The following is a 113,069-nucleotide window of genomic DNA, read 5'->3' as shown; positions in this document are numbered from 1 at the left end:
AAGCCGCGCCCGCGCTCAGGATCTGTTATACGACGCGCGGCTGTGTCTCGAAGGATGCGACCTGTGCGCGCAAGCCGCGCCGGACGTCATTGAGCGCGCGCTAAACGGCCTGCTCATCCATCGCGAGAAACTGACCGACGCCCATTTTTCCATCCTGGCGCATTGCTGCCCCACACAAGCGTTAACCGTGTGCGGCGAAATAAAAAGCGTGGATGAGATCATGGCGACGGTACTGCGCGATAAACCTTTTTACGATCGCAGCGGTGGCGGTCTTACGCTTTCCGGCGGCGAACCGTTTATGCAGCCGGAACTGGCGGCAGAGCTGTTTAAAGCCAGCCATGACGCCGGTATTCATACAGCGGTTGAGACCTGTCTGCATGTTCCATGGAAATACATTGCGCCCTCACTGCCTTATATCGATCTGTTTCTGGCTGATTTGAAGCATGTCGCCGACGGGCCGTTTAAGCAGTGGACCGATGGCAGCGCCTCGCGGGTGCTGGAAAATCTCAGGAAACTCGCCGCCGCGGGCAAAAAAATGGTGATTCGCGTCCCGCTGATTCAGGGATTTAATGCCGATGAGGAGGCCATTAAAGCCATTACCGACTTTGCCGCCGACGAACTGCACGTCGGGGAAATTCATTTTCTGCCCTACCACACGCTGGGCATCAATAAATACCACTTACTCAGTCAACCCTATCATGCCCCGGATAAACCACTGGATGCGCCGGCGTTACTTGATTTTGCCCAGAAGTACGCCTGCCAAAAAGGTTTAACCGCGACCCTACGAGGATAATTATCATGACCCAACTGAAACTGGACACGCTCAGTGACCGCATTAAGGCGCACAAAACCGCGCTGGTACATATCGTGAAACCGCCGGTCTGTACCGAGCGCGCGCAGCATTATACCGAAATGTACCAGCAGCATCTGGATAAACCGATTCCGGTACGCCGCGCGCTGGCGCTGGCCCATCACCTGGCGGAACGCACTATCTGGATAAAACACGATGAACTGATCGTCGGCAACCAGGCAAGTGAAGTCCGCGCCGCGCCGATTTTCCCGGAATATACCGTCTCGTGGATTGAAAAAGAGATCGACGACCTGGCGGACCGGCCCGGCGCAGGTTTTTCCGTAAGTGAAGAAAACAAACGTATTCTGCACGACGTCTGTCCGTGGTGGCGCGGTCAAACCGTCCAGGATCGCTGCTACGGCATGTTTACCGATGAACAAAAAGGGCTTCTGGCGACTGGCATTATCAAAGCCGAAGGCAATATGACCTCCGGTGACGCGCACCTGGCGGTGAACTTCCCGCTGCTGCTGGAAAAAGGGCTTGATGGCCTGCGCGATAAAGTCGCCGAGCGCCGCTCACGCATCAACCTGACCGTGCTGGAAGATCTGCATGGCGAGCAGTTCCTGAAGGCGATTGATATTGTGCTGGACGCGGTAAGCCAGCATATCACGCGCTTTGCCGCGCTGGCGCGCCAGATGGCGGGCGAAGAGTCCCGTGAAAGCCGTCGTAAAGAGCTACTTACCATCGCCGAAAACTGCGAGGTGATCGCCCACCAACCGCCGCAGACCTTCTGGCAAGCACTGCAATTGTGCTACTTCATCCAGCTGATTCTACAAATTGAGTCTAACGGTCACTCGGTGTCATTTGGTCGTATGGACCAGTATCTTTACCCCTATTATCGTCGCGATGTCGAACTAAACCAGACGCTGGATCGTGAGCACGCCATTGAACTGCTGCACAGCTGCTGGCTGAAACTGCTGGAAGTAAACAAGATCCGCTCCGGTTCGCACTCTAAAGCTTCCGCGGGCAGCCCGCTGTATCAAAACGTCACCATTGGCGGTCAGAATCTCATCAACGGTCAGCCAGTGGACGCAGTGAATCCGCTGTCTTACGCCATTCTGGAGTCCTGCGGACGTTTGCGTTCTACCCAGCCCAACCTCAGTGTGCGTTATCACGCCGGAATGAGTAACGATTTCCTTGACGCCTGCGTCCAGGTCATCCGCTGCGGCTTTGGGATGCCGGCGTTTAACAATGATGAAATCGTCATCCCGGAATTTATCAAGTTGGGGATCGAACCACAGGACGCTTACGATTACGCGGCGATCGGCTGTATCGAAACCGCCGTCGGCGGGAAATGGGGTTATCGCTGCACCGGCATGAGCTTTATTAACTTCGCCCGCGTCATGCTGGCGGCGCTGGAAGGCGGTCGCGACGCCACCAGCGGCAAGGTATTTCTGCCGCAGGAAAAGGCGCTCTCCGCAGGCAACTTTAACAATTTTGACGAAGTGATGGCCGCCTGGGATACCCAAATTCGCTACTACACGCGCAAATCGATCGAAATTGAGTATGTGGTCGACACCATGCTGGAAGAGAACGTCCACGATATTCTCTGCTCAGCGCTGGTAGACGACTGTATTGAACGCGCGAAGAGTATCAAGCAAGGCGGCGCTAAATATGACTGGGTATCCGGTCTTCAGGTCGGTATCGCCAACCTGGGCAACAGCCTCGCCGCCGTGAAAAAACTGGTCTTCGAACAGGGCGTTATCGGTCAACAGCAGCTTGCCGCCGCGCTGGCCGATGACTTTGACGGGCTGACCCATGAGCAGCTGCGCCAGCGTCTGATTAACGGCGCGCCGAAGTACGGTAACGACGATGATACCGTCGATACGCTGCTGGCGCGCGCTTATCAGACCTATATTGATGAGCTGAAGCAATATCATAACCCGCGCTACGGTCGTGGCCCTGTCGGCGGCAACTATTACGCCGGTACGTCCTCTATCTCAGCAAACGTGCCATTTGGCGCCGCGACTATGGCAACCCCGGATGGCCGCAAAGCGCATACGCCGCTGGCGGAAGGCGCAAGCCCTGCATCAGGTACGGATCATCTCGGCCCGACGGCGGTGATTGGTTCCGTAGGCAAATTACCTACCGGTTCCATTCTCGGCGGCGTGCTGCTCAACCAGAAACTGAACCCAACGACGCTGGAAAACGAATCCGACAAACAGAAACTGATGGTTCTGCTACGGACGTTCTTTGAGGTGCATAAAGGCTGGCATATTCAGTACAACATCGTGTCACGCGAAACGCTGCTGGATGCGAAAAAACATCCGGACCAGTACCGCGATCTGGTCGTGCGTGTGGCAGGCTACTCCGCCTTCTTCACCGCGCTGTCGCCGGATGCGCAGGACGATATCATCGCCCGTACCGAACATATGCTGTAATTTACCCTGGCGCCATCGGCAATATGTCCGAACCGCCTGATGGCGCTACGTTTAACAGGCCTACGCAGGCCTGTTAATCAGAAGGGATCGGTGCCGTCAAGCACGGCCTGAATGACGTTGAGCGCGCCTTGATGGTTATTATCATCAGTGTGATAACGTGAAAGCGCTTTGATATTGTCTGCGGCATTGCCCATGGCAAAAGAGTAATGCGCCATTTTCAACATTTCCGCATCATTACCGCTGTCGCCAATGGCGACGACATTCTGTGGCGACCTGTTCCAGCGCTTTAACAGACGACTGATGCCATTCGCTTTATGCAGTCCCGGGATAATCAGGTCGATAAAACCGAAGCCGCTGGTGACGGGCTTCATGATGCCATCCAGAGATACGTGCAGTTTGTCGATAACCAGCGGAATTTGTTCATCCGGCAAATTCAGGGAGAACTTAAACAGGATATCGTCAATGTCGTGATAATCGTTTACCGGCTGCAGGCGGTGATAATGTTTGGCCATCAGCGCCACGAAAGTCTCGGGAGCGTTTTTGCTGACATAAGCGCTTTTCAGACCACAGGCGACGAAGTTAAGCTGCTTATCCTTCAGCAGTTCGCCAATCACAATACGCGATTCATGCCGGGTTAGCTCCCCGTGAAACAACTGCTTGCCATGTTCATACACCAGCGCGCCATTTTCTGCGACAAAGGAAATTTCGTCTTTCAGCTCGGGGAAGAAGGAGATCAACTGGTAGTACTGATTACCGCTGGCGACCACAAATTCGATATTACGTTTTTTCAGTTCCTGGTATTGCGCCATGAAGCGTACACGATCGTACTGCTTGGCATCGTCGAGAAAAGTGCCGTCCATATCGGTAACGACAACGTTAACGGTCATACTTAAGCTCCTGGCTGTAACTGCGACCAGAAACATTTTAATAACAATGTGAGCAGAACCACAAATTTATTTCGAATGAAAAGTAGCTGAACGAAAGGAATAGCCGCATAAGACATTAAGGCGTCCTGGCCACCTTACGTTTTCCTCTCGCTTCCCTCTTTGTGCGCCCCTGCAATATTTTAAACTTGCATTAACCTTATTTTAACTTAAAGTATCACATGTAACTAATTTTACTTTCGAACGAAAGATGATGAGGTTGATATGACGACTCCTTTTACCCACGAAACGCTACCCGCCGACCCAAAAGCGGCCATTCGTCAGATGAAGCAGGCGCTACGCGCGCAAATCGGCGACGTACAGGCGGTGTTCGACCGTTTGAGCGCCACCATAGCAGCCCGGGTGGCGGAAATTAACGATCTGAAAGCGCAGGGACAGCCGGTATGGCCAATTATCCCTTTTAGCGAACTGGCGATGGGCAACATTAGCGATGCCACCCGCGCCGAGGTTAAGCGCCGCGGGTGCGCGGTGATTAAAGGTCATTTTCCACGCGAACAGGCGCTGGCATGGGACCAGTCGATGCTCGACTATCTGGACAAGAACCATTTTGACGAGGTGTATAAAGGACCGGGGGATAATTTTTTCGGTACGCTGAGCGCCTCCCGGCCTGAAATCTATCCTGTCTACTGGTCGCAGGCGCAAATGCAGGCCCGCCAAAGTGAAGAGATGGCGCTGGCGCAGTCGTTCCTCAACCGTCTATGGCAGGTAGAGCACGACGGCAAGCGATGGTTTAATCCGGATATCAGCATCATTTACCCGGATCGCATCCGTCGCCGCCCGCCGGGCACCACATCCAAAGGACTGGGAGCGCATACCGACTCCGGCGCGCTGGAACGCTGGCTGCTGCCAGCCTATCAGCAGGTATTCGCCAGCGTGTTTAACGGCAACGTCGAGCAGTACGATCCGTGGAATGCGGCGCACCGTACCGAAGTTGAAGAGTATACGGTGGATAACACCACAAAATGCTCGGTATTTCGCACCTTCCAGGGCTGGACCGCGCTCTCCGATATGCTGCCCGGTCAGGGGTTGCTTCATGTCGTCCCTATCCCGGAGGCGATGGCGTATATTCTGCTGCGCCCGCTGCTGGATGATGTCCCGGAAGATGAATTATGCGGCGTCGCGCCGGGCCGGGTGCTGCCGATTTCTGAACAGTGGCATCCTTTACTGATGGCGGCGTTAACCAGCATTCCGCCGCTGGAAGCCGGGGATTCCGTGTGGTGGCATTGCGATGTCATCCACTCCGTCGCCCCCGTCGAAAACCAGCAGGGCTGGGGCAATGTGATGTACATTCCTGCCGCGCCAATGTGTGAGAAAAATCTGGCCTATGCGCGTAAGGTGAAAGCGGCGCTGGAGACAGGCGCATCACCGGGCGATTTCCCGCGCGAGGACTATGAAACCACCTGGGAAGGGCGCTTCACGCTGCGCGATCTGAATATTCACGGTAAACGGGCATTAGGTATGGACGTTTGACGGTCGTACCGCCCTGCCCGCTCACCTGCGGTGTGCCCTTTTCCTGGGCGCACCCGTCTTACCGAACCTACGCGCCAGGATACGTAGGCCCGGTAAGCACAGCGCCACCGGGCGTCAGTGTTTAGCTTTCAATCCCTTTACTACGCAAATAATCGTCGTAGTTGCCGCTGAAGTCCACCACGCGCTCCGGCGTAATTTCAGGAACTGAAAAAGCGCGGCATTGAGTTCGTTGTCGCCAGCGGTAATCAGTATTACCAGCTTATTTCGTTCTTTCCTGAGCTAAAGGATGAGATCTCTTTTGTCGCGGAAAACGGCGCACTGGTTTACGAACATGGCAAGCAACTGTTCCACGGCGAACTGACCCGGCATGAATCGCGGATTGTGATTGGCAAGTTGCTGAAAGATAAGCAACTTAATTTTGTCGCCTGCGGTCTGCAAAGTGCATATGTCAGCGAAAATGCGCCAGAAGCATTCGTTACCCTGATGGCAAAACACTACCATCGCCTGAAACCTGTAAAAGATTATCAGGAGATTGATGACGTACTGTTCAAGTTTTCACTCAACCTACCGGATGAACAAATCCCGTTAGTGATCGACAAACTACACGTTACGCTCAATGGCATTATGAAGCCCGTCACAAGTGGTTTTGACTTTATCGATCTGATTATTCCCGGCCTGCATAAAGCAAACGGTATTTCGCGGTTACTGAAACGCTGGGATCTGTCGCCACAGAATGTCGTCGCCATTGGCGACAGCGGCAATGACGCAGAGATGCTTAAAATGGCGCGTTATTCCTTTGCGATGGACAATGCCGCAGAAAACATTAAACAAATCGCCCGTTACGCTACCGATAATAATAAGCATGAAGGCGCACTGAATGTGATTCAGGCGGTGCTGGAAAATAAGGTGCCGTTTACACTTTAACGAGAGTCGGGGCAATTGCCCCGATTTCTCAATGAGCATTACACTCATCTTCTTCAATCAGTTCAACCACTAATGTGGTTCCAGGCCCCTGTAAGTAATATTCATCGTCAAGGGGATCGCGCAGTTTCATAAATGTCGTTTTACCGACTTGCATGGTATGCCCGGCAGCCATTTCTGCTCCACTTTCAAGCAGGTAACGCAGAACATTATTGAAAATATCAGAATATTTTTGCCCTTCGTGATGGCCTTGTGCGTGTGCTGCGAAATCTGGTAGCCCAAAGCAATCAGCACCATAGGTACGCATCCATACGCCTTCGATATCCTCAACTTCATATTTCACAAATCCACAAAATAGAGAGGTCAGCGGGAAACCTTCACGCAACATTTCCAGACTATGCTTACCCAACTCCTGAGACTTAAATACCCCCGCAGGTAATGAAGTGTGAGCCGATTCATTTAATACAGCGACAGCCCCCATGTTACTTAATGCACCTGCAACCACAGCCAACGCAACATATTGCTCTAAAGGTGAAGTATCATACCCCTTATAATATAAAATAATATTTGCACTGGTTGCCCGTACTTGCTCTTTTACTTCCTGGGGATAATGAGCTGGCGCGACACATTGTTCGATTGATTCCTGGGGGTAAGGCGTTTTAAATCCAACCATCGATATTACATGCTTACCCCATCCTGCTAAACCAAAAAAATCCAGTTCAGGGACAAGTTCACACGTTGCCTGTTTCATACTGGAATGATAATTACGCAACAAGCGGGTGAGTTCTTTTGAATTATTTTCCGGGAGAGTATCAAATACAACAACTAAACTTAGTGGGTTATCAATTTCAGCATTCGCTACTAAAACACCTTGTATATTAGATGAGTTTTTTTCTTTACGGCCAAAAAAGCGTTCCAAAATGCTCATATTTATTCCTTTTGTTGAACAATAAAGGAATATAAAATAGCACTTGAATTCTTATAAAGAAAATAACATTACAATATGTTTACCACAAAATATATTCGCAATTTTTATGATAGATCCTCTTCTTTCATTTAATTTTAAAATCGAATATTAAGAGTATATATAATTTTCACATTGCATTCGGAAAAAATAAAAATTACCTTGTTAACATTCTGTAACCCCGACGCTATCGGGGTTACAGACAATAACTTACTCGATCCCTTTACTACGCAAATAATCGTCGTAGTTGCCGCTGAAGTCCACCACGCGCTCCGGCGTAATTTCAATGACGCGGGTTGCCAGCGAGCTGACGAACTCACGGTCGTGCGAAACAAAGATCAGCGTGCCCTGATACAGTTCCAGCGCCATATTCAGCGATTCGATCGACTCCATATCCAGGTGGTTAGTCGGTTCGTCCATGATCAGGATATTCGGCTTTTGCATCATCAGTTTGCCGAACAGCATACGGCCCTTCTCGCCACCGGAGAGGACTTTCGCAGGCTTTTTGATATCATCCTGGCTAAATAGCAGGCGGCCCAGAATACTGCGCACTGCCTGCTCGTCGTCGCCTTCCTGCTTCCACTGACTCATCCACTCAAACACCGTCAGGTCATTTTCGAATTCATATTCGTGGTCCTGCGCGTAGTAACCAATACGCGCGTTTTCCGACCATTTAACGGTGCCATGATCGGCGTCCAGATCGCCAACCAGCGTCTTCAGCAGCGTAGATTTACCCACGCCATTGGTGCCGAGTACTGCCAGCTTCTCGCCGACTTCGAGCAGCAAATTGACATTTTTAAACAGCGGACCGTTATCAAAACCTTTCGTCAACGCTTCCACTTCCAGAGCGTTACGGAACAGTTTTTTATCCTGCTCAAAACGGATGAACGGGTTCTGACGGCTGGAGGCTTTCACCTCTTCCAGCTTGATTTTATCAATCTGCCGCGCGCGCGACGTTGCCTGACGCGATTTAGAGGCATTGGCGCTAAAACGGCTAACAAAAGATTGCAGCTCGGCAATTTGCGCTTTTTTCTTCGCATTATCGGCCAACAGACGTTCACGCGCCTGGGTCGCCGCCGTCATATACTCATCATAGTTACCCGGATAGACGCGCAAGTCGCCGTAATCCAGATCCGCCATATGCGTACAAACCATGTTCAGGAAGTGACGGTCGTGCGAAATGATGATCATCGTGCTATCGCGCTCGTTCAGCACCTGCTCCAGCCAACGGATAGTATCAATATCCAGGTTGTTGGTCGGTTCGTCGAGCAACAGGATGTCCGGATTAGAGAATAACGCCTGCGCCAGCAGCACACGCAATTTCCAGCCTGGCGCGACTTCACTCATCAGACCGTAATGCTGCTCCAGCGGGATGCCCACCCCCAACAGCAGTTCGCCCGCGCGCGCCTCAGCGGAATAACCGTCCATCTCGCCGTATTTTACTTCCAGATCGGCGACTTTATAGCCGTCTTCTTCGCTCATTTCCGGCAAGGCGTAGATACGGTCGCGCTCCTGCTTGACTTCCCACAGTTCACCATGCCCCATAATGACAGTATCAAGTACGGTGAATGTTTCAAAAGCGAACTGGTCCTGACGCAGCTTACCGATGCGCTCATTCGGATCGAGGGAAACATTGCCCAGCGTCGGCTCCAGGTCGCCGCCGAGGATTTTCATAAAAGTGGACTTTCCGCTACCGTTGGCGCCAATCAGGCCGTAACGGTTGCCGCCGCCAAATTTGACGGAAATGTTTTCGAACAGCGGCTTACTGCCGAACTGCATGGTAACGTTGCTGGAAACTAACACAGGCTTATCCTGAAAAAAGATGTGACAAACCGCTTATTATGCCACAAGTCTGAAATAAGATCGCGCCCTGTACAAAGGGCTACACTGAACCGTAAGGGAAAAAAACGTGATTTCGTACACATCTGAATTCCCTGTTTACTGGAATGCACCTATAATGCGCTCCCAACATGACAGAATTCTCAACCTACTAGCCTGCTTGGCACAGAATCTCGCATAACATGAATATGAAATTAACAACGCTTTTCGCGGCGGCTTTCGCTGTAGTTGGTTTTTGTAAAACAGCCTCAGCAGTCACTTACCCGCTGCCTACCGATGGTAGCCGTTTAATTGGGCAAAATCAGGTCATCACCGTTCCGGAGGGCAATACCCAGCCGCTGGAGTATTTTGCCGCGGAGTATCAGATGGGGCTCTCCAACATGCTGGAAGCCAACCCTGGCGTGGATACCTTCCTGCCGAAGGGCGGTACCGTGCTGAATATTCCGCAGCAGCTGATCCTGCCGGATACCGTACACGAAGGCATTATCATCAATAGCGCGGAAATGCGCCTCTATTACTACCCGAAAGGCACAAACACCGTTATCGTCCTGCCGATTGGGATCGGTCAGTTAGGTAAAGACACGCCTATCAACTGGACGACCAAAGTTGAACGTAAAAAAGCCGGTCCGACCTGGACGCCTACGGCAAAAATGCACGCTGAATATCGCGCCGCCGGCGAGCCGCTGCCTGCCGTCGTGCCTGCGGGCCCGGATAACCCGATGGGTCTGTACGCGCTGTACATCGGTCGCCTGTATGCTATTCACGGCACCAACGCCAACTTCGGCATCGGGCTTCGCGTGAGCCACGGCTGCGTGCGTCTGCGCAACGACGATATCAAATTCCTGTTTGAAAATGTGCCGGTCGGTACCCGCGTGCAGTTTATCGATGAACCGGTAAAAGCCACCACCGAGCCGGACGGTAGCCGTTACATTGAGGTGCATAACCCGCTGTCAACGACGGAGGCGCAGTTTGAAGGTAAGGAAGCGGTGCCGATCACGCTTAATAAGAGTATCCTGGCCGTTACCAACGAGCCTGACGTTGATCAGACCGTCGTACAACAGGCGGTTCAGGATCGTTCCGGGATGCCGGTTCGTCTGAACTGACAGACTCTGCCTGTGAAGCCCGATAGACACTATCGGGCTTCTCTTACGGCATCAGTTGCAATAATCCATATCCCACCAGCGCCGCCCATGCCAGCATCGGTAGCGAATAGAAATGAAATCGCCACCAGATTCGGCGATCGTTCGCCATCCGTAAAGCAATAAGATTTGCCAGCGACCCCGGCAGCAGACCAAACCCGCCGATATTCACCGCCCACGCCAGCAACGTCGAGGCCGGTACATAGTTCAGCAGGAGAATGGTACTGGGCACATTACTGATAACCTGCGACAGGCCGATAGCGGTTAGCCAAAGTCCCAGGTGAGACAGTGCGCCAACCTGGTTGAAAACGCCCTGCAACGCCGGCAATTGCGTTAGCAGATGGACATCAATAAACATCGCCATAAATACCAACAGCAGCGTCCAGTCCACGCTGACTATCACCCTGCGCGCCAGCACAATAAACCCAGCAGCCACCAACACCAGTCCCCATAACTCTTGCCTGAGCTCCAGCGCGGTAAGAAAAACGACATATAATGCCAGGCAACTCCACACCAGACGGGGCTGCCACTGCGGCGAACGCGTACCGGTATGGTACTGTAACGCCCTACCCGGAAAACAAAACCAGCACAGGAGCAGTAACGTCAGCATCATCATGACGGCAAGCGGCGCCATTTGCCCGCTAAATTCAGCAAAGGTTAAGCCGGAGCGTCCCCACAACAGAATATTTTGCGGATTACCGACAGGCGTCAGCAGCGAACCGGCGTTCACCGCCAACGCTTCAAAAATAATCAATCGGTTGACCGGAATCGCGCACAGTTTTTTTAACGTTATCGTCAGCGGCACAACGATAAACAGCGCGACATCGTTTGTCAGAAAGGTCGACAGCGCCGCTGCAGCCAGCACCAGGAACATCGCCAGTTGCCGCTCGGTATGAAATCGGCGCGTCATCTTGCGTCCCAGCACATCAAAATAGCCGCTCAGCTCAACGCCTTTAGTGAGCAACATTAACCCACTGAGGGTAATAATGGTGTGCCAGTCAATCGCGCCAGGCCAGGCGCGGGGCGCAAAAGGAACAAACAGGCTTAACGCCATCCCCACAATGATCAACAACTGAAAAAAACGGTCACGCCGCAGCGCCCGTAAAAAGGCCAGACTCATTCTGCAGATGTTCCATGCTGTTGCGTGAAGGCCAAAAAGGCATCTAATGTCTCCTGGCTGACATGGTGTTCCATCCCTTCCGCATCACGACGCGCGATTTCCGGGCTTACGCCTAATACCAGTAAAAAATTTTCGACAATTTGATGCCGCTCGCGGCTTTCCTGCGCCAGCTTCTCCCCTTCCGGCGTCAGAAAAACGCCGCGCCAGGGGATCATTTGAATAAATCCTAACGATGCCAGGCGCTTAAGCATTTTGGCCACAGTCGGCTGGGAGACGCCGAGCCGCGCCGCCATATCCACCTGACGCGCTTCCCCTACCTCAATAATTAAATCGGAAATCAGCTCAACGTAGTCGTCTATCAACTCACGGCGATGCGCCTCTCTGACCTGACGAAATCCTTCAACGTGTTCTTCTACGTTCACCAATTGCGTCACTTTTTTTGTTGTTGGCGTACCTGCGCGACGACCCATTTTGCTTCCTCGTTTCTGTGACGCGTTAACGCGTCAGCTGACAGAGCGCTCATTGTAAACCAGAGTTGTCCGGGCACAAAAAATTAACGTTTTAGCAATAGCTATAAAACATAGCCTGTGCTATATCTGTATGTAATGCAGACATCCCTCACGGATCGATGGGATAGAAACATCAGGAGGTTTATATGAACGAATTTAAGAGGTGTATACGCGTGTTCAGTCACTCTCCCTTTAAAGTCCGGTTAATGCTGCTCTCTATGTTGTGCGATATGATCAACGGCAAACCGGAGCAGGATAACCCTTCCACGAAATAAGGCGGCGGTGCGGTACGCCGCTTTATTTTGCATCCTCAACGGAAATGGCGCCCATTTCCCCTGTTTTTTTGTGGTTTTGCTATTCTCTTCGCAAAACATTTTCTTTCCGGCGGTTGACCTTCTTACCCGCACGCTCTATCTTCTGGCAGCCCTGAATATTTTGCGACTCGCCGTTGCGAACCCAATACCTTTTTTACGCATAATCAGGCAGGTAATGACCCTTCGCGCCAGGGTTAGCACATGGCGTTTTTGCAATAGTGGCATATGAATTCAACCCTTATCGATTCACTTCTCGCCCGTCGTCGGGCGGTAAGCCCGTGGGCGGGCCTCTACTTTTTACAGTCGCTGCTGATTAACCTCGCGCTCGGCTATCCCTTTAGCCTGCTTTATACCGCGGCGTTTACCTGCCTGTTGCTGTTGCTCTGGCGCTACCTGCCCCGCGGACAAAAAGCGCTGCTCGGCATCTGTTCGCTGGTAGCCGCTTGCTATTTTCCCTTTGGCCAGGCTTACGGAGCGCCGAACTTTAATACGCTGCTGGCGCTGCACTCCACCAATATGGAAGAGTCGAGCGAAATCCTGACCATCTTCCCGTGGTATAGCTACCTGACCGGACTTTTTATTTTTGCGCTGGGTATTATTGCGCTTCGCCGCCGAAAAGAAGAGGTCAAGCCGCGCTGGAATAGCCTCGACAGCCTGTGCCTGCTGATTAGCGTCGCGGCATTTTTCGTCGCGCCGGTACAAAATCTGGCGTGGGGCGGCGTTTTTAAGGTTATTGATACCGGCTATCCGGTTTTTCGCTTCGCCAAAGACGTTATCGTCAATAACAACGAAGTCATTGAAGAGCAGCACCGTATGGCGCAGCTATCCGGCATAAAAGATAGCTGGACGGTTACTGCGGTGAAACCCAGATATCACATCTATGTCGTGGTGATTGGTGAAAGCGCGCGACGGGATGCCATGGGCGCTTTCGGCGGCCACTGGGATAATACCCCCTTCGCCAGCCATGTGAATGGCGACTTCTTTATGGATTACATCGCCGCCAGCGGCTCAACGCAAAAATCGCTCGGTTTAACGCTCAATCGCGTGGTGGATAACAAACCGCAGTATCAGGATAATTTCGTCACGCTGGCTAACCGCGCCGGTTTTCAGACATGGTGGTTTTCCAATCAGGGGCAAATCGGCGAATACGACACGGCCATCGCCAGTATCGCCAAACGCGCCGATGAAGCGCATTTCCTGAAAAACGGCGATTTTGAAGCGGATAAAAATACTCGCGACGACGCGCTGTTAACCATGACGGCGCAGGTATTGGCGACAGAACGCACGCAACCGCAGTTGATTGTGTTGCATTTAATGGGATCGCATCCCCAGGCCTGCGACCGCACTCAGGGAAAATACGCGACGTTTGTCCAGTCGAAAGAGACGTCTTGTTATTTATACACCATGACGCAAACCGACGATTTGCTCCGTCAGCTCTATACTCAGCTTCGTCATAGCGGCGACAGTTTTTCGCTCGTCTATTTCTCCGATCACGGACTGGCGTTTAAAGAGCGCGGCAAAGCGGTACAGTACCTGGCGCATGACGACAAATTCCAGCAAAACTTCCAGGTGCCGTTTATGGTGCTATCCAGCGACAGTAAAGCGCATCGGATCATTAAAGCTCGCCGTTCCGCGAACGATTTCCTGAGTTTTTTCTCGCAATGGACAGGAATTAGCGCTAAAGAGATCAAAAATCGCTATCGTTTTATTTCGGAGCAGAAAGCCGGGCCCGTTTATATCACCAATTTCAAATTACAAAAAGTGGACTATAACCATCTGGGCAGCGATATTTTTTCACTAAAATAATGCATGTTTCAGGCAAAAAAAATCCGCCCCGAAAGGCGGATTTTTCATTTTCACCGACGTGATTAGAAGCGGTAACCTACGCCAGCAATCCAGGTGCCAACGTCAACGCTACGAATACGGCTCTGCTCGTAAGAGAAGTCCAGAGCAACATTTTCCATCGGGTTGAATTGCAGACCAGCGCCATAGGAGAAGCCATAATCGCTGGTGTCATGTTTGTAGGTTGGGTAATCGGTCGTCTGGAATTTACCGTAACCCACACCGACTACACCGTAGATGCTCGCCCAATCGTTCAGACGGTAAGCCGGGCCGGCAGTGATGCCGTAGTACTGACCTTTGTTGTAATCGCCCGCACCGTTAGTACGATCTTTTTCGGTGTAGGTGAAGGAACCGATTACGCCCAGCGGGTTGTCGTCCTGCTCGTAACGATACTTCAAGTTGAAACCGCTCATTTTATTCGCTACGCCCTGCGCGTCGCTCTGAGCGTAACCACCGGTAACGGTAGAAGTAGCAGCTACTGCAGTACCTGCGGAAAAAGCCAGAACAGCGGCCAGTGCTGAAAGACATGCAATTTTTTTCATAACCACCTCAAATGTGCTTCAAGTAAGTCCTAAGTTTTAAATATATCAAAAATTAATGGGAAACTCTTTGCGATTCACGGTGTCTAAGGGCGCCTTTCATGTAACAGAACGTTTCCATATCGCGCTATCTTATTCAATTAACATCACTTTTCCGGCTGATTGCACCAATAATGCGCGTGCGGCGCGATACATTCATCCAGATTATTCCTAAACTAACAGTCTATTTATCCATCAATTTAAGTTCATTTTATGGAATCCTGGAAATTTTTTTTCAACAAATCCTCAACCGCCGCGGGGAATTTCCATTACACTGCCACCTTTACTCGTACTGACATTTTTTGACAGGAGAAAGGATGCCGGGGTCAACACGTAAACTACCAGTCTGGTTGCCCATTTTGGTTTTGCTCATTGCCATGTCCTCTATTCAGAGTGGCGCTTCACTGGCGAAATCGTTATTTCCTCTTGTCGGCGCGCCGGGCGTAACGGCGCTTCGTCTGGCGTTGGGAACGCTTATCCTTATCGCCTTTTTCAAACCCTGGCGTTTGCGTTTTGCCAAAGAGCAGCGGCTGCCTTTACTGTTTTATGGTCTGTCGCTGGGCGGGATGAACTATTTATTCTATCTGTCGATTCAGACGGTGCCGTTGGGTATTGCGGTCGCGCTGGAATTTACCGGTCCTCTGGCGGTCGCGCTGTTTTCATCCCGGCGGCCGGTAGATTTTATTTGGGTCGTACTGGCTGTGCTTGGGCTCTGGTTCCTGCTGCCATTAGGGCAAGATATGTCTCACGTCGATCTTACCGGGGCCGCGTTGGCGCTCGGCGCTGGCGCCTGTTGGGCTGTCTATATTCTTACCGGCCAGCGAGCAGGCGCGGAACATGGTCCGGCCACGGTGGCGGTAGGCTCGCTGATTGCCGCCATCATTTTCGTGCCGATTGGCGCAGTTCAGGCTGGCGACGCGCTATGGCACTGGTCGATTCTTCCCTTAGGGTTAGCGGTCGCTGTGCTTTCTACGGCGCTGCCTTATTCACTGGAAATGATTGCACTGACGCGCCTGCCAACCCGCACCTTCGGTACGCTGATGAGCATGGAACCCGCGCTGGCCGCCGTTTCCGGGATGATTTTTCTGGGCGAAACGCTTACGGGCATACAAATCCTGGCCCTGTGCGCCATCATTGCCGCCTCAATGGGTTCTACCCTAACGATTCGACGCGAACCGCAAATTAAACAAGTTGACGTAAAATAGTTTCTTATTCTGCATGATGTGCATAATCATGCAGAATATCACCTCGTTATTCACCTTTTATTATCGCGCTATTACTTCGTCATTTTTTGTCATATTTTTTCTCATTTTTTACATTAAAATGAGAATTATTACCCACCAAACAACAAACTTGCCTAACTAATTGATTTATAATCAAAATAAATATTAAATCTTGTCTGTACTATTAAAGTGATAGGTAAATTCAAAAAAGCAAAGTTAAAAACCGGTGCTATACTTATTTTCGTTAATTACCTGGGACACAAACATCAAGAGGATATGAGATTATGAGTACCGCTAAACTGGTAAAAACAAAAGCGTCTAATCTGCTTTATACCCGTAACGATGTATCAGAGAGCGATAAAAAAGCGACGGTTGAGTTGCTTAATCGTCAGGTGATCCAGTTCATTGACCTGTCGCTGATCACGAAACAGGCCCACTGGAACATGCGCGGTGCTAACTTTATTGCCGTTCATGAGATGCTGGATGGCTTCCGTACCGCACTGACCGATCATCTGGATACTATGGCCGAGCGCGCCGTACAGCTTGGCGGTGTGGCGTTAGGCACCACGCAAGTTATCAACAGCAAAACTCCACTGAAAAGCTATCCGCTCGACATCCATAACGTGCAGGATCACTTAAAAGAACTGGCCGATCGCTACGCTGTTGTCGCTAATGATGTTCGCAAAGCTATTGGTGAAGCCAAAGATGAAGACACTGCCGATATCTTTACCGCCGCATCACGCGACCTCGATAAATTCCTGTGGTTTATCGAATCCAACATCGAATAAATCTATCTCTACCCTGAATACTTCGAGTTGCAGGAAGGTACAAACGCAGCGAATCCGCAGGAGCTTGACTTCCGTCGGTCACTGAAGCGAACGCACCTGCAACTTGATGTACACAGGTATATAAGTCATCCCTATACCCCTGCCTGGCACAGGGGTTTTGCACTTAAATAGTGCACACGTCTTGTACTCCCCTCCGATAAAAGTGAATTATTTGTAATAATTACATCACACAATCGTTAATTAAAGATTGTTTTAACAACAATTTTTACGCTAAATAGACCCTGTATCTCTACTTTGTTATTCATGCACTAAATCAGTGCCCCAAAACGGTGCGGCATACTGGTTTTGCCCGACTTATTGTGCACAGGAATGATTGACGCTTCTGTTAAAACAATGAGTTACATAATTGGCATGATTTTTTCATTACGCTACATGTTCTCGCAGGGGATCGCCCCGTGGATAGAAAAGGAAATGCTATGAAGTCTCTATTAAAAGTTTCACTGGCTGCACTTACCCTGGCTTTTGCGGTGTCTTCGCACGCCGCGGATAAGAAACTCGTGGTGGCAACCGATACGGCGTTCGTTCCGTTTGAATTTAAACAGGGCGACAAATACGTCGGTTTTGATGTTGATCTGTGGGACGCTATCGCGAAAGAACTGAAGCTGGACTACACCCTGAAACCGATGGATTTCAGCGGCATTATTCCGGCATTACAAACCAAAAATATCGATCTGGCGCTGGCGGGTATTACGATTACGGACGAGCGTAAAAAAGCGATCGACTTTTCCGATGGCTATTACAAAAGCGGTCTGCTCGTGATGGTGAAAGCCAACAATAACGATATTAAAAGCGTTAAAGACCTCGATGGCAAAGTCGTTGCCGTGAAGAGCGGAACCGGGTCGGTGGATTACGCGAAAGCGAATATCAAAACCAAAGACCTGCGTCAGTTCCCGAACATTGATAACGCGTACATGGAATTAGGCACCAACCGCGCAGACGCCGTTCTGCACGATACGCCGAACATCCTGTACTTTATCAAAACCGCAGGCAACGGCCAGTTCAAGGCGGTAGGCGAATCGCTGGAAGCACAGCAATACGGAGTTGCCTTCCCGAAAGGCAGCGATGAACTGCGCGAGAAAGTCAACGGCGCGCTGAAAACGCTGCGTGAGAATGGCACCTATAACGAAATCTACAAAAAATGGTTCGGTACAGAACCTAAATAAAACGACCTGATGTTGGCTTGTGGCCCGGTAGTGAGGACGCTCACCGGGCCTACAGCTCTTTTCCGTGACGGATAAGACACTTTCCGCCATTTCCGCGCCGGATAGAGCATTTGACTATTTACACCACGGTAACAGGAACGACATATGCAGTTTGACTGGAGCGCCATCTGGCCCGCCATTCCGCTTTTGCTTGAGGGCGCTAAAATGACCCTGTGGATCTCGGTCCTCGGTCTGGCTGGCGGCCTGGTTATTGGACTGGCGGCAGGTTTTGCCCGTACGTTTGGCGGCTGGTTCGCTAACCACATCGCCCTGGTTTTCATTGAAATTATTCGCGGCACGCCCATCGTTGTCCAGGTCATGTTTATCTACTTTGCCCTGCCGATGGCATTTAATGATTTGCGTATTGATCCGTTCAGCGCAGCGGTCGTGACAATTATGATTAACTCCGGCGCTTATATCGCGGAAATTACTCGCGGCGCAGTACTATCCATTCACAAAGGTTTTCGCGAAGCGGGTCTGGCGCTGGGCCTTTCTCGCCGGGAAACCATCCGCCATGTTATTTTACCGCTTGCTCTGCGCCGTATGCTGCCGCCGCTGGGCAATCAGTGGATCATTAGCATCAAAGACACCTCGTTGTTTATTGTTATCGGCGTAGCCGAGCTGACCCGTCAGGGCCAGGAAATTATTGCCGGTAACTTTCGCGCCCTGGAAATCTGGAGCGCCGTGGCCGTCTTCTATTTGATCATTACGCTGGTGCTGAGCTTTATTTTGCGTCGTCTTGAAAGAAGGATGAAAATCCTGTGATTGAATTTAAAAACGTCTCCAAGCACTTTGGCCCCACCCAGGTGCTACATAACATTGATTTAAACATCCGTCAGGGCGAAGTGGTTGTGATTATCGGCCCTTCCGGTTCGGGTAAATCCACGTTATTACGCTGTATCAATAAACTGGAAGAGATCACCTCCGGCGATCTGATTGTCGATGGTCTGAAAGTCAACGATCCTAAAGTAGACGAACGGCTGATTCGCCAGGAAGCCGGCATGGTGTTTCAACAGTTTTATCTGTTCCCGCATCTGACCGCGCTCGAAAACGTGATGTTCGGTCCTCTGCGCGTGCGCGGCGTAAAGAAAGAAGAAGCGGAAAAACAGGCGAAAGCTCTGTTAGCGAAAGTTGGGCTGGCGGAACGGGCGCACCACTACCCCTCCGAGCTTTCCGGCGGTCAACAACAGCGCGTCGCTATTGCCCGAGCGCTGGCAGTGAAGCCGAAAATGATGCTCTTTGACGAGCCAACCTCCGCTCTGGACCCTGAACTGCGCCATGAAGTGCTGAAAGTCATGCAGGATCTGGCGGAAGAAGGCATGACCATGGTCATTGTCACTCACGAAATCGGCTTTGCCGAAAAAGTCGCCTCACGGCTGATTTTTATCGATAAAGGCCGTATTGCCGAAGATGGCAGTCCGCAGGCGTTGATCGAAAACCCGCCAAGCCCACGTTTACAGGAATTTTTACAGCACGTCTCCTGAGATATCGCCCTTCCTGCCCTGCGGCAGGGAGGGCATCATGGAATAGTCCCATTTCATTTTCCCTCCCCTGCGCCATCTATACTTAGTGTTTTGCATCTCTTTTCTCACTGGAGGAGTCATGCGGTGGACCCTGTTCATCCTTTTTTGTCTACTGGGCGCGCCTGCCCATGCGGTCGCCATACCCGGCGTGACCACAGGGACATCAACCAGCCAGCAAGCAGCGCCAGAGCCCAGTCCTGAACAAAAAAAAGCGGCCTATGCGGCCCTGGCTGACGTACTGGAGAACGAGGCTTCACGTAACGAATTGATAGCGCAACTCCGCGAAGCATCAACCACGCCGCCGACCGAGCCGGCGCCAGCGCTTGCGCCGCCTGCGGCCAAAGATGAGAAAACGGTACTGGAGAACGTCACCACCGTTACCCGTCAGTACGGCGATGCTTTCGCTACCCGTTTCGCCCAGCTTTATCGCAACATCACCGATGCGCCGCACAAACCGTTTAACTCGCAAACCTTCACCAACGCGTTAACCCACTTTTTATTTCTGGCCGTCGCGGTATTTGGTTTTTATAGCGTGATACGGCTTTGCGCCCTGCCGTTATATCGAAAAATGGGCCTGTGGGCGCGCAAGAAAAACCGTGAACGCAGCAACTGGTTACAGCTCCCGGCGATGATCGTCGGCGCGTTTATTATCGACCTGCTGCTACTGGCGCTCACCTTATTTATCGGTCAGATGCTCAGTGATAATTTCCATGCGGGAAGTCGAACTATCGCTTTTCAGCAAAGCCTGTTCCTGAATGCCTTCGCGCTGATAGAGTTCTTTAAAGCGATTCTGCGGCTTATTTTTTGCCCTAATGTACCGGAATTACGCCCATTCGCGATTCAGGATGCGACAGCGCGTTACTGGAATCGCCGTATGAGTTCCCTTAGCAGTTTGATTGGCTACGGGCTAATTGTTGCCGTTCCGATTATTTCCAACCAGGTGAATGTTCAGGTTGGCGCGATGGCTAATGTGGCGATCATGCTCTGCATCACCATCTGGGCGCTGTACCTGATCTTTAAAAACAAAGCGGAGATTACGCAACATTTATTAAGTCTGGCGGAACGATCATTAGCCTTTTTTAGCCTGTTTATCCGCGCCTTTGCGCTGGTGTGGCACTGGCTGGCCAGCGCTTACTTTATCGTGCTGTTTTTCTTCTCGTTATTCGACCCAGGCAATAGCCTGAAGTTTATGATGGGCGCGACCGTGCGCAGTCTGGCGATTATTGGCATCGCGGCGTTTATCTCCGGTATGTTTACCCGCTGGATAGCGAAAACCATCACCCTGTCGCCCCATACGCAGCGCAATTACCCGGAATTACAAAAGCGGCTTAACGGCTGGCTCTCCTCGGCGCTAAAAGTCGCACGCTTTTTGACCGTCTGCGTCGCCGTTATGCTGTTGCTCAACGCCTGGGGATTATTCGATTTCTGGCACTGGCTACATTATGGCGCGGGGGAAAAGATGGTCGATATCCTCATCCGTATCGCGTTAATCTTATTCTTCTCCGCCGTGGGATGGACGATTCTCGCCAGTCTGATTGAGAATCGCCTGGCCTCCGATATTCATGGCCGCCCGCTACCCAGCGCCCGCACGCGCACGCTGCTGACGCTGTTCCGCAATGCGCTGGCAGTGATTATCAGTACCATAACCATCATGATCGTGTTATCGGAAATCGGCGTCAATATCGCGCCATTGCTGGCTGGCGCGGGCGCGTTAGGTCTGGCTATCTCTTTCGGTTCGCAAACCCTGGTGAAAGATATTATCACCGGCGTCTTTATTCAGTTTGAAAACGGGATGAATACCGGCGACTTAGTCACCATAGGCCCGCTGACGGGGACGGTCGAAAGAATGTCGATTCGTTCCGTCGGCGTGCGGCAGGATACCGGGGCATACCATATTATCCCGTGGTCCTCGATCACCACTTTCGCCAACTTTGTGCGCGGTATCGGCTCTGTTGTCGCCAACTATGACGTGGATCGCCATGAGGATGCGGATAAAGCGAATCAGGCGCTGAAAGACGCGGTAACGGCGCTGATGGAGACGGAGGATATTCGCGGGCTGATTATCGGCGAACCCACGTTCGCCGGTATTGTCGGTTTAACGAACACGGCGTTTACTTTACGCGTGTCGTTCACCACGCTACCGCTCAAGCAGTGGACGGTGCGTTTTGCCCTTGATAGCCAGGTGAAAAAGCATTTTGATCTGGCTAATGTGCGCGCGCCGGTGCAAACGTATCAGGTTCTGCCCGCCCCCGTCGGCGGCCCGTCGCCTGATTCGCTGCCGCCGCGCGAACCGACGATTTAGCGTTTACGGGTGATAAAACGGCGACGCTGGTCGTCATCCATAAAGGTCCAGGCAATAAAGCGGCTTTGCTTTTGCCCCTGGGCCATCTCTTTTTTCACCACTTTCACCGCGCCAGCCTCCGTCAACGCCCGGTAAAGCGGCGGTAAATTCTCGCCGCGCGACACCAACGTCGTAAACCACAACACCTGACGGCGGAAGGATTGGCTTTCAGCAATCATTTTTTTAATAAAGGCGACTTCGCCGCCTTCGCACCATAGCTCCTGCTGTTGACCGCCAAAGTTCAGCGCATCATCTTTATTCTGCCCCAAATTGCGGCGCTTACGCTCGCTGCCCGCGCGGGCTGCGGCGGCGGAGTCGTGAAAAGGCGGGTTACAAAGCGTTGCGTCATAAAATTCATTTTTATGAATAATACCGGTAAAAATGGCCGCCGGATCTTTTTGCCGACGCAGACGAATGGCGCGGCTTAACCCCGTATTAGCCTGAATGATAGCCTGCGCGCTGGACATCGCTGCGTCGCTGACTTCACTACCGGTAAATCGCCAGCCATATTCATGGACGCCGATAAGCGGATAAATACAATTGGCGCCCACGCCCACGTCCAGAATAGTTGCCTGTGCCGGAATACTCCCTGTCGTTTCGCCAAGCAGATCCGCCAGATGATGGATATAATCCGCACGACCAGGCACCGGCGGACATAAAAACCCTGGCGGAATGTCCCAGTGTGTGACGGCATAAAAATGCGCCAGCAATGCCTTATTGAGCGCTTTTACCGCTTGCGGATTAGCAAAATCAACGCTCTGTTCACCGGCGGGCGTGCGGATAAGAAAGGACGTCAATTCCGGCGTGGTCTGACACAGTGCGGCGAGATCATAACGGTGTTGATGGCGGTTGCGCGGGTGTAACCCCGGTTTCTGGGCGGACATGGCATTCTCCTTTTAGCAGCGGCGTAAGATACCCGTATAACGCCACGGGGTAAATATACCACCGCGAATTCCCTGCCTCGCTCGTTTGATCGGCTCTCTGAATGACATTGGCTCTGCTCATGGTCTGAAAAGGCCGCGCGATGCGATTTTTTCGCCTGACGGCGCTACACTTAACCTCAGGTACCCTAAAATCAGGAGAGCGTGATGGCATCCGGCTGGGCAAATGACGACGCAGTGAATGAACAAATCAACAATACCATTGAAGATGCCGTTGCCCGCGCTCGCGGCGAACTTCCCCACGGCGAAAGTCGCGATGAATGCGAATCTTGCGGCGATCCTATCCCTGAAGCGCGGCGTAAAGCCGTGCCGGGCGTTCGGTTATGCATAGCCTGCCAACAGGAGAAAGATTTACATAACGCAACATTTTCAGGATATAATCGTAGAGGTTCAAAAGACAGCCAGTTACGCTGACTTTTCTTTACCGAAACCGCCAGTATTATCCATTCCTTTACGCTCATGCTTTTTAGCGTTCTGCGTCGCAGAATGTGCCGTTAACCTCGACTCTGTAAAGCCAGATGACAAGAAAGGTAAATTCAACCGTTGAATTAATTAATAATCAATAGGTTATTTGTCATTCAAAAATTTTGAGCAAGGCAGTCAATTCTATTCGATTTTATCTTTCGCAAAAAACCGTGATACTCATCACATCGACGGAACATCGTCCCATAAACAGAATAACCTGCGAGAGATTAATCATGAAAACCATTAAATATGCTGTTGCAGCCATCGCGCTTTCCACCCTTTCTTTTGGCGCTTTTGCCGCAGAACCGGTTAGCGCGTCTCAGACGCAAAACCTGCATAAAATCGGCGTAGTGTCTGCCGATGGCGCCACCACGCTGGATGGCCTTGAAGCTAAACTGGCTGAAAAAGCCGCCGCTGCTGGCGCAAGCGCTTATAACATCACCTCCGCCGTAGGTAACGACAAAATGAGCGGCACTGCGGTGATTTATAAATAATTTACCTGCCCGCCAGATTTCAGGCTGTAACATCGCTGTTGTTTGAATTCTGACGGGTATTACCCTCGTCTGTTTGCCAACAGACCCACTGCTCCAACCCTCATTAACCCTGTTTGTTACCCTTATTTGCCCGTCCGCCACTGGACGGGCTTTTTTTATTCGCTAAAAGCCTGTTCGACGCGCGCAATCCCGTCTTCTAACGTCGCCGCCTCTCCCGTCGCAACCAGACAACAGGCCATTTGCGTTTTTAATGATTGCGGCACCGGCTCGCGGCCGGCAAGGCAGCGCTCAATCCAGCGCGCGGTGATTTCAGGATCTTTAGTCGCAGGCAGTGAAAGCGGCTCGTCGTGCGTGTCGCTCTGACGCTCATGCAGTACCTGCACGCCGCGGCTATCAATCAGGCTGATTTGCGGACAGCGTTGCGGGTTGGCATAGACTTCGCCTTCGGTACCATGCATCAGCAAAGCCCGCCCGCCAATGCGGCTAAAAAAGGTCGCCACACGCGGGACATATTCAGGATGAGAAACGCTTGATAAACGCAGCGCGGCATCCTCAGCAAATGGCGTCGCCAGCTTGGCCAGTGAATGCGCGCTGTTGCGCACGCCCATCCGCCAGCGCATCGCCAGTTGTTTTTCCAGCGGCGGGCAGAGCGCGCTCACCGGGATAAACACCGGCTGGCGCCCGTCCAGTTTGGCCTGCGCTTGTCCGCCGTGTAGGGTGGGGACAATCCCCATCAGCTCAAATATTGTTTCCGTCAGTACGCGGGTCGGATCTTCACTGACGCCGTGTACTACAACTGGAAAGCCCAATTTATGCAGCAGGATAGCCAGCAACGGCGTTAAATTCGCCTGTTTACGCGCGCCGTTATAGCTGGGAATAATGACCGGCAACGGCCTATCTGCGGGCGGTGTCAGTTTGATGGTATGATTCTGCATGGCTTCATAAAAGCCCAGCATTTCGGCTTCGCCTTCGCCTTTAATACGCAGCGCCATCAATATACTGCCCATCTCCAGGTCGGGGACGTCGCCATTCAGCATTCGGGTATACAAACCGCGCGCGGTATCCAGATCCAGATCGCGGGCGTGATTTTTACCTCGCCCGATCTCTTTGATGATCTTGCGATAATCCATTGAAAGCTCCTTGAAGTGTGCTCACAGCATTAACGCCGTCGGCGGCGTGCAGGTTTTGCTTTTGGTTTTACTATAACGTCTGGCACGGCAGGCTGCTCTATCGGAAAAACAGGTAAGGCATTCAGTAAACGCTGTCCGTAGTTTTTGGTCAACAAACGCTTATCATAAATGACCACTTCTCCCCGACAGGCATGGCTACGGATCAATCGCCCTACCTGCTGAATTAAATTAAAAGACGCGCTTGGTAAACTTTGTACCTCAAACGGATAACGATTCAGGCTTTTTAGCCATTCGCCTTCGGTGATCACGACCGGGCTGTCGATCGGCGGGAAGGCAATTTTATGGATATGGACCTGCGTCAGCAGCTCGCCTTTAAGATCCAGCCCTTCGGCAAAAGACTGAAGCCCAACCAGCACGCTACGTTCGCCGCTCTCCACCCGTTTACGGTGCAGCTCCACCAGCCGGTAACGCGGCTGGTCGCCCTGGACCAGGAGGAGTAAGCGCACATCAGCGACATGCTCCAGAAAACGCTGCATCGCCCGCCCGCTGGCGAACAGTACCAGCATACCATGATGTTTTTTGCTCTCCAGTTGCTCACGAAAATAGGCCGCCATTTCGGCAATATGCTGCTCTTCGTTATCAATGGTGGGTTCGTAGCGCATTTGAGGAATCACCAGTTTCCCCTGTTCCACATGATTAAACGGCGAATCCAGCGCCACAAAGCGGTCGCCGGCTTTTTCTTTTAAGCCGCTCATTTCCTGCAGGCGCGAAAAGCTATTGAGCGAGCGCAGTGTCGCCGAGGTGACAATAATGTGCGGTACGCTGCGCCATAACAATCTTTCCAGCTGATCGCTGACGCGGATACCGACACAATGGAACCAGACGTGGAGTTGCCCTTCGCGTATTTCACGCGTCGCCCATTTGGACACCGGCGCGCCTGAAGACTGCGCCATCGAAGCCAGCCGCCATAATTTACTTTGCGCCTCGAACATTCCCAGCGCCCGGTTCATCTGTAAAATCACCCGATGCAAACGCACAATATCGTGCGACCCGGTTTTTTCGCTGAGATCGTTGAGAAAGGATTCCGCCAGCCCACGCAGCGTCTCGGTCAGCTTCGCCAGTCGCTGGCAGATTTCCATGACCTCATCAGGCAACTCGCCCATTGCAAAACGGTGCTCCGCCTCCTGCGCTGCGGGCATATACAGATTAAGAATGGCATTGAGCGAGGCGATCAGTTCGTATACCTCCTCGCAATGGGCGTTAAGTCGCTCAGGATTCGCTAACGGCGGCGTGGTCTTAGGGCGAAATTGCTCCATGCAGGTCGCCACCAGTTTGCTGAACAGATCCAGTTGCAAGCGATACCAGGAGGCGGTAATTTCCGCGCTCATCTCCAGCGCATCGCGAGCGACATCGGGCAGATGATGACCTTCATCCAGTACCAACAGCAGATGCTTTGGTTCCGGCAGTACGGCTTCACTTTCCATCGCCGCCATTACCAGCGCGTGATTCGCCACCACGACTTCCGCTTCCTGTATTTCACGTCGGGCGACAAAGAATGGACATTCGCGGTAATAGTGACAGTTGCGGTTCAGACAACTGGCTTTATCGGTACTTAATCGCCGCCACAGATCGTCGTCAATAGCAATGTCGGTATGATCCCGCAGACCATCCCATTTGTAACCGTCAAGATCCCCTTTCAGCCTGGCGCAGCGCTTTTGCTCTTCCTGGTTGTTAGGCGTCAGTTCGTCATCAAGAAAGGCGAGCAGATCCTGCTGCGTAGGCTCGCTACTGGCGAGCGCCGCCAGATTTCGCGGACACACGTAACGCCCGCGGCCAAAGGCGGCGGTAAAGCGCAGATCGGGGATGATTTTTCGTAGCAGCGGCAAATCTTTGCTAAAGATCTGATCCTGTAACGCCACGTTAGCGGTACTGACCACCAGTGTTTTTTGCTCTTCCCGGGCAATGGCGATACCGGGAATAAGATAGGAGAGGGTTTTCCCGACGCCGGTCGGCGCTTCAATAGCCAGATGTCTCCCTTCTTCCCCGGCCAGCGTTCTGGCGACGTCAGCAATCATCTGCCGCTGCGGCGCACGGGGAATAAAGTCGGGAATCTGTTCCTGAAGCGCCTTATACCAGGCGGCGATTTGCGCTTTCAGCGCAGCGGTCAATGCCATGAGAAAACCTGAAGTACTGTATAAACAGCCACTATTGTGGCACATTTCAGGGGCGGGAAGTACCTTTTTTGCCGGTTCTGGAAGGCGGCTCGCAACGCGATGTGTATTTTGCCGGATGACGGTGCAAGCACCTTATCCGGCCTACGTATTTGCATAGTCCGTAGGCCCGGTAAGCGTCGCGCTACCGGGCATGTTGCCGGATAAAATTTACTGGGCAGGCGTGATTCTGCGCGGGCGACGCGGCGGACGTGCTTTGTCGCCCGCGGGTTTCCCCTCGCCTGTGCGCGGTTTTGGTTTCGCCTTCGCTGCCCCGCTATCCTGACGTCGCGGCTGCTGACTGCGCCCCGCTCCCCCCTGATTTTGTCCGCGTCCACGACCGCCGCCGCCGCCGCGCTGCTGACGGCCATTCTGAATCGGCTCCGCTTTAATCGACGGATCCGGCTCATAGCCCGGCGTCGTAATGCGTGGGATCTCTTTTTTCAGCAACTTTTCGATATCACGCAACAATTTATGTTCGTCAACACAGACCAGCGACAGCGCCTCGCCAGTTGCCGCCGCGCGACCGGTACGGCCAATACGGTGTACATAATCTTCCGGCACGTTCGGCAGTTCATAGTTGACCACGTGCGGCAGCTCTTCAATATCCAGACCACGCGCCGCAATATCCGTCGCTACCAGCACGCGAATATCGCCGGATTTAAAATCGGCCAGCGCGCGGGTACGTGCGCCCTGCGATTTATTACCGTGGATCGCCGCGCTGCGAATACCGTCTTTATTAAGCTGTTCCGCCAGATGGTTCGCGCCATGCTTGGTGCGGGTGAAGACCAACACCTGCTGCCAGTTGCCCTGGCCAATCATCTGCGACAGCAGTTCGCGCTTACGTTTTTTATCGACAAAGTGCACGTGCTGCGTTACCTGCTCTGAGGCCGTGTTGCGGCGCGCCACTTCGATTTCCAGCGGGTTGCGCAACAGCTTTTCGGCAAGCGCTTTGATGTCGTCGGAGAACGTGGCGGAGAACAGCAGATTCTGACGCTTCGCCGGCAGTTTCGCCAGCACGCGACGAATGTCGTGAATGAAGCCCATATCCAGCATACGGTCGGCTTCATCCAGTACCAGAATCTCAATCTGATCCAGCTTCACGGCATTTTGATGTTCCAGGTCGAGCAGACGTCCCGGCGTCGCCACCAGCACATCCACGCCGCCGCGCAGTTTCATCATCTGCGGATTGATGCTTACGCCGCCAAATACCACCAGCGAGCGAATATTGAGATATTTACTGTAATCTCTGACGTTTTCGCCAATTTGCGCCGCCAGCTCGCGGGTTGGCGTGAGGATCAACGCGCGCACCGGGCGACGACCTTTAGCGTGCGGCTGATGGGTAATCAGATGCTGCAACAATGGCAGGGTAAAACCCGCCGTTTTACCGGTTCCGGTCTGAGCGCTGGCCATCAGATCGCGGCCTTCCAGCACGGCGGGAATCGCCTGTTGCTGAATAGGGGTAGGTTCACGGTAACCCTGCTCGGCAATGGCGCGCAGGATATCAGGGTTTAATCCCAGGGAATCAAAAGACATAACTACTCCGGACCGCCCCGACCGTTGCCGGTGTAGTTTTCAGGGAGATGCTCAAATTTGGAATGACAAAAACCACAATGTCATGAAGGGGCGGAGTGTAGCAGTTTTTGTGATGCGGCGCATAAATTATCCTTACGGTGAGCCGCGGGGAAAATGACGCCCCGCGGCGGGGATCCATGCGTTATTGTTCAGCAAACGCCTCGCCGTAGAAACTTGCCAGCAGCAGTTGGCGCAGTTCCGATACCAGCGGATAACGCGGGTTAGCGCCGGTGCACTGGTCATCGAAGGCATCTTCAGACAGTTTGTCAACGTGTGCCAGGAAGTCAGCTTCCTGTACGCCTGCTTCACGGATAGACTTAGGAATACCCAGCTCAGCTTTAATGCTTTCCAGCCATGCCAGCAGTTTTTCAATCTTAGCGGCGGTGTGGTCGCCCGGCGCGCTCAGGCCCAGGTGGTCAGCAATTTCAGCGTAACGACGGCGTGCCTGCGGACGATCGTACTGGCTGAAAGCGGTCTGCTTGGTCGGGTTGTCATTCGCGTTGTAGCGGATAACGTTACAAATCAGCAGGGCGTTCGCCAGACCGTGCGGAATGTGGAACTGAGAGCCCAGTTTGTGCGCCATGGAGTGACATACACCGAGGAAGGCGTTGGCAAACGCGATACCGGCGATAGTCGCTGCACTGTGAACACGTTCACGCGCAACCGGGTTTCTAGACCCTTCGTGGTAAGACGTCGGCAGGTTTTCTTTCAGCAGTTTCAGGGCCTGCAGAGCCTGACCGTCAGAGAACTCAGAAGCCAGTACGGAAACGTAAGCTTCCAGGGCGTGAGTTACCGCATCCAGACCACCGAACGCACACAGGGACTTCGGCATATCCATCACCAGGTTGGCATCGACAATCGCCATATCCGGGGTCAGGGCATAGTCAGCCAGCGGATATTTCTGACCGGTTGCATCGTCGGTCACAACCGCAAACGGTGTGACTTCAGAACCGGTACCGGAAGTGGTGGTGACGGCGATCATTTTCGCTTTCACGCCCATTTTCGGGAACTTGTAGATACGTTTACGGATGTCCATAAAGCGCAGCGCCAGCTCTTCAAAGTGGGTTTCCGGATGTTCGTACATGACCCACATGATTTTCGCGGCGTCCATCGGGGAACCACCGCCCAGCGCGATGATCACGTCCGGTTTGAAGGAGTTCGCCAGCTCAGCGCCTTTGCGAACAACGGAAAGCGTCGGGTCGGCTTCAACTTCGAAGAAGACTTCGGTTTCAACGCCAGCCGCTTTCAGCACAGAGGTGATCTGGTCTGCGTAGCCGTTGTTGAACAGGAAGCGGTCAGTCACGATGAGCGCACGTTTGTGGCCATCGGTAATCACTTCATCCAGCGCGATGGGCAAAGAGCCACGGCGGAAGTAGATAGATTTCGGAAGTTTGTGCCACAACATGTTTTCAGCTCGCTTAGCAACGGTTTTCTTGTTGATCAGGTGTTTCGGACCAACGTTTTCAGAGATGGAGTTACCACCCCAGGAACCACAACCCAACGTCAGGGAAGGTGCGAGTTTGAAGTTGTACAGGTCACCGATACCCCCCTGAGAGGCCGGGGTGTTGATCAGGATACGCGCGGTTTTCATCATCTGACCGAAGTAAGCAACGCGTTCTGGCTGGTTATCCTGGTCAGTGTACAGGCAGGAGGTATGACCGATACCGCCCATTGCGACCAGTTGCTCCGCTTTATCTACCGCATCGGCAAAATCTTTTGCTCGGTACATGGCGAGCGTCGGAGAGAGTTTTTCGTGAGCGAAAGGCTCAGAGACGTCCGTTGCACTCACCTCCCCTATCAGAACCTTGCTGTTTTCAGGCACAAAAATGCCGGCAATCTCTGCGATTGTAGCCGCTGACTGGCCGACAATTGCCGCGTTCAGCGCCCCATTTTTGAGCAATACTCCGCCTACAGCTTTCCTCTCTTTTTTATTCAGAATCACCGCGCCGCATTTCGCAAAACGCTCGCGAACGGCATCATAGACGGAATCAACAACGACAACAGACTGTTCAGAAGCACAGATTACGCCGTTATCGAAAGTTTTCGACATCAGGATTGACGCCACAGCGCGTTTAATGTCAGCAGTTTCATCAATCACTACCGGAGTGTTACCTGCGCCTACGCCGATAGCCGGTTTGCCGGAGCTGTATGCTGCTTTAACCATGCCTGGACCACCCGTCGCGAGGATCAGGTTAATATCCGGGTGGTGCATCAATGCGTTAGACAGTTCTACGGAAGGTTGATCGATCCAGCCAATCAGATCTTTCGGCGCGCCGGCAGCGATAGCCGCTTGCAGAACGATGTCTGCCGCTTTGTTGGTTGCCTCTTTAGCGCGCGGATGCGGAGAAAAGATGATGGCGTTACGCGTTTTCAGGCTAATCAGCGACTTGAAAATCGCGGTAGAGGTCGGGTTGGTTGTCGGAACGATGCCGCAAATAATACCGACAGGTTCAGCAATCGTAATGGTCCCGAAAGTGTCGTCTTCTGACAGCACGCCGCAGGTCTTTTCATCTTTATAGGCGTTATAGATATATTCGGAAGCGAAGTGGTTTTTAATCACTTTGTCTTCCACGATGCCCATACCAGACTCGGCGACCGCCATTTTGGCCAGCGGAATGCGGGCATCAGCGGCGGCCAGAGCGGCGGCGCGGAAGATTTTGTCTACCTGTTGTTGCGTGAAACTCGCGTACTGACGCTGGGCTTTTTTGACGCGCGCAACCAGCGCGTTTAATTCTTCAATGGAATTAATCGACATGGAAACCTCGAACGAAAACAGAGAAGCGCCGCCGCAGAACGCGGCGGCGAAAGTCATTAACGCAGACGATGCTTAATTTTTTCTACCATCATCGCGGTGGAGATGCCGTAGCGATCGTGCAGCGTCGGCAGCGCGCCGGCCAGCAGGAATTCGTCAGGCAAACCAACGGTATCCAGCTCACAGCGTACGCCCTTACGCATCAGCAGCGCGGCAACCGCCTCCCCTAACCCGCCGACCGAGGTATGGTTTTCCGCGGTCATCACCAGGCGACCGGGCTTCGACGCCTGCTCAATAATCGCTTTTTCATCAAGTGGCTTGATTGTCGGCACGTGCAGTACGGCCACGCTGATATTATCGGCGCGTAGCTTTTCAACCGCCTCCAGAGCACGCATGGTCATCAGCCCGGAAGAGATAATCAGCACATCATTGCCGTCCTCCAGCAGTTTCGCCTTGCCCAGCTCAAACTGATAGTCGTACTTATCCAGCACCAGCGGCACCTTACCGCGCAGCAGGCGCATATACACCGGGCCGTTATGGTCAGCAATTGCCGGTACCGCCTGCTCTATCTCCAGCGCATCGCAAGGATCGACGATAACCATGCCGGGAATGCCGCGCATAATCGCCAGATCTTCGGTTGCCTGGTGGCTTGGGCCATAACCCGTCGTCAGGCCCGGCAGCGCTGCACAGATCTTCACGTTCAGATGCTCTTCGGCGATCACCTGATGGATAAAATCATAGGCGCGACGGGTGGCAAACGCAGCGTAGGTGGTAGCGAAGGGAATAAATCCCTCTTTCGCCATGCCCCCCGCCGCGCCCATCAGCAGCTGTTCCGCCATTCCCATCTGGAAAAAGCGATCCGGGAAAGCCTGGGCGAAAATATGTAGATCGGTATATTTTGACAGGTCCGCGGTCATACCGACGATTTCCGGGCGCTGCGCCGCCAGTTTTGACAGCGCGACGCCAAACGGCGCAGGGATCGTCGCCTGGCCTTCATCGGCGATAGAAGCAATCATCGCGGACGTTTTTAAACGTGGTTTACTCTGGCTCATTACAGCACTCCTTCCGGTTTGTTAGCGTCCAGCACCGCAATCGCTTTTTGCCACTCGTCAGCATCGACGCGAATAAAATGGTTCTTATCGCGGGTTTCGAGGAACGGCACTCCTTTACCCATCAACGTGTCGCAGAGAATGACCCGCGGCTGGTTGCCGGTATGACTTTTCGCGTTGTCGAAGGCGGCAATCACCGCGGCCAGATCGTTACCGTCCACGCGCTGTACATACCAGCCGAAAGCGGCCCATTTTTCATGCAGCGGCTCAAAGCCGAGGATTTTGCGCGAATCGCCGTCCGCCTGCTGTTTGTTGACATCAACGATGTTAATCAAGTTAGTCAGGCCATAGTGGGCTGCCGACATCGCCGCTTCCCAGGTTGAACCTTCGTCCAGCTCCCCATCCGACATAGAGTTATAAACCCAGGACGTGCTGCTCTTTTGCTTCAGCCCGAGCGCCATTCCTACGGCAATGGACAGCCCCTGCCCCAGCGAACCACCGGACATCTCCATCCCCGGCGTGTAGGTCGCCATCCCCGACATCGGCAGGCGGCTGTCGTCGGAACCGTAGGTTTCCAGCTCCTCTTCCGGGATAATTCCCGCTTCCAGCAGCGCCGCATAGTAGGCGATAGCGTAATGGCCGTGAGAAAGCAGGAAGCGGTCGCGCCCTTCCCACTCAGGGTCTTCCGGACGGTAGGTCATCGCGTGGCTGAACGCGGTTGCCAGCACATCGGCATAGCCCAGAGCCTGGCCGATATAGCCCTGTCCCTGAACTTCCCCCATTTGCAGGGCGTAGCGGCGGATGCGCCACGCCGCCGCGGCGACTTTTTGTGATTCGGTCATCTTCATCTCATTGCCTCGCTTAGTGAATTAACATGCCGCCGTTAACATCCAGGGTGATACCGGTGGAGTAGGACGCGAGATCGCTTCCCAGGAACAGCGCGGCGCGCGCGATGTCTACCGCATCGCCCAGGCGGTTCATCGGGATCCCGGCAAGGATGTTGGCCGTCATTTCATCGGTCAGCTTACCGGCGGTGATGTCGGTCTGAATCAGCCCCGGAGTGATGCAGTTTACGCGGACGTTATCGGGGCCAAGCTCACGCGCCATCGCCCGCGCCAGACCGAGCACGCCGGCTTTTGCCGCGCTGTAGTGCGGGCCGCCGAAGATACCGCCGCCGCGCTGGGCGGAAACGGAGGAGATGCAGACAATGCTGCCGGATTTTTGCGCTCTCATGACCGGGATAACCGCCTGTGACATCAACAGCGTGCCGCGCAGGCTGACGTCAAGCACCGCGTCATAATTAGCGCGCTTAATGTCCATTAGCTTCAGCGGCTGAGTAATACCGGCGTTATTCACCAGTACATCGACCCGACCATATTTAGCCATGATCTGTTCAATTGCCGCCTGAACCTGAACTTCGTCAGCGACGTTTGCCGCCAGCCCGAGATGACCTTCGCCTAATGCCGCAGCCGCGGCTTCACTGGCTTCGCCATTGAGGTCGATAATGACCACTTTAGCGCCGTTTTCAGCAAATAATTTCGCGGTAGCAAAACCCAAACCGCGTGCGGAGGCCGCGCCAGTAATAATGGCGACTTTATCTTTTAATAACATATTTTCACTCCATGACATTACGTCATATTAATTAACAGGATATATTTCCGTTATTGTGGCTCATCGAGAAAGAGAATAACCACCAGACCAATTGCTGCGCAGATACCGAAATAGGTAAATACAGAATTAAAGCTGCCGGTCTTATCAAGTAAAAAACCCGCAGCCATCGGAGCGACAAACCCGCCGAGGTTGCCGCCGCTATTGATAATAGAAGAGGCAATGGGATAAGTTTTCGTGTCCGAAACCGCCATACCGTATGCTGTGAATGCGGGCCAGCCAATATTCAGGCATAAACCGACGAAGAATAACCCAACACATACCGCCCAGGTGCTTGCCGGAATATTCAGCATAATTAACATCATGACCACGGTAGAAATAGCGGTAAACATCATCGTTGGCTTACGACGACGGCCTAATACTTTATCCGAAATCCATCCGCCGCCAATCGCGCCAATAAACCCACCGATGCACGGCATACTGGCTACAAACCCCATACTCATGACATCAAAACCGCGCTCTTTTACTAAATAGAGCGGAATCCAGGTTAATAAGCCGTACAGCACGCTAACCATCATAAAATAGGCCAGGCAGTCACCGAGGATATTTTTGGAGGTGAATAATCCTTTTGCCGTATCGATAGGCGCCATTTTTTTCACCCGAATAATTTTATCCAGCAAAGTGAAACGATCGGCAATTAATATATTTTCCCGTACGGTGTTTTTATGGATATCACGCCCGGCATTAATCTCCTCCAGCTCACTTTGCGAAACAAATCCGCTCTCTGAAGGTTTTGACTTAACCAGTAAATACCAGGCAATCGCCGCCACGATCCCCGGGATCGCAAAGGAGAAAAAGACCCACCGCCAGCCCCAGGTGACCGCAATCCACACCGCCAACGGCGGCACGATAATCGGCGCAAACATGGTGGCCGCGATATAAACGCCGGTTGCCGTGGCTTTCTCTTTCGGCGGAAACCAGTTATTAATGGTTGAAGCCAGACCCACCGGGCATGGTCCTTCGCTAAGCCCCAGTCCCAGTCGCACCATCTTCAGGCTAAACACCGAACTTACCGTGCCCATCAGCCAGGTGAAAGCGGAAAAGCCGAAAATTGATAGTGAAACTAACCCCCGCGTGCCGCGTTTGGCGATAAAAAAACCTGCCGGGATCTGGCTTACCGCGTAGCCAAGGAAAAACATACTGGCGATGGCCCCGGCTTCAAAGTTGTTGATATGAAACTCATCAATGATAAACGGCAGCACCGCGCCGATATTGGTTCTGTCGGCGTAATTTATTGCATACACCAGGAAAATCATCGTCAAAACCACCAAACGATATTTTGTCTTCCTGGCGTCAGTACAGACTACAGTATCTATACGTGACATAGGGTATCCTCATTATTGTTTATACCCTTCATACTTCAAGTTGCTTATGTGTTGGCTACGCTCGCTCACCCCAGTCACATAGTTATCTATGCTCCTGGGGACTCACTCCCTTGCCGCCTTTAAGCAACTCGAATTATTTTGGGTATATGTTTTTTTCGCGAACCTTACCGCATCGCGCCTTGTTATCAGGCCTGTGGTTGCAATATAACAATCCCCAAAAGAAACGGTATTCAAAAAACCTCAATTATGAATGAGGAAAATTTGCTTCGTGACTGGATTCAAATTATTGTCGAATCAGCTTGACCGACAGAAATGGCAGATAAAACTGTTAACTTCATCACGAATTACCCCATAACTTATTTTTCGCCTATGTTAAGCTGACCAGGTATTAGGGGAGTAACCGCTGAATTTACTTCCTGGGGTAATAAAATTGGGCGATCATCATTCCATTCACCGGAGATAATCATGAACCAGCCACTACAGAATAAAAGCTTGCCTGTGCCATCTTTACGCAATATCCAGGCATTCATTGAAGTGGCTGATACCAACAGCCTGAATCTGGCAGCTGAAAATCTCAATGTTACGGCCTCTGCGGTAAGCCATCAGATAGCCAGTCTGGAACAGTATCTGGGAAAGAAACTTTTTTCGCGCAGCAGTAAAGGCGTCGTATTGACCGCGATTGGTGAAAAATATTTAAAAGAGGTTTCGGGGGCGTTAAACATTATTGGACAGGCTACCAACCAGGTCATAAATGATATTCACCAGGATTATTTACGCATACATTCAGCACCGAGTTTTGGATTGCTATGGTTGATGCCCCGTCTGAATAAATTTCGCCAGGCCTGGCCTGAGCTTAAAATTAGCCTGACCTGTTCTTACGAAAGTATTCAGTTCTCCCGTGATAATATCGATATCGATATCCGCCACGGCCTTTCACAATGGCCGACGCTGGTCGTCAAAACCATAAAAAATGAACGTATGCTCCCCTATACATCATCGACTTATTTAGCGAGTCATAGCATTCAAAACATTGAAGATTTACTGGGTTGCGATCTTATTCATTCAGATAGCACGCTGATCAACTGGAGCAACTGGCTGTCCTGGCATAAGGTTCGCGGCTGGAATAAAAACTTTATTTTTAATTTTGACCGTTCCTATATGAGCATTGAGGCTGCACGTATGGGCATGGGTATTATTCTTGAAAGCAATTTACTGGCTGGACAAAGCGTTAGCCAACGCCACCTGGCGCCCGTTTTTACGACTGACGTGAGTATGCCGGTTAACGCTCACCACTTCGTTTTGCCACACCACAATGAACAAAAAGAGAAAGTGAGGATATTCTTTAATTGGGTTTCCAAAGAGCTAAGCCGCGAAGGATTTCAGATCTAATAGCTGGCGGTAGACAAACCTGAAATGTGCGCCTAAAGTTAATCAATCGATTGATTAAAAATTAGGGCGTGTGATGAATATTCCCACCACGACCACCAAGGGCGAGCAGGCGAAAAGTCAGCTCATTGCCGCCGCGCTGGCGCAGTTTGGCGAGTATGGCCTCCATGCCACCACGCGCGATATCGCCGCGCTGGCGGGGCAAAATATTGCCGCCATTACTTACTATTTCGGCTCAAAAGAGGATTTATACCTCGCCTGCGCCCAGTGGATTGCCGATTTTCTTGGCGAAAAATTTCGCCCGCATGCTGAAAAAGCGGAGCGTCTGTTTAGCCAGCCTGCCCCTGACCGGGACGCCATACGCGAACTCATTCTGCTCGCCTGCAAGAACATGATTATGCTGCTGACGCAGGAAGACACCGTTAACCTGAGCAAATTTATTTCACGCGAGCAGCTCTCTCCCACGTCGGCCTATCAATTGGTCCATGAACAGGTTATCGATCCGTTGCACACCCATCTGACAAGATTGGTTGCCGCTTATACCGGCTGCGACGCCAATGATACGCGCATGATTTTGCATACCCATGCCTTACTGGGCGAAGTGCTGGCGTTCCGTCTCGGCAAAGAAACTATTCTGTTACGTACCGGCTGGCCGCAGTTTGATGAAGAAAAAGCGGAGCTGATTTACCAGACGGTAACCTGCCACATCGATCTTATTCTGCACGGTTTAACGCAAAGGAGTCTGGACTGATGAAAAAACCTGTCGTTATCGGACTGGCAATCGCAGCGATCGTCGCTGTGATTGCCGGTGGAACCTGGTGGTATCAAAGTCGGCAGGACGATGGGCTGACGCTATACGGTAATGTCGATATCCGTACCGTCAATATCAGCTTTCGCGTCGGCGGCAGGCTGGCGTCGCTGAATGTTGATGAAGGCGATGCCATCAAAGCCGGACAGGTGCTCGGCGAACTGGATCACGCGCCATACGAAAACGCGCTAATGCAGGCGAAAGCTGGCGTGTCGGTCGCGCAGGCGCAATATGATTTGATGCTGGCAGGCTATCGCGATGAAGAGATAGCCCAGGCCGCCGCCGCCGTCAGACAGGCACAAGCCGCTTATGACTACGCGCAAAACTTTTATAACCGTCAGCAAGGATTGTGGAAAAGCCGCACCATTTCCGCTAACGATCTGGAAAACGCCCGCTCATCGCGCGATCAGGCGCAGGCGACGCTGAAGTCCGCGCAGGATAAACTGAGCCAGTACCGTACCGGTAATCGTGAACAGGATATCGCCCAGGCGAAAGCCAGCCTGGAACAGGCAAAGGCCCAACTGGCGCAGGCGCAGCTTGATTTGCAGGACACTACGCTTATCGCACCTGCCAACGGAACCTTGCTCACCCGCGCGGTCGAGCCTGGCAGTATGCTGAACGCTGGCAGCACGGTATTAACGCTCTCGCTGACCCGCCCCGTCTGGGTGCGCGCCTATGTCGATGAACGCAACCTCAGTCAGACGCAACCGGGGCGCGACATTCTGTTGTATACCGACGGTCGTCCTGACAAACCTTACCACGGCAAGATTGGTTTCGTTTCGCCCACCGCGGAATTTACGCCGAAAACCGTCGAAACGCCGGATCTGCGTACCGATCTTGTCTATCGCCTGCGCATTATCGTCACCGATGCGGACGATGCGTTACGCCAGGGGATGCCAGTCACGGTGAAATTTAATGACGAGGCACGGCATGAGTGAGGCCGTTATTACGCTGCACGGTCTGACGAAACGCTTTGCGGGAATGGATAAACCCGCCGTCGCGCCGCTCGACTGTACCATTCATTCCGGTTATGTCACCGGGCTGGTAGGGCCGGACGGCGCAGGAAAAACCACGCTGATGCGTATGCTGGCGGGCCTGCTCAAAGCCGATGGCGGCAGCGCGTCAGTATTGGGCTTCGACCCGATACAAAACGACAGCGAGCTGCACGCGGTTCTGGGCTATATGCCGCAGAAATTCGGTCTGTATGAAGATCTTACCGTCATGGAGAACCTTAATCTCTATGCCGATTTGCGCAGCGTTACCGGCGAGATACGGGAAAAGACCTTTGCCCGTTTGTTGGAATTTACCGCCCTCGGCCCTTTCACTGGCCGTCTGGCAGGAAAATTGTCCGGCGGGATGAAGCAAAAACTGGGGCTGGCCTGTACGCTGGTCGGCGAACCGAAAGTGCTGCTGTTGGATGAACCGGGCGTTGGCGTTGACCCGATTTCACGGCGCGAGTTGTGGCAAATGGTCCACGAACTGGCGGGCGACGGGATGCTGATTTTATGGAGTACCTCCTATCTGGATGAAGCCGAACAGTGTCGCGATGTGCTGCTGATGAATGAAGGCGAGCTGCTCTATCAGGGCGAACCTAAAGCGCTGACGCAAACGATGGCCGGACGTAGCTTTCTGATGAGCAGTCCACAGGAAAACAACCGTAAGTTACTACAGAGAGCGCTCAGACTGCCGCAGGTGAGCGACGGCATGATTCAGGGACGTTCGGTACGCCTGATCCTGAAAAAAGAGGCGACCGCAGCAGATATTCGTCAGGCCGAAGGGATGCCGGAAATCACCCTCAATGAGACCGCGCCGCGTTTCGAAGATGCGTTTATCGATCTGCTTGGCGGAGCGGGAACCTCGGAGTCTCCGCTGGGTTCAATCCTGCATACGGTTGAAGGCACTGCCGGCGAAACGGTGATTGAAGCGCAGGAACTGACGAAAAAATTTGGCGATTTCGCGGCCACGGACCATGTTAATTTCGTCGTACAGCGCGGCGAGATTTTTGGCCTGCTCGGCCCGAACGGCGCGGGTAAATCAACCACCTTTAAAATGATGTGCGGCCTGCTGGTGCCGACGTCCGGCAAGGCGCTGGTGCTGGATATGGATCTGAAAGTCAGCTCCGGCAAAGCCCGTCAGCATCTGGGCTATATGGCGCAAAAATTTTCGCTTTACGGCAACCTGACGGTTGAGCAGAACCTGCGTTTTTTCTCCGGCGTCTACGGTTTGCGGGGCCGCGCGCAAAATGAAAAAATTCAGCGCATGAGTGAAGCGTTTGGTCTGAAAAGCATCGCGTCACATCCCACCGATGCGCTACCGCTGGGCTTTAAACAGCGACTGGCGCTGGCCTGCTCGCTGATGCACGAACCGGATATTTTATTCCTTGATGAACCAACGTCCGGGGTTGATCCCCTCACCCGCCGTGAATTTTGGCTGCACATTAATAGCATGGTGGAAAAAGGGGTCACGGTAATGGTGACGACCCACTTTATGGATGAGGCGGAATATTGCGATCGCATCGGACTGGTTTATCGCGGGAAGCTTATCGCCAGCGGTACGCCGGACGATCTCAAAGCGCAGGCCGCCGATGAGCAACAGGCCGATCCGACGATGGAGCAGGCCTTTATCACTCTCATCAATGACTGGGATAAGGAGCATACGCATGAGTAAGTCTCTCTCCTGGCGCCGCGTGCGTGCGTTGTGCGTCAAAGAGACGCGCCAGATCGTGCGCGATCCCAGTAGCTGGCTGATTGCGGTGGTGATCCCGCTGCTGTTGCTGTTTATTTTTGGTTACGGCATTAACCTCGACTCCAGCAAGCTGCGGGTGGGGATTCTGCTTGAACAACAAAGCCAGGAGGCGCTGGATTTCACTCATGCGATGACCGGTTCACCCTATATCGACGCGACCATTAGCGATAACCGCCATGAATTAATTGAAAAAATGCAGGCCGGACGCATTCGCGGACTGGTGGTGATTCCGGTGGATTTCGCGCAGCAAATGGCGCGCGACGGTGACAGCGCGCCAATTCAGGTGATTACCGACGGCAGCGAGCCAAACACCGCCAACTTCGTTCAGGGTTATGTGGAAGGCATCTGGCAAATCTGGCAACAGCAGCGGGCGGAAGATCGCGGCGACACCTTTGAACCGCTCATCGACGTCCAGACGCGCTACTGGTTTAACCCGGCGGCGATCAGTCAGCATTTTATCATTCCCGGGGCGGTGACCATTATCATGACGGTAATTGGCGCAATCCTCACCTCGCTGGTCGTTGCCCGCGAATGGGAGCGCGGCACGATGGAGGCGCTGCTCTCAACCGAAGTGACGCGTGTTGAACTGCTGCTGTGTAAGCTTATTCCCTATTACTTTCTCGGTATGCTGGCGATGCTGCTCTGTATGCTGGTATCGGTGTTTATTCTCGGCGTGCCGTATCGCGGTTCGCTGGTGATTCTGTTTATCATCACCAGTCTGTTTTTACTGAGTACGCTGGGGATGGGGCTGTTGATTTCCACCATTACTCGCAACCAGTTTAACGCCGCGCAGGTGGCGCTGAACGCCGCCTTTTTACCCTCGATTATGCTGTCCGGATTTATCTTCCAGATAGACAGTATGCCTGCGGTGATCCGCGCGGTGACCTATATTATTCCGGCGCGCTATTTTGTCAGCACCCTGCAAAGTCTGTTTCTGGCCGGCAATATTCCGGTCGTGTTAGGCGTTAACGTACTGTTTTTAATCGCCTCGGCGGTGATGTTTATTGGCCTGACGTGGCTAAAAACCAAACGACGACTGGATTAAATATGTGTATGGATAATTGTCGTCGTAGGCCGGATAAGGCGTTCACGCCGCCATCCGGCATTATGCCTGATGCGCTTTGCTTATCAGGCCTACAAACTGGACTGAGAGGACGGATATGTTTCATCGTTTATGGACGTTAATTCGCAAAGAACTGCAATCGCTTTTACGCGAACCGCAAACGCGTGCGATCCTGATTCTGCCGGTGCTGATTCAGGTCATCCTGTTTCCGTTCGCCGCGACGCTTGAAGTCACTAACGCGACTATCGCCATCTATAACGAAGATAACGGCAAACATTCGGTAGAACTTACCCAGCGCTTTGCCCGCGCGAAAGCGTTTACCCATGTGCTATTGCTGAACAGTCCGCAGGAGATCCAGCCGACTATCGATACGCAAAAAGCGCTGCTACTGGTACGCTTCCCGGCGGATTTCTCGCGGAATCTGGATACCTTCCAGCCTGCGCCGATGCAACTCATTCTTGATGGACGTAACTCCAACAGCGCGCAAATCGCCGCCAATTATCTGCAACAGATCGTCAAGGAGTATCAGCAGACATTGATGGACGGCAAGCCAAAGCCCAACAATAGCGAACTGGTGGTACGTAACTGGTATAACCCGAATCTGGACTACAAGTGGTTTGTGGTGCCCTCGCTGATCGCCATGATCACCACTATTGGCGTGATGATCGTCACTTCGCTGTCCGTCGCCCGCGAGCGTGAACAAGGCACTCTGGATCAGCTGCTGGTCTCTCCGCTCACCACCTGGCAGATTTTCGTTGGTAAAGCGGTGCCGGCGCTGATTGTCGCGACCTTCCAGGCCACGATCGTGCTGGCTATCGGCATTTGGGCATACCAAATTCCCTTCGCCGGTTCGTTAGCGCTGTTTTATTTCACGATGGTGATTTACGGGCTGTCGCTGGTAGGCTTTGGCTTGCTGATATCATCGCTTTGCGCCACGCAACAGCAGGCGTTTATCGGCGTCTTTGTCTTTATGATGCCGGCGATTTTGCTCTCGGGTTATGTCTCGCCGGTGGAAAACATGCCGGTCTGGCTGCAAAACCTGACGTGGATAAACCCTATCCGCCACTTTACTGATATTACCAAGCAAATTTATCTTAAGGATGCGAGTCTGGGAATTGTCTGGGGAAGTTTGTGGCCGCTACTGGTGATAGCGGCCACCACGGGGTCAGCGGCGTATGCGATGTTTAGACGCAAAGTGATGTAGCTTTTTATCTTTCGCCAGTAGCGAGACCACGGCGGGCCCGGCCAGGATAGCCAGCCCCGCCAGCGCCAGCAAGACATTGTTTTGCAATACGCGGGATAGCAGCCAGAGGACAATCAGCGCGGTGCCGAAGTACCAGGTGGTAGTCAGCTCTTCCAGCACATCCGCCACATCGCGCCAGCGTTGCTCATGATGGCGCTGCAACGCCAGCATCAGCAGTACCGTCACGCCATAAAGCACGCATAATCCCAGGCCGACGCGCACTAATGTGCCGCTCATCCAGCCTATTACCAGCATCGCCACTACCAGTAAATGCAACATAATCTGCCAACAACCGAGGCCGGTTGCGACACGAACGCGTTGTTGCCACTTCATGGCTTTTCTCCTGAAGCATTTTTCTCTCATTATTCAGAGTACCGAACTTTACGGAAAATTCCGTAAGACCGCATCTTTTTGTGACGACGACTACACTATTTCAATCAGGATAGTGACGCGGACAGGAAGAAAATGACTCAACACACGCGAAATTTTTCATTCAAAGTGCTCACAATTAATACGCACAAAGGTTTTACCGCCTTTAATAAACGCTTCATCCTGCCGGAGCTGCGCGACGCCGTCAGAACGGTCGGCGCCGATATCGTCTGTCTGCAAGAAGTGATGGGCGCGCATGAAGTACATCCGCTGCATATCGAAAACTGGCCGGACACTACCCACTATGAATTTTTGGCCGACACCATGTGGAGCGATTTCGCCTATGGCCGCAATGCGGTCTATCCGGAAGGCCACCACGGTAACGCGGTTCTTTCTCGCTATCCCATTGAACATTATGAAAATCGCGACGTCTCGGTCGGCGGTAGCGAAAAACGCGGCGTGCTCTATTGCCGCATTACGCCGCCCATGCTCAACCGCCCTATCCACGTCATGTGCGTACATCTCGGCCTGCGGGAGAGCCACCGCCAGGCGCAGTTAACCATGCTGGCAGGATGGGTGAATGCCTTGCCGGAATCAGAACCGGTGCTGGTGGCCGGAGACTTTAATGACTGGCGGCAAAAGGCCGGCCCGCCGTTAAACGCGGCCGGGCTGGAGGAGATATTCACCCGTGCCCATGGCCGACCGGCGCGCACATTCCCGGTGAGTATGCCGCTGCTGCGACTCGATCGTATTTACGTCAAGAATGCGAACGCCAGTTCTCCTACGGCGCTGCCGCTGCGGAACTGGCGACATTTATCAGACCATGCCCCCCTTAGCGCGGAGATCCATCTATGAAATGCGGCTGGCGTGAAGGTAATCAAATTCAGCTACTGGAAAACGGCGACCAGTTCTATCCTGCCGTGTTTGAAGCCATCGCTCAGGCACAGCAAAAAATCATTCTGGAAACCTTTATCTTATTTGAAGATGAGGTGGGTAAAAAACTCCATGCCGCTCTGCTAAAAGCCGCACAGCGCGGCGTAAAAGCCGAAGTATTACTCGACGGCTACGGCTCTCCCGATCTCAGCGACGCGTTTGTCGGCGAATTAACCTCGGCGGGCGTGATTTTTCGCTATTACGACCCCCGCCCGCGTCTACTGGGGTTGCGAACCAATATCTTCCGCCGAATGCACCGCAAAATTGTGGTGATTGATGATCGTATTGCCTTTGTCGGCGGCATTAACTACTCCGCCGAACATATGTCGGATTACGGCCCGCAGGCGAAACAAGACTACGCGGTACGGGTCGAAGGGCCTGTTGTGGCCGATATCCTGCAATTCGAAGTCGAGAATCTGCCGGGGCAAAGCCCCGCGCGCCGCTGGTGGAAGCGCCATCACCAGGCAGAAGAAAACCGTCACCCCGGCGAAGCGCAGGCGCTGTTTGTCTGGCGGGATAACGAAGAGCACCGCGACGATATCGAACGTCATTATCTGAAAATGCTGACCCAGGCAAAGCGTGAAGTGATTATCGCTAACGCCTATTTTTTCCCCGGCTATCGCTTACTCCACGCAATGCGTAAAGCCGCCCGCCGTGGCGTGAGCGTAAAACTGATTGTCCAGGGGGAACCAGACATGCCGATAGTCAAAGTCGGCGCGCGGTTGCTCTATAACTATCTGGTGAAGGGCGGCGTGCAGGTTTATGAATACCGACGCCGTCCGCTGCATGGCAAAGTGGCGCTGATGGACGATCACTGGGCCACGGTAGGGTCGAGTAATCTCGACCCGCTCAGCCTGTCGCTTAACCTTGAAGCTAATCTGATCATTCACGATCGTACCTTTAACCAGACCCTGCGCGATAATTTACAAGGCATCATCGTGAACGATTGTAAGCAGGTCGATGAGTCTATGCTGCCGAAACGCACCTGGTGGAACCTGACCAAAAGCGTGCTGGCGTTCCACTTTTTACGTCATTTCCCGGCGCTGGTCGGCTGGCTACCTGCGCATACCCCGCATCTGGCGCAGGTTCCCCCGCCTGCCCAGCCAGAAATGGAAACCCAGGATCGCGTTGATCCAGAAAATACAGGAGTGAAGCCCTAATGGCTAAATCGCATCCGCGCTGGCGGCTGGCTAAAAAAGTGCTGACCTGGCTGTTTTTTATTGCGGTCGTCGTTCTGCTGGTGGTTTATGCTAAAAAGGTCGACTGGGGCGATGTCTGGACCGTCATCCGCGACTATAACCGCACGGCGCTTTTAAGCGCTGTGGGACTGGTGATCGTTAGCTATCTTCTGTACGGCTGCTACGACCTGCTTGGACGGCTTTATTGCGGCCATAAACTGGCGAAGCGACAGGTGATGTTGGTATCGTTCGTCTGCTATGCCTTTAACCTGACGCTCAGCACCTGGGTCGGCGGGATCGGGATGCGTTACCGACTATACTCTCGCCTCGGGTTGCCCGGCAGTACTATCACGCGCATTTTCTCACTCAGCATTACCACTAACTGGCTGGGCTATATTCTGCTTGGCGGCATCATTTTTACCTTCGGTGTTGTCCAGCTTCCCGACCACTGGTATATCGATGAAGGCACGCTACGTATTCTCGGTATCGTTTTATTGTTGGTTATCGCGGTCTATCTGTGGTTTTGCGCCTTTGCGAAGCGGCGGCATATGACGATTAAAGGGCAGAAACTGGTGCTGCCGTCATGGAAATTCGCGCTGGCGCAGATGGCGATCTCCAGCGCGAACTGGATGGCGATGGGCGCCATCATCTGGCTGCTGATGGGTCAGGATGTGAACTATTTCTTTGTGCTGGGCGTACTGCTGGTGAGCAGTATCGCGGGCGTCATCGTGCATATTCCGGCAGGCATCGGCGTGCTGGAGGCCGTATTCCTCGCGTTGCTGGCGGGCGAACATACGTCGCAAGGCACGATTATCGCCGCCCTGCTCGCGTACCGTGTGCTTTACTATTTTATTCCCCTGTTGCTGGCGCTGGTGTGCTATCTGATCCTGGAGAGCCGGGCGAAGAAGTTGCGGGCGAAAAACGAGCGGGCGATGGCGAAATGAATTTAAGCAGACGCGTTTTCGCTTTCCAGCACAACGCGTTTTATCCGGTAAAAATAAACATATGCTGAGAAAAAAGACGTATTCATCTGTAAGCGGGAAAAAAGCAGCAATGACCAGCTAAACAGCAGCAGGAGCACTTCGTTAAACTCACCCATGAATACTGATGACAGGGTACAGAACGTTGCCAACGTAACGGAAATAATGGCCAGTAATAGCGCATAGCGGTAAATAATGACCCCGCTCATTCTTCCTTTAAGCAGGAGCTGATTTGACGGGGTAAGAAAAGCGATATAGCCCACGGCCAGGAAGAAGACCAGCTCCAGATGCTTTTTATTGTGCAGCTCAAACTGCGCAATAACCATGTTTATACTGACGATCCATGTCATGGTCATCATGATCGCCGTAAGCCCAATAACGCCTCCGTGAGGAATACCTTGTTCATACCAGTTTTTTTTGTAGTGGCTGGCCGGATACACAGGTAACTTAATTTCTGGCGGGATCAACTGCCCTTTTTTCACCAGCTCCGCCAGTGTTTTTCCTGTTAGCCACGTCATCAGGTTCATGGGCTTATCATTTCCTTGTCTGTGAGGTGAGATATTCTTGTAATGCAACTCGCACTAATCGACGCCCCAGGCAGAAACGAATCATCATCGTAAACGTTTCGCCATTCATCACCCAGCGGCAAAGCACAACCATAATAATCGCGATAACCAGATCACTTTTTAGTTCGCTATTTTGATTGCACAACACGTCAAATAATCCAGTACCGCAGAGCATAATATTTAATAAAAACAGTAAAACGCAGAGGCGCAAACCCAGGATAAAACCCTTGGCAATAAGCCATACCTCAGCCATAACACATAGCATCATACCTATAGCACTGCCAAAATAAATAATTATATTTAGTGGCCAATACAGAATAAACTTATCAAAAACAAAATGCGCACTGCACACACCTCCCACAAGAAGCATAAAACTAAACGCGCAAACAGGCGCAGGATTAGGTAATGAATGTTCCCATGACAATCCGGTAATGAAATGAGAAATCAGCGCTGGCGGGCATTTCTGATTAAAATCCTCGCCGCCATTTTTAATGGCGCGAGTGACGTCTTTAGCTTCACAAAACGCTAACCAAAATTGTTTGCCACATAATTTACTCATTATACCCATCATCACCAACCTGAATAAAAAACCTGCAACGCCTACGGCCTGAAAGATAATAGTATTTCCAGAATCATCAAAATGATATAACGACACAGCGTAACCACAGCATTAATAATGCCAAGGTAAAGCGTCAGCGCGCCAAATAAAGCGCAACGAGACAGGGATGAAAACTCGCTGTGGTATAATATGCGGGCATAACCATGAAGTGTCGATTTTTCTAGTGCTGTAATCAATGTCCATACCAATACCGTCAGCATACTGACTATCCAAACCAGAGTGCTACTGGCCACCAGGCTATTGACAACTATCGCAGCGATGATCCCGCTTACCGCCATAAAAATTAACGGCCTGAATAGACCTGAACTGATATTCAGGTAGAAAATAAATAAGGCATTAAGACTAAACATGATTCCAACAATCACGAAAATGGTCACGCCACCTGAGAAAAGGTAAGCTAATGACATGCCGGTAAGTGTAATGATGGCAATATATATCAACGTTACGACAACAGTACCAAAGCGGAAAACACAGGTAACGGCCCCATACCCCAGGCCAAGCAAAAGTGCTGATATCCACAAAACAACAACAGGTTGAACGTGAGTTATCAAAAAATGAGTATACAACGTTAACCATATAATGCCGGCGGTACACCATAGTCCCAACGCAGTATACCAATAGGTAAGGGATAACATTGTCGCGGGAATAAATGCTATTTGCCGTATACGTATTGCAGCCAGAGGTCCCACTTGTCATTTATCACTCTTCACATGATCACGGTGATAAGAATGGCAAGCGCAGGAAAACATTTCTAAGATATTTATGCTGTTTCGCCCTAAATATAGTCCTAAAAAAATCCTGGCGCAGGGCCAGGATTTTAAGAGATCGCTATAATTAGCGGCGATTGCCAAAAATACGCAGTAACATCAGGAACAGGTTGATAAAGTCCAGGTACAGCGTTAACGCGCCGAGAATCGAATATTTACGCAGATTTGCGCTATCGCGGGTATCTATTTGCTCGCCGATATTTTTCAGTTTCTGCGTGTCATAGGCGGTCAGACCGACAAACACCACCACCCCGATATAGGTTACCGCCCACATCAGCGCTTCACTCTTCAGCCAGAAATTGACCAGCGACGCCAGAACGATACCAATAAGCGCCATAAACAGCATATTGCCGAAACCGCTAAGATCGCGTTTAGTGGTGTACCCGTACAGGCTCATGGCGCCAAACATTCCCCCCGTCACCACAAACGTGCTGGCGATAGAGGAGTAGGTGTAAACGATAAAAATACTGGATAACGTCAATCCGGTTAGCGCCGAATAGAGCATAAACAGCGTCGTCGCCATTCCGGCGCTAAGTTTATGCACCAGTCCCGACAGAACAAACACCAGCGCAAGCTGGGCAATAATTAAGCCAAAGAAGGTGATCTTACTGGAAAAGACAAACATCATGACGGCTGGCGTATTAGCCGCATACCACGCGATAAACGCGGTCAGTAACAGTCCGACCGTCATCCAGCCATACACTTGCGCCATATAGGTCTGCAGGCCGGACCGCGCCTGCACTATTGAATCAGATCGTGGAAATCTGTCCATGATGAACTCCTGTGTGGAAATGATACCCTAAAGCGTATCACATTCTGCTACCAACGTTTCGCCGACTGCTGGTCGCTGTCGCGCGCTTCGACCCAGCGATCGCCTTCCGACGTGGCTTCACGCTTCCAGAACGGCGCACGGGTTTTCAGATAATCCATAATGAACTGACCGGCGTCGAACGCGCTACTGCGGTGCGCGCTGGTGACGCCGACAAACACAATCTCATCGCCCGGCCATAATTCGCCAACGCGATGAATCACCGTGACCCGACCCAGCGGCCAGCGGGAACGCGCCTTCGCGACGATCTCCGCCAGAGCTTTCTCAGTCATGCCGGGATAATGCTCCAGCGTCAGCGCCTTAACGCTATCGCCCAGGTTATGATTGCGCACTTTTCCGGTAAAGGTGACGACCGCGCCGTCTTCGTCGCGCGCCGCCAGCCAGGAATATTCCTCCCCGACGCTAAACGGCGCAGGGCCGACTACAATTCGCGTTTCGTGCATGTTAGCCCCCCGTGACTGGCGGGAAAAACGCCACTTCATCGCCCGCCGTCAGCGGATGGTCAAAACTGACCAGCGTCTGGTTGACCGCCGCCAACAGCTTACCGTCTTCCAGCGCCAGCGCCCAACGATCGCTCTTTGTCGCCAGATGCTGTCGCAGCGACTCAACGGTGGAAAAATCTGCTGGAAGATCCAGCGCGTCAGTTCCTGTAAGCTCGCGAACCTGGGCGAAGAAAAGCACCTTAATCATGCGCATCCACCTTAAAATCCCCCGATTTGCCGCCGCTTTTCGCCAGCAGGCGCACCGGACCAATTACCATATCTTTTTGTACCGCTTTGCACATGTCGTAGATGGTTAACGCCGCGACGGACGCCGCGGTTAACGCTTCCATTTCGACGCCGGTTTTACCGGTCAGACGGCACAGAGACTCAATACGCACGCGGTTATACTCCGGCTCGGCCTGAAGCTGAATCTCCACTTTACTTAGCAGTAGCGGGTGGCACAGCGGGATCAGCTCCCAGGTGCGTTTGGCGGCCTGAATACCGGCAATTCGGGCGGTGGCGAAAACATCGCCCTTGTGGTGTTTGCCATCAACAATCATCGCCAGCGTTTCACTACGCATGGTAACGAATGCTTCCGCCCGTGCTTCACGAACGGTTTCCGCTTTCGCGGAAACGTCCACCATGTGCGCTTCGCCTGCGGCGTTTATATGGGTTAATTGCGACATCGTTATTTCTTTAAATGAGGGTGAAAATTACATGGGCGTGTACGGGCATCCAGCTGCGGCGCAATGATATTCTCCCATGCGGTTCTGCACGCTTTTGTGGAGCCCGGCATGGCGAAAATCAAGGTGTTATTCGCCACGCCAGCTACCGCGCGCGACTGCAGAGTTGCGGTACCGATCTCTTCAAACGAGAGCATGCGAAACACTTCGCCAAATCCTTCCACTTCACGATCGAACAGCGGCAACAGCGCTTCCGGCGCCTGATCGCCTTCGGTCAAACCGGTCCCACCAGTTATCAATACGACCTGCACCTCATCACTGGCGATCCAGGCGGAAACCTGGGCGCGAATCGCGTAACGGTTCTCTTTAACGATGGCTTTCGCCACCACTTCATGCCCGGCCTCCTGCGCCGAATCACGCAGATAATGACCGGAGGTGTCGTCTTCTTCGCCGCGTCGGCTGGAAACAGTAAGAATAGCGATGCGGGTCGGGATAAATTCAGCGCTGACCTGACTCATCTGAAATCTCCTTATTAAGGATTAACCGCCAATGTAAGATAAATTTTGCGTAATACCAGTATTGCTCTGGTGAAGGAAATGGGTCTGCTTTTTCTCCCGCAACGCGTCGGAAATACGTTCCTCAAGCGCGTATTGCTGCGCATCATCCTGTAACAGGTCGCGTAAACTCACGCCGCCGTCGCCAAACAGACATAAATGCAGCTTACCGACGGACGAAACACGCAGGCGATTACAGGTGGCGCAGAAATCTTTTTCATACGGCATAATGAGGCCGATCTCACCGGCGTAATCGGGGTGACAAAAAACCTGCGCCGGGCCATCGCTACGCTGGCGGAGCTGGTGGATCCAGCCGCGCTTAATCAGCTCGTCGCGTAATACCTGACCCGAAATATGATGTTTGCGGAAGAGATCGCTCCCCTCGCCCGTCTCCATAAGTTCAATGAAGCGTAACTGAATGGGGCGAGGCTGAATCCAGGCAAGGAAGGTATCCAACTGATGGTGATTCACGTCGCGCATCAGCACGGTGTTGACTTTTACCTTTTCGAAACCGGCGTCAAAGGCGGCATCGATGCCCGCCATCACCTGGCGGAATTTGTCCTGACCGGTAATCGCATAGAACTGACGCGCATCCAGACTATCCACGCTAACATTGACGCCCGTCAGCCCCGCTTCGCGCCAGTTCGCGGCATCGCGCGCCAGTCGATAACCGTTAGTGGTCACCGCGATCTGGCGAATAGCATCATTTTCACCCACGGCGGCAATGATGTCGGTAAAATCGCGGCGTAATGAAGGCTCGCCGCCGGTAAGACGCACCTTCTCCGTGCCAAGACTGGCAAAAGCGCGCGTAACGCGACGAATTTCATCGACGGTAAGGAAACCGTTGTTAGTGACGCCGCCAGGTTTGTAGCCATCCGGCAGGCAGTAGGTGCAACGAAAGTTGCACACATCGGTAATCGACAAACGCAAGTAGTAAAACTTACGCGCGAAAGCATCGGTAAGTTGTGAAGCCATGTACACCTTTCCAAATACGGGAGGCGGAGTCATTTCTTCCTGCGCCCTGGTGGCAAACGTTAAACGTTGTCACGGCCAAAGCACCATATCAAAAATGACCCAGGTGCAGAGGCTAGAGTGTTTACTGTGGTTACGCCGATACTAGCGTGTAAATGACAATTTCGCCATCACGCTTTCGCTATATAAACATATACATAGCGATATGATCGTGCTATTTAGCGACAGAATACGTGAAAATCACACTTTTACATTGATATATATCATTTAGCCGTGGTAACGCCCTCGCTATAAAGGGGTAGTCGGGAATAATTAATTGTCTTTTAGCCGGTCGGCTAATTGCTGAAAACCCGCGACTTGCGCTACTGTAGCGCTGCTTATTTGACTTCAGGAATTTTTATGCGCAATCGTACGCTGGCTGACCTTGATCGTGTCGTTGCCCTCGGCGGAGGGCATGGATTAGGACGCGTCCTCTCCTCGCTTTCTTCATTAGGTTCGCGCCTGACCGGCATTGTGACTACCACAGATAACGGGGGGTCAACTGGCCGTATTCGCCGCTCGGAAGGCGGGATCGCCTGGGGCGATATGCGCAACTGTCTGAATCAGTTAATTACCGAACCCAGCGTCGCATCCGCTATGTTTGAGTACCGTTTTGGCGGTAATGGCGAACTTTCTGGTCATAACCTCGGAAATTTGATGTTAAAGGCGTTAGATCACCTGAGCGTGCGGCCTCTGGAAGCGATTAATTTAATTCGTAATCTGCTTAAAGTGGACGCGCAGCTGATCCCGATGTCGGAGCTACCGGTAGATCTGATGGCGATTGACGATCAGGGGCATGAGATTTATGGCGAGGTGAATATCGATCAGTTAGCGACGCCGCCGCAGGAGATCATGTTAACGCCAAACGTTCCGGCGACGCGGGAAGCGGTACAGGCCATTAATGACGCGGATCTGATTCTGATTGGCCCTGGCAGTTTTTATACCAGCCTGATGCCTTGCCTGCTGCTGGATGAACTGGCGCAGGCGCTGCGGCGCACCCCAGCGCCAATGGTGTATATCGGCAATCTGGGTCGCGAACTGAGTCTGCCCGCCGCCAGTTTAACGCTGGTCGATAAGCTGGCGATGATGGAGCAATATATTGGCAAAAAAGTCATTGACGCAGTAGTGGTTGGGCCGCGAGTTGACGTCAGTGCGGTGAACGATCGGCTGGTGATTCAGGAAGTGCTGGAGGCCAGCGATATCCCCTATCGCCACGATCGTCAGTTATTACACAATGCGCTGGAAAAAGCGCTACAGGCGTTGGGTTAAGCCCGTTTACCGACGACGCTGCGCTTATCAGAAGCCTGTTTACACCGAAGGGTAAACAGGCTCTCTCCCTCTTCTGATAAACTGCGTTCAGCTATCACCAGTAGGCGCTCATGAGCGAGCTCACCTCTTTTTTCAGCAATATATTCTCCATGATCTCAGTAAAGAGGGTCTGATTGATCTCTTCCATTATCCGCATTCCAGCCATGCGCTCTGCGTCAGGATCACCTGCTATTCCTAACGCTTCCAGTTCAGCATTGACCCGGCTCTGATACTCATCCGTTTCAATACACTCAGCCCTTTTGGCCATCATTTCACGCCACTCTTCTGGCGCTATACGCTCCAGCACTTTATGCCACGGCCCCCACAGCGCAAACCATTTGTGAAAATCCCTATTTTCAGCAATTTTTATCCTTATTTCCGCCTCGTCCAGGTCAGACTCAGTAATACCCGAAACGTTATAGAACCGCATATCCTGGGTCATTGTTGTCAGCGACAGCGACTCTCGTAACTGATTCTGAAAACCCAGGTATACTTCGACTTCGTCAATAAAAAACAGCCGTTTTACCTTTTCTCTGGCGAGCGATTCTATTTGCTCCAGCCGAAAAATTTCACGCCCCGCCATAATCAGTTCCGCTAAGTGGCTATCAAAGGCGCCTCTTTCAGCATCATGAACCAACGTCGCTTCCTGCATTTGGTGGTATGCCAGTGTGACCCGATCTTCACAGCTTATCGTTGCATCCATCGCTATAATAAATGCGGTTTCTCTTAGTGTGCTATCATCAGCCAGGCGCATTAGCCAGGCGGAGACTTGTTCCTTAAAATCCGGGTGTCTGGTATTCTGCGTATCACCAAGATAGTCCAGGAATCCGCTGAAAGCCGCCGCGTTTGCCTCTGCCTCAAACGCCCGCCATTGGTTGATGTCTTCCTCCTCGAGATTGGTTAGCCACCCCCGGACAGCTTGATGCAGTGGTCGAGTTACCCGAACAATTGAAAAGTCGCCCATGGCAAAAAATACCTCGGGTCCCTGATAACCCGCAGAGGACATTAGCCGCTGCATATTCTGTATCGTTCGTTCTGAAAAAGGATTATGTTCTACGATTATTCTTGTAGGTCGAGGTCCTTCACCACGAAAACGGGGTAACGACTCCGGGAGACGGACCAGGCGATTGCGAGAGGCCTGCATTATTTGTAATGCCGCCGGGAGGTTTTCCGGTAGATTACTCAATGCGTTACGGGAAACGTCCAGCGTTGTTATCGTGGGAGGTAGTGTTTCAGGCAGAACAGTAATCTGATTTTTACTTACATCCAGGACCTGTAATTCTGGTGGTAACGATGCGGGCAGGCTGGTTAAGGCATTTTCGCCGGCCTCCAGATTCTTCAGGCCCGGCGGCAATGTTTCAGGCAGAGCGGTTAACGAATTACTCTGCACATTCAAACGGATAATCCCTGACGGAAGATGTTCTGGCAATGTCCTTATGCGGTTATCATAAACGCTCAGGTACCGAAGTTCCTCAGGTAGATTTTCAGGTAAGAAACTAATTTTATTATGGAAAAGATCCAGCGATTGAAGCGCTGAAGGCAAACGTTCCGGCAATTCAGTAATACGGTTAATGCTCAGCTCCATTTCCTGTATGGTATCCGGTAACGAGGCAGGGATACTGGTTAGCTGATTACAGCTGGCATACAGGGTCTTTATATTTCCCTGTAAATTTTCCGGCAAACTTTTCAGTTCATTGTTATCGAGTATCAGAGTAGTTATCTGCTCAGGAATACAGGCGGGTATAGTGGTAAGTCCTAATATTTTCAGACGGAGTTCCGTCTTATTATTTTTCAGGCAGTCACGCATCCGTTGTACGGCTTCTTCACGATTTGCTGCCTCTTCCGCTGGCGCCGCTTTTACCCACTCAGACCAGATTAACTCATAATTCACAGTATCTTTGGAGCCGGAAGCGCTACTCGCCTGCTCGCTTTCTGTCACACGGGTATAGGTGACTGACTTTCCCCCTCCCTCAACGGTATAGCCCTCTGTATTAAAAACTATAGACAGAATTTCCTGACTATTTTCACTCAAAATACAGTATTGGTCTGCCCCTCCTCTACTATACTGAATATTATCCGCATACGCCGGGAAAGCTAACGTCCTTAAACATTCAAACTTGCTTTTGATCTCTTCTGGCGAGGCGGTTTCAGGTGGATGACAAAGATAAGCGATGCAGCTTTGTGCTTCAACCTGATGTTCTGAAGAGAAAAAGGCACTTATTTTATTCCATATCTCTTCTTTTAAAGGCACCTCTGTTGATGCCTCATTGCTAATACTTTGATGCCTTGCCGTAGGTTGTATATTAGTAATATTAAACATATTTTCCCTACCTGATCTGAACGTAACCTAAAGTAACAGATAAGGATATTCTCAACTTTAAATAAGAGGTCATAGTCGTCATTATTTCGGACAAATCATTCAGTATTTGCAGCGCTTGACTTATAAATGCTCACGCTTCCATCACCTCTTTTTTTACGTAGGATGATGTTATCTGTTGCCATGACACGATTTCAACGAACTCACATAAGATTAAAATGACGATCATAAGGATAGCTATACCGATAATACTGGGCGTTTTTTCATAGCCGAGGAGAGAGGGAAAATTAGCGTTGGGTTCAGCCTCAACGCTAATTTTCTTCAGTTGTAATTAAACTAGCTAACTCATTGATGTTTTGACTTTTTCGACAATCTCGTTAGTCAAGCCTGTCACTGTTTTTCATTCCTGACTGACTTAGCCCTTACTATTGCACTGAAATTCTCAAAAGCGAGCCATGGTAACGATGACTCGCTGGAGATCGACACATTGTCAGGACGCCGCGATAAACAACTCGCGTAACTGGTGCAACTGGTCGCGAATTTGCGCGGCTTCTTCAAACTCCAGATTTTGCGCGTGCTGCATCATTTGCCCTTCCAGTTCATGAATTTTCTGCTGCAACGCTTTCGGCGTCATATCCAGTTCGACAATTCCGGCTTTTGCCGTAGAACGGCCCTTGCCTTTCCCCTTCGCTTTGGTTTTCGCAATGTTCTGCCCCAGCGCCAGGATGTCGACCACTTTTTTGTTCAGCCCCTGCGGAGTGATACCGTGCTCTTCGTTGTACTTCTGCTGCTTCTCGCGACGTCGCTCGGTTTCGCCAATCGCCTTCGCCATCGACGGCGTGATTTTATCGCCATACAGAATCGCTTTACCGTTAACGTTACGCGCCGCGCGTCCTATGGTCTGAATCAGGGAGCGCTCGGAGCGCAGAAAGCCCTCTTTATCGGCGTCCAGAATCGCCACCAGCGAGACTTCCGGCATATCCAGCCCTTCGCGCAGCAGGTTAATCCCCACCAGAACGTCAAACTCGCCCAGACGCAAATCGCGGATGATTTCCATGCGCTCCACGGTATCAATATCTGAGTGCAGGTAACGCACGCGCTCGCCGTGTTCTTCCAGATATTCGGTCAAATCTTCCGCCATCCGTTTGGTGAGCGTAGTGACAAGGACACGCTCATTAATGGCCGCACGCTGACGAATTTCGGACAGCAGATCGTCCACCTGGGTCGCCACCGGACGCACTTCAATAATCGGGTCCAGCAGCCCGGTCGGTCGCACGACCTGATCCACCACCTCATCACCAGATTTTTCCAGCTCATAGTTGCCGGGCGTGGCGGAAACATAGATAGTTTGCGGCGCTAAGGCTTCAAACTCCTCAAACTTCAGCGGACGGTTATCCAGCGCCGAAGGCAGACGGAAGCCATACTCGACCAGCGTCTCTTTGCGCGCCCGGTCGCCGCGGTACATGCCGCCTATCTGCGGGATGGTGACATGAGACTCATCCACCACCAGCAGTCCGTCGGCGGGCAGATAATCGAACAAGGTTGGCGGCGGTTCACCCGGCCCGCGGCCCGACAGAAAGCGGGAATAGTTTTCAATGCCTGAGCAGTAGCCCAGCTCGTTCATCATCTCTAAATCGAACTGCGTGCGCTGGCTTAATCGCTGCTCTTCAAGCAGCTTATTATTTGCCAGCAAGACCTTACGCCTGTCCGCCAGCTCATCTTTTATCTCTTCCATCGCCTGCAGAATACGCTCGCGCGGCGTCACGTAGTGCGTTTTGGGATAGATAGTATAACGTGGCACCGTTGACTCTACCTGCCCGGTTAACGGGTCGAACAGCGACAGGCGTTCCACTTCTTCATCAAACAGCTCAACGCGTAGCGCGATGTCGTCAGATTCAGCCGGGAAGATGTCGATCACTTCGCCGCGCACGCGAAAGGTACCACGCTGAAAAGCTTGATCGTTACGGGTGTATTGCAATTCCGCCAGCCGACGCAAAATCGCGCGCTGGTCAATCAGCATTCCCACCGTCAGATGCAGCATCATTTTCAGGTAGAGATCCGGATCGCCCAGACCGTAAATCGCGGACACGGAAGCCACCACCACGACATCGCGTCGCTCAAGCAACGCTTTCGTTGCCGACAACCGCATTTGCTCAATATGTTCGTTTACCGAAGCGTCTTTTTCGATAAACGTATCCGAACTTGGCACATACGCTTCCGGCTGATAGTAGTCATAGTAGGAGACGAAATACTCCACCGCGTTTTCCGGGAAAAACTCTTTCATTTCGCCGTAGAGCTGCGCCGCCAGGGTTTTATTGGGCGCAAGCACCATCGTTGGCCGCTGCAAGTCCGCAATGACGTTGGCGATGGTGAATGTCTTCCCGGAGCCGGTCACGCCCAACAACGTCTGATGCGCCAGCCCGTCCTCCAGCCCCTCTTCCAGACGACGTATAGCGTCCGGCTGATCGCCAGAAGGTTTAAAAGCGGAATTCAGTTTGAACGGTTTACTCATGAGCGGCTACCTGAAGGAGTGAGCGGGCAGGGGTGTAATTTTACTCTCGACGGTGAATATTGCCAATAAAAAACACTGGATGAAAAAACAGTAACACTCTAGTGTATAATGGCTATCGGCAGATACCCCACGCTATTTAGAGGTAAAACATAGACAGTCGCGGGGTAAAATTCCAGCAGTGTGCTGGTTATCCCCAGACCAGAGTCTTTTTTAACATTTGTCAAGTCGGATGATGAAAGTTTTATGTCAACGTATCCCCCTTCCTTTACAACCATTGATTTTATATAACTTGCTGTCTGAAAAGGGATATTTTCTCAAGCCGTCTTTCGCGCCAATTTAGTCGCAGGCCGCGTCGCCTCTCGCTTACGTTGTGTTTTCTAACTCTAATACACAAGGTTATCCACAGGAATAGTGGATAACTGCTTCCAGCCCGTATCCCCTGCCGCCTGGCAAAATCAGCCCTTGACGTTTTCGCCGGGCGATAAAAAAAAATTATCGCTATTTTTGGCAGATTATTGGCTAACGAGAAGGGAAAAATTGAGGCGTAGACGCTCACATTTTGCACATTTTTAGCATGGAGACGTCAGGAGGGTCTGGCGAAAGAACAGCAGGATCGTCAGATCCTGCAAGAAGGCGGTTTTTAAGCGCGGTCAGGCGCGTTCCAGAGGGCTGAGGTCCAGATACTGTCCTGTCGCCGCCTGCGATGGAGAAACGCCCAGCCACGGGATTTCCCCTAACAGCGGGGCCGGTATGACGCGGCGAAGCGTCGCGAGATATTCACCATGACGCGCGCCTGGCGGCTGTATGTCGTTGGCTATCCATCCGACAAGCGGTAATCCGGCCTGTTCTACCGCCAGCGCCGTCAGCATGGCGTGATTAATACAGCCCAGTTTGACGCCAACAACCAGAATCACCGGCAGCTGCTCCGTCTGTACCCAGTCGGCAAACGTCAGCGTGGCAGAGAGCGGTGTAAACCAGCCGCCCGCCCCTTCTGTCAACACCCAGTCTGCCTGCGCCTCCAGCGTTCGCAATCCGCGTGATAATACCGCCGCGTCTATCGCCCGGCCTTCGTCGGCGCTAACGATGTGGGGAGAGGTAGGCTCGGCAAAAGTATAAGGATTGATAGCGGAATAAGGTTGCGGCAGGCTGCTGTTACGCTGCAAGGCCAGGGCATCGCTATTGCGTAGCCCGTCGGTTGTCATTTCGCTGCCGGAAGCGACGGGCTTATAGCCTACGGTTTGATAACCTAACTGCGTTGCGGCCTGCAATAAGGCGCAACTGGCGACCGTTTTACCGACTTCAGTATCAGTACCGGTCACAAAATAGCGTTTAGTCACGTTCAATCACTCCCATAAAAAGATGGTACGTCAGCGGATATTTCCCCTGCCGCTGCGGCCATGCCAACTGAATCTGCCTAAGCCGGGCGCGGGTTAATACATCCGACTCCCGCCCTTCATGAAGATGGGTGGCGCCAATGCCTTTAAGCGAGCGCATCGCGCTCAGGGCATCCTCAAACCACAATGTCATCGCCTGAGTATGACGAGACGCCCGCCAGCCGCGCAGCGCGTGGTCAATGGCCTCTTCCGGCAAAAAGCTATTCGCGTGAGCGCGATTATCGACGGCCTGCCATGCCTGACGCAGCTCCGGCAACGACCCCTGGCACAAGGTGGTAAACGCCACCACGCCGCCGGGCCGTACAACCCGATACAACTCGCTCAACGCATCACGTAAATCGCCACACCACTGGACCGCCAGGTTGCTCCAGGCCAGGTCAAAAACTTCGGCGTCATGGGGAATCGCTTCGATATCCGCCAGCAAATAGTGATGCGCCGCCTGACGATCGCGCGCCTGTTGCAGCATCGGCAGCGAAAGATCCAGGGCGGTCACTTCGCTCCCCCGCTCTCGCCAGTAACGACTCATACGCCCGGGGCCGCAGCCTGCGTCCAACACACTGGCAAACTGGCGGCCTGTCAACAGTGTCAGCAGCGCATCCGCGCTGTGTTGCTGCAAAGAGGCGTGCTGTTCATATTGCGATGCGGCCCGGCCAAACGCCGCCGCAATAGCCTGCTTATTCACCTGCGCCATGCAGCACCTCCAGCAGACGGTCGATATCGCACGCTTCATGCGCCTGCGTTAACGTTAAGCGCAGGCGCGCCGTGCCGACAGGCACCGTCGGCGGGCGAATCGCCGTCGCCCAGCATCCTTGTTGACGCAGCGCCTCCGCCAGGCGCAATGCACGGCTGTTATCGCCCACGATTAACGGCTGGATGGCGCTATGGGCATTCAGTAGCGTAAATCGGGACGCGTTAACGCCGGCCCGAAAGCGCTGAACCAGAGCGGCGAGTTTTTCGCGCCGTTCACCACCTTCATCGCTACGGATCACCGCCAGCGAGGCGCTTAACGCCTGCGCCTGGGCGGGCGGCATACTGGTGCTGTAAACCAGATGGCGGGCGAATTGCAGCAGATAATCCGCGACGCTTTCCGAGCAGAGCACCGCTGCGCCGCTGACGCCAAACCCCTTACCGAAAGTCACCACCAGCAACTCAGGCTTCACCCCCCGCTGCCAGCAGGTGCCCCGCCCCTCATCGCCAGTCACGCCGATGCCGTGCGCATCATCAACCAACAGCCAGGCATGATGCCTGCGGGCAATGTGCTGGATTTCCGCCAGCGGCGCGCTGTCGCCGTCCATGCTGTATACACCTTCTGTCACCACCAGTTGCTGACCCACGCAGGGCGATTGCAGTAAACGCGACAGATGCTGCGTATCGTTATGGATAAAGCGGCGAAGCTGCGCCGGACTCAGATTGGCGGCCTCCAGCAGGGAAGCATGACTCAACCTGTCGGCCACAATCCGGTCATTTTTTTTCATTAAGGCGGTAATGACCGCCTGATTCGCCGCAAAGCCAGAGATAAACAGCAGCGCGCGTGAATATCCTAACCATTGCGCCAGTTCCTCCTCTAACGCCTGGTGCGCCACGGAATAACCGCTGATATGACCCGACCCGCCGCTGCCGACGCCAAAACGCGTCGCTGCCTGTTGCCAGGCGCGAATAATCTGCGGGTGTTGACTTAAGCCGAGGTAATCATTGCTGGAGAAGTTAAGATACTGTCGCCCGTTCGCTACCAGCCAGCGTCCGGCGCCCTGCGACACCACATAGCGGCGGCGCAACGTATCCGTCGCCCGACGCGCCGTCAGCGCATCGTCGACGCGTTGTTGCCAACTCATAAGGCTGCCGCGTTGTAATAATCATCGGTGTCAGGCGTCATCAGCGTCTGCTCCAGACGTTGCTGCTGCTCGTTATCGCCCGCCAGCACCCTGGTCTGCTGCGGATTCAGCCCCAGCTTACGGAATAACTGCAGATCCTTGTCCTCTGCCGGATTTGGCGTAGTTAACAATTTGCAGCCATAGAAAATCGAGTTCGCCCCGGCCATAAAGCACATCGCCTGGGTCTGCTCGTTCATCTGTTCACGCCCTGCGGAAAGACGCACGTATGAGGTCGGCATCATGATGCGCGCCACGGCGATAGTACGAATAAAATCAAACGCATCCACGTCATCGTTATCCGCAAGCGGCGTACCTTTCACCTTCACCAGCATGTTGATTGGCACGCTTTCCGGCGGTGTCGGCAGGTTCGCCAACTGCAACAACAGCCCGGCGCGATCGGTAACCGTTTCGCCCAGACCCACAATGCCGCCGGAGCACACTTTAATCCCTGCTTCACGGACTTTTTCCAGCGTGTCGAGGCGCTCCTGATAGGTACGGGTAGTGATGATATTGCCGTAAAACTCCGGCGAGGTATCGAGGTTGTGGTTGTAGTAATCCAGCCCGGCGTTAGCCAGGCGCTGCGCCTGGCTCTCGTTCAACATGCCGAGCGTCATACAGGTTTCCAGCCCCATCGCTTTGACGCCCTGTACAATCTGCTCCAGATAAGGCATATCGCGTTCATGCGGATTCTTCCAGGCCGCTCCCATACAGAAGCGGGTCGAACCGGCGTTTTTCGCTTTACGGGCGGAGTCCAGTACCTGCTCTACCTCCATTAAACGCTCGGCTTCCAGCCCGGTTTTATAGCGCGAGCTCTGCGGGCAGTATTTACAATCCTCCGGGCAGGCGCCGGTTTTGATCGACAGCAGCGTACTAACCTGTACCTGCTGCGGATCGAAATGCTGGCGATGAATTTGCTGCGCTTCAAACAGCAATTCCAGCAGTGGTTTTTCAAATAATTCGGTTACTTGCGACAGTGTCCAGCGTGGGTGGCGAGCCATCGGGCTTCTCCAAAATATGTTGTTTGTTTTTGATATGGTGTAGACTCGTAAACCTAAATCTTTTTAATTTGGTTTACAAGTCGATTATGACAACGGACGATCTGGCCTTCGATAAACGCCATATTTGGCATCCTTACACTTCCATGACCTCGCCGCTGCCGGTATATCCCGTTGAGCGGGCCGAAGGCTGCGAGCTGGTTCTCGCCTCGGGCGAACGCCTGATTGAGGGGATGTCCTCCTGGTGGGCGGCCATTCATGGTTATAACCACCCGCAATTGAATGCGGCGATGAAAGCGCAAATTGACGCCATGTCGCATGTCATGTTCGGCGGCATAACCCATACACCTGCGGTGAATCTGTGCCGTAAGCTGGTCGCGATAACGCCTGAGCCGCTGGAGTGTGTCTTTCTGGCCGACTCTGGTTCGGTGTCGGTGGAAGTGGCCATGAAGATGGCGCTGCAATACTGGCAGGCGCGCGGCGAATCGCGTCAGCGTTTTCTGACGTTTCGCCACGGTTATCATGGCGACACGTTCGGCGCGATGTCGGTGTGCGATCCGGATAACTCCATGCACAGCTTGTGGAAAGGCTATCTGCCGGAAAATCTGTTCGCGCCGGCGCCGCAAAGCCGGATGGATGGCGAATGGGATGAAAGCGACATCGCGCCATTTGCCCGCCTGATGGCCGCGCATCGCCATGAAATAGCCGCCGTGATTCTGGAACCTATCGTTCAGGGCGCGGGCGGGATGCGCATATATCATCCACAATGGCTCAGGCGTATTCGTAACATGTGCGATCGCGAAGGCATTCTGCTGATTGCCGATGAAATAGCCACCGGGTTTGGCCGTACCGGCAAACTGTTCGCCTGCGAGCACGCCGGGATCGCGCCGGATATTTTGTGTCTCGGCAAAGCCTTAACCGGCGGCACCATGACCCTCTCGGCAACGCTCACGACACGCCAGGTTGCAGAGACTATTAGCAACGGCGAGGCGGGGTGTTTTATGCATGGCCCGACGTTTATGGGGAATCCGCTGGCCTGCGCCGTCGCTTGCGCCAGCCTGACGCTGCTGGAAAGCGGCGAATGGCGTCAGCAGGTGGCGTCTATCGAGTCTCAGTTACGCGCTGAGTTAGCCCCCGCGCAAAGTTCGCCCTGGGTGGCGGATGTGCGGGTGTTGGGCGCGATTGGGGTGGTTGAAACCACGCATCCGGTCAATATGGCGGCGCTTCAACGCTTCTTCGTCGGGCAAGGCGTCTGGATCAGGCCGTTCGGCAAGCTAATCTACCTGATGCCGCCCTATATTATTCGTCCGGATCAACTGCGCCGTTTGACCCAGGCGGTCAATGACGCAGTACACAATGAAACATTTTTTAGCCATTAATCAGCGGTAAGCGATGCTGCTTCTGGCTACACTTCTGGTGAGTCAAAAGGAGAGCGCATGAAACTTATCAGCAACGATTTGCGCGATGGAGATAAACTTCCTCATCGCCACGTTTTTAACGGTATGGGCTATGATGGCGATAATATTTCGCCGCATCTGGCCTGGGACGACGTGCCGATGGGCACCAAAAGTTTTGTCGTGACCTGTTACGATCCCGACGCGCCGACCGGCTCCGGCTGGTGGCACTGGGTGGTGGTGAACCTCCCGGCGGATACGCGCGTACTGACCCAGGGGTTCGGCTCAGGCCTGGTGGCCGTACCAGACGGCGTCATTCAGACGCGTACCGATTTCGGTAAAGCGGGCTACGGCGGCGCGGCGCCGCCTAAAGGGGAAACGCACCGCTATATCTTTACGGTTCACGCGCTGGACGTCGAGCGTCTTGACGTTGATGAAGACGCCAGCGGCGCGATGGTCGGCTTTAACGTGCATTTCCATTCGCTCGCCAGCGCCTCGATCACGGCGATGTTCAGTTAAACGCTGTGCCGGATGGCGGCGTAAACGTCTTACCCTGCCAACGGGTTGGGTAAGCCGAATACGCGCCGCGCCATCCGGCAGCATTCACATAAAGTCCGGCACCAGACGCTGTAACGCGCCTTGCGCCAGCAGCGCCGTCGCACACTCAATATCGGGTGCGAAAAAACGATCCTGCGTATAGTGCGCCACCCGCTCGCGCAGTGTCTGCCGCGCCTGTTCCAGTAACGGGCTGGAGGTTAACCCTTCCCGTAAATCTATCCCCTGACAGGCCGCCAGCCACTCCACGGCAATGATGCCGCGGGTATTCGCCGCCATTTCCCAGAGTCGCCGCCCTGCCGCCGGGGCCATTGAGACATGATCTTCCTGATTCGCCGAGGTCGGCAGGCTATCCACGCTGTGCGGGTGCGCCAGCGCTTTATTCTCGCTGGCGAGCGCCGCGGCGGTGACCTGGGCAATCATAAAACCGGAATTAACGCCGCCATTTTTCACCAGGAACGGCGGTAACTGCGACATATGTTTATCCATCATCAGCGCGATGCGCCGCTCCGATAGCGCGCCGATTTCCGCTATCGCCAGCGCCAGATTATCCGCCGCCATGGCAACCGGTTCAGCATGGAAGTTACCGCCGGAGATCACCTCCCCCGCATCGGCAAAGACCAGCGGATTATCGGATACCGCGTTGGCCTCAGCCAGCAGTACCTCTTTCGTCTGACGTAACTGGGTCAGACAAGCGCCCATTACCTGCGGCTGGCAGCGAAGGGAATACGGGTCCTGAACTTTATGACAGTGGTGATGTGATTCAGCAATGGCGCTGGTATCGGTCAGCAGATGCCGGAACAACCGCGCGGCGTCAATTTGCCCCTGTTGTCCGCGCGCGGCATGAATGCGCGCATCAAAAGGACGGCGCGATCCCAGTACGGCTTCGGTGGTCAGCGCGCCGCAGACAACGGCGGAGGCAAATAACTCCTGTGCCTCAAACAAACCGCGCAGCGCGAAGGCCGTTGACGCCTGGGTGCCGTTAAGCAGCGCCAGCCCCTCTTTGGCCGCCAACGCGACAGGCTCCAGTCCGGCCTTTTTTAGCGCCGTCTGCGCCGGAAGCCATTCGCCCTGCCAGCGCGCTTTTCCTTCGCCAAGCAGCGTCAGCGACAGATGCGCCAGCGGCGCTAAGTCGCCCGACGCGCCAACCGAGCCTTTTGCCGGAATCAGCGGATACACGCCGGCATTCACCAGAGCGATGAGCGCCTCTATCACGCTCAACCGAATCCCGGAAAACCCGCGCGCCAGGCTATTGATTTTCAATACCATAATCAGACGCACCATCGCGTCATCCAGTGGGTCGCCTACGCCCGCGGCGTGAGACAGCACCAACGATCGCTGTAGATTTTGCAAGTCTTCATCAGCGATGCGCGTCTGCGCCAGCAGGCCGAAACCGGTGTTGATGCCGTAGGCGGTACGCCCTTCGGCAACGATATCATTGACGCACGCAACGCTGGCGTTAATGCCGTCAATGGCGCTGGCGTCCAGCCGAAGCTGTACCGGATGACGCCAGACATCGTACAGTTGAGAGAGGCTTAACTGCCCCGGAGTGAGTGTCATGGTGTTCATATCAGCCTTTCCCCTGCGTCGCCGCAACCATCGGTAAATTCAGACCTTGCTCAACAGCGCATTCCACCGCGAGATCATATCCGGCATCGGCATGGCGCATGACGCCCGTCGCCGGATCGTTGTGTAACACGCGGCGAATACGCGCGGCGGCCTCGTCAGTGCCATCACAGACAATCACCATACCGGCGTGTTGCGAAAAACCCATCCCCACTCCGCCGCCATGATGGAGCGATACCCATGTCGCCCCGCTGGCGGTATTCAGCAACGCATTTAACAGCGGCCAGTCGGAAACCGCGTCGGAACCGTCGCGCATCGCTTCGGTTTCACGGTTAGGGCTGGCGACAGAACCGGAATCCAGGTGATCGCGGCCAATCACAATGGGCGCGGATACCTCGCCGCAACGCACCATTTCGTTGAACGCCAGCCCCAGTTTTTGCCGCCACTCCAGGCCTACCCAGCAGATACGCGCCGGTAACCCCTGAAAATGAATGCGCTCGCGCGCCATATCCAGCCAGTGATGCAGATGTTTATCCTCAGCCACTATCTCTTTGACTTTGGCATCGGTTTTATAGATATCCTGCGGATCGCCGGACAGCGCCACCCAGCGAAACGGCCCGATGCCACGACAGAACAGCGGACGAATATAGGCTGGCACAAATCCCGGAAAATCAAAGGCGTTTTCCACCCCCATCTCTTTCGCCATCTGACGAATATTGTTGCCATAGTCAAAGGTCGGCACGCCCATTTTACTGAACGCCAGCATCGCCCGAACATGCGCCGCCATGGAACGTTTCGCTGCCTGCATCGTCCCGTGGGGATCGGATTGCGCGTTTTTCTGATACTCCTCCCAGCGCCAGCCGGAGGGTAAATAGCCATGTAGCGGATCGTGGGCGCTGGTCTGATCGGTCACCAGGTCCGGGCGCACGCCGCGATTAACCAGTTCCGGCAGGATATCCGCCGCGTTCGCGCACAGGGCGACGGACACGGCTTTCCCCTCGCGGGTGTAGCGCGTAATGCGGGCCAGCGCGTCATCCAGCGTGGCGGCCTGCTCATCCACGTAACGAGTACGCAGACGAAAATCGATACGGCTTTGCTGGCATTCAATCGTCAGCGAACACGCTCCGGCCAGCGTCGCGGCTAGCGGTTGCGCGCCGCCCATGCCGCCCAGCCCGGCAGTCAGCACCCAGCGTCCCGCCAGCGTGCCGTTATAGTGCTGACGCCCCGCCTCGACAAAGGTTTCGTATGTTCCCTGCACGATTCCCTGACTGCCGATATAGATCCAGCTTCCGGCCGTCATTTGACCGTACATCGCCAGCCCTTTCGCATCCAGTTCGTTAAAGTGTTCCCATGTCGCCCAGTGGGGAACCAGGTTGGAGTTGGCGATTAATACCCGCGGCGCGTTGTCGTGCGTTTTAAATACGCCGACCGGTTTGCCAGACTGAATAAGCAACGTTTCGTCCGCCTCCAGCCGGGTGAGCGCATCAACAATAGCGTCATAGCATTCCCAGTTGCGCGCGGCGCGACCAATCCCGCCGTAGACCACCAGCTCATGCGGATTTTCCGCCACGTCAGGATCGAGATTATTCATTAACATCCGCAGCGGGGCTTCTGTCAGCCAGCTTTTCGCCGTTAATACCGTACCTCGGGGCGCGCGGATAGTCTGCTGACGATACTTGCTTTCAGGCATAGCAATGACTCCTCATTATTATCGGTCTGCTATCGCCAAATAACGCTAAAACGCCACTATCAGGCACCGCCGCAGACCCACAGATAAGAATCAGACATATACTTGTCTATACAAGTAAGCACAAGAATAGAGTTAACAAAAATGATACAATTTTGTTATATTGTGTCAGCAATCACGTTTTCCGGCAGCAGTCCGCTCAGGAGATAAATCGTCCCTGTAGCCGGTAGCGCGACCCGGGGAAAAGTAAGCGGGCGTGAGAAACAATCCGCGACGCGGACCAGGTTGTACGACGAATGAGCAGACAAGGCTCATGCTCTTTGATAGTTAACCACGCGCACTCTTGCGCCGTGGCGCGCACCGCCTCCACAATATGTTCCCCTTCCGTTAGCGGCGCGATCCGCGACAAATAAGCGTGCGGCGTGGTCTGACGGTAATCCTGCGTCAGGTAATCCACGGCAATATCCGCATTCACGCAGCGATCTTCAATTTGTACCGGCAGATCGTTTTCATAATGCACCATGATGGAATGGAAAATGACATCGTTCTCATTGACGTTGAGAGCGCTGGCCTGGATGGCGTTTGCCTGCACACGCTCCAGCGTGAGCACCTCACAACGATGCTGATGACGGCGGGCGGCAATCTCCTCGGCGATACTGCGGACTTCAAACAGCGCGGACTGGCCTTTCGGTTCGGCGACAAACGTCCCCACGCCCTGTAAACGCACCAGCCACCCTTCATCCGTCAGCTCACGCAGCGCCCGGTTGATGGTCATTCGGCTAAAGCCATACTGAGCGACCAGTTCTGCTTCCGACGGAATGCGATCGTGCGGCTGCCAGACGCCGCCGGCTATTTTTTTACAGATGTCCTGTTTCACCGTTTCGTAAAAAGGCGCAGGCGCAGAACGGGAGCGGGATGAATACATGCGTGAAGCCTTCCTTATGCGGAGAGTGTTTTGCGGATCACAGATTAACGCCACCAGTGCGCGATTTGCCAGCCAAGCCGCGCCGCTACGCGCGCCGCTGCGCCATCTTCATCAAAGCGTGGATTAAATTCAACCAGATCCGCCGCCTGTAATTTTCCGCTGCGGCAAACCGGCTCAATTAAACGCAGAACCTGTATCAGCGGCACGCCCAGCGCTGCGGGAGCGGAGACGGCCGGCATTTCCCAGACAGGCAATACGTCGAGATCGATAGTCAGATAAATTTTATCCACCTTGTCGATAAACTGCGACATCTGCGCCAGCGCGTCATGGCAGTCCAGATCCTCCACCACGGTAACATTCCGCCACTGCGCTTCCCGCCACAACGCCTGCGTATTTGCCGCACGGCTCACGCCGAAACAGGCATAATGAAACGCGCGGCTCTGCGCGTCGCATAGCTGCGCCAGTTGACGAAACGGCGTCCCGGATGTTGCCCGGTCGGTCTGACGGAGATCCAGATGCGCATCAAGATTAATGATCCCTACGCTTTCCTGCGCAAACGCGTCCAGCACCCCCGCGCCGTGTCCAAATGCGGTTTCATGCCCGCCGCCCAGCACCAGCGTGCGCATCCCGGCCCGCAGGCAGCGGCTTACCGCATCGCGCAAGGCCTGCTGCGCGCCTTCCAGATCGGGCGTCGGCGCAACCCAATTGCCTAAATCCACCAGCCGTTCATGTCCCTGATGGCTGGCCATATTCGCCAGCGCTTTACGCAACGCGTCCGGGGCGCCTGCCGCGCCGGGACGGCCTGCATTGCGTTTTACCCCCTCGTCGCAGGCAAATCCCATTAACGCGATCTTTTGCTGCCAGTTTTCGGGGAAAAAGGTCTCGCTGCGCGTGACGGTCTGAAACAGACGCCGCGCATCCGGCGCTTCTATACTGTCATCGCGCCCCTGCCAAAGCGCCGGAGAAGCCGGATACCATTGCGTCATGAGATTTTTCCTCTGTATACCCGCTGATATAAAGGGTTACACCCCGGCTCATACACTATCTCTACCGGCTGTTCAGCATCCCACACCACAAAATCCGCCCGGTAGCCGGCCCTGATCTGCCCATGCGTCGCCTGTCTTCCCAACGCGCGTGCGGCATGGCGCGTAACGCCCGCCCATGCCTCTTCCGGCGTCAGACCAAACTGTACGCAGGCCATATTCATCGCCAGATGCAAACTGCAAAACGGGCTGGTGCCGGGATTGAAATCGCTGGCGACGGCGACAGGCACCTGATAGCGGCGCAGCAGTTCTACCGGCGGGCGCTGCGTCTCGCGCAGAAAATAAAACGCGCCGGGCAATAATACGCCGACAGTACCGCCGTCACGCATCGCCGCGACGCCCGTTTCATCAAGATATTCGATATGATCCGCCGATAAACCCTGATAACGGCTCACCAACTGCGCGCCGCCCAACAGCGAAAGCTGCTCAACATGGCCTTTAACGGGAATACCTAACGCCTTCGCCGTCTGCAACACGCGCTCACTCTGCGCCACATTAAAGCCGACGCTCTCGCAAAAGAGGTCTACCGCATCAAATAACCCTTTTTGCCAGAGCTGCGGAATCATCGTCTCGCAGACCAAAGTGATGTAGCCGTCCGGGTCGTCACGATACTCCGCTGGCGTAGCATGAGCGGCCAATAGCGTGGGGCTAATGTCGATAGCGTTTTCGGCGGCAAGTTTTGCAGCGACGCGCAACAGCTTTTCTTCTGTCGCCAGCTCCAGACCATAGCCGGATTTAATCTCCAGCAGCGTAACGCCTTCGCTGGCAAGGCGCATCATGCGTTCGCGCGCCAGCAGGTAGAGCGTCTCCTCCGCACAGGCGCGGGTTGCTGATACCGTCGCGTTAATGCCGCCGCCCTGAGCGCTAATATGCTGGTATGACGCGCCGTTAAGCCGCTGTTCCCACTCTGCGGCGCGGTTACCGGCAAACACCAGATGCGTGTGGCAATCGATAAGTCCCGGGGTTACCAGTCGTCCCTGCATATCATGGATATTGTCCCCACTGACAGGAAGCTGCGTCTCTGGCACGATATCGCAAATATGCCCTTCGCGTACAATCAGCGCCTGGTTATCTACCAGCCCGTACGGGGCTTGCCGCTGCGGGTCCATTGTCGCCAGCCTGATGTTTCGCCAGACAGTATCGCCCGGTAAAAGTTGCCGCATTCCTGTCGCTCTCTTGCCTGTCATGAGTTGTATAGACATTTATTTTCTTTCTGCTCCGGATTGTCAACTCAAAGCGCGAAAGTTGTTGCTTAATTGTGATAAAACTATCTGATGCTACAGGTGTTTCCGGCCTGAAAAGGAACTTTTTACCTTTTCGCCTTCCCGTTTCGTTCAACTTAGTATAAAAAAGCAGAACACAGAACGTTAATATTCAATACAATCAATCACATACAATAAGTTTTGATTGATTAATATATAACAAAACACGGTAAAATACGGCATTTCCAGTCACTAACAATCAATAACTTACATTACATTAGTGACCTTAAACAGAGCATTAGCGCAAGGTGATTTTTGTCTTCTTGCGCTAATTTTTTGTCACAAGAACATACCTTACACCAGAAGCACACAAAGCCTTGCAAACCGATGCAAAGCTTTGTGTGTCCCGCTTTTGTCTCACTCTATTTAGTTAAATAATTTCCGTTAAAATTCACAGTACCACCGACTGGTATTGATGCGAACCCAGCTACGTTTAACTGTCCGTTTGTTTCGATATAACATTCGACAGGAATCATTGTGCTTGATGCACTAACCCCCCACGCAGGAATGGGAACTCGTTTTATAGGTCTGCATGCAGAAATAGTGTTATATGCAACTGCTGCTGTTCCGCGCGTCAGCGACCCTGTGACCTGCACTGTCTTGCCAGTTAAAATCATGTCGAAAGCTCCGGTATCTGCCCATCCATTTAATGGATTTCCGTCTTTTACACCTGGATAACCTGAAATAAGAACAGTACCGTTGATGTATCCATTAATGAGAGAAGCATCAAGACCCAGGCCACCAAGATAATCAACTCCTGCCTCCCCATTCTCATTTGCAAATAGCTTTCCATGGGTCAAGCTATTCCCACCGAGTGCATAACCACTTTTTGTGTTACCTTTTGACGATCCTGTTCCTATATTTATCTCAACTGAATCAGGATGAACACGAATACCGCCAGAAGCATTACTAATCCTATGCTCACCGATAGTCCAACCAACACATTTATTATCAATGGTTAATGAATAATAGTTCCCATAGACATTAAATGCAGAGTACCTACCAATGCTGACGTTTGTTATGAATCCGGTATTAGCATCAGACGGTATCAATCCCCATGATGCATTCTGTACAATTAACTCACCAATACCAATTCTGTCGATTGTTACGTTATCATGAGCATCATAAATCCCGCCCATAGTGACATCAGGCCATCCGGAGTTGTCATAAAGACCAACTGCGATTCTTTCCATGTAGTTATCGGCACACGCCCCGCCAGAATCAGATTTGAAAATAAATGCATCACCATACTGACCGTAGCAGTGTGCAATTCCACCCTGCAAACCCTGGCATTTAACTGTAAAACCATGAAAACCGCCGATACATTCCACGTACCCTAATTTAACACCTGACAACTGTTCAAGCAGTAAGCTGTGAGTGCCAGGTTTTGACGGGTCTGTCACGGTGTTAAGGAGCTTTACATTATTTATTTCAAGGTTGGCATTACTGCCAGCGCCATAATGTTGCAGGCCATCTTCATAAGTAACCGACGGATAAACGTTTTGAGAAACATAATCACCAACGTCAATACCTAAATTAAATATTTTGAATCCCTTGGCCTGATTTTTAATTGTACCTTGAATGATGGTTCCTGTTCCGTCCATGAGATATCTTTTGTCAGATGACAGCTGAGGCATTCCAGCGCCAACAATAGTAATATTCTCAACGGTGTTTCTATTTACACCATATAACCCCGTAATGTTATACGTTTTCTTACCCAACCAAAAAACACTACCAGATGTTGCTGCTGTTAGTGCTGCTTTTAAATCTCCATTATAAGGTGCGTTATCTACAACAACGAACTTAACAGGAAGGCTATAATGTTCTGCTAGCCCACCAACTAATAGATACCCATCAGGCTGACTAAGTCTGTACTCAAGCTGATCAGGGTCGTACTTAAGCACGTTTGGGAAGTAAAACTGCTGAGCATTGTTGGCATCGTATACAGCCATTGAATGTCCCTGCACAGTTACAAACTTAGCAATCTGTCCGTTATAAACAGGGAAACCTCCAGCGTTTATGTTAATTGGCTGAGGAACAGGAACGTGAGTTCCATTCTCATTCTCAAGATAAACCTGAACCTGATTTGCAGGATTTACCGGATCGGTATCAATCTGTCCGATATAGATTTTACCATTAGCCACAGCCTTAAATGACCTTGGCATCGTGAACAACTGAGAAGGCATGCTTACAACAGCATTTGCAGTTATGTCTGACATTGTACTTTTACCTTGCAGGTTTTGAGATGCTGCAAACTTAACTGGTAATAGCGACGTAAGGCCGAGTAAAGACTTTAAGAGCGTTCTTCTTTTCATGATCCTTCATCAATTTTGATGGTTTGAATAGATCATGCAAAAAAGAGTGCCTGTTATCAACCTGACAGTCATTTAAGTTGCGCATCATTGCGTTAAAGTTTGATATGGTTTGGCTAATAGGAGATTTTATGGACAGAAACTTATTGAACTTTGCATTCCTTATCTTCGGCATCGTAGTTGGTAAACTACTATTCGCTTAAGGATTCTGATTTTACACCCTGAGCGAATGAGTTAACTGCCCGCTCAACATCAGATAACGCTTTCTCGAATGCGGTAGAACCACGTGGCGTGTTAGCCAGGCGAAGCATTGCGTTTCGTGCCGGTTCACTTTCATACATTCTCGCCAGCAATCCATAACCACCACCGACCCCAACTAGCGCTGGGTTAGTTGCAGACCCAATTCCTAAGATGAATGGGATTGTCTGCTGTCCGGTTGGCGTCGTTACACCTGCCTGCCCCGCACGCTTGGTTGACTCAAGATAGTTTTTCAGCCCTTTCAAATATGCAGCATCACGGCCTTTAAAAGCTATACCAGTCTGGTTAGACATCAGATTTACCTGGCGCAGGAATTGATCAGGAGAACCGCCTGATTTCTCCATAGCCTTTCCGATGATGCCGTTACGCATTTGTGCACGGCCAACCTGCCCAACTGACCGGTATAGATTCTGAATCTCAGATTTGTTCTTGCTGAACAGCATGTTGTTGACCACTTCAGGAGTTAAGTCTCCTTTCATGATCACGTTCTTTAGTCGAGTATTCTGGAGTTTGTTAGCTTCGTCAGCGTATATGGCGTTAGCTTGCTTATAACGACGCAGGGTGTCATTACCAAGATTCTGTCCGATAGCGCTGTCGATATCACCTGTCATTGCATTGTAAATACGCTGAATGGCTGCATCAGATCGGTTTGGCAAGACTGTTCTCTCTCCTTTAACATCCTGCCTAAACTGGCTTCTCAATCCGCTTAACTGCTGCAAATCCATTGCCATTGGCCCGTTTGCTCCAGCATTGCGGGTAAGCTCATCGCGATAGGCCTGAAGCTTAGAAATCGTATCGTTATCCGCAACCTTTCCAAGTTTCTGCAAACTGGCTATTTCAGTATCAATCTGCTGAATTGCCTTTGACGGCTGAATGTTTACGCCTGCCATTGCGTTTTGCACTTGTTCCAGCCTATTCCCCGCTGCGCGCTTTATTCCTGACGTTTTTGCTTTCAGACTACCAACCACAATCGACGGATCATACTCACCAAATCGCGATGCAAACTCATCTACCAACTGACTGCGAGCTTCTTGCTGATTAGCTCGCATAGTACTTGTCCCAGCAAATGGGATATTTTCAGCTGTGGTTTGCGCCATGCGGCCGACGCGTGAATTTGGCTGCAAAACGTCAGTGGTGTGCAAAGGAACATCAGCAGCATTAGCGAACTCAATAGCCTGTTGCGCTTCTGGTGCGATCGTCCCGCGAATCCCACGATAAGCAGCGCCAGCGGCACGGCCTAACTGATTGATTGCCCCGCCTAATGCAACACCAGTTCCTAAGTCTGTTGCCAGTGTTTCTGGATTATCACGCTCACTGTTTGCAGCCAATGAACCAACAGCGTTCTCCGCCAGCAAGCGTGATGCACCCTGAGCAACTCGACCGGCAATAGATGGTGCCTGCGTTGCAATTCTCTCTGCCCCAACAGGAGTCAAATATGGCAGTGCTTCAGAGAAGATTTTACCTTCTGTCGTCTGTGGAGTGAGCGCACCTTGTTGCAAGCCAAAGTCCTGCTCAAGTCCTTGTGTCGTGACACGAGGCGCTGGCTGATAAGTTCCGTCACCAATGCCAAGCTTCTGACCAGCCCATGCCCCGGCGCTGGCGACAGCATCAGCCATTGATGCCGGGATATTTGCCAGATTAACGCCAGCCTGTAGCAATCCACGCCCAGTTTCTGCAGCAGCATTGCCAAGGTCAGACATGAATCCACCCTGTTGCTGAGGCGATTCCTGTGGTTGTTGTGCTGGTTGTTGAGTCGTTGGAGGTGGATAAGCAGCATAGAAAGCCTGTTTAGCCTGTTCTGCATCGTTTCCTGCTTGCGGTGCTACTACTTCATTGAAGTATTGCTCCTGCGCCTGCGCTTTTTGTTCTGGTGCTAACGCCTGATACTGTGGAGAGGCGATAACATCTTTCCATGCTTTAGCCATTAATCACCCCATAGTGAAGAAAAGTTGCTGCCAGCAGGAGATTGTTGTACTGGCGCATTCTGTACCGGCTCCTGATAATCAAACTGTTTTTTAACAGTGCTTAACTTACTTTCAAGCTGATTTCGAATCTTTCCGATAGAGTCACGAAAAGCTTTTTCACTCATTTTGGGACTTAGAGCACCAACTGCATCGGATAATTTTTTACCCTCAGCATCCGAGAGAGCACCCATCCCCTTCAGGGACTGCACCATAGGAAGGAAAGTTTGAGCTTTAAAGGTGTCGAGCCTTGCTTCAAAGTTAGCTGCATCAGAACCAGGAACTGTCGGAAACGCTGAGCGAATGCCTACTGCTTTTGAAAGGCCGGGGCTTTGCTCTATCTCGTTGAGAGAATCAAGCGCAGTGCTGAACGTATCAACTGCGCCCTGAGCGGCGGCCTGTCTGTCAGCCTTTGCTATTTCTGCCTTATGACGAACATCAGCTTGTTTCTGCTTAAGCTCATCCAGTTTTATCTGGTTAGTCTCTCTGGCGATTTGACGATCGAGAACCTTATCCTGTAATTCTGCTCTCTGAATTTCACGCGATAGCGCCGCGTTCTGAGCGCTGATGTTTTGCCCGCGTACAGTGATATCTTGCCCGCGTTGCTGAAGAGCTTCTCCAGCCTGATTGCTGCGGATTGTCTCTGCCAGCCTGCCTCGGTCAATTTCACGACCAGCCATTTTGTCCTGAACATTGAAGTAATCAATCGGACCAAGCGCAGCCATCCCAAGGTGATCAACAAACTCACCAAATCCTGAAGGATTCTGCTGATACATCTGAACAACGTTATTAGGGTCAACACCGACGCGAGTCAGTTCCTTGGCGTTGTTTTGCAGCCATGATTGCATTGCTTCTGGGGACGATGACGCAAGGCGTGCGCCAGCCGCTAAGGTGCCGATGGAATTGCGCTGGTCTTCATCAATGAATCCCATGCCTTTACGAACAGATTCAATCTGGTCTGGATATTGAGTAGCCAACTGACGCAAAGCACCACGATCACCAGACGCATAAGCATTAGCGTACGCCTGCTGAAATTCTTTCTGCCGCTGAGCCTGCTTTTCCTGCTGAAAAACACCCGCAATACCTGAAAGACCTTGCAAAGCCGTCAGTCCAACATTGTTAGCGCCTGAACGCTCAATATCATTGTTCTGCCTGATAAGCTGAAGCGTATTTCCGATGTCATTTACGCTCGGAGCGTTTGAGTTGACGCCGCCGATACCAGCCAACAATCCGCCGTTTGTTCCTTGCCAAGTAGCCATGATTACCCCTTAAAACAACGAGCCAAGCAATCCGATACCAGCACCAATGCCAGCGCCCCAAGGTGTTGATGTTCCCAAAAGGCTGGCAAGACCTGCACCGGCAATCGCACCAGACGTGCCACCGCTAATTGCAGTCTGAAGACTTGATGGTTTATTGGCATTAGCAGCTGCAAGTGCTGCGCTTTGCTGTGCAATGCTGCTCATGTTGTTGGCGTATGTCTGCCCAGCGTTTGCCTGACCTTGCAGCGCACCAAGCCCAACGTTTGCCAGATTGTTGTAATTGCTCATCTGGTTTGATAACCACGACTGACCGAGAGTAGGAGCAATCGTAGCCAATTGATTGCTTGTGGCTGTCGAACCAAGTCCGCCCGTCGCCTCAGCAGCAGCAAGACTCTGGTAACGAGCCTGACCTGCAAGGTCTTTATACTGCTGAGAGTTGTAATACTGATTAAGTGCCTGACCCTGTCCTTCTAAACTGGAAAGGTTCTGAAGCTGGTCAACATACTGCTCCGCAAGCGGCGTGAACGGAGCAAGGTTTTTCATGATCGTCTGCCACTGCTGATTTTGCAGGTCTGCGGCATACTTCTGAGCTTCTGCGGCATACTTTGCGCTTTTATCAGAACTGCCACCTTTCCCGCCTTTTTCAGGGCAATAAGGTTCCTCGCCGCGCAGTTTTCTGCCCAGCTTAAATGCATATAACATGGCTATCTCCCGCGATTCAGGAAGTCGATTAGTTCTTCGCGTGTGGCGCTGTAAAACGTCACGTCATCCACGCCTTTAAAGTATTTCTTGATGGTTCCTACACGCTTAAGGCCAATCATTGCGCAATACATCTGACCGTGGCGGAATTTGCGCGCAGCGAACGATGTGACGCACTGAACGGTGGTGTTAGTCAGAATGTATCGCCAGAACGTCAGCCCGATTTCCTTACTGAATCCGCGAATCTCAGGCAGGTACATGGCGTGGCAGTCAAAGGTCAGCGGCTGAATCTCGTTGTAATACACGATGCCACCGAACTGACCATGTACGTTCACTTCGAAATAGCGGCACTCAGGCTTGTAGTCGTATCCGTCACCGTTGTTGCTCCCGGCGATGATGTCGGGATGGTTGCCGACCGTTTCTATCAGGTCGATGTTGCGTGTTGGAGTGAATGTAATCATTAATCAATTAGCCCATGTGCACGCAAGGCGTCTTCCAAAGCCTTAGTGCGCCGACGCTCAGCAATTAGAGCATTGGCTATAGCCTGGATTTCAGATTGCGTGTAAGTATCGCTAACGGTGAATGTCAGGTCAGCATCGAATACGCCTTTATTCGCCGTACCTGTTGCCGCGGTCCATCCGGTCTGGCGAGCGCCAACAACTTTTGCACCGTTAACAAAATAACTTCCTGATACGTTAATGGATGAGGCAAGAGTTTGAGTTCCTGTTCTGCTGAGTGAAACATAATCAACGATTATCTCTGATACCTTACCGTCGATATCCTGAACTTTTATTTTCAGGCCATTAACATCATTCTCTATTTCAAGAAGCTTTACTTTTATTCCTGAAATATCCTCTTCTGTTTTTGCAATTCTTTTTTCGTGCTCATCAAGAATTAAATCCTGCTCATCATTTCTGACCTGCGCATCATAAGCACCGCCTCCTGCCTGATTTGCCTTTTCTGCAATGGAGTCAACATCAGTACCCTGATTTATGACATACAGAAGGTAAGACTGACTGAATATGTTGCGAGGGAGAATAGATGCATCAATGCGTGTAGCCTGAACCACGACAGGCTTATTAAGTGACGGGTCTGCCATATGTTACTCCAGACGAATTTGACACCCGGATAGTGTTACTGGTGATTTGGTGATAACGCGCAATTTGAATCCGACATTTTTCCTGATGCGTCCGACCCGCTTCCACAAAACGCGTTTGTCGTAAACGAACGGTTCATTCTGCTCAATCATCTGCTCACGACCCCAATTAATGCCATCAGTGGTTGCAGACAGAAACAGTCGGTCAGCGTACTGAGCGACACCAGTCGATGATTCAACTTCCAGATCAAAACATCTGGCGTTCTCAGCTTTGAAGAGTGGTGTAAACAACAGGTGTTCTTGCTGTAGCCCATACTGGCTGCTGATATCGAACTGCAATTTGCCGATAACCGATTCCAGCTTATCTCCGCACGTTATCTGATTGCCTTCGTAAATGAAGTCGATAGCGCGGTACACATCGTCGTACAGGCCTGTTTTCAGTACGCACCATTGCGGACCATTGGCGCTTGAAGATGCGTCGTACACGAGTACGTGGCGCGGAAGATGGATAATCAGCAACTCATGCGCATCAAATCGCAGAGACTCCATCACGCCATCAGCCAGTTCATCAGCAGTGTAGGAGCGTAGTATTTTCTCAATGCTCGCGCTGGCGATTGGTGATACCTGACCAGAGCCGATGATATACACAGACGGCGCACCTGTTGCCGGATTGCTGATGAAAGCATAGGAATCAGCAAACGGCGTTTTGCAGTAAGTTCCGGCGATGCCTTTTTGCACCATCAGCGATGGCTGCGCGACATACAAAGCAGCACCAACGGTAGTTGCGCCTGTCAGGGAAAAATATTCAATCGTCGATGAACCAAAGCAGACGATGAAGTCTCGCCATGTTCCGATGCCGATGATGCCGTCAGGCTGCGATTCTGCGCGATATTGTGCGCTGTATCGGTCAGGATGTGATTCGTCTTCAAGGTCAGTGATAAACCATGAATCAGTGCCGTCTTTTGACCACGCATAACGCCCACGTAAACGCGTAATGTCGCGAACCGAACCTAACTCATACTGCGTGAATCCGCTGTCTGCAGGCCAGTTTGAGACGGTTTTAACCGTGCCATCATAGCGATACTCGACCAGTTGGCCATTAACGCCTACCGCCTGTGATGTCCGACCATGTGCCATTGATACGCGACCACTTCCGGCAACATCACCAACTTCGCTTTCTCCTTTGTAGAGCTTGCCACCACAAACACGATAAACAGCATTCTGAGCGGTGTTGTACTCAACTCCACGCGATACGCCGTTCATATCATAACGTTTGGTAATGCCGGGGAATGAGCGGAGATAGCCGCTGCTGTTAAGGATTTCTTTGGGTGTTGCCAGCATATTCACTGGCAGATAGTCGATATAATCGGCGTTCTTGAAGTCTTTACCCATTCCCTTCATCATGGGGAGTTGTTGAATCGGCATTCTGTTCTCCGGGGAAATAATGCCATTCGTTCAGATTGGCGAAACTGTTTCCACTGCCTGTCGGCATGCGTGACGGGTAAGGCGCTCGTTTGGCTCTGGAAATGGCGGTTTGCTTATAGAGAAGCTCTTTTCCGTATTTAGCAGTGGCGATAATTTTGGCAGTAGCCTCAAGCGCATAATCAGGAGCAATGCGGCAGGCCAGATTATGGAATACGGCGCTGACTGCACTGGAGCGAAGGCCATGGTCGTCACCTTCAGCAGGAGGATTGTCATCATCTGAGAATACATAGCCGGTAATGATGCCTTTCCCGTCCTGATACCACTCCGCCATCATCGCTTCCAGATCATCAACGGCATCCTGCATAGACTGAGGTTCGACATCGGTAAGGGTTGCATCTGATGCCACGCCCAACTTACGAAGCGCAGCCCTGACCAGATCGCCTTTAGTCTTTATCTGCATCGCTTACCGCCTTAGGCTTGCGGCCTTTGCGTGGCTTAACATCATCTGCTTCCACGGGCAGCAGCTTTGATGGATGATCAAGCCAGCCATCTTTGACATATTCCGGAAGTTCGCTGGAGTCGATGACCTTCATCTGAGCCATGACGCCCCATACCATGATGCTTCCACCGGGCTTATAGATTGCTATTTTCATAGCCACTCCATAAAGAAAGGGGCCGCAGCCCCTGTTAGTTACGCAGTCTGACCAGGCAGGCCAACACCGATTGCCTCCGGTCGTGTCGCGTTTACGCCGTACCACAGCGCAATACGGCACAGGCCGGACAGGGTGGAAATATCACCCTGCGTAGCGAAGATACCGTTCAGGCCAACATCAGGGATGCTGAATGAGGTAGTTTTCATACCTGCAAAAAGTTCATGGTTAGCCGGAATCGGCTGAGACACGATACGAATAGCATCGTCAGCCCAGAACACATTAGTGCGAGCGTCTTTAACGTTCAGAATGTTCACTGCCATTGCATCAGCCAGCGAGGTGTTAACGTTGGCGTAGGCACGCTGCTCCGGAGACAGGGAAACATCATCCAGCGCTACCGGCTTCGGCGTGATTTCAACATGAGTACCGTCAACAACGCGGACTACGGAGAAAGTCGCATCCTGAGCCAGTACGTTCTTAGCCATCTGACCAAGGAACTTAACGCCAGCAAACGAAATTTTGTCGCCGCGTTTCATGCCGGTAGTTGCAGACAGGGTGACGGTAGCAAAACGGTTATCAACGTTAACTTTGTTGCCATCGTTATCCAGTTGCCATGCGACAGGCTTGAAGGACTGCGCACCGGATACAGTGATGCCAGTTGCGGTGGATTTGGTCAGCACAGGAAGTTTCGGAGAGCGCAGGACATCATCGAAGCCAGCGACCTGACGCTGAATGGTGCCATCTCGGTATGCTTCTTCAGGAATACGCCCGAAGATGTCACGCTTGGTCAGGTCGTAACCCGCTTTTTTGTAGTCCTGAGGGTTGAAGAAGTACGATGTCCCCATGTCGCGGTTAAGTTCGCGGGAGAACATGATTTCTTCTGCGTCGGCCACAAAGTTCCAGGCGTCTGCGGTATTAGTGCCGATGGCATCAGGGGAGGTGATAACCAGCGAACCCATCTCGGCGGCCATGTTTGCGACTTTCAACTCAACGTTGTTCGCCAGCTTGCGAGCGGCAGACTGGATGCGGCGACGATACGCAGTTTCGTCTCGCAAGTCATCAGCACGCAACTGGAAGAAGTCGTTATCCGGCTCTCCCATGTTTACCGCGACGTTAAGTTCCAGTAACCCTGTCGCTTTATCAGTTAAATCCCAGCCCTCCTGAGTGGGTGACTCTTGCTCTACAGGCATCCAGATGGTATTGCTGGAGCGCTGCATAGAAGCAGCAGGCGGGGTGTATTTCTTGGCTTTCTGCGCCATTGGAGTGATTGCGGAGATGGTTTCGATGATTTCATCTACCGCCAGTGTAACAATTTGACCTTCGTTCAAAGCCATTATCGGATTCCTTTAAGTTTTGCCTTTAGCTTGCGGTAGGTTTCCACATCTCCCTTGCTCGCAGCAGCATCCATTTGTTTACGAATGGCATCTTTATTTGCTGCGCTGACATCACCGGTAATCGGCTGGTCAGCAGGGGGAGCGGAAGAGATTTGTTTACCGCGAGGCTTGAGAGTTAAGCGTTCGGATAGTCGAGTGAGTTCAATCAGCGCGGACTGCCCATCCATCGCCAGTAACTGGCGGGCTTTCTCCGGGTTTGCCCCCAGGTGATACATGAGCGCGGCGGACTTTTCCGGGAACAGGCGCATAATGTCGGCCCCAACCGCAGGCGGAACCAGTTGCATGAAAGCGTCTTCTTTCTCCTGATAATCAGGGATGTTGAGCTTTTCCGCCGCGTCGTAATGTTTGCGGGCAGCTTCGACGTATTGCGCTGATTGCTGGGTAAACTCCTGAGTCTTGCGCCCCTGTTCTGCTACGGCATTGCTGCGGGCGTCCTGCGCTTTCATTAGCCATTCGGTATTAGCAGCATTGAAAGCGGCAAGCGCACGGCTGTTGTCGTAGTCATATTTAGCCAGGCCTTCTTCTGACAGATAGGAATTAATATCCGGCTGAGGTGGAAGGTCAGGGTTTACCCGTAAACTCTCCGGCAATTCTCCGCGTTTAACTGCCTCCATCTGCTGCTCAAGCTCGCGCTGTCGTTTGCGCTCGATGCGGCGGCGGGCGAATTCTGCGTTTTTTGCCGGGTCTTGTTTTGGTGCTGTCTCATCGTCCTTCAGGACAATCTCAAATCCCTCTTCCTGACCTGCATTGTCGTTGGCATTATCGACAACTAAGCTATCAGCAGATGCCGCTGCATGATCGCCGGACAGGGTTAAGTCTTCAGTTGCCTGAATTTCGGTGGTTGGTTCCATGATTAACTCTCTTATTGAGGTGTCTCGGCTACACTGCCGGAAGGTTGATTTTGTCTCTGCGATTGCAGGATGTTAGCAATGTCCATTCGCTGCTTGTGCGTCTGTTCATCGCCTTTAAGGAGTAACTCAGCATTTGCGCGAGCGTCTTCGCTGCGGTCCTGCTGGAATGAAGCAACGGTTTTGAGGAACTCTCTAAACTCTGACTGTTTATTGAGATCCATGTTGTTGAATATTTCTGCGATTCTGGCAGCGTTAAGCTGGTTCTGCGCTTCGACTTTAGCTGCATCGATTTGCAGGGACAGCGTCTGGTTCTGAGCTTTAGCCAGTTCAGCCTGCCCCTGCAGGAGTACGCCCTGAGCCTGAACCATTGCCGGGTCTTGTTGACCTTGTTTGGCTTGTTGCGCCTCTACTAACCATTGCTGCTCTTCGGGCGTTTCTGGCTTCTTAACGCCCATCTGAATAAGCTGCTTGTTGGCATAGTCACGCATCATCTCAACACCTTTACCATCAAGCAGGGTGAAGTACTGAAGCAACAGCAGTTGATATTCTGGCGTTCCCTGTGGCGTCTTGCCGAGCAACTCAAGAATTTCTGCGCGGTTTTGCTGCTTCATGGACTGGAATGATGGTCCAACATCCGTGTAGCACTCATAGCGCCCCCTGATATCGTTTAGTACCTGCTTTTCTCCAGTAGCAAGGTCAACAACCTCAGCCATTAGCTGAACATCTTTCTCGCTGCCATCCTCAAGGGTAATCGTAACGTTGCGAGGAACATCGTAGATGTCATTAACTATCGACTGGTAAATCTCTCCGTCACGGCGCATAGCGGTAGCCAGATTATCCTGAAACACGTATGTCTCAAGGTCAGCCCTCATATTCAGTTGATTGACGGTATCAAACGCAACCTGTCCGCCATTTACCGCTTCTGTATCAACTCCGAGAGTGGCAACCTCTTTTACTGCGCTGGTTGCTGCTTCCAGCATGTAGGCGTTGGCTTGCGGCACTTCCGGGTTTTCATAATATGCCAGCGGCTGAGTCGGAAGGTCTCCACTATTTTCGTCAGTGCGATTGAGCAGGTAGTATGGGTAATCGTCGTTACCGTCGTACATATGCTCAAAGCCTGCAATCTGCTCAGGCCAGAAGAACGGCTTCTTCTTCGGAGTGCGGGCCACGATGTCGGCGTTGAACGACATAATCATGTTGCGCAGACGCTGGCCGTCTTTTGTCAGGCGGACGACACCCTCATACACTTCTTTATCTTCAACGAAGCCCCACTCTCCGAACACCGGAACAATGGGGATATGCTCGCCAGCGATGAGCTGCTTGTCTTTCAGTACGGCGGTGCAGGTGATGATCGATTTGTATACCCGGCGACGCTTAATCTGGCGCTCTGCAATTTTGATAAATCCACTATCAGCCAGGTCATCGATGACGTCTTTAATATCGCGCTTAAAGTAGCTTACCGGCTCACCCGTAACCGGGTCTTGGTAGATATACGCCGTCTCTTTCTTCTCGACCACTTCGTAAAACTCAGCGATCTGAATTGTGTCCTGCGTCAGCCATGGAAATACCCAATCGTTGGGGTTCTGGAATGATGGAATATCATCCGCATCGAGGTCGTATTTTTCTGCGAAATCCTCCCAACCATTCTGGCTCATTGAGTGGATAACTGTGCAGTGACGGGCGTCAGACTTATCCATCAGCTTGCTGTTGCTGTCCCATATAACATGGGAACAGGCACTATGGATAGGCTCTCGACGGATAACCTGATTGTTGCTCGTTGGACTTTGGTCTTCGTAGTCAGTGACCAGACGCCACGCACCTACACCTGCTTCAATCTGCTCACGAACAGCGACGTTGACCGCGATTTTTGCCGTATTGTGTCGCATGTCTGTGCGATACATGCCCATTAGCACATCAGCAGCGTCAGGACTTGCTCCATCCTTGGGGCGATACAGAACATCAATAGGGTTCTGACGCATCTCAGAAACGAGTTTGCGCACCACAGGACGTACCACATCGAACTGCCCGCGATATTGTAGGGTTGTGTATTGTGATAGCCAGTCATCCCACTGAGATACGCGGGAGAAGAAGAGATCATTCTTGGCCTCCCTTCTGGCTTCATCGCTGGCTGTCCAGTCCGCATCAAAGCGCGACAGGATGCTCTCCAGCCTGTTTTCATTGTCGGCCATTATCGTCCTCTGCGTACTGGTCTAATAGGTGCGGGGATTTTCTTTTCTTTCGGCTTTCTGATATCGCGCATCATCCTGGCGAAGCGGCGCATCATGTAGCCGTAGCGAGTAGCATCGAGCACATCATCGTTGGTCTTGACAATCTTGCCGTTCTCGTCGCGATGATATAGACGGAACTCTTCAAAAAATGGTTCGCATGTGTTGAATACTTTGAATCTTCCTTCAAGCATCAGGTCACGAAGTTCACTAATGCCTGACTCTACTGAGTTACCGCCATCCGGGAACGTTGCGTGTTCGGGAAGCATAGAGAACCCGGCGTCCGCATATTGGGTTTTAAGTTGCTCACCACCGCCCTTTTCGTGTTGGTGACCGTCATGAGGCCACGCGACAGGTATTTTGTTAGCCCACGACTTAACAGCACCCCATGCCTGAACTGCGGTGTTCTCTGATTTCTTCCACACACGCGCCAGATAGAAAACATCTGCGTCTTTGTCCCACCAAAGCTGAATGTGAGCTTGCGGGTGGTTCCATCCGAAGTCCTGAGCGTCGATAACATAGAAGTGATCGGGGCACTCAAACGGCTGGCACTTAATCGTCTCTTCTGGTATCTGGAAGATTCGCCCGCTACCCATCGTAGGAATACCACGAGCACGTGCCTCTCTCTCATGCTCAGGATAGGATGCTATGATTTGCTCTTTCTGCTCGTCGGTGTAGTGCTCAGCATCATAGATGGTCATGTTGACCACTTTCTGAGACTTGCTGGGATTCTTCAGGAACTTGGTGACAACGTCAGACATCCCCATCAGCGGGGTAAACGTCAGAATAGAGAATTGCCCGTATTTGTTGGTACGGGTAAGACCTTCGCCATAGATGCTATATGGCGGCTCTTCGTCAAACCAGACGCCGTGAATTGTGTCGCCCTGCCAGCGGGCGCGGCCCTGTGAGTAAGGCTTGAAGTAGCATATTGAGATGCCATCTTCGACGCCTTCTGGCGTGTGGTGCTTAACAAGAAGGTGATCAACAAGATTAGGGAAGAATGGTGACTTCTTCCAACTAATGATGTCCTCTTTCGGGATTGATCCGTAGCCGGGTTCATCATTCTCTTCGATACGCCCGCACAGGATTCGTTGAGTCGTTTTGGTTACAGTCTCGTTTGTTTCACCGCCAATCCAGAAGACAACTGGCTCATAGAAACGCTTACCTTTCCACTCTCCGCCATATTTACCATCAGCCGGATAGCCTTTTGTTCCCGGATAACGCCCGGTAAGGTGAAACGCGACTTCAGCAGCACCAGTAAATGACTTACCAAGCTGGTTACCAGCCATAAAACATCGCTCTGGATAGTCATGCCCGGCATCGATGAACTCACGCTGTTTGCTGTATGGCGTAAATTCATATAGCAGGTGTGTATTTCGGTAGTTCTCTTCTTCTTCGAGTAGCTCGAGCAATTCGATTTGCTCTTCGTCGCTCAGGCTATCAAGAATCGCGTCCAGTTCCACGGTTGAATAGCTCCTTGATACGAGAGCGGCGCTTATCGCGATCTCCCTTATCAGGTGTCACGTCTTCAACTTGCGACTGCTCTTTGAGGCCCAAATCTCGGGCGATGATGTTAGCGTTGAGAAGGTCAGCGGCTGCGCCGGAGAATTTTTGGTCGTAGATGATTTGCTCTGCTCGCGTAACGACCTCAGATAAATCTTCTCGCATTCGATATGTGCGCCATGTTTCAAGCGTCACATCGAGGAATAGAGTCAGGCCAGTGATGGTCATTGCTCGCATCTTGGCGATTGGCTCTTGTGTCACCTCACCCTGATATGAGAACGCCTTCATCTCCCATAGTGGGTTAGCTTCCACCCATTCGAAGTATTCACAACAAGCAGCCCACAGCGCCTCAGGCGACTCGAATTTCGGGTTACGCCCATGGCTACTGCGGGCCTCCCAGAATCGGTTGCCCTTTGGTGCTGCCATAAGTTAGCTTCCTTGGGTAGTTGCGATAGTCACGTTAGCCGAACCATCAAATGACGTTGAACCTGTGACAGCGCCGGTTAGTGTGATAGTACGGGCCGTTGACAACTTATCCGCCGTATCTGCATTCGTTACTGAACCGCTTGCGGAAGTGTACTTAGCTTCAAATGCTGTCTTGCTCATATAGAGCAGCTCGCCGTACTGGCTTCGGAACAGATATCCACCGACCTCCGGCTTGAATACGGCCACTGTTTGCGCTGACATGTACTGGTCAGCATACGGACCATCGAATTCTGCGCTTGCACTTCCGTCATTAGCGTATTTGATAGCTTTAATCGGAAGAGCAGACACATATGCACCGTCAGCATCTTTGTAGAGAGGCCACGATGGCGTGAAATTTGGATTTGCCATGATTATACTCCGGCAGTGAACAGGTCTAACGCTTCTTTTGCCTCACGAATAGCCTTTTCTGCGCGAGCTAATGCCGTTCCTTCACCCTGCGCCAAAACCAGTTGGTCTTTGAACAGTTCGAAGTTCAGCTTACTTCCAGCAACGAATGCGATCGCTTTCTCTGCTGCTGCGGTATCGCTTTGAACTAAACGGAGGATATCGAGGTTCATCTGCTGTAATTCTGTCAATGCTGTAATCTCTGCCATTGTGTTGGCTCCGGTTGTTGGGATAAGCCATTGTCTAGACCACTCATTGAATGGCCTCTGCAATAACCGATGTCTTTCCATCAGTCCGCCACCACAAAGAATCTTTTTTGCCATAAGGCAGGAGGTTCATCTTTCAGTGGCTGCCAGTGTTATTTCCCCACTTACTGGCTTGGGTTGTTTCGTGGTACTGCCGTAACTGGTTACCCAGAATAAATTCCGGTTTCATTATCAAGACCACCCGTAGATGGGCTTTGTAATGCCTACATGGTAATGATTTGCCAGTCTTCTGCTAGAACATCAGTCTGACTAGCCAGCCACGGCACTAATTTATCGTCCGCTGTTTTCATGGCGATATACGGAAGTTGTTTCGGAGATCGTTTCGGTTCTCCATGCGTACCTTCAGGCAACTCAAAGACGCGACTGCAAAAGCAAGGCGTACTGCCAGTATGAACAGCCTCAGTGTACGGTTTAACGTATGCCAGCCACATACCCTTACCATTCCAGCCAGCACGGGCAACTTTATTCCCCAACTTGAGCGCTTCAATGGCAAGGCCGAAACTTAGCCCTGATACCGGACGATAAGCCTTTTCGAATACTTCTTTTGGACTCCAGATAACGTAGCCATCAAAGCGATCGGTGTTAGGTTTTCCGCCATCCAGATATTCAACCAGATAGCCTTCGTCCTCGCCGTTTTCTCCGGCTGGAAGCTGCCAGCCACGAAAATCGTTATATGCCTGTCTCGTCATCGGAAAGGCGTTAATCAGTTTTACGCCAATATGCTGGGTCATAAAATTACCTATGGAGTTGGGAATAAAAAACCCCGCGAATGCGAGGCTAAATCCTGGTGTTTGTGATGACTGGCTCTTATCTCAACGCGGCCCCTTACCGCGCGCCAGATGCTCAATATCAAGCATCAGCAATGAGATGTTTAATCTAGATTCACTCCAGAAGTGATCACCACCCTGTCTACAGAGCCAGATGTGAAGGATGATGAGTAGAATTATCGCTATCATCGAAGGCATTGCGTCCTGATGTATTCCTGAAGCGTTCTCAGTGCTGTTTGGTCGCGGATAATTCCGTCCCGGACACCGAGAACGTTTCGTCCAGCAACTGGAGAGAGTTCGACGGTGGCATCATTGCCCATGCCGGAGGCGCCGGAGGTTTCGGCTGAGGATGGCGCAGGGCATTTTCCTTTGACGAGCACCCGACCACCATTATCAAGCTTGCGCCGAAGAGCATCATTTTCAGCTTTCGCATCAGCTAACTCCTTCGTGTATTTAGCATCGAGCGCATCAGCATCACGCTGGCGCTGCTGCATGTCAGTAATGGTGGCAGTCGCCTGCTTCAGCTCACTGACTTTTTTATCGCGCTGCTCTTTGTAGGCGATTGCATTATCACGGTAATGATTAACCGCCCATGACAGGCAGACGATGATGCAGATAACCAGAGCGGAGATAATCGCGGCTACTCTGCTCATTGCTGCCCCCACAAACAGACTTCACGCTCAATCTCACGGCGAGTCATCAGCCCTTTCCATTGCTTACCGCCAGCGTATGTCCAGCGACGTAGCTGGTCACATGCGCCCTTGATATCGCCCTGGTTGATTTTGCGAAGAAGCGTCGATGTTCTGAAATTGCCTGCGCCCACGTTATAGACGAACGAATAAAGAGCGCCGCGCGTTGTTTCCGGTATATCGACTTTGATGTACGGGTTAATTTGTCTGGCGACCGTGGCAAGGTCTTTATTCAGGAGGGCTTTGCATTCTGCTTCGGTATACGTTTTACCGAGCATGATGTCTTTTCCGGTGTGGCCATAACACACAGTCAACACACCAACTACGTCCTTATATGGTTTGTATCTGACACCCTCCAGACCATCGTTACCACCGGGGCCAGTGATTAACACAGATGCTATGGCAATAGCCCCGCCACTTATCGCCGCTATTACGCTATTTCGTAGTGCCGGTGACATTGCCATTCAATCTGTCCTCACGCTCTTTGCGTTTGTAGTACCAGTTGATGCCAAATGTGCCGACAGTACAAAGAATACCAATGATTACAGCCCAGTCATTCAGGGAGAGAATGCCACCCATCGCAGTCAGTCCTCCGAAGCTGTAACTGAACCATTCTCTGATTTTGTCCATACGGTACATGCTCTACCCCTTCATTGAGGGGATTTGCTCTATTTAATTAGGAATAAGGTCGATTACTGATAGAACAAATCCAGGCTACTGTGTTTAGTAATCAGATTTGTTCGTGACCGATATGCACGGGCAAAACGGCAGGGGGTTGTTAGCGCAACCTCCTGCCACCCGCTTTCACGAAGATCATGTGTAGAAGGCCGCAGCATAACTATCACTGATGAATTCAGGATAGCCAGTGGCTACGGCTCAGTTTGGGTTGTGCTGTTGCTGGGCGGCGATGACGCCTGTACGCATTTGGTGATCCGGTTCTGCTTCCGGCATTCGCTTAATTCAGCACAACGGAAAGAGCATTTATGGCTCGCATCGCGGGAAAAATCCCACGGTAGAGAGTCGAACTCTACAAATACTCTTACCTGTTGTGCGCTCCGTTTCGTGGAGCTAACGGCGACGCTAGTACCGGTCTATGCGTCGCACCCTTGAGGGATTTACTAAGGCGACATGCCCGTTGTTACCCACTCAATTGGACCCTCCCCGTCGCCATCTGGGTCTAGTCAGGAATCGAACCTGCCGAGGGTACGTTTGAATGGGTGCCCATTATTAATCACACCGGGCCAGTGCGCCGAATTTGGTAGCGGGGAGTCGGAAGACCCCGTGATTTTGGTTTCTTAGGCCGCCATCAACATCAAATCATCGTTTGCATTTATCTTTGTGGTCAGTTTCTAAAAACCCGCAAAGTCGCCAACTCTGACGAAAACTATCGTTGTGCTGCCACAACGATAAGAGCACTCGGTGCATTTAAGCCAAGCCCCATAAGGGAGAATGCTCTTACCTGTTGCACAGATATAAAAAATCCCGAAACCGTTATGCAGGCTCTAACTATTACCTGCGAACTGTTTCGGGATTGCATTTTGCAGACCTCTCAGCCCGCGATGGTTGGAGTTCCAGACGATACGTCGAAGTGACCAACTAGGCGGAATCGGTAGTAAGCGCCGCCTCTTTTTATCTCACTACCACAACGAGCGAATTAACCCATCGTTGGGTCAAATTTACCCAACTTTATTCAAAAAGTCAATATCATGCCGTTAATATGTTGCCATCCGTGGCAATCATGCTGCTAACGTGTGACCGCATTCAAAATGTTGTCTGCGATTGACTCTTCCTTGTGGCATTGCACCACCAGAGCGTCATACAGCGGCTTAACAGTGCGTGACCAGGTGGGTTGGGTAAGGTTTGGGATTAGCATCGTCACAGCGCGATATGCGGCGCTTGCAGGCATCCTTGAATAACCGACACCTTTGCATCTTCCGCACTCTTTCTCAACAACTCTCCCCCACTGCTCTGTTTTTGCTATATCAACCGCGCGGCCTGTACCGTGGCAATCTCTGCATCTTGCCCCCGGCGTCGCGGCACTACGGCAATAATCCGCATAAGCGAATGTTGCGAGCACTTGCAGTACCTTTGCCTTAGTATTTCCTTCAAGCTTTGCCACACCACGGTATTTCCCCGATACCTTGTGTGCAAATTGCATCAGATAGTTGATAGCCTTTTGTTTGTCGTTCTGGCTGAGTTCATGCTTACCGCAGAATGCAGCCATTCCGAATCCGGCTTGTGATTGCGCCATCCCCATAGCAGCCATCACATCAGTACCGGAAAGAGAGTCAGAAGCCGTAGCCCGTGGTGAGTCGCTCATCATCGGGCTTTTTGGCGAATGAAATTTAGCTACGCTTTCGAGTCTCATGCGCCTTCTCCCTGTACCTGAATCAATGTGAGGTTTCCGCAGAACACTGCGCCGGTATCGATATACATCTGGTTGGCAAACTTGAGTGGTTTCACTGCTGGCGTATGACCAAAGATGAACGTGTCCGCGCCTTTGATTTCTTTCACGATCCCGTCTTGTGAGTTGCTGATTCGTTCGCGGTTCCAGATTACCTGCTGATGATCAACTGGCTTTCCAAACTCGTATTCGTCACAAGGATAATCGGCGTGGCAGATGACATATTTTTTATCTTTACTCACCAGTTCGATGATTAACGGAAGTTCATCTGCTTTATGGGCAAGAGCTTTAGCCAGAATTTCTTTGTCGTAATCGAGATTAAAGAACCAGCCACCGCCATTAAGCAGCCAGTGATTGACGTTTCCGCGCTCTGATAAGCCATCAATCATCATTTGCTCATGGTTTCCACGTACAGCTCTGAACCAGTGGAATGTGATTAATTCCAGGCATTCAACGTTCTCTGTACCGCGATCGACCAAATCGCCAACCGAGATAAGCAGGTCTTTTTTGGTGTCGAATCCTATCGTCTCCAGTTTTTTCATCAGGTTCGTGTAGCATCCGTGCAGATCGCCAACTACCCAAATATTCCGGTATTTGCTGCCATCAATTCTTTCGTAATAGCGCATCTCTTTCACTCCATCCGCGATGAACCATGAGAACGTCGTTGACGATGGCGTGCATTTTCCCGTCTTTATCATCAACGTATTTTCTGACCGTACCGCGACTACATTTCAGTCTGCGTGCTACTTCTGTCTGGTTTCCGTATGCTTCAACGAGCATGTCTGGAATGGTTTTTACTGAGAACGTCATGCGGCCTCACTTCTGCTATTTCGTAGGTCTTTGAGTTTCTGTTGGTACTCTGCCTTGATCGCCTTGCACTCTTCGATAGTCCAGCGATGGCGGTTATGGTTTGATTCGATTTCGTCTACTGCTTCCTGCCCGATGCGGCTAATCAGTTCGACGCGATACGGAACGAGATTTCCGCTTTTGTGCTGGTTGCACACCACGCATTGCTTGTGAATATTGCGTTCATCAAATCGGAGTTGAGGTGCCGCAGCAGTTGTCCGGTAATGCCCGGCATCCCACTGAGCAGACGTGAGCGTTCCGCACGAGATACATGGTAAGTCGCGGTCTCTTTCTCTGATGAAGGCGTTTACGGCTTGTTGGGCTTGTTTAATCCAGTAACTGCGGGGCTTTAAGGCGAGTTTTCGAATCTTCAGTTTATCTTTCTGTTTTTGCTCCTCTCGTCGTCGTTTCTTCTCTGCTGCTTTTTCTGCTTTTTCGCGCTCTTTGCTTCGTCGTTCGAGTGCTATCTTTGTTCCACAAATCTCATTACACCAATATTGATTTTGATATTTTGGTATAAACCATTCATTGCAACATTTACATTTCCTTCGATAGATTCGCATAAGTGCTCCTTTCGTTGCCGGAAAAATCACCGTAATACTTATCTCGGGCTTCTTCAGCAACTAGTACCGCTAACTCCAGATCATCAAAGCATCCGAAGTGTTTACTCTTGCCATGGAAACCTAGCCTAACATTCCATTTTTTCTGTCGTTTGTGCCAAGTAACTCCTCTGCAACCTGATTTGCTATTCTTTCGGATCCTTATATTTCTTGAATTTTCTATTGGCAGGCATTCTCTTAAATTTTCTGGCCTATTGTCGGTCCTAATTCCATTAACGTGGTCAATTTGACCAGCAGGCCAACGATTATGAGTTATGTAAAAAACTAAGACGTGAGTTTTATATCTACGCCCATCTATCATGATCATTGAATAACCGTTGGAATCAAAAGTTCCAGCAACACTATTTAATGCTATCCTTCCCTGAGTGGGAACTTTCCATCTAAATACCCCGGTAGATTTATCGAAACTTAGTAACTCAAATATCCTTTTAACAGTTAAATCTTCTCTTTTACGGTTACATCGTCTTCGCGCTGGTTTAGCCATCGTCTTCTTCCTCGTACATTGAGCTATTCGGATCGCTCATCAGTTCTGCGCAGCAGTGCTCACACATGTGAACTTCCAGCACATGCAGCTTCTGACCGCAGTTAGCGCACGTTAAAGCCCGCTCGACGCTTTCTTTCTGGTATTGAATGGATTGTGATGGGCTAAGCATTATTGGCGTCCTGCATCATGAGAAAGACAATCATGGCGGCGCGGAGAGGTCTGGTATCAAATATTGGGCTTACGCCTTTTGCATCCACACACCATTCAGTTAACTGGTCTAAGATAGAAATCCTGTATTTCTCAATAATCGGCCATGAAGCGCTCGGATCATTGCAGTAGTCAGGCAAATGATTTAATGGCTCAAAAGTTGTATCAGCATTTCCGTAATACCATTTGTTGGTGTTATTCCCTGATGTTTCCGGTTTACATGCCCAAAGGCCTTTAAAAATTATGTCTCCTACCATTCTGTTAATTTCAAAATCACTTAACTGTGAATAATCCATTGTCATTTCCTCGCGCGTTCTCTAAGCCACCGGATATCCCACAGGTGAGCCGTGTAATTGAAGGTTTTTACGTCAGATTCTTTTGGGATTGGCTTGCGTTTATTTCTGGAGCGCTTCGTTGGAAGGTATTTGCAGTTTTCGCAGATGATGTCGGTGATACTTCGTCGCTGTCGTCTCATGCTGCCCTCCTGACGCCCTGCCCGATCGCCATCAATGCCGCTTTGGATACGGTAGTAAACATCCGTCGAGGACTGATGAACGGTCGCCAAATCAGCAGCATGGAACCTTTGCTGTTTCCCTTCTTCTCCAGCCCTGTCGATGGTTCGATAAAATTAATCCGTCCATCAGTGATAATGCGAACTTCGTCGACACTCTCCAGAGCCTTGCTGAACCATCCGACAGACATATCCTCTGGCACAAGCATCACTACCGTCTGTCGCTGTTGTATGCTCTGCTCAGCGGCTTTTTCCACCCACGGCCTGATATTGCTGTACGGTGGGTTATTCCAGATTGCACCGTGGCTTATCCACTCAGAATTTAGCGCGTCGTCAGCCTCAGTTAGCCAGTGAGCACACAGAGCATTTTTGTCGCTCGCTGCCGAATCCAGCCAGAATCCAAACTCAATATCCAGTGCATCAAAAAGCCAGAGCGGCGTTTGCCAGCAGTCCTTGTCGTGTGCTGGCGTATTTGATTTGATAGTCACTCTACTTGCCTCTCCTTTAGATCCCGGTACTCGCAATTATCAGGAATGGTTAGTCGTAATCCCTTCTGATGCGCCCACTGGTCAATATCGGTCAGATATTTGTGCATATCTCCAATATCAAGCTGACGTGTTGATTTAACGCATCGTGTAATATTAAAAATCGTCACCCTTTTAGCCGGACAAAATATATCTTTCAGCCACTCATGAACCTCTTCAGGCGTGAAGTTTTCAGCAGAAGCAGCAGATAACTGTGCGGCTATTTCTGCATTCCACATCCACAGCAGATTGTTTTGTGACAATGTACGCTTCTCACGGTACTCAGATATTTTGATTCGCCAGCGTTTGCCGGTAGAGAGGATTTGTTTCAGAACTAACCAGAATTGTGATTTATTGGTTTCGTGCAGAATGAAATCATTCATCATCAGTCATCAAATCTAATTGCTGGATAATTCTGTCACACTGAAAATCAGTATCGATTTTAACCAACCGGCGAAGAACGCGGTCACGCGGATAGATCCGTGGCTTAGGGGCGTTTTTCTGTCTCTCGCCAGTCGGAAGTCTGGAAGCAGACCAGTACCGCTTTGCACGACCAATGTTCTCCTGAAAGTCGGCGCAGACAAGCTCAGTCATCGAACTCATTTCTTAAAGCCTCCAATTACTCTCCCCCAAATAAAAAAGCCTGCGATTACCTGCAGGCCTGTTATTAGCTCAGTGATGTAGATGGTCATCAGAATCCTCCTTTCTTCTTGGACTGCGGTTCCTCGCGTTCACGGCGGCGCATTTCAGCAGACTGTTGGTCTGTGTCATAAATAGCGCCATTTGCCTGAATGCAATACACCGTGCCGGTATTGCCATGACGATTGAGGCGAAGGATTAGTTCGGTTTCACCAGGAGGAACGCTGTCATCAAAAGCGCCTTCACGATGGATCCCCACCCAATAATCGCAATCCTGTTCAATCTGCCCTGTATCGCGCGAGTCACTTGGTAATGGGCGTTTATTGGTTCGGCTTTCCAATGCGCGGTTAAGCTGTGTCAGAAGCACAACAACGCAATCAAGCTCTTTGGCAAGGTTCTTCAATCCTTTGGTGATCATGCCGTAAGCAAGGTCGTTGCGATCGGCCTTCTCAGCGGTCATTAGTGTCAGGTAATCGACCAGAATCATGCCAACACATCCCTTTTCTCGCTTGATTCGACGGCTTTCGCTGACGATTTGAGCCAGAGACAATCCCGGCGTGTCGTCGATGTAAAGCAGGTCGATTTCACTCAAGCGATTGGCTGTTTCGATCGCCCTGTTGAAGTCACCATCGTAATCACCCTGATAGCCGTCATCAGCGTCATTTGTTGCCGGAAGGTAAAAAATATTCGGGTTAACACCTGACTTCTGCCCTACCAGTTTTTCCAGTATCTGGTCACCTGGCATTTCAAGGCTGAACATCAGGGCAGGTTTTTTCTCATGCACTGCGCAGTTGATTGCCATCTGGCTGTATAGCGTCGTTTTCCCCATCTTAGGGCGAGCGCCAATGACGAACAGAGAGCCTTTCACCAGACCTTTCGGTGACAGCAACCTGTCCAGCGATGAGATCCCTGTGCTCATTCCTCGTTGTTCGCCTGATGGGTCAAATCGCTTCTCAAGGTCGCTGACCCAATCTTCCATAACCTCACCAAATGAGCGAAGGCCGCGACGCGATCCGGTTTTTGCATGGTCTGTCAGTTGCGTGAAAATCGCCTGAATAGCTTCGTACTTCTGCGTTGCAGTCATCCCGTTGCGGGAATAGAGCAATTCCGTCGCTTCAGTCATGCGGTTGATGGCGTAGCGTTCCATTGCTGTTTCGCGAACCCGCATTGCATAGGCAACGACGTTTGCTGCGCTTGGCGTGTTCTTTGCGATCTCAGCGATATAAGCAAAACCACCAACAGAAACCGTTAACGATTTGCGCTCAAGTTCATCGAAAAGCGTCAGGCCATCTACTGGCTTTTGCTCCCGGTGCATTCGGGTTATTTCTTCAAAAAGGATTTTGTGTGGTCGGCTGTAAAATGAATCAGGCTTCAGTATCGCCAGAACTTTCTGGACGCGCTCACTGCTGTCATCATCCAGAAGCAATCCACCAATCACCGCCTGCTCCGCCTCGATGCTATGTGGCGGCGCGTAAAAATTATCGGTCATCGTGCTCTCCCTCGCGGACTTTCAGGTAAGTATTATCGTTAAGCAGGAAATCAAATCCCTTTTTGTGCCAGACTGTTCCACGCTGATGGTTCGGACGCTCTTCGAACATCCATCGGCAATTTTCGCCTACGTAGCTCAAATAATTTCTCCAGTCCTGCATCGTGAACCCATGCCCGTCAAGTTGGCGTGTTATCACTCCGGCTTTTCGCCAGAAAGTTCGGATCTGGTTTTTACGTTTGTCATTCAGTGCGCGAACCCTGGAAGCTTCAGGAAGTAATTCGTGGTAAGCATCGACAACATCCTGACAACTGAGAGCTGATTTTTTCTTGTCAGGATTTTCGTCTGCTGCGGTACTCTCTAATACGTTAGTATTAGAGATATTATTTATATTATTGTTTATGGACAATCGTTGGACATCCGTTGGACAACATTTGCTGTGAGCCGCGTCATTACTGGTGTTTGCGTTGGACATCCGTTGGACATCCGTTGGACAATTTTTTGACTGAAAATCGTCATATTTAACGATTGTAAACAGGCTAAATTTCTTCCCCATCGAGCAAATATTAAGCATCCCTTTCGACTCAAAAGTCCGTAATAAGCTCCGAACTTTGTTGTCGGGGATGAATGTTTCTCTGACCAGCGACGGGCGTCCAGTTATCATCTGACCGCGATCAACAGTTATCGGACCGATATCCGTATTGACGACAGTAGATTCGTGATTAGCCTTGAGGATTAAGTGAAGCCAAAGATGTACTGCCTGAGAGTCCTTATAGAGCCTGCTGTCCATAAACTGGCGGTGTATAGAGACATACCCCATACTGGATGCCTCCTGATGTTGTACAGGGTTATGCCTGTAATCAGCTAACTTAACGACGCCCATGTTTCACTCCTGCTTTGGCTAGTCTGTAAACACCAACAAGGCGCTCTGCGAACGCCCTGTTATTTGCTGCGGCTACCACTAATCCCTCAGGTGAATCAGGGTGTCGAATCTCTTCTTTTTCCTGGTATTTCTTACGACGTTTTGTCATAATTACTCCTGTGGATTGATCCAGTAATTCCCTCAGAATTGCATATCAATTTGCTTAAAATCCTCGGTGGCGGCCGGGGATTTTTTCTTTGTGATTTCATCAAGCGCATACTTAAAAGCCCTGCTAATCGGACTGATGTCTGATGCCATTCCGAAAGCACACAAGACCGAAGCAATAAATCTCCAGTCCGTTCTGCTTATCTTCGATTCATGACAGCCAATCATCTTTGCCAGACCGCGCTGGGTAAGCGTTGACAGGTTGATGAGTAAATCTGTTTCTGCGCGATCAACGTCGCGCTGTGATAGTTTGCTGTAACTTGTTTGTTCCATTTCTTACTATTTCCATAGGTAAATAATTTGGTTTTTTATTGTGCACCATTGACAGTCATCCATGACCACGCCGGGCACCCGACCGTATACCGGGCCGTTCGGTATAAAAATTTGCTTTATTAAGCTGCTTTGTTCGGATTGGGGAACAAAGCGGATAAATCAGGGCGAATCAGGTATGCAGGGACGCTTCCATTGGTAGCCATTTCAATGCGCTTGGCATTTTCAGCGGATACCCTTTTCTTCCCATGCAACCAAGCCCATACAGACGGCTGCTTAACACCGCAGGCATCAGCTAACTTTTGCTGACTTCCTACTGAGTCAATAGCCGCTTTAATAGCCTTGTTGACCATAAAAATAACTCCTGCTGAATTCACAATCAGAATAATAGCCAAAGCTATTCAGAAAGTAAATAGCTTTAGGTATTTGACTAATAATAGCTGTAGCTATAGGTTGTCCGAATGAAACTAGATACTTTTTCTCAAAGGCTTACATACGCGATGGATCAGGCTGGGTTTACTCAGGCTTCACTTGGCAATGCTGTTGGCATGTCTCAGCCAAGCGTCTGGAAACTTACGTCTGGAAAAACACGCAATACGCGCAAACTTTTTGAAATATCAAAAGTGCTTGGAGTTCGTACGGAATGGCTTTCCGATGGAACTGGGCCAATGCGTGATGAGGGAGTTGAACCTTATAATCCAAAATCTTCTATTCCTCATGAAAGCACGTGGGGATATTTGGACCCATGGGATGGAGGAACGCCTTTAAGAGGTGATGAAGTTGAAATTCCCTACCTTAAAGATATTGAGTTTGCATGCGGGGATGGTCGGGTGATTGATGAAGATCACAACGGCTTTATGTTGCGCTTCTCCAAATCAACCCTTCGCAGAGTTGGCGCGAACAGTGATGGAAGCGGGGTTGTTTGTTTTCCGGCTCGTGGCAACAGCATGGAGCCAAACATTCCTGATGGAACAACAGTTGCTGTTAACACCAACGATAAGAAAATAGTTGACGGAAAGATTTACGCCATTAACGAGAACGGTTGGAAACGCATTAAGATTCTCTTTCGATCAGGGCCTGACAAGGTAAGCATTAGAAGCTTTAACTCACTGGAATACCCACAAGAAGAAAAGAATCTAAGCGATATCGAGATCATCGGAAGAATCTTCTGGTGGTCTGTAGTTGACTACTAACCTCATCACGCCACAACAAACCCGCTTTTTGCGGGTTTTTTATTGCCCAAAAAACACCAAATCTCACATACAAGAAAAATAAATTACATTAGATATCAACAACTAAATAACCAAAGGAGTTATTTTATAACTATAGCTATTTACAGCAATAATAGCTTTGGATATAGTTAAGCCATGTCGAACGGCGCGACATTAAACCATGCGTCGGGAGCGCGGCGGGTTCAGGATGAACGGCAATGCTGCTCACTACAAAAGAACATTTCCATAACCGGAGGGTTATTGAAGTGTTTTTGTTAGGAGGTTTAAGTGGATCTTACTCAAGCGTCTGTAAGGGAGATTCTTTATTACAATCCTGTGAGTGGTGACTTTTATTGGAAGCCGAGAGCAAAGCATTTGTTTGCGGATAACAGAGCTGCCTTGACGTGGAACAAGAAGTATCCAGGTAAAAAGGCTGGCTCACCTGACAACAAGGGTTATCTGAGAATAAATATTGGAGGTAAAAAATTTAAGTCTCACAGACTTGCATGGCTTTACGTGCATGGCTACTGGCCTGATGTGATTGATCACATAAACGGCGTTAAGGATGACAACAGAATCTCCAATTTAAGAAGCGTTTCTTTCAAAGAGAATATGAAAAACATGCCTTTAAAATCATCTTCATCAACTGGAGTTACAGGTGTTGAAGAAAGAAAAGAGCATGGGTTTTATGTTGCATCGATAACTGTGGATGGAAAACGAAAATACCTAGGCTCATTCAAACTTTTAGATGATGCCAAACAAGCAAGGAAAGAAGCCAATGCACTATATGGCTTTCATGAAAATCATGGACGGAGCCAGTAAACGTGTTTCAAGAGCCATTTCGCTTGCAGGAACGCGTTAGAAGGAAGTTGAAGGTGGTGCTGTGTGCCTGCCAAACGTAGCCATTTACGCGGCAGGCTACCGGAAATCAAAACAACTGACGGCGAGGTAATTATGGGGCAGGAAGAAAAATATGAGCTTAAAAAGATCATTGAAGAAGACGCCATAGAAGAAATTGCAGCATTAACAACAGCTATAAAGAATATTAGGTATGCGCTAAATACGCTTATCTCCTCATGCGACAAAAATAGCAGGGAATTTTTGATACTTGGCGCAGCTCTAGGAATAGTTGATGCGGCAACGCTTCACCTAATTACTCATGACGATATTCTTATTGAGCCGTATGAAACATTACTGCTTGTCAGGCAAAAGATGGCTGATGCCGCAGCAAATGGAGACCTTCAACTTTACATCGACTTAAGGAAAGTATTAAGGCGAATGGTCAGAACTGAAGGAGATATCCCCCTGACAAAATAAGGGGGTGAGAGGATTTTACTATTTTTCTCGCTGTAGGGGTACACGAGAACCACCGAGCCTGATGTGGTTAAAAGACAGGCACAATCTTTACTACCGCAAGCCACGCAGTGAAATGGGTGTGACTTGTGTTGGTCGCCAGAAGCAACGCGGAAAATCAATTCCAGCTTATTACGATTGAGGTGGTCATGCTCAAGAAAGTCAAACGCCGACTTTACAAAGAAGGTAGATATTCATGCCAGTTGCCAAAATGCGACACAACAAAATGGAGTGTCGATGATTGGTGTAACTGGATAGATAGATACGGAACTTGGTGGGATAAATAACAGGTAACTTAAGCGTATTTACTTCCGCAGCAAACCACTTATTTGAGGTTAGATATGACAAAATCATGGAGCGTACCTTTTCCTGAATCAGAAACTGAACATGAGGGAATGCCTGTTTTCTGGAGATTCCAGGCGACAGTTGAAGAAGATGGGATCAAAATATTCGCACTTCAATATATAGCTTTTCATCAGACAGAGCATTATGCATGGTTGGTTCCTGCGCATTGGATTGTTCATTTTAAACCAGCACCAAATCAGTGGTTACAGGAATGGAAACAAAGGATAAATAGATATGCAATTAAGAAAGTAGCAAAAAATGCAGAAAGATCTTTTGCATTCCCAACGAAGAAACTTGCCATTGAAAGTTTATTGCGCCGGAAGAAATACCATTTAATGAGAATCAAACAAGATTTAGCTGTTGTATCAACTCTTGTTGATGGGATGAAGAATATTGATACATCAACACCAGATATTGAATATAACTTTGGACACAACCAAGAAACAGAAAATTGGGTATTTTATTAGTACGAGTAAGCACTGTGTATTCATTCCAGTGAGTGAATACACGGAGCAATATCGCTCGTAACCGAATGAGGACGAAGGCTCGTTCTGGTTATTGGAGAATCATCCCTTGATGTTATTTGCCGCTCTATATGGGCGGCATTCTTTTTACCTGGAGGAAATATGAAATTACGTGTCTGGCATATCCCGCAAGTTCCTATGAAGCCATTCATTGTAGAAGTAGCAAGTGTTGAAGAGGGTGTGCGAGTGATGGATACACTGGCTGATTATGACGCATTTCAGTATGACAACAACATCAAACCTGATTACTGCAACGCTAACGGCCTTGAGATGTGGGATGAGAGCCTTACTGACCAGGATTTGGAAGAAATGGAGCTTACGGATCGCTGGGTGGATTGGTATAGCGAATGCCAGTGTTACGACGACCCGCGTGAATATATCGAAAGCCTGAAAGAAGAAACAACAGCCGACGCCTGAGTGCGGCTGTTTTATCGCATATCCACAGCGCTTCATATCGAGGCGTTTTAGCTATGCCAATAAATGAAAATGGAGAATCCCACGATGACATTTGCTATCGCGGGCGGTGCCGTCATGGGTATCGCACACCTTAATGAATCACTTTTAGAGCGTATCACCAGAAAATTACGGGCCGGATGGAAACGTCTGGTCGATATCCTGAATCAACCAGGAGTGCCGTGTAATGGATAAATCACTTATGGCTATTCAGTCTAAATTCGCAATTGCTGTTTATCTTGGTGACAAAATAATGTATCGCGAAGCTGTAGAAGCCTTTCGCGAATGGAGGTTGAAATGATACCAGTGGATTTAGCAAGGACACCGGAGTTGAGCAGGTTAAAACGTCAGTATCACCTGACAGAGGCAATGTACTGGCGCAAGTCAGGTAATAAATCGATGAAACGAAATTGCCTTTCATTAGCCAAAAACGAGCGAATAAACAAAGGTGAATTTCTGGCTAATCCTTCCGAATTACCATTCTGAGGTGAATTATGGATTTGAATAAATTCGACGACCCATTCAGTCCTGAAGATATCGAATGGCGAATACAGCAAAGCGGTAAAACACGCGATGGCAAAGTGTGGGCTATGGTGCTGGCTTATGTCACGAACAGGGCAATCATGAAACGCCTTGACGATGTTTGCGGCAAAGCAGGATGGCGCAATGAATACCGCGATATTCCCAACAACGGCGGCGTTGAATGCGGAATATCAATCAAGATTGATTCCGAATGGGTCACCAAATGGGATGCTGCTGAAAACACGCAGGTAGAAGCCGTCAAAGGTGGTCGTTCCGGTGCAATGAAGCGCGCTGCCGTTCAGTGGGGAATCGGTCGGTATCTGTATAACCTTGAGGAAGGTTTCGCACAAACATCACTCGATAAAAAGCAGGGATGGCACAGGGCAAAACTGAAGGATGGAACAGGATTTTACTGGCTCCCTCCATCGCTGCCGGACTGGGCCATGCCAGCATCAGGCAATCAACCATCACCAGAAAATACCAACCAGAAATCACCATCGTTTGACTGCGAACAAATCCTGAAAGACTTCAGAGATTATGCAGCAACAGAAACTGACAAGAAAAAGCTAATTGAGAGATATCAGCATGACTGGCAATTATTGGCTGGTCACGATGATGCGCAGACAAAATGCGTTCAGGTAATGAACATCAGAGTTAACGAACTAAAACAGGCGGCATAAATGGCTAGTAGAGGCGTAAATAAGGTGATCATCTTAGGCCGGGTCGGACAAGACCCGGAGGTTCGTTATTCACCATCAGGGACGGCGTTCGCTAACCTGACAGTCGCTACATCAGAGCAGTGGCGAGATAAACAGACTGGCGAACAAAAGGAGCTAACTGAATGGCATCGCGTAGCGGTTGTCGGAAAGCTTGCTGAGGTAGTAAGTCAGTATGTCAAAAAAGGCGATCAGGTTTACTTCGAAGGGATGCTACGCACTCGGAAATGGCAAGACCAGTCAGGCCAAGACCGCTACACCACGGAAGTCCACGTTGGCATTAATGGCGTGATGCAGATGCTAGGCGGCACTGGTGACAGCAAACAGCAAGCAGCCAGTAAGCAGCCGCGGAAACATCAGCAATCAGCGCCCCAACACAGCGAACCGCCGATGAACTTTGATGACTCAGACATTCCTTTTTAGGAGTAAGCATGAAGACCTGTTCCAGATGCAATCAGCAGAAGGAAGAAAGGGACTTTCAAATAAGAAGAGCATCCAATGATGGATTAACTGCCGCATGCCGTGTTTGCCTTGCTGAGTACGACAAAGAGCGCGCGGGATTGCCACATCGAGTATCGGCCAGGAGGGATTATCAATCCTCAGATCGCGGTAGAGAACGATGTAACGCAGCCAAAAAGCGGTTTATTAAGCGCAACCCATGGAAAAGAAAAGCCCACATAATCGTGGGCAATTTTTTGCGCGATGGGAAGCTAACTCGACCATCACGGTGCGAGTGCTGCGGATCCGAATGTAAACCTCAGGCTCACCACTGCGACTACGGTAAGCCTACCGATGTGATGTGGCTATGCAAATCCTGTCATGTCGAATGGCATAAACATAACAAACCAATCTATCCGGACGAGGCACCAGTAACTCTCCCCTTCCCTCGTCACGCTATTCACGCAATTTAAGGACTTACATGAATCATTTAATGGTTGACCTTGAAACAATGGGCAACGGGCCATACGCGCCCGTTATTTCGATTGGGGCAGTATTCTTTGATCTGAAAACTGGAGAAACAGGAGAAGACTTCTCGGTTAATATCTCGCTCGAGTCATCAATGCGATACCGGGCGCGTCCTGATGCTTCAACCATTTTATGGTGGATGGAACAGGGAGAAGATGCCAGAAAATCGCTAACCAATGACACTCAAGAGCTTTCAACGGCTCTTTCATGGTTATCAGACTTTATCGCAAAGCACGCCAACCCTAAATTCGCTCAGGTTTGGGGAAATGGCGCATCATTTGACTGTGTGATTCTACGAAATAGTTATGCTCTGGCCGGGCACCAAGCGCCCTGGCAGTGGTGGAATGACCGCGACGTCAGAACCATCGTCGAGCTTGGAAAGGCAATTGTGTTCGACCCTAAACGAGATATGCCATTCGAAGGAACTCGACACAACGCGCTTGATGATGCCATTCACCAAGCCAAATACGTTTCAGCAATCTGGAAAAAGTTAGCTAAATAATCACCAGGTGAAAACATGCCAGCGCCTATGTATGGTGCGAATGACCCGCGCCGCTGTTCCGGCAATTCCGTCTCGGAGGTGCTGGATAAATTCAGAAAAAACTACGACCTGATAATGTCGCTACCGCAGGAAACGAAAGAGGAAAAGGAATTTCGCCATTGTATATGGCTTGCAGAGAAAGAAGAGCGCGAACGAATTTACCAGACATCCATCCGGCCATTCCGCAAAGCCACTTACACCCAATTCATTGAAATAGACCAGCGCCTTAAAAATTACCGTTCGCGTTACGGCGCTATCAGCAATAACTGAGGAATTCATCATGAGAGGTTTGTCCTACGACCCCGGAATCCTTCCATCGGAAATGATTATTCGACACCGCTTCAAGCCCATTAACGATATTCCACGCGAAGAAATGCTGGCGAGAAAGAGTTTTCCATCAGTGAATGAAAACAAATATCTGAATGCAATGTTTCGGAGTGGGAAGAAATGAAAGAAGTGAAAATATACACGATTGTCAGTGACCAGTTATCACCACCAATAACAGGAGAATCATTCTGTACTGATATGGTGCGTCATAGTGATTATGCGGAGCTTGAGGCTAAATACGCGGTGTTAACGGTGGATAACGATAAAGCAATGGAGTCACTTAAGCAGGCTGATGCAGTTGTTAAGTTGGCACACGAGAAGTTTTCGGCGCTGGCCGCGGAGAATGAGACGCTGAAATACCAAGAGCCAAAGCTGGCAGCGATGATGTCATGCCTTGATGCGTTCTATGCTGACGAGGGCGTGCCGGAACGAGCCATGATGGCCGCCTATAACATTCTTCGCAAGTCGGTAGGCACCCCAGCCACCGACGCGTTTCTGGCTGAGGTGCGGGCTAAGGCTCACAAGGAAGGCGCTTACTTTGTTGCTAACCGAATGCTGGCCGCATGGGATGCAGGATTTATCGACGACACAGCAAAGAACGCTGCGGACATCGCACGAATGATACTGACCTCCACAGAATTTATGGCTGATGCGCCGGAAGGCGATTTTGATCGCTCATTCGCCGATGGCGTTCTCGAAGGTATCGCCGCCCAGCTTCGCAAAGGAGTGCAGTCATGATTACGGGAACCTCAAATTACGACGAAGTGCCGACGATACCCTGCAAAATCTGCGGCGGTTATTTCAAAGCCGATGATCCAGAAAATCACAAATGCGAGGAGGCAGCTCAATGAGCAACCGAATTCGCAATGCTCAGGTATTCGACGCGCGCACCGGTGAGTACCCGGTTTATATGTACATTCACTGGATCATTGGTGGTGAACTTGATTTTGATGCCAATTATCAACGCGGGTATGTCTGGGGGCATGAAGAGCAGCAGGCATTCTTAAACGCAGTTATTTCTGGTTTTCCTATCGGCTCAGTGGCGCTGGCAAAGGCACCTGACTGGTGTTCGCGTGAACTTCCTTACATAGAAGTTGTTGACGGTAAGCAGCGTCTCACCACTTTGAAAAAATTCATCACCAATGAGATTCCAATCATCCTAGCTGATGGTCCGCTTTACTGGCGAGACATGACTCGTGCGGAGCAATTGGCATTTGGGCGTCGTCCACTCCCAGCAGTTGTGCTGGATGAGGTGACGTACAAGGATCGCTTGGCTTATTTCATGGTGGTGAACTTTACTGGCGTTCCGCAAAGCGAAGAGCACAAGCGACACGTAATGCAACTAATGGAGGCTGCCCAATGAGCAACATCGACAAACAGGCGCTACGAGAGCGCTATTCACCAAAACCTGTACCTGAATGCCACATTTGCGGCAAAGAAATGACAATACAGCGCATGTCTGCCAGTCGAATTACCTATGGCTGCACGGGCGCGACCTACGACGATAAAGGTTGCCACTACGCAGAAGGCCGCAGTATCGCAGATGACCATTATGAACAGTCTCGCGTCACTGTCGTCGATGTGAGCGACCCGGATGTGCTGGCGCTGCTGGATGAGAATATTCAACTCCAGCGGGAAAAAGACGCAACAGAGGCCGTAGCACTTGCGCTGCGTGATGATATGCGGGATGCGCGCGAAAAGTTGGAAGCCGCAGAACGCCGTATAGCAGAACTGGAGGCGCGGAAGGTCAACCTGTCAAAACTCAGCGTTGGAGAAGTCATGTACGTGAGCGGATTCAGCCGGGATTATGCCGAGGGTTGGTGTGCTGGTAATGACAATGCGATACACGAAATACGCACCGCTGGCATCAAGGTTAAGGGGGAGTGAAATGACAAAAATATTCCGGAAGAGTTATCCACGTCAAAGTAGGTTTAAAGAGGCTCTATTTTTCCTTCTCTTTCTTATTTTAATGGTTCCAATATCACCGATATTCTTCATCTGGTTAGCAGGCGTACAGGCAGAAAAAATAGCCGAGTGGTATAGCTCCATCGTATGGTGGCCATTTAACAAACTGCACAACAAATTAAATCCGTACAGGGAGGACTAACCCATGACCACTATTACCAAAGAACGTATCGAATTATTCATTAAAAGTCCTCTTGAAAACGGGCTTACCCGTGGCGAACAAATGGAGCTGGCGCGTATCGCGCTGGTATCGCTGGACGCTGAGCCTGTAAGCCAGCCTTACAAGTTGCCAGAAGAGAAAGGCGCATCACTACAATTGCGAAATCTCATTCGCAAACGACACGCGGAGTGGTCAGATTCAACGTTCGGTAATGTTGGCCCTGTTGGCCCACTTAAACACCTCTCAAAAGAAGCGTTAGAGGCAGCGGCAGAACCTGGCGACCTCAGTGAGTGGGCTGACATGCAATTCCTGTTATGGGATGCGCAACGCCGCGCCGGTATCAGCGATGGTGAAATCACAGCTGCGATGGAAGAAAAGCTGAAGGTGAATATGGCGCGCCAGTGGCCTGAACCGAAAGACGGCGAGCCGCGGCTACATATCAAAGAGCAGCCGGCGCCGGTAGTGCCAGCGGAAATGCCAAAAGGTCTGGCTGGTCAAATTGTCAGTCTGCTGGCCCACAACATTGGCGATAAATTCCTGGCACAGAAAATATGGTATGCCTGTCGCGCCGCCATGCTCAATGGAGGTAAATCGTGAAAGAGAATCAAATCCGGGAACTGGTAAACGATCTGCGTGATATTGCTGTTGAGTATCACGGCACACAGCAGTTACGTGAACGAATTGCACGCACAGTTCGCGCCGCCTGGCATCATGACTTAGAAAAACCAAACCAACCTGTAAGCCAAACTTACAACTTGCCAGAATTAATCGAAGGCATGGAAGTTTCCATTGATGTAAGCACTTGTGGTGCTGATGCCGGGAATCGCTATTTCGGCACTGTCACCGAGGTATCAGAACTGTACACAGCAAAGAATGGCTACATCCTTCTGGTTCAGGACGCAAAGCCAAATTTCGATGTGAATGGCAACACTCCGGTGCAAAGTCCAATCGATCACGGTTATCGACCAGAGTGCGAATGCTCAGGGTGCAAGGCTACAGCCAGAATATGCGCTGAACTGAACAACGAAGAAGCAGAAATTTTTGCCGATGGTTATAACGCCGCCATGCTTAAAGTTAACAAAAACGCGTCAACTGAATTACCAAATGACGCTAATTTGTCAACCAGTTCTCAGGCTGAACCTGACGACAGCGGCCTGCTTCCATGCCCGTTCTGCGGATCACCGGCTGAACACTACCCTGATGGTGATATGGAAGGTTACATCATCATGTGCGGTAACAAAAATGGAGACTGTAACCTCCAGACATTTGGGTTCACCACTCCGGAGGAGGCAGAGAAGGCGTGGAACACTCGCGCAGCCATTCCTCAGACTGGAAACTTTCGGGAAAACCCAATTTCGTCAACCAACAATTTTCGGAAAATCGCGGATACGTCAACCAACTCTCCGGTAATTCCGGATGGTTACGCACTTGTACCCGTTGAACCAACGGACGAAATGATAGCTGCGGCGATGAACTGCGAAGATGTGCTGTTCAATAGCGATGAGTCATTCTGCGTACAGTTCGGGAATATATACGAGGCCATGCTCGCAGCAGCACCGCAGGAGGTGAAGTGATGGCTAAATCCCCAGCAGAGCGCAACTAACAAACCTCGCACAGTCGAGGTTTCTTTTATCGGAGTAACTATGGAATCACACAGCCTCACACTCGATGAGGCCTGTTCATTTCTCAAGATATCCAATAACCAGCCTTGCGCTGGTTTTTTCTTGCGTGAATTTGCAGAGGTAATGCGATGTACTTAACGCTTCCAGAATGGAACCAGCGACAGCCAAGGCCAAGAAGCCTTGAGACAGTTCGACGCTGGGTTAGAGAGTGTCGAATCTCCCCTCCTCCACTTAAGGATGGGAGGGAGTATCTGTTTCATGAGAACGCAGTAAAAATCGACGTTAAAAATAAGCCAACAGGCAGACTTTTGAAGAGGATTAGAGATGGGAAGAAGGCGAAGCCATGAACGCCGTGATTTGCCTCCAAACTTGTATATCAGGAACAACGGTTATTATTGCTATCGAGACCCAAGGACGGGTAAGGAGTTTGGGTTAGGTCGCGACCGGAGAATCGCAGTAACAGAAGCAGTTCAGGCGAACATTGAGTTATTTTCCAGCGCTGAGCGAAAAAGTCTTACGTCGCGGATCAATAATGAAGATGCAATGACTATGCACGCATGGCTGGAAAAATATGACAGCATCATATCAGTCAGAGGACTCAGGCCTAAAACACTTGCTGATTACAGAAGCAAAATAAGAGCCATAAAGGAGCGGTTTCAGGACATTCCATTGTCAGATATAACAACCAGGGATATTGCCACCATACTCAATGATTATGTTTCAGAAGGAAAGTCGGCCACATCAAAGTTAATCAGATCGACGTTGAGTGACATTTTCAGAGAAGCTATAGCTGAAGGCTTCATACACTCAAACCCAGTCACGGCCACAAGGGCCGCTAAATCTGAAGTTAAAAGGGTCAGATTAACCACCGATGAATTCATGAAAATATATGATGCTGCCGGGAAGCAGCCGCCATGGGTGAAACTGTCTATGGAGATAGCATTACTTACCGGGCAGCGTGTTAGTGATATCTGTGCAATGAAATGGGTTGACATTTCAGAAGGATTTCTACACGTACAACAACAAAAGACAGGAGTAAAACTGGCGATACCGGTAACGATTAAACTTGATGCAGCTAACCTTTCGCTTTCAGATACGCTGAAGAGATGTAAATCACTTTCGCAAGGAGAAACAATAATTTCCTCTACACGAAGCGAAGCGCTTTCATCAGGGACGGTATCAAGGTATTTTATGCGCGCACGCAAGGAATCTGGACTTTCTTTCAGCGGAGAACCGCCAACATTTCATGAGATACGCAGCCTGTCTGCAAGGCTCTATGAGAAACAGTATGGCGAAAGATTTGCGCAGCACCTTCTCGGACATAAGTCTGATAGCATGGCTGCGCAATACAGGAACGATCGCGGGAGAGAGTGGGAGAGAATAGAAATCAGTTAGTGATTTTATTTTGACTAATAGTGACCTTCGTTGCGTAACACTTTGAACATAAAGACTTTTTTATACGTTCAACTTAGTATAAAAAAGCAGGCTTCAATGGATGTCATTTAACTTTTTCAAGCCCGGAGCAACCTGTGAATACATTATCGGTTTCCCGTCTGGCGCTGGCACTGGCTTTTGGCGTGACGCTGAGCGCCTGTAGCTCTACGCCACCCGATCAGATCCCTTCCGATCAAACCGCGCCTGGCACCGCCTCGCGCCCCATTCTGTCGGCAAATGAAGCGAAAAACTTCGTTGCGGCGCGCTATTTTGCCTCCCTGACGCCGAATACCGCCCCGTGGTCGCCGTCGCCGATTACCCTGCCCGCACAGCCTGACTTTGTGGTGGGGCCGGCAGGTACGCCAGGCGTTACGCACACCTCGATTCAGGCCGCGGTCGATGCGGCAATGGTTAAACGCACGAACAAACGCCAGTACATTGCTATTATGCCGGGCGACTATCAGGGGACCGTGTATGTTCCCGCCGCGCCGGGAAGTCTGACCCTGTACGGGACCGGTGAAAAACCGATCGATGTGAAAATTGGGATGGCGATTGATGGTGAAATGAGCGTCGCTGACTGGCGCCGCGCGGTGAATCCCGGCGGGAAATATATGCCTGGTAAACCCGCCTGGTATATGTTCGATAACTGCCAAAGCAAACACGCCGCAACGATCGGTGTGATGTGTTCTGCCGCGTTCTGGTCGCAGAATAACGGTCTGCAGCTACAAAATCTGACCATCGAGAACACGCTGGGCGACAGTGTCGATGCCGGAAACCATCCGGCGGTGGCGTTGCGTACCGATGGCGACAAAGTCCAGATTAACAAGGTCAATATCCTTGGCCGCCAGAACACCTTCTTTGTGACCAACAGCGGCGTGCAGAACCGTCTGCAGACCGATCGTCAGCCGCGTACGCTGGTGACGAACAGCTATATTGAAGGCGATGTGGATATGGTTTCCGGACGCGGCGCCGTGGTGTTCGATAACACCAACTTCCAGGTCGTCAACTCCCGCACACAGCAGGAAGCCTACGTCTTCGCCCCGGCGACGCTGTCCAATATTTACTATGGCTTTTTGGCGATCAACAGCCGCTTTAACGCCTCCGGCGATGGCGTTGCGCAGCTTGGCCGCTCGCTGGATGTCGACGCCAACACCAACGGTCAGGTCGTGATCCGCGACAGCGTGATTAACGAGGGCTTCAACGTTGCCAAACCGTGGGCCGACGCGGTCATCTCGAAACGTCCGTTTGCCGGAAATACGGGAACCGTGGATGACAAAGACGAGGTGCAGCGTAATCTGAACGACACTAACTACAACCGCATGTGGGAATACAACAACCGCGGTGTAGGCAGTAAAGTGGTGGCGGAACCTAAGCAGTAATCGCCGTTCCGGTTCAGGCTTATAAACGGGCCGCCGCAGCAGATGTGGCGGCCCGTGGTTTTACTGCAAGCGATGTTTATCGAAATTAATCAGGCATCCTGCCCTGGTGAGCTCCAGCCCGCCGCCCTCCGGCACACAGCGCTTTAGTACGCGTTCACCACAACCCACATTGGCCCCTGGCCGACGGCATAACGACCTTTTTCCGTCAGCAACCCCTGAGTGCCCGTAATTTCATAGACCGCGATATGATGTGATTTTTGACCCGCTGCAATCAGGTATTTTCCGCTATTGTCGATATTAAAGCCGCGCGGTTGGGCTTCCGTCGGCTGGAAGCCTTCAACGCTCAGTACGCTGCCGTCTTCGGAGACACTAAAGACGGTAATCAAACTGGCGGTGCGGTCACAGGCATACAGATGCCGTCCATCCGGCGTAATATGAATATCCGCCGCCCAACGGGTATCGGAAAAATCGGCGGGCATCATATCCAGGGTTTGTACGCACTCTATCTCGCCATGCGGATTTTTAAGCTGCCAGACATCCACCGAACTGTTCAGTTCATTGACGCAATACGCATATTGTCGATTCGGGTGGAAGACCATATGACGCGGGCCTGCCCCTTCAACTGTATTTACTTCCGCCGGCTCCTGGGCCACCAGATGGCCGTCATCGCTTAGCGTAAACAGACAAATGCGATCCTGTTTTAGCGCAGGCACCCACAGGGTACGGTTATCAGGCGTAATATTTGCCGAGTGGCAGCCGTCCAGCCCTTCCACCACATCCACCAGCTCAACCGGCAGGCCATCCTGTAAGCGCGTCACGCTGACATTACCGGCGTTATACGATCCGACAAAGACAAAACGACCATGATGATCGGTAGAAATATGGGTCGGGCTACCCGGCAGGGCAGATTCGGCGGCAAACGTCAGCGCGCCATCATCCGGCGCAATACGATACGCCAGGACACGAAACTCCGGGCGCACGCCGACATAGAGGTAGCGTTTATCCGGACTGACCACCATCGGCTGAACCTGACCGGGCACATCCACGACCTGCACCAGCGTCAGCGTCCCTTCGTGGTTCAGGCTCCAGACGTGAATTTGCTGACTCTCAGGGCTGGCGGTATAGACTGTTTGTTTCATGAATACTCCTTTGCATATGGCATGTAGCTGCAATAACAGGACACAGCTTAACGTAGTCGCTTTTGACGGCGAATGCTGAATTCAGACGCAGAATTTTGTCTGCTTACCGTCCCGGTGTACCATGCCGACAGACGGAATTATTACTCTTAATCTGGAAAAAATTATGACTGCACGCGTGATTGCCCTCGATTTAGACGGAACATTATTAACCCCGCATAAAACCTTACTCCCCTCCTCGCTTGACGCGCTATCACGCGCCAAAGAGGCGGGCTTTCAACTTATCATTGTCACTGGTCGCCATCACGTTGCTATTCATCCTTTTTATCAGGCGCTGGCGCTGGAAACACCTGCTATTTGCTGCAACGGCACCTATTTGTATGATTATCAAGCTAAAACTGTCCTGGATGCCGATCCTATGCCCGTGGATAAGGCGTTGCAGTTGATTGA

Annotated in this window: 122 protein-coding genes, 6 pseudogenes and 1 riboswitch (2 of these 129 cut by a window edge); of the genes and pseudogenes, 53 read left to right on the top strand and 75 right to left on the bottom strand. The window is 51.4% G+C overall.

The window, feature by feature from the left end; all coding sequences use genetic code 11:
- On the top strand, positions 1-793 hold the 3' portion of the coding sequence (locus ACLJQJ_RS03195; protein ID WP_000576947.1) for a glycyl-radical enzyme activating protein. The gene continues 107 nt to the left of window position 1, outside the view; only the last 793 of its 900 coding nucleotides appear in the window; its start codon lies beyond the left edge, outside the window; it ends in the stop codon at positions 791-793.
- Between the two features lie 5 nt (positions 794-798).
- Positions 799-3,231 (top strand): glycyl radical protein, encoded by a 2,433-nt coding sequence (locus ACLJQJ_RS03190; protein ID WP_023258304.1) that lies wholly within the window; start codon positions 799-801, stop codon positions 3,229-3,231.
- Between the two features lie 77 nt (positions 3,232-3,308).
- On the opposite strand, the gene ACLJQJ_RS03185 is transcribed toward ACLJQJ_RS03190, so the two are convergent.
- A complete protein-coding gene (locus ACLJQJ_RS03185) occupies positions 3,309-4,118 on the bottom strand; it encodes a Cof-type HAD-IIB family hydrolase (RefSeq protein ID WP_000217910.1) in 810 nt (269 codons plus the stop codon).
- A gap of 261 nt (positions 4,119-4,379) precedes the next feature.
- On the opposite strand from ACLJQJ_RS03185, the gene ACLJQJ_RS03180 reads away from it, so the two are divergent.
- Positions 4,380-5,645, top strand: a complete 1,266-nt coding sequence (locus tag ACLJQJ_RS03180; protein WP_001586229.1) for a DUF1479 domain-containing protein — start codon at positions 4,380-4,382, stop codon at positions 5,643-5,645.
- Between the two features lie 121 nt (positions 5,646-5,766).
- On the opposite strand, the pseudogene ACLJQJ_RS03175 reads toward ACLJQJ_RS03180, so the two are convergent.
- Positions 5,767-5,850 (bottom strand): annotated as a pseudogene (locus ACLJQJ_RS03175) (hypothetical protein); the annotation flags it as partial.
- Here ACLJQJ_RS03175 and ACLJQJ_RS03170 point away from each other — a divergent pair.
- Positions 5,841-6,569, top strand: a pseudogene (locus ACLJQJ_RS03170) (Cof-type HAD-IIB family hydrolase); the annotation flags it as partial. The pseudogenes ACLJQJ_RS03175 and ACLJQJ_RS03170 sit on opposite strands and share 10 nt — an antisense overlap.
- Before the next feature lie 28 nt (positions 6,570-6,597).
- Here the strand turns inward: ACLJQJ_RS03170 and ACLJQJ_RS03165 are convergent.
- Positions 6,598-7,341, bottom strand: a complete 744-nt coding sequence (locus ACLJQJ_RS03165; RefSeq protein ID WP_010988985.1) for a DUF4261 domain-containing protein — start codon at positions 7,339-7,341, stop codon at positions 6,598-6,600.
- A 399-nt stretch (positions 7,342-7,740) separates the two neighbouring features.
- Positions 7,741-9,333 carry an ABC-F family ATPase gene (locus ACLJQJ_RS03160; RefSeq protein ID WP_000961479.1) on the bottom strand — a complete coding sequence of 531 codons (1,593 nt, stop codon included), beginning with the start codon at positions 9,331-9,333 and terminating at the stop codon, positions 7,741-7,743.
- Between the two features lie 218 nt (positions 9,334-9,551).
- Between ACLJQJ_RS03160 and ldtB the strand changes: the two genes are divergently transcribed.
- The gene (gene ldtB, locus ACLJQJ_RS03155) at positions 9,552-10,472 is read left to right on the top strand and encodes a L,D-transpeptidase (protein WP_001056404.1); all 921 of its coding nucleotides are present in this window, start codon (positions 9,552-9,554) and stop codon (positions 10,470-10,472) included.
- A 43-nt stretch (positions 10,473-10,515) separates the two neighbouring features.
- On the opposite strand, the gene ACLJQJ_RS03150 is transcribed toward ldtB, so the two are convergent.
- Both ACLJQJ_RS03150 and mntR read right to left on the bottom strand, forming a co-directional pair.
- Positions 10,516-11,628, bottom strand: a complete 1,113-nt coding sequence (locus ACLJQJ_RS03150) for an anion transporter (protein ID WP_000050089.1) — start codon at positions 11,626-11,628, stop codon at positions 10,516-10,518.
- On the bottom strand, positions 11,625-12,098 hold the full coding sequence (mntR, locus tag ACLJQJ_RS03145) for a manganese-binding transcriptional regulator MntR (protein ID WP_000533542.1): 474 nt from the start codon (positions 12,096-12,098) through the stop codon (positions 11,625-11,627). The genes ACLJQJ_RS03150 and mntR overlap by 4 nt, the downstream gene beginning before the upstream one ends.
- 185 nt (positions 12,099-12,283) lie before the next feature.
- Here mntR and mntS point away from each other — a divergent pair, with 185 nt between their 5' ends.
- Together mntS and ACLJQJ_RS03135 are read left to right on the top strand one after the other, a co-directional pair.
- On the top strand, positions 12,284-12,412 hold the full coding sequence (mntS, locus tag ACLJQJ_RS03140; protein ID WP_001001755.1) for a manganase accumulation protein MntS: 129 nt from the start codon (positions 12,284-12,286) through the stop codon (positions 12,410-12,412).
- A 264-nt stretch (positions 12,413-12,676) separates the two neighbouring features.
- Positions 12,677-14,257: a phosphoethanolamine transferase gene (locus ACLJQJ_RS03135; RefSeq protein ID WP_001089315.1), complete on the top strand. Its 1,581-nt coding sequence runs from the start codon at positions 12,677-12,679 to the stop codon at positions 14,255-14,257.
- Between the two features lie 62 nt (positions 14,258-14,319).
- On the opposite strand, the gene ompX is transcribed toward ACLJQJ_RS03135, so the two are convergent.
- Entirely contained in the window at positions 14,320-14,835 is a 516-nt protein-coding gene (gene ompX, locus ACLJQJ_RS03130) for an outer membrane protein OmpX (RefSeq protein WP_000716763.1), read from the bottom strand.
- A gap of 353 nt (positions 14,836-15,188) precedes the next feature.
- Here ompX and rhtA point away from each other — a divergent pair, with 353 nt between their 5' ends.
- The 6 genes from rhtA to ybiO all read left to right on the top strand — a co-directional run bounded on the left by rhtA (position 15,189) and on the right by ybiO (position 21,969).
- The gene (gene rhtA / locus ACLJQJ_RS03125) at positions 15,189-16,076 is read left to right on the top strand and encodes a threonine/homoserine exporter RhtA (protein WP_001119554.1); all 888 of its coding nucleotides are present in this window, start codon (positions 15,189-15,191) and stop codon (positions 16,074-16,076) included.
- A 302-nt stretch (positions 16,077-16,378) separates the two neighbouring features.
- Positions 16,379-16,882, top strand: a complete 504-nt coding sequence (gene dps / locus ACLJQJ_RS03120; protein ID WP_000100805.1) for a DNA starvation/stationary phase protection protein Dps — start codon at positions 16,379-16,381, stop codon at positions 16,880-16,882.
- A 476-nt stretch (positions 16,883-17,358) separates the two neighbouring features.
- Positions 17,359-18,105 (top strand): glutamine ABC transporter substrate-binding protein GlnH, encoded by a 747-nt coding sequence (gene glnH / locus ACLJQJ_RS03115; protein WP_000838671.1) that lies wholly within the window; start codon positions 17,359-17,361, stop codon positions 18,103-18,105.
- A 144-nt stretch (positions 18,106-18,249) separates the two neighbouring features.
- Positions 18,250-18,909, top strand: coding sequence for a glutamine ABC transporter permease GlnP (gene glnP, locus ACLJQJ_RS03110; protein WP_001159076.1), 660 nt, complete (start codon positions 18,250-18,252; stop codon positions 18,907-18,909).
- Positions 18,906-19,628 carry a glutamine ABC transporter ATP-binding protein GlnQ gene (gene glnQ, locus ACLJQJ_RS03105; RefSeq protein ID WP_000569093.1) on the top strand — a complete coding sequence of 241 codons (723 nt, stop codon included), beginning with the start codon at positions 18,906-18,908 and terminating at the stop codon, positions 19,626-19,628. Before glnP ends, glnQ begins: the two co-directional genes overlap by 4 nt.
- Before the next feature lie 118 nt (positions 19,629-19,746).
- Entirely contained in the window at positions 19,747-21,969 is a 2,223-nt protein-coding gene (gene ybiO / locus ACLJQJ_RS03100; protein WP_001267704.1) for a mechanosensitive channel protein, read from the top strand.
- Here ybiO and rlmF read toward each other — a convergent pair.
- Positions 21,966-22,892, bottom strand: coding sequence for a 23S rRNA (adenine(1618)-N(6))-methyltransferase RlmF (gene rlmF / locus ACLJQJ_RS03095; RefSeq protein WP_001275962.1), 927 nt, complete (start codon positions 22,890-22,892; stop codon positions 21,966-21,968). The two genes, ybiO and rlmF, sit on opposite strands and share 4 nt — an antisense overlap.
- A gap of 204 nt (positions 22,893-23,096) precedes the next feature.
- Between rlmF and ACLJQJ_RS03090 the strand changes: the two genes are divergently transcribed.
- Both ACLJQJ_RS03090 and ybiJ read left to right on the top strand, forming a co-directional pair.
- On the top strand, positions 23,097-23,363 hold the full coding sequence (locus ACLJQJ_RS03090) for a DksA/TraR family C4-type zinc finger protein (RefSeq protein WP_000146330.1): 267 nt from the start codon (positions 23,097-23,099) through the stop codon (positions 23,361-23,363).
- 284 nt (positions 23,364-23,647) lie between these two features.
- On the top strand, positions 23,648-23,908 hold the full coding sequence (ybiJ, locus tag ACLJQJ_RS03085) for a DUF1471 family protein YbiJ (RefSeq protein ID WP_000849089.1): 261 nt from the start codon (positions 23,648-23,650) through the stop codon (positions 23,906-23,908).
- A 155-nt stretch (positions 23,909-24,063) separates the two neighbouring features.
- Here the strand turns inward: ybiJ and ybiB are convergent, their stop codons facing one another.
- The 8 genes from ybiB to ACLJQJ_RS03045 form a co-directional block, all read right to left on the bottom strand.
- Entirely contained in the window at positions 24,064-25,038 is a 975-nt protein-coding gene (gene ybiB / locus ACLJQJ_RS03080) for a DNA-binding protein YbiB (RefSeq protein ID WP_063809341.1), read from the bottom strand.
- 29 nt (positions 25,039-25,067) lie between these two features.
- On the bottom strand, positions 25,068-27,212 hold the full coding sequence (gene dinG, locus ACLJQJ_RS03075) for an ATP-dependent DNA helicase DinG (RefSeq protein ID WP_001218675.1): 2,145 nt from the start codon (positions 27,210-27,212) through the stop codon (positions 25,068-25,070).
- Positions 27,213-27,419: 207 nt separating this feature from the next.
- On the bottom strand, positions 27,420-28,784 hold the full coding sequence (gene rhlE, locus ACLJQJ_RS03070; protein ID WP_000007059.1) for an ATP-dependent RNA helicase RhlE: 1,365 nt from the start codon (positions 28,782-28,784) through the stop codon (positions 27,420-27,422).
- A 181-nt stretch (positions 28,785-28,965) separates the two neighbouring features.
- The gene (gene adhE / locus ACLJQJ_RS03065; protein WP_108679526.1) at positions 28,966-31,578 is read right to left on the bottom strand and encodes a bifunctional acetaldehyde-CoA/alcohol dehydrogenase; all 2,613 of its coding nucleotides are present in this window, start codon (positions 31,576-31,578) and stop codon (positions 28,966-28,968) included.
- A gap of 56 nt (positions 31,579-31,634) precedes the next feature.
- Positions 31,635-32,627: a transketolase family protein gene (locus ACLJQJ_RS03060; protein ID WP_000083414.1), complete on the bottom strand. Its 993-nt coding sequence runs from the start codon at positions 32,625-32,627 to the stop codon at positions 31,635-31,637.
- Positions 32,627-33,472, bottom strand: a complete 846-nt coding sequence (locus ACLJQJ_RS03055; protein WP_000784292.1) for a transketolase — start codon at positions 33,470-33,472, stop codon at positions 32,627-32,629. Before ACLJQJ_RS03055 ends, ACLJQJ_RS03060 begins: the two co-directional genes overlap by 1 nt.
- A gap of 13 nt (positions 33,473-33,485) precedes the next feature.
- Positions 33,486-34,235 carry an SDR family NAD(P)-dependent oxidoreductase gene (locus ACLJQJ_RS03050; protein WP_000924697.1) on the bottom strand — a complete coding sequence of 250 codons (750 nt, stop codon included), beginning with the start codon at positions 34,233-34,235 and terminating at the stop codon, positions 33,486-33,488.
- A 50-nt stretch (positions 34,236-34,285) separates the two neighbouring features.
- Positions 34,286-35,617, bottom strand: a complete 1,332-nt coding sequence (locus ACLJQJ_RS03045; protein WP_001518324.1) for an MFS transporter — start codon at positions 35,615-35,617, stop codon at positions 34,286-34,288.
- Between the two features lie 465 nt (positions 35,618-36,082).
- Here ACLJQJ_RS03045 and ACLJQJ_RS03040 point away from each other — a divergent pair, with 465 nt between their 5' ends.
- The 6 genes from ACLJQJ_RS03040 (at position 36,083) to ACLJQJ_RS03015 (ending at position 42,823) form a co-directional block, all read left to right on the top strand.
- Complete coding sequence (locus ACLJQJ_RS03040; RefSeq protein WP_001075547.1) at positions 36,083-37,006, top strand: LysR substrate-binding domain-containing protein; 924 nt, start codon at positions 36,083-36,085, stop codon at positions 37,004-37,006.
- 73 nt (positions 37,007-37,079) lie between these two features.
- Positions 37,080-37,754 (top strand): transcriptional regulator CecR, encoded by a 675-nt coding sequence (gene cecR, locus ACLJQJ_RS03035; protein ID WP_001025254.1) that lies wholly within the window; start codon positions 37,080-37,082, stop codon positions 37,752-37,754.
- A complete protein-coding gene (hlyD, locus tag ACLJQJ_RS03030) occupies positions 37,754-38,749 on the top strand; it encodes a secretion protein HlyD (protein WP_000743431.1) in 996 nt (331 codons plus the stop codon). The genes cecR and hlyD overlap by 1 nt, the downstream gene beginning before the upstream one ends.
- Positions 38,742-40,478 (top strand): ATP-binding cassette domain-containing protein, encoded by a 1,737-nt coding sequence (locus ACLJQJ_RS03025; protein WP_001287616.1) that lies wholly within the window; start codon positions 38,742-38,744, stop codon positions 40,476-40,478. The genes hlyD and ACLJQJ_RS03025 overlap by 8 nt, the downstream gene beginning before the upstream one ends.
- Entirely contained in the window at positions 40,471-41,601 is a 1,131-nt protein-coding gene (locus tag ACLJQJ_RS03020; RefSeq protein ID WP_000045765.1) for an ABC transporter permease, read from the top strand. The genes ACLJQJ_RS03025 and ACLJQJ_RS03020 overlap by 8 nt, the downstream gene beginning before the upstream one ends.
- A gap of 115 nt (positions 41,602-41,716) precedes the next feature.
- Positions 41,717-42,823, top strand: coding sequence for an ABC transporter permease (locus ACLJQJ_RS03015; protein ID WP_000469050.1), 1,107 nt, complete (start codon positions 41,717-41,719; stop codon positions 42,821-42,823).
- Here ACLJQJ_RS03015 and ACLJQJ_RS03010 read toward each other — a convergent pair.
- Complete coding sequence (locus ACLJQJ_RS03010) at positions 42,785-43,195, bottom strand: YbhQ family protein (RefSeq protein ID WP_000871970.1); 411 nt, start codon at positions 43,193-43,195, stop codon at positions 42,785-42,787. The genes ACLJQJ_RS03015 and ACLJQJ_RS03010 overlap by 39 nt on opposite strands.
- 132 nt (positions 43,196-43,327) lie before the next feature.
- Between ACLJQJ_RS03010 and ACLJQJ_RS03005 the strand changes: the two genes are divergently transcribed.
- The 3 genes from ACLJQJ_RS03005 to ACLJQJ_RS02995 are packed head-to-tail and all read left to right on the top strand — an operon-like array spanning position 43,328 to position 46,286.
- Complete coding sequence (locus ACLJQJ_RS03005; protein ID WP_000192039.1) at positions 43,328-44,086, top strand: endonuclease/exonuclease/phosphatase family protein; 759 nt, start codon at positions 43,328-43,330, stop codon at positions 44,084-44,086.
- Complete coding sequence (clsB, locus tag ACLJQJ_RS03000; RefSeq protein ID WP_000649639.1) at positions 44,083-45,324, top strand: cardiolipin synthase ClsB; 1,242 nt, start codon at positions 44,083-44,085, stop codon at positions 45,322-45,324. Before ACLJQJ_RS03005 ends, clsB begins: the two co-directional genes overlap by 4 nt.
- Complete coding sequence (locus ACLJQJ_RS02995) at positions 45,324-46,286, top strand: YbhN family protein (protein WP_023205688.1); 963 nt, start codon at positions 45,324-45,326, stop codon at positions 46,284-46,286. The genes clsB and ACLJQJ_RS02995 overlap by 1 nt, the downstream gene beginning before the upstream one ends.
- A gap of 2 nt (positions 46,287-46,288) precedes the next feature.
- On the opposite strand, the gene ACLJQJ_RS02990 is transcribed toward ACLJQJ_RS02995, so the two are convergent.
- The 9 genes from ACLJQJ_RS02990 to moaA form a co-directional block, all read right to left on the bottom strand.
- Positions 46,289-46,849 carry a hypothetical protein gene (locus ACLJQJ_RS02990; RefSeq protein WP_001052197.1) on the bottom strand — a complete coding sequence of 187 codons (561 nt, stop codon included), beginning with the start codon at positions 46,847-46,849 and terminating at the stop codon, positions 46,289-46,291.
- 7 nt (positions 46,850-46,856) lie between these two features.
- Positions 46,857-47,465, bottom strand: coding sequence for a hypothetical protein (locus ACLJQJ_RS02985; RefSeq protein ID WP_077950907.1), 609 nt, complete (start codon positions 47,463-47,465; stop codon positions 46,857-46,859).
- A gap of 23 nt (positions 47,466-47,488) precedes the next feature.
- A complete protein-coding gene (locus tag ACLJQJ_RS02980) occupies positions 47,489-48,196 on the bottom strand; it encodes a Bax inhibitor-1 family protein (protein ID WP_063809538.1) in 708 nt (235 codons plus the stop codon).
- Positions 48,197-48,341: 145 nt separating this feature from the next.
- Positions 48,342-49,046: a Bax inhibitor-1 family protein gene (locus tag ACLJQJ_RS02975; RefSeq protein WP_000373611.1), complete on the bottom strand. Its 705-nt coding sequence runs from the start codon at positions 49,044-49,046 to the stop codon at positions 48,342-48,344.
- Between the two features lie 47 nt (positions 49,047-49,093).
- Positions 49,094-49,546, bottom strand: a complete 453-nt coding sequence (moaE, locus tag ACLJQJ_RS02970) for a molybdopterin synthase catalytic subunit MoaE (RefSeq protein WP_063809537.1) — start codon at positions 49,544-49,546, stop codon at positions 49,094-49,096.
- Position 49,547: 1 nt separating this feature from the next.
- Entirely contained in the window at positions 49,548-49,793 is a 246-nt protein-coding gene (gene moaD, locus ACLJQJ_RS02965) for a molybdopterin synthase sulfur carrier subunit (RefSeq protein WP_000598596.1), read from the bottom strand.
- Positions 49,786-50,271, bottom strand: coding sequence for a cyclic pyranopterin monophosphate synthase MoaC (gene moaC / locus ACLJQJ_RS02960; protein ID WP_000080897.1), 486 nt, complete (start codon positions 50,269-50,271; stop codon positions 49,786-49,788). The genes moaD and moaC overlap by 8 nt, the downstream gene beginning before the upstream one ends.
- A gap of 2 nt (positions 50,272-50,273) precedes the next feature.
- A complete protein-coding gene (gene moaB / locus ACLJQJ_RS02955; protein ID WP_000084604.1) occupies positions 50,274-50,786 on the bottom strand; it encodes a molybdenum cofactor biosynthesis protein B in 513 nt (170 codons plus the stop codon).
- Between the two features lie 21 nt (positions 50,787-50,807).
- Positions 50,808-51,797, bottom strand: coding sequence for a GTP 3',8-cyclase MoaA (gene moaA, locus ACLJQJ_RS02950; protein ID WP_063809536.1), 990 nt, complete (start codon positions 51,795-51,797; stop codon positions 50,808-50,810).
- Positions 51,785-51,929, bottom strand: a riboswitch (molybdenum cofactor riboswitch). Its footprint overlaps the gene before it by 13 nt.
- A gap of 264 nt (positions 51,930-52,193) precedes the next feature.
- Between moaA and yvcK the strand changes: the two genes are divergently transcribed.
- Positions 52,194-53,102, top strand: a complete 909-nt coding sequence (yvcK, locus tag ACLJQJ_RS02945) for a uridine diphosphate-N-acetylglucosamine-binding protein YvcK (RefSeq protein ID WP_001246033.1) — start codon at positions 52,194-52,196, stop codon at positions 53,100-53,102.
- Between the two features lie 94 nt (positions 53,103-53,196).
- Here yvcK and slrP read toward each other — a convergent pair whose 3' ends face one another.
- The 7 genes and pseudogenes from slrP to bioB form a co-directional block, all read right to left on the bottom strand.
- On the bottom strand, positions 53,197-55,461 hold the full coding sequence (gene slrP / locus ACLJQJ_RS02940) for an SPI-1 type III secretion system effector E3 ubiquitin transferase SlrP (RefSeq protein ID WP_063809535.1): 2,265 nt from the start codon (positions 55,459-55,461) through the stop codon (positions 53,197-53,199).
- A gap of 7 nt (positions 55,462-55,468) precedes the next feature.
- Positions 55,469-55,643 (bottom strand): annotated as a pseudogene (locus ACLJQJ_RS02935) (hypothetical protein).
- A 305-nt stretch (positions 55,644-55,948) separates the two neighbouring features.
- Positions 55,949-57,970 carry an excinuclease ABC subunit UvrB gene (gene uvrB, locus ACLJQJ_RS02930; protein ID WP_000042502.1) on the bottom strand — a complete coding sequence of 674 codons (2,022 nt, stop codon included), beginning with the start codon at positions 57,968-57,970 and terminating at the stop codon, positions 55,949-55,951.
- A 650-nt stretch (positions 57,971-58,620) separates the two neighbouring features.
- Positions 58,621-59,307, bottom strand: a complete 687-nt coding sequence (bioD, locus tag ACLJQJ_RS02925; protein WP_000167222.1) for a dethiobiotin synthase — start codon at positions 59,305-59,307, stop codon at positions 58,621-58,623.
- On the bottom strand, positions 59,300-60,055 hold the full coding sequence (bioC, locus tag ACLJQJ_RS02920) for a malonyl-ACP O-methyltransferase BioC (RefSeq protein ID WP_000079911.1): 756 nt from the start codon (positions 60,053-60,055) through the stop codon (positions 59,300-59,302). The genes bioD and bioC overlap by 8 nt, the downstream gene beginning before the upstream one ends.
- Positions 60,039-61,196: an 8-amino-7-oxononanoate synthase gene (gene bioF / locus ACLJQJ_RS02915; protein WP_063809534.1), complete on the bottom strand. Its 1,158-nt coding sequence runs from the start codon at positions 61,194-61,196 to the stop codon at positions 60,039-60,041. The genes bioC and bioF overlap by 17 nt, the downstream gene beginning before the upstream one ends.
- Positions 61,193-62,233, bottom strand: coding sequence for a biotin synthase BioB (gene bioB, locus ACLJQJ_RS02910; protein WP_000090727.1), 1,041 nt, complete (start codon positions 62,231-62,233; stop codon positions 61,193-61,195). Before bioB ends, bioF begins: the two co-directional genes overlap by 4 nt.
- 86 nt (positions 62,234-62,319) lie before the next feature.
- Here bioB and bioA point away from each other — a divergent pair, with 86 nt between their 5' ends.
- Positions 62,320-63,609, top strand: coding sequence for an adenosylmethionine--8-amino-7-oxononanoate transaminase (gene bioA / locus ACLJQJ_RS02905; protein ID WP_000205514.1), 1,290 nt, complete (start codon positions 62,320-62,322; stop codon positions 63,607-63,609).
- 57 nt (positions 63,610-63,666) lie between these two features.
- A complete protein-coding gene (locus tag ACLJQJ_RS02900; RefSeq protein ID WP_000767403.1) occupies positions 63,667-64,143 on the top strand; it encodes a kinase inhibitor in 477 nt (158 codons plus the stop codon).
- An 84-nt stretch (positions 64,144-64,227) separates the two neighbouring features.
- Here ACLJQJ_RS02900 and hutH read toward each other — a convergent pair whose 3' ends face one another.
- The 41 genes from hutH to ACLJQJ_RS02695 all read right to left on the bottom strand — a co-directional run bounded on the left by hutH (position 64,228) and on the right by ACLJQJ_RS02695 (position 98,360).
- Positions 64,228-65,748, bottom strand: a complete 1,521-nt coding sequence (gene hutH, locus ACLJQJ_RS02895; protein WP_001095238.1) for a histidine ammonia-lyase — start codon at positions 65,746-65,748, stop codon at positions 64,228-64,230.
- Between the two features lies 1 nt (position 65,749).
- The gene (gene hutU / locus ACLJQJ_RS02890) at positions 65,750-67,435 is read right to left on the bottom strand and encodes a urocanate hydratase (protein ID WP_001115209.1); all 1,686 of its coding nucleotides are present in this window, start codon (positions 67,433-67,435) and stop codon (positions 65,750-65,752) included.
- Between the two features lie 196 nt (positions 67,436-67,631).
- Positions 67,632-68,357 (bottom strand): histidine utilization repressor, encoded by a 726-nt coding sequence (locus ACLJQJ_RS02885; RefSeq protein ID WP_063809533.1) that lies wholly within the window; start codon positions 68,355-68,357, stop codon positions 67,632-67,634.
- Between the two features lie 44 nt (positions 68,358-68,401).
- The gene (hutG, locus tag ACLJQJ_RS02880) at positions 68,402-69,343 is read right to left on the bottom strand and encodes a formimidoylglutamase (RefSeq protein WP_063809532.1); all 942 of its coding nucleotides are present in this window, start codon (positions 69,341-69,343) and stop codon (positions 68,402-68,404) included.
- Positions 69,340-70,563, bottom strand: coding sequence for an imidazolonepropionase (gene hutI, locus ACLJQJ_RS02875; protein WP_410967689.1), 1,224 nt, complete (start codon positions 70,561-70,563; stop codon positions 69,340-69,342). The genes hutG and hutI overlap by 4 nt, the downstream gene beginning before the upstream one ends.
- 461 nt (positions 70,564-71,024) lie before the next feature.
- The gene (locus ACLJQJ_RS02870; RefSeq protein ID WP_024143557.1) at positions 71,025-72,881 is read right to left on the bottom strand and encodes a phage head-binding domain-containing protein; all 1,857 of its coding nucleotides are present in this window, start codon (positions 72,879-72,881) and stop codon (positions 71,025-71,027) included.
- A 284-nt stretch (positions 72,882-73,165) separates the two neighbouring features.
- Positions 73,166-75,157, bottom strand: coding sequence for a hypothetical protein (locus tag ACLJQJ_RS02865; protein WP_001029850.1), 1,992 nt, complete (start codon positions 75,155-75,157; stop codon positions 73,166-73,168).
- On the bottom strand, positions 75,157-76,452 hold the full coding sequence (locus ACLJQJ_RS02860) for a phage DNA ejection protein (RefSeq protein ID WP_000246943.1): 1,296 nt from the start codon (positions 76,450-76,452) through the stop codon (positions 75,157-75,159). Before ACLJQJ_RS02860 ends, ACLJQJ_RS02865 begins: the two co-directional genes overlap by 1 nt.
- A gap of 9 nt (positions 76,453-76,461) precedes the next feature.
- Complete coding sequence (locus ACLJQJ_RS02855) at positions 76,462-77,154, bottom strand: DNA transfer protein (protein WP_000964873.1); 693 nt, start codon at positions 77,152-77,154, stop codon at positions 76,462-76,464.
- 2 nt (positions 77,155-77,156) lie between these two features.
- On the bottom strand, positions 77,157-77,612 hold the full coding sequence (locus ACLJQJ_RS02850) for a DUF2824 family protein (RefSeq protein WP_193634878.1): 456 nt from the start codon (positions 77,610-77,612) through the stop codon (positions 77,157-77,159).
- Positions 77,612-78,250 (bottom strand): phage tail protein, encoded by a 639-nt coding sequence (locus ACLJQJ_RS02845; RefSeq protein ID WP_080196432.1) that lies wholly within the window; start codon positions 78,248-78,250, stop codon positions 77,612-77,614. Before ACLJQJ_RS02845 ends, ACLJQJ_RS02850 begins: the two co-directional genes overlap by 1 nt.
- Positions 78,251-78,253: 3 nt before the next feature.
- Positions 78,254-79,672 (bottom strand): packaged DNA stabilization protein gp10, encoded by a 1,419-nt coding sequence (locus ACLJQJ_RS02840; RefSeq protein ID WP_080196430.1) that lies wholly within the window; start codon positions 79,670-79,672, stop codon positions 78,254-78,256.
- On the bottom strand, positions 79,632-80,132 hold the full coding sequence (locus tag ACLJQJ_RS02835) for a packaged DNA stabilization gp4 family protein (protein WP_001166098.1): 501 nt from the start codon (positions 80,130-80,132) through the stop codon (positions 79,632-79,634). The genes ACLJQJ_RS02840 and ACLJQJ_RS02835 overlap by 41 nt, the downstream gene beginning before the upstream one ends.
- Positions 80,116-80,325 (bottom strand): hypothetical protein, encoded by a 210-nt coding sequence (locus ACLJQJ_RS02830; protein ID WP_000684729.1) that lies wholly within the window; start codon positions 80,323-80,325, stop codon positions 80,116-80,118. Before ACLJQJ_RS02830 ends, ACLJQJ_RS02835 begins: the two co-directional genes overlap by 17 nt.
- A gap of 38 nt (positions 80,326-80,363) precedes the next feature.
- Positions 80,364-81,656, bottom strand: coding sequence for a P22 phage major capsid protein family protein (locus ACLJQJ_RS02825; RefSeq protein ID WP_001196938.1), 1,293 nt, complete (start codon positions 81,654-81,656; stop codon positions 80,364-80,366).
- Positions 81,656-82,567, bottom strand: coding sequence for a scaffolding protein (locus ACLJQJ_RS02820; RefSeq protein ID WP_079980247.1), 912 nt, complete (start codon positions 82,565-82,567; stop codon positions 81,656-81,658). The genes ACLJQJ_RS02825 and ACLJQJ_RS02820 overlap by 1 nt, the downstream gene beginning before the upstream one ends.
- 11 nt (positions 82,568-82,578) lie before the next feature.
- Entirely contained in the window at positions 82,579-84,756 is a 2,178-nt protein-coding gene (locus tag ACLJQJ_RS02815; protein WP_079980246.1) for a portal protein, read from the bottom strand.
- Entirely contained in the window at positions 84,756-86,255 is a 1,500-nt protein-coding gene (locus ACLJQJ_RS02810; RefSeq protein WP_000417866.1) for a terminase large subunit, read from the bottom strand. Before ACLJQJ_RS02810 ends, ACLJQJ_RS02815 begins: the two co-directional genes overlap by 1 nt.
- The gene (locus ACLJQJ_RS02805) at positions 86,233-86,721 is read right to left on the bottom strand and encodes a DNA-packaging protein (protein ID WP_000729925.1); all 489 of its coding nucleotides are present in this window, start codon (positions 86,719-86,721) and stop codon (positions 86,233-86,235) included. Before ACLJQJ_RS02805 ends, ACLJQJ_RS02810 begins: the two co-directional genes overlap by 23 nt.
- A 3-nt stretch (positions 86,722-86,724) precedes the next feature.
- Positions 86,725-87,129 (bottom strand): hypothetical protein, encoded by a 405-nt coding sequence (locus tag ACLJQJ_RS02800; RefSeq protein ID WP_012532521.1) that lies wholly within the window; start codon positions 87,127-87,129, stop codon positions 86,725-86,727.
- 2 nt (positions 87,130-87,131) lie between these two features.
- The gene (locus ACLJQJ_RS02795) at positions 87,132-87,374 is read right to left on the bottom strand and encodes a DUF2560 family protein (RefSeq protein WP_000808100.1); all 243 of its coding nucleotides are present in this window, start codon (positions 87,372-87,374) and stop codon (positions 87,132-87,134) included.
- A 260-nt stretch (positions 87,375-87,634) separates the two neighbouring features.
- Positions 87,635-88,162 (bottom strand): DUF2829 domain-containing protein, encoded by a 528-nt coding sequence (locus ACLJQJ_RS02790; RefSeq protein ID WP_000191867.1) that lies wholly within the window; start codon positions 88,160-88,162, stop codon positions 87,635-87,637.
- An 81-nt stretch (positions 88,163-88,243) separates the two neighbouring features.
- A complete protein-coding gene (locus tag ACLJQJ_RS02785) occupies positions 88,244-88,396 on the bottom strand; it encodes a hypothetical protein (RefSeq protein ID WP_087450920.1) in 153 nt (50 codons plus the stop codon).
- Positions 88,384-88,851 carry a lysis protein gene (locus tag ACLJQJ_RS02780; protein WP_063814139.1) on the bottom strand — a complete coding sequence of 156 codons (468 nt, stop codon included), beginning with the start codon at positions 88,849-88,851 and terminating at the stop codon, positions 88,384-88,386. The genes ACLJQJ_RS02785 and ACLJQJ_RS02780 overlap by 13 nt, the downstream gene beginning before the upstream one ends.
- Positions 88,848-89,345, bottom strand: a complete 498-nt coding sequence (locus ACLJQJ_RS02775; RefSeq protein WP_023241523.1) for a lysozyme — start codon at positions 89,343-89,345, stop codon at positions 88,848-88,850. The genes ACLJQJ_RS02780 and ACLJQJ_RS02775 overlap by 4 nt, the downstream gene beginning before the upstream one ends.
- Entirely contained in the window at positions 89,323-89,526 is a 204-nt protein-coding gene (locus ACLJQJ_RS02770) for a phage holin family protein (protein ID WP_000286100.1), read from the bottom strand. The genes ACLJQJ_RS02775 and ACLJQJ_RS02770 overlap by 23 nt, the downstream gene beginning before the upstream one ends.
- Before the next feature lie 1,105 nt (positions 89,527-90,631).
- Positions 90,632-91,255: an antitermination protein gene (locus tag ACLJQJ_RS02765; protein WP_001235461.1), complete on the bottom strand. Its 624-nt coding sequence runs from the start codon at positions 91,253-91,255 to the stop codon at positions 90,632-90,634.
- Entirely contained in the window at positions 91,252-91,917 is a 666-nt protein-coding gene (locus ACLJQJ_RS02760; protein WP_047578217.1) for a serine/threonine protein phosphatase, read from the bottom strand. Before ACLJQJ_RS02760 ends, ACLJQJ_RS02765 begins: the two co-directional genes overlap by 4 nt.
- Positions 91,895-92,101 carry a phage NinH family protein gene (locus ACLJQJ_RS02755; protein ID WP_000144614.1) on the bottom strand — a complete coding sequence of 69 codons (207 nt, stop codon included), beginning with the start codon at positions 92,099-92,101 and terminating at the stop codon, positions 91,895-91,897. The genes ACLJQJ_RS02760 and ACLJQJ_RS02755 overlap by 23 nt, the downstream gene beginning before the upstream one ends.
- Complete coding sequence (locus ACLJQJ_RS02750; protein ID WP_063113110.1) at positions 92,098-92,700, bottom strand: recombination protein NinG; 603 nt, start codon at positions 92,698-92,700, stop codon at positions 92,098-92,100. The genes ACLJQJ_RS02755 and ACLJQJ_RS02750 overlap by 4 nt, the downstream gene beginning before the upstream one ends.
- The gene (locus ACLJQJ_RS02745) at positions 92,675-93,241 is read right to left on the bottom strand and encodes an HNH endonuclease (protein WP_001108084.1); all 567 of its coding nucleotides are present in this window, start codon (positions 93,239-93,241) and stop codon (positions 92,675-92,677) included. Before ACLJQJ_RS02745 ends, ACLJQJ_RS02750 begins: the two co-directional genes overlap by 26 nt.
- On the bottom strand, positions 93,234-93,410 hold the full coding sequence (locus tag ACLJQJ_RS02740; RefSeq protein WP_042111339.1) for a protein NinF: 177 nt from the start codon (positions 93,408-93,410) through the stop codon (positions 93,234-93,236). Before ACLJQJ_RS02740 ends, ACLJQJ_RS02745 begins: the two co-directional genes overlap by 8 nt.
- On the bottom strand, positions 93,403-93,744 hold the full coding sequence (locus tag ACLJQJ_RS02735) for a phage protein NinX family protein (RefSeq protein ID WP_063814136.1): 342 nt from the start codon (positions 93,742-93,744) through the stop codon (positions 93,403-93,405). The genes ACLJQJ_RS02740 and ACLJQJ_RS02735 overlap by 8 nt, the downstream gene beginning before the upstream one ends.
- A 2-nt stretch (positions 93,745-93,746) precedes the next feature.
- The gene (locus ACLJQJ_RS02730; RefSeq protein WP_001254249.1) at positions 93,747-93,923 is read right to left on the bottom strand and encodes a NinE family protein; all 177 of its coding nucleotides are present in this window, start codon (positions 93,921-93,923) and stop codon (positions 93,747-93,749) included.
- On the bottom strand, positions 93,920-94,447 hold the full coding sequence (locus tag ACLJQJ_RS02725) for a phage N-6-adenine-methyltransferase (RefSeq protein ID WP_063809524.1): 528 nt from the start codon (positions 94,445-94,447) through the stop codon (positions 93,920-93,922). Before ACLJQJ_RS02725 ends, ACLJQJ_RS02730 begins: the two co-directional genes overlap by 4 nt.
- Positions 94,444-94,869 (bottom strand): hypothetical protein, encoded by a 426-nt coding sequence (locus ACLJQJ_RS02720; RefSeq protein WP_227533683.1) that lies wholly within the window; start codon positions 94,867-94,869, stop codon positions 94,444-94,446. The genes ACLJQJ_RS02725 and ACLJQJ_RS02720 overlap by 4 nt, the downstream gene beginning before the upstream one ends.
- Positions 94,870-95,174: 305 nt before the next feature.
- Complete coding sequence (locus ACLJQJ_RS02715) at positions 95,175-96,611, bottom strand: DnaB-like helicase C-terminal domain-containing protein (RefSeq protein ID WP_059056896.1); 1,437 nt, start codon at positions 96,609-96,611, stop codon at positions 95,175-95,177.
- Complete coding sequence (locus tag ACLJQJ_RS02710; RefSeq protein WP_063814135.1) at positions 96,601-97,491, bottom strand: hypothetical protein; 891 nt, start codon at positions 97,489-97,491, stop codon at positions 96,601-96,603. The genes ACLJQJ_RS02715 and ACLJQJ_RS02710 overlap by 11 nt, the downstream gene beginning before the upstream one ends.
- Positions 97,478-97,639, bottom strand: coding sequence for a hypothetical protein (locus ACLJQJ_RS02705; protein ID WP_000166961.1), 162 nt, complete (start codon positions 97,637-97,639; stop codon positions 97,478-97,480). The genes ACLJQJ_RS02710 and ACLJQJ_RS02705 overlap by 14 nt, the downstream gene beginning before the upstream one ends.
- Before the next feature lie 32 nt (positions 97,640-97,671).
- Positions 97,672-97,968 (bottom strand): CII family transcriptional regulator, encoded by a 297-nt coding sequence (locus tag ACLJQJ_RS02700; protein WP_000438527.1) that lies wholly within the window; start codon positions 97,966-97,968, stop codon positions 97,672-97,674.
- Between the two features lie 119 nt (positions 97,969-98,087).
- Entirely contained in the window at positions 98,088-98,360 is a 273-nt protein-coding gene (locus ACLJQJ_RS02695; protein ID WP_372762069.1) for a transcriptional regulator, read from the bottom strand.
- Positions 98,361-98,426: 66 nt separating this feature from the next.
- On the opposite strand from ACLJQJ_RS02695, the gene ACLJQJ_RS02690 reads away from it, so the two are divergent.
- The 25 genes and pseudogenes from ACLJQJ_RS02690 (at position 98,427) to ACLJQJ_RS02570 (ending at position 111,483) form a co-directional block, all read left to right on the top strand.
- On the top strand, positions 98,427-99,158 hold the full coding sequence (locus ACLJQJ_RS02690) for an XRE family transcriptional regulator (protein ID WP_000762769.1): 732 nt from the start codon (positions 98,427-98,429) through the stop codon (positions 99,156-99,158).
- Positions 99,159-99,464: 306 nt separating this feature from the next.
- Positions 99,465-99,998 (top strand): HNH endonuclease, encoded by a 534-nt coding sequence (locus ACLJQJ_RS02685; protein WP_058676135.1) that lies wholly within the window; start codon positions 99,465-99,467, stop codon positions 99,996-99,998.
- Positions 99,999-100,053: 55 nt separating this feature from the next.
- A pseudogene (locus ACLJQJ_RS02680) lies at positions 100,054-100,128 on the top strand (regulator); the annotation flags it as partial.
- Between the two features lie 2 nt (positions 100,129-100,130).
- Positions 100,131-100,493, top strand: a complete 363-nt coding sequence (locus ACLJQJ_RS02675; protein WP_063809540.1) for a hypothetical protein — start codon at positions 100,131-100,133, stop codon at positions 100,491-100,493.
- A 377-nt stretch (positions 100,494-100,870) separates the two neighbouring features.
- The gene (locus ACLJQJ_RS02670; RefSeq protein WP_108679506.1) at positions 100,871-101,341 is read left to right on the top strand and encodes a hypothetical protein; all 471 of its coding nucleotides are present in this window, start codon (positions 100,871-100,873) and stop codon (positions 101,339-101,341) included.
- Between the two features lie 159 nt (positions 101,342-101,500).
- On the top strand, positions 101,501-101,815 hold the full coding sequence (locus ACLJQJ_RS02665; protein WP_108679507.1) for a superinfection exclusion protein: 315 nt from the start codon (positions 101,501-101,503) through the stop codon (positions 101,813-101,815).
- A gap of 84 nt (positions 101,816-101,899) precedes the next feature.
- Complete coding sequence (locus ACLJQJ_RS02660) at positions 101,900-102,046, top strand: protease FtsH-inhibitory lysogeny factor CIII (RefSeq protein ID WP_001541875.1); 147 nt, start codon at positions 101,900-101,902, stop codon at positions 102,044-102,046.
- Positions 102,039-102,152 carry a host cell division inhibitory peptide Kil gene (gene kil, locus ACLJQJ_RS02655; protein ID WP_000361564.1) on the top strand — a complete coding sequence of 38 codons (114 nt, stop codon included), beginning with the start codon at positions 102,039-102,041 and terminating at the stop codon, positions 102,150-102,152. Before ACLJQJ_RS02660 ends, kil begins: the two co-directional genes overlap by 8 nt.
- On the top strand, positions 102,149-102,337 hold the full coding sequence (locus tag ACLJQJ_RS02650) for a hypothetical protein (protein WP_001552364.1): 189 nt from the start codon (positions 102,149-102,151) through the stop codon (positions 102,335-102,337). Before kil ends, ACLJQJ_RS02650 begins: the two co-directional genes overlap by 4 nt.
- Before the next feature lie 8 nt (positions 102,338-102,345).
- Positions 102,346-103,053, top strand: coding sequence for a Rad52/Rad22 family DNA repair protein (locus ACLJQJ_RS02645; RefSeq protein WP_052862081.1), 708 nt, complete (start codon positions 102,346-102,348; stop codon positions 103,051-103,053).
- Entirely contained in the window at positions 103,054-103,512 is a 459-nt protein-coding gene (ssb, locus tag ACLJQJ_RS02640; protein ID WP_000168278.1) for a single-stranded DNA-binding protein, read from the top strand.
- Between the two features lie 496 nt (positions 103,513-104,008).
- On the top strand, positions 104,009-104,557 hold the full coding sequence (locus tag ACLJQJ_RS02635; RefSeq protein WP_063814184.1) for a 3'-5' exonuclease: 549 nt from the start codon (positions 104,009-104,011) through the stop codon (positions 104,555-104,557).
- 15 nt (positions 104,558-104,572) lie between these two features.
- Complete coding sequence (locus ACLJQJ_RS02630) at positions 104,573-104,866, top strand: phage anti-RecBCD protein (protein WP_063814183.1); 294 nt, start codon at positions 104,573-104,575, stop codon at positions 104,864-104,866.
- A 10-nt stretch (positions 104,867-104,876) separates the two neighbouring features.
- On the top strand, positions 104,877-105,047 hold the full coding sequence (locus tag ACLJQJ_RS02625) for a DUF2737 family protein (protein WP_073846338.1): 171 nt from the start codon (positions 104,877-104,879) through the stop codon (positions 105,045-105,047).
- Complete coding sequence (locus ACLJQJ_RS02620) at positions 105,044-105,661, top strand: hypothetical protein (protein ID WP_061583857.1); 618 nt, start codon at positions 105,044-105,046, stop codon at positions 105,659-105,661. The genes ACLJQJ_RS02625 and ACLJQJ_RS02620 overlap by 4 nt, the downstream gene beginning before the upstream one ends.
- Before the next feature lie 109 nt (positions 105,662-105,770).
- Entirely contained in the window at positions 105,771-106,286 is a 516-nt protein-coding gene (locus ACLJQJ_RS02615; protein ID WP_061583858.1) for a DUF262 domain-containing protein, read from the top strand.
- Positions 106,283-106,810, top strand: a complete 528-nt coding sequence (locus ACLJQJ_RS02610; protein WP_061586407.1) for an ead/Ea22-like family protein — start codon at positions 106,283-106,285, stop codon at positions 106,808-106,810. The genes ACLJQJ_RS02615 and ACLJQJ_RS02610 overlap by 4 nt, the downstream gene beginning before the upstream one ends.
- A gap of 1 nt (position 106,811) precedes the next feature.
- Positions 106,812-107,030 (top strand): DUF4014 family protein, encoded by a 219-nt coding sequence (locus ACLJQJ_RS02605; RefSeq protein WP_063814101.1) that lies wholly within the window; start codon positions 106,812-106,814, stop codon positions 107,028-107,030.
- 3 nt (positions 107,031-107,033) lie between these two features.
- The gene (locus tag ACLJQJ_RS02600) at positions 107,034-107,645 is read left to right on the top strand and encodes a DUF550 domain-containing protein (RefSeq protein WP_077950986.1); all 612 of its coding nucleotides are present in this window, start codon (positions 107,034-107,036) and stop codon (positions 107,643-107,645) included.
- Positions 107,642-107,986: pseudogene (locus tag ACLJQJ_RS02595) on the top strand (hypothetical protein); the annotation flags it as partial. The gene ACLJQJ_RS02600 and the pseudogene ACLJQJ_RS02595, both read left to right, overlap by 4 nt.
- A 126-nt stretch (positions 107,987-108,112) precedes the next feature.
- Positions 108,113-108,622, top strand: coding sequence for a Lar family restriction alleviation protein (locus ACLJQJ_RS02590; protein ID WP_223230487.1), 510 nt, complete (start codon positions 108,113-108,115; stop codon positions 108,620-108,622).
- Between the two features lie 69 nt (positions 108,623-108,691).
- Positions 108,692-108,778 (top strand): annotated as a pseudogene (locus ACLJQJ_RS02585) (DNA-binding protein); the annotation flags it as partial.
- 20 nt (positions 108,779-108,798) lie between these two features.
- Positions 108,799-109,017, top strand: coding sequence for an excisionase (locus ACLJQJ_RS02580; protein ID WP_001556007.1), 219 nt, complete (start codon positions 108,799-108,801; stop codon positions 109,015-109,017).
- Entirely contained in the window at positions 108,995-110,065 is a 1,071-nt protein-coding gene (locus tag ACLJQJ_RS02575) for a tyrosine-type recombinase/integrase (protein WP_000533680.1), read from the top strand. The genes ACLJQJ_RS02580 and ACLJQJ_RS02575 overlap by 23 nt, the downstream gene beginning before the upstream one ends.
- Positions 110,066-110,199: 134 nt before the next feature.
- Positions 110,200-111,483 carry a putative acyl-CoA thioester hydrolase gene (locus tag ACLJQJ_RS02570; RefSeq protein ID WP_001094776.1) on the top strand — a complete coding sequence of 428 codons (1,284 nt, stop codon included), beginning with the start codon at positions 110,200-110,202 and terminating at the stop codon, positions 111,481-111,483.
- A 143-nt stretch (positions 111,484-111,626) separates the two neighbouring features.
- Here the strand turns inward: ACLJQJ_RS02570 and pgl are convergent, their stop codons facing one another.
- Entirely contained in the window at positions 111,627-112,622 is a 996-nt protein-coding gene (gene pgl, locus ACLJQJ_RS02565; RefSeq protein WP_000815468.1) for a 6-phosphogluconolactonase, read from the bottom strand.
- Between the two features lie 163 nt (positions 112,623-112,785).
- Between pgl and ACLJQJ_RS02560 the strand changes: the two genes are divergently transcribed.
- A protein-coding gene (locus ACLJQJ_RS02560; protein ID WP_031622333.1) for a pyridoxal phosphatase crosses the window boundary here: on the top strand, positions 112,786-113,069 show its 5' portion. 535 nt of this gene lie beyond the right edge of the window; the window shows 284 of its 819 coding nt (coding positions 1-284); it begins with the start codon at positions 112,786-112,788; its stop codon lies beyond the right edge, outside the window.

It is taken from the genome of Salmonella sp. SAL04202 (assembly GCF_046550775.1).
GTDB lineage: Bacteria > Pseudomonadota > Gammaproteobacteria > Enterobacterales > Enterobacteriaceae > Salmonella > Salmonella enterica.
The sequence above is the reverse complement of the archived record's forward strand: the minus strand, read 5'-3'. Positions and strand labels throughout refer to the sequence as shown.

Bases quoted from the DNA above. Each gene is read 5' to 3' on its own strand.
- ACLJQJ_RS03190 (WP_023258304.1), top strand. From the start codon at position 799: ATGACCCAACTGAAACTGGACACGCTCAGTGACCGCATTAAGGCGCAC.
- ACLJQJ_RS03185 (WP_000217910.1), bottom strand. From the start codon at position 4,118: ATGACCGTTAACGTTGTCGTTACCGATATGGACGGCACTTTTCTCGAC.
- ACLJQJ_RS03180 (WP_001586229.1), top strand. From the start codon at position 4,380: ATGACGACTCCTTTTACCCACGAAACGCTACCCGCCGACCCAAAAGCG.
- ldtB (WP_001056404.1), top strand. From the start codon at position 9,552: ATGAATATGAAATTAACAACGCTTTTCGCGGCGGCTTTCGCTGTAGTT.
- ACLJQJ_RS03150 (WP_000050089.1), bottom strand. From the start codon at position 11,628: ATGAGTCTGGCCTTTTTACGGGCGCTGCGGCGTGACCGTTTTTTTCAG.
- mntR (WP_000533542.1), bottom strand. From the start codon at position 12,098: ATGGGTCGTCGCGCAGGTACGCCAACAACAAAAAAAGTGACGCAATTG.
- mntS (WP_001001755.1), top strand. From the start codon at position 12,284: ATGAACGAATTTAAGAGGTGTATACGCGTGTTCAGTCACTCTCCCTTT.
- ACLJQJ_RS03135 (WP_001089315.1), top strand. From the start codon at position 12,677: ATGAATTCAACCCTTATCGATTCACTTCTCGCCCGTCGTCGGGCGGTA.
- ompX (WP_000716763.1), bottom strand. From the start codon at position 14,835: ATGAAAAAAATTGCATGTCTTTCAGCACTGGCCGCTGTTCTGGCTTTT.
- rhtA (WP_001119554.1), top strand. From the start codon at position 15,189: ATGCCGGGGTCAACACGTAAACTACCAGTCTGGTTGCCCATTTTGGTT.
- dps (WP_000100805.1), top strand. From the start codon at position 16,379: ATGAGTACCGCTAAACTGGTAAAAACAAAAGCGTCTAATCTGCTTTAT.
- glnH (WP_000838671.1), top strand. From the start codon at position 17,359: ATGAAGTCTCTATTAAAAGTTTCACTGGCTGCACTTACCCTGGCTTTT.
- glnP (WP_001159076.1), top strand. From the start codon at position 18,250: ATGCAGTTTGACTGGAGCGCCATCTGGCCCGCCATTCCGCTTTTGCTT.
- ybiO (WP_001267704.1), top strand. From the start codon at position 19,747: ATGCGGTGGACCCTGTTCATCCTTTTTTGTCTACTGGGCGCGCCTGCC.
- rlmF (WP_001275962.1), bottom strand. From the start codon at position 22,892: ATGTCCGCCCAGAAACCGGGGTTACACCCGCGCAACCGCCATCAACAC.
- ACLJQJ_RS03090 (WP_000146330.1), top strand. From the start codon at position 23,097: ATGGCATCCGGCTGGGCAAATGACGACGCAGTGAATGAACAAATCAAC.
- ybiJ (WP_000849089.1), top strand. From the start codon at position 23,648: ATGAAAACCATTAAATATGCTGTTGCAGCCATCGCGCTTTCCACCCTT.
- ybiB (WP_063809341.1), bottom strand. From the start codon at position 25,038: ATGGATTATCGCAAGATCATCAAAGAGATCGGGCGAGGTAAAAATCAC.
- dinG (WP_001218675.1), bottom strand. From the start codon at position 27,212: ATGGCATTGACCGCTGCGCTGAAAGCGCAAATCGCCGCCTGGTATAAG.
- rhlE (WP_000007059.1), bottom strand. From the start codon at position 28,784: ATGTCTTTTGATTCCCTGGGATTAAACCCTGATATCCTGCGCGCCATT.
- adhE (WP_108679526.1), bottom strand. From the start codon at position 31,578: ATGTCGATTAATTCCATTGAAGAATTAAACGCGCTGGTTGCGCGCGTC.
- ACLJQJ_RS03060 (WP_000083414.1), bottom strand. From the start codon at position 32,627: ATGAGCCAGAGTAAACCACGTTTAAAAACGTCCGCGATGATTGCTTCT.
- ACLJQJ_RS03055 (WP_000784292.1), bottom strand. From the start codon at position 33,472: ATGAAGATGACCGAATCACAAAAAGTCGCCGCGGCGGCGTGGCGCATC.
- ACLJQJ_RS03050 (WP_000924697.1), bottom strand. From the start codon at position 34,235: ATGTTATTAAAAGATAAAGTCGCCATTATTACTGGCGCGGCCTCCGCA.
- ACLJQJ_RS03045 (WP_001518324.1), bottom strand. From the start codon at position 35,617: ATGTCACGTATAGATACTGTAGTCTGTACTGACGCCAGGAAGACAAAA.
- ACLJQJ_RS03040 (WP_001075547.1), top strand. From the start codon at position 36,083: ATGAACCAGCCACTACAGAATAAAAGCTTGCCTGTGCCATCTTTACGC.
- cecR (WP_001025254.1), top strand. From the start codon at position 37,080: ATGAATATTCCCACCACGACCACCAAGGGCGAGCAGGCGAAAAGTCAG.
- hlyD (WP_000743431.1), top strand. From the start codon at position 37,754: ATGAAAAAACCTGTCGTTATCGGACTGGCAATCGCAGCGATCGTCGCT.
- ACLJQJ_RS03025 (WP_001287616.1), top strand. From the start codon at position 38,742: ATGAGTGAGGCCGTTATTACGCTGCACGGTCTGACGAAACGCTTTGCG.
- ACLJQJ_RS03020 (WP_000045765.1), top strand. From the start codon at position 40,471: ATGAGTAAGTCTCTCTCCTGGCGCCGCGTGCGTGCGTTGTGCGTCAAA.
- ACLJQJ_RS03015 (WP_000469050.1), top strand. From the start codon at position 41,717: ATGTTTCATCGTTTATGGACGTTAATTCGCAAAGAACTGCAATCGCTT.
- ACLJQJ_RS03010 (WP_000871970.1), bottom strand. From the start codon at position 43,195: ATGAAGTGGCAACAACGCGTTCGTGTCGCAACCGGCCTCGGTTGTTGG.
- ACLJQJ_RS03005 (WP_000192039.1), top strand. From the start codon at position 43,328: ATGACTCAACACACGCGAAATTTTTCATTCAAAGTGCTCACAATTAAT.
- clsB (WP_000649639.1), top strand. From the start codon at position 44,083: ATGAAATGCGGCTGGCGTGAAGGTAATCAAATTCAGCTACTGGAAAAC.
- ACLJQJ_RS02995 (WP_023205688.1), top strand. From the start codon at position 45,324: ATGGCTAAATCGCATCCGCGCTGGCGGCTGGCTAAAAAAGTGCTGACC.
- ACLJQJ_RS02990 (WP_001052197.1), bottom strand. From the start codon at position 46,849: ATGAACCTGATGACGTGGCTAACAGGAAAAACACTGGCGGAGCTGGTG.
- ACLJQJ_RS02975 (WP_000373611.1), bottom strand. From the start codon at position 49,046: ATGGACAGATTTCCACGATCTGATTCAATAGTGCAGGCGCGGTCCGGC.
- moaE (WP_063809537.1), bottom strand. From the start codon at position 49,546: ATGCACGAAACGCGAATTGTAGTCGGCCCTGCGCCGTTTAGCGTCGGG.
- moaD (WP_000598596.1), bottom strand. From the start codon at position 49,793: ATGATTAAGGTGCTTTTCTTCGCCCAGGTTCGCGAGCTTACAGGAACT.
- moaC (WP_000080897.1), bottom strand. From the start codon at position 50,271: ATGTCGCAATTAACCCATATAAACGCCGCAGGCGAAGCGCACATGGTG.
- moaB (WP_000084604.1), bottom strand. From the start codon at position 50,786: ATGAGTCAGGTCAGCGCTGAATTTATCCCGACCCGCATCGCTATTCTT.
- moaA (WP_063809536.1), bottom strand. From the start codon at position 51,797: ATGGCTTCACAACTTACCGATGCTTTCGCGCGTAAGTTTTACTACTTG.
- yvcK (WP_001246033.1), top strand. From the start codon at position 52,194: ATGCGCAATCGTACGCTGGCTGACCTTGATCGTGTCGTTGCCCTCGGC.
- slrP (WP_063809535.1), bottom strand. From the start codon at position 55,461: ATGTTTAATATTACTAATATACAACCTACGGCAAGGCATCAAAGTATT.
- uvrB (WP_000042502.1), bottom strand. From the start codon at position 57,970: ATGAGTAAACCGTTCAAACTGAATTCCGCTTTTAAACCTTCTGGCGAT.
- bioC (WP_000079911.1), bottom strand. From the start codon at position 60,055: ATGGCGCAGGTGAATAAGCAGGCTATTGCGGCGGCGTTTGGCCGGGCC.
- bioF (WP_063809534.1), bottom strand. From the start codon at position 61,196: ATGAGTTGGCAACAACGCGTCGACGATGCGCTGACGGCGCGTCGGGCG.
- bioB (WP_000090727.1), bottom strand. From the start codon at position 62,233: ATGGCTCGCCACCCACGCTGGACACTGTCGCAAGTAACCGAATTATTT.
- bioA (WP_000205514.1), top strand. From the start codon at position 62,320: ATGACAACGGACGATCTGGCCTTCGATAAACGCCATATTTGGCATCCT.
- ACLJQJ_RS02900 (WP_000767403.1), top strand. From the start codon at position 63,667: ATGAAACTTATCAGCAACGATTTGCGCGATGGAGATAAACTTCCTCAT.
- hutH (WP_001095238.1), bottom strand. From the start codon at position 65,748: ATGAACACCATGACACTCACTCCGGGGCAGTTAAGCCTCTCTCAACTG.
- hutU (WP_001115209.1), bottom strand. From the start codon at position 67,435: ATGCCTGAAAGCAAGTATCGTCAGCAGACTATCCGCGCGCCCCGAGGT.
- ACLJQJ_RS02885 (WP_063809533.1), bottom strand. From the start codon at position 68,357: ATGTATTCATCCCGCTCCCGTTCTGCGCCTGCGCCTTTTTACGAAACG.
- hutG (WP_063809532.1), bottom strand. From the start codon at position 69,343: ATGACGCAATGGTATCCGGCTTCTCCGGCGCTTTGGCAGGGGCGCGAT.
- hutI (WP_410967689.1), bottom strand. From the start codon at position 70,563: ATGCGGCAACTTTTACCGGGCGATACTGTCTGGCGAAACATCAGGCTG.
- ACLJQJ_RS02870 (WP_024143557.1), bottom strand. From the start codon at position 72,881: ATGTCAGACATAACTGCAAATGCTGTTGTAAGCATGCCTTCTCAGTTG.
- ACLJQJ_RS02865 (WP_001029850.1), bottom strand. From the start codon at position 75,157: ATGGCTAAAGCATGGAAAGATGTTATCGCCTCTCCACAGTATCAGGCG.
- ACLJQJ_RS02860 (WP_000246943.1), bottom strand. From the start codon at position 76,452: ATGGCTACTTGGCAAGGAACAAACGGCGGATTGTTGGCTGGTATCGGC.
- ACLJQJ_RS02855 (WP_000964873.1), bottom strand. From the start codon at position 77,154: ATGTTATATGCATTTAAGCTGGGCAGAAAACTGCGCGGCGAGGAACCT.
- ACLJQJ_RS02850 (WP_193634878.1), bottom strand. From the start codon at position 77,612: ATGATTACATTCACTCCAACACGCAACATCGACCTGATAGAAACGGTC.
- ACLJQJ_RS02845 (WP_080196432.1), bottom strand. From the start codon at position 78,250: ATGGCAGACCCGTCACTTAATAAGCCTGTCGTGGTTCAGGCTACACGC.
- ACLJQJ_RS02840 (WP_080196430.1), bottom strand. From the start codon at position 79,672: ATGCCGATTCAACAACTCCCCATGATGAAGGGAATGGGTAAAGACTTC.
- ACLJQJ_RS02835 (WP_001166098.1), bottom strand. From the start codon at position 80,132: ATGCAGATAAAGACTAAAGGCGATCTGGTCAGGGCTGCGCTTCGTAAG.
- ACLJQJ_RS02830 (WP_000684729.1), bottom strand. From the start codon at position 80,325: ATGAAAATAGCAATCTATAAGCCCGGTGGAAGCATCATGGTATGGGGC.
- ACLJQJ_RS02825 (WP_001196938.1), bottom strand. From the start codon at position 81,656: ATGGCTTTGAACGAAGGTCAAATTGTTACACTGGCGGTAGATGAAATC.
- ACLJQJ_RS02820 (WP_079980247.1), bottom strand. From the start codon at position 82,567: ATGGAACCAACCACCGAAATTCAGGCAACTGAAGACTTAACCCTGTCC.
- ACLJQJ_RS02815 (WP_079980246.1), bottom strand. From the start codon at position 84,756: ATGGCCGACAATGAAAACAGGCTGGAGAGCATCCTGTCGCGCTTTGAT.
- ACLJQJ_RS02805 (WP_000729925.1), bottom strand. From the start codon at position 86,721: ATGGCAGCACCAAAGGGCAACCGATTCTGGGAGGCCCGCAGTAGCCAT.
- ACLJQJ_RS02800 (WP_012532521.1), bottom strand. From the start codon at position 87,129: ATGGCAAATCCAAATTTCACGCCATCGTGGCCTCTCTACAAAGATGCT.
- ACLJQJ_RS02795 (WP_000808100.1), bottom strand. From the start codon at position 87,374: ATGGCAGAGATTACAGCATTGACAGAATTACAGCAGATGAACCTCGAT.
- ACLJQJ_RS02790 (WP_000191867.1), bottom strand. From the start codon at position 88,162: ATGACCCAGCATATTGGCGTAAAACTGATTAACGCCTTTCCGATGACG.
- ACLJQJ_RS02785 (WP_087450920.1), bottom strand. From the start codon at position 88,396: ATGCCTTCGATGATAGCGATAATTCTACTCATCATCCTTCACATCTGG.
- ACLJQJ_RS02780 (WP_063814139.1), bottom strand. From the start codon at position 88,851: ATGAGCAGAGTAGCCGCGATTATCTCCGCTCTGGTTATCTGCATCATC.
- ACLJQJ_RS02775 (WP_023241523.1), bottom strand. From the start codon at position 89,345: ATGTCACCGGCACTACGAAATAGCGTAATAGCGGCGATAAGTGGCGGG.
- ACLJQJ_RS02770 (WP_000286100.1), bottom strand. From the start codon at position 89,526: ATGTACCGTATGGACAAAATCAGAGAATGGTTCAGTTACAGCTTCGGA.
- ACLJQJ_RS02765 (WP_001235461.1), bottom strand. From the start codon at position 91,255: ATGAGACTCGAAAGCGTAGCTAAATTTCATTCGCCAAAAAGCCCGATG.
- ACLJQJ_RS02760 (WP_047578217.1), bottom strand. From the start codon at position 91,917: ATGCGCTATTACGAAAGAATTGATGGCAGCAAATACCGGAATATTTGG.
- ACLJQJ_RS02755 (WP_000144614.1), bottom strand. From the start codon at position 92,101: ATGACGTTCTCAGTAAAAACCATTCCAGACATGCTCGTTGAAGCATAC.
- ACLJQJ_RS02750 (WP_063113110.1), bottom strand. From the start codon at position 92,700: ATGCGAATCTATCGAAGGAAATGTAAATGTTGCAATGAATGGTTTATA.
- ACLJQJ_RS02745 (WP_001108084.1), bottom strand. From the start codon at position 93,241: ATGGCTAAACCAGCGCGAAGACGATGTAACCGTAAAAGAGAAGATTTA.
- ACLJQJ_RS02740 (WP_042111339.1), bottom strand. From the start codon at position 93,410: ATGCTTAGCCCATCACAATCCATTCAATACCAGAAAGAAAGCGTCGAG.
- ACLJQJ_RS02735 (WP_063814136.1), bottom strand. From the start codon at position 93,744: ATGGATTATTCACAGTTAAGTGATTTTGAAATTAACAGAATGGTAGGA.
- ACLJQJ_RS02730 (WP_001254249.1), bottom strand. From the start codon at position 93,923: ATGAGACGACAGCGACGAAGTATCACCGACATCATCTGCGAAAACTGC.
- ACLJQJ_RS02720 (WP_227533683.1), bottom strand. From the start codon at position 94,869: ATGATGAATGATTTCATTCTGCACGAAACCAATAAATCACAATTCTGG.
- ACLJQJ_RS02715 (WP_059056896.1), bottom strand. From the start codon at position 96,611: ATGACCGATAATTTTTACGCGCCGCCACATAGCATCGAGGCGGAGCAG.
- ACLJQJ_RS02710 (WP_063814135.1), bottom strand. From the start codon at position 97,491: ATGGGCGTCGTTAAGTTAGCTGATTACAGGCATAACCCTGTACAACAT.
- ACLJQJ_RS02705 (WP_000166961.1), bottom strand. From the start codon at position 97,639: ATGACAAAACGTCGTAAGAAATACCAGGAAAAAGAAGAGATTCGACAC.
- ACLJQJ_RS02700 (WP_000438527.1), bottom strand. From the start codon at position 97,968: ATGGAACAAACAAGTTACAGCAAACTATCACAGCGCGACGTTGATCGC.
- ACLJQJ_RS02690 (WP_000762769.1), top strand. From the start codon at position 98,427: ATGAAACTAGATACTTTTTCTCAAAGGCTTACATACGCGATGGATCAG.
- ACLJQJ_RS02675 (WP_063809540.1), top strand. From the start codon at position 100,131: ATGGGGCAGGAAGAAAAATATGAGCTTAAAAAGATCATTGAAGAAGAC.
- ACLJQJ_RS02670 (WP_108679506.1), top strand. From the start codon at position 100,871: ATGACAAAATCATGGAGCGTACCTTTTCCTGAATCAGAAACTGAACAT.
- ACLJQJ_RS02665 (WP_108679507.1), top strand. From the start codon at position 101,501: ATGAAATTACGTGTCTGGCATATCCCGCAAGTTCCTATGAAGCCATTC.
- ACLJQJ_RS02660 (WP_001541875.1), top strand. From the start codon at position 101,900: ATGACATTTGCTATCGCGGGCGGTGCCGTCATGGGTATCGCACACCTT.
- kil (WP_000361564.1), top strand. From the start codon at position 102,039: ATGGATAAATCACTTATGGCTATTCAGTCTAAATTCGCAATTGCTGTT.
- ACLJQJ_RS02650 (WP_001552364.1), top strand. From the start codon at position 102,149: ATGATACCAGTGGATTTAGCAAGGACACCGGAGTTGAGCAGGTTAAAA.
- ACLJQJ_RS02645 (WP_052862081.1), top strand. From the start codon at position 102,346: ATGGATTTGAATAAATTCGACGACCCATTCAGTCCTGAAGATATCGAA.
- ssb (WP_000168278.1), top strand. From the start codon at position 103,054: ATGGCTAGTAGAGGCGTAAATAAGGTGATCATCTTAGGCCGGGTCGGA.
- ACLJQJ_RS02635 (WP_063814184.1), top strand. From the start codon at position 104,009: ATGAATCATTTAATGGTTGACCTTGAAACAATGGGCAACGGGCCATAC.
- ACLJQJ_RS02630 (WP_063814183.1), top strand. From the start codon at position 104,573: ATGCCAGCGCCTATGTATGGTGCGAATGACCCGCGCCGCTGTTCCGGC.
- ACLJQJ_RS02625 (WP_073846338.1), top strand. From the start codon at position 104,877: ATGAGAGGTTTGTCCTACGACCCCGGAATCCTTCCATCGGAAATGATT.
- ACLJQJ_RS02620 (WP_061583857.1), top strand. From the start codon at position 105,044: ATGAAAGAAGTGAAAATATACACGATTGTCAGTGACCAGTTATCACCA.
- ACLJQJ_RS02615 (WP_061583858.1), top strand. From the start codon at position 105,771: ATGAGCAACCGAATTCGCAATGCTCAGGTATTCGACGCGCGCACCGGT.
- ACLJQJ_RS02610 (WP_061586407.1), top strand. From the start codon at position 106,283: ATGAGCAACATCGACAAACAGGCGCTACGAGAGCGCTATTCACCAAAA.
- ACLJQJ_RS02605 (WP_063814101.1), top strand. From the start codon at position 106,812: ATGACAAAAATATTCCGGAAGAGTTATCCACGTCAAAGTAGGTTTAAA.
- ACLJQJ_RS02600 (WP_077950986.1), top strand. From the start codon at position 107,034: ATGACCACTATTACCAAAGAACGTATCGAATTATTCATTAAAAGTCCT.
- ACLJQJ_RS02590 (WP_223230487.1), top strand. From the start codon at position 108,113: ATGCTTAAAGTTAACAAAAACGCGTCAACTGAATTACCAAATGACGCT.
- ACLJQJ_RS02580 (WP_001556007.1), top strand. From the start codon at position 108,799: ATGTACTTAACGCTTCCAGAATGGAACCAGCGACAGCCAAGGCCAAGA.
- ACLJQJ_RS02575 (WP_000533680.1), top strand. From the start codon at position 108,995: ATGGGAAGAAGGCGAAGCCATGAACGCCGTGATTTGCCTCCAAACTTG.
- pgl (WP_000815468.1), bottom strand. From the start codon at position 112,622: ATGAAACAAACAGTCTATACCGCCAGCCCTGAGAGTCAGCAAATTCAC.